The sequence below is a fragment of the Candidatus Delongbacteria bacterium genome, assembly GCA_041675285.1.
Classification (GTDB): Bacteria; CAIWAD01; CAIWAD01; order CAIWAD01; family CAIWAD01; genus CAIWAD01.
This window is the reverse complement of sequence record JBAYTZ010000002.1, coordinates 228,086-343,428: the sequence shown is the minus strand read 5'-3', so window position 1 is coordinate 343,428 and position 115,343 is coordinate 228,086. Positions and strand designations below refer to the sequence as shown.

Annotated in this window: 97 protein-coding genes and 1 riboswitch (2 of these 98 running past the window's edge); of the genes, 41 read left to right on the top strand and 56 right to left on the bottom strand. The window is 69.7% G+C overall.

Features of this window, described 5'->3' with window-relative positions:
• The 7 genes from WC326_03235 to WC326_03205 all read right to left on the bottom strand — a co-directional run.
• Positions 1-1,020, bottom strand: the 5' portion of a protein-coding gene (locus tag WC326_03235) for a hypothetical protein (protein MFA7330068.1). Its footprint begins 60 nt before the window's first position; 1,020 of the gene's 1,080 nt are visible here — the first part of the coding sequence; it begins with the start codon at positions 1,018-1,020; the stop codon falls past the left edge of the window.
• Positions 1,021-1,347: 327 nt separating this feature from the next.
• Positions 1,348-2,424: a hypothetical protein gene (locus tag WC326_03230; protein ID MFA7330067.1), complete on the bottom strand. Its 1,077-nt coding sequence runs from the start codon at positions 2,422-2,424 to the stop codon at positions 1,348-1,350.
• A gap of 56 nt (positions 2,425-2,480) precedes the next feature.
• Positions 2,481-3,206, bottom strand: coding sequence for a phosphate signaling complex protein PhoU (phoU, locus tag WC326_03225; GenBank protein ID MFA7330066.1), 726 nt, complete (start codon positions 3,204-3,206; stop codon positions 2,481-2,483).
• 19 nt (positions 3,207-3,225) lie between these two features.
• Positions 3,226-4,020, bottom strand: a complete 795-nt coding sequence (gene pstB, locus WC326_03220) for a phosphate ABC transporter ATP-binding protein PstB (protein MFA7330065.1) — start codon at positions 4,018-4,020, stop codon at positions 3,226-3,228.
• A gap of 8 nt (positions 4,021-4,028) precedes the next feature.
• The gene (pstA, locus tag WC326_03215; protein MFA7330064.1) at positions 4,029-5,636 is read right to left on the bottom strand and encodes a phosphate ABC transporter permease PstA; all 1,608 of its coding nucleotides are present in this window, start codon (positions 5,634-5,636) and stop codon (positions 4,029-4,031) included.
• Positions 5,633-7,795: an ABC transporter permease subunit gene (locus tag WC326_03210; GenBank protein MFA7330063.1), complete on the bottom strand. Its 2,163-nt coding sequence runs from the start codon at positions 7,793-7,795 to the stop codon at positions 5,633-5,635. The genes pstA and WC326_03210 overlap by 4 nt, the downstream gene beginning before the upstream one ends.
• 66 nt (positions 7,796-7,861) lie before the next feature.
• The gene (locus tag WC326_03205; GenBank protein ID MFA7330062.1) at positions 7,862-8,839 is read right to left on the bottom strand and encodes a phosphate ABC transporter substrate-binding protein; all 978 of its coding nucleotides are present in this window, start codon (positions 8,837-8,839) and stop codon (positions 7,862-7,864) included.
• Positions 8,840-9,120: 281 nt separating this feature from the next.
• On the opposite strand from WC326_03205, the gene WC326_03200 reads away from it, so the two are divergent.
• Both WC326_03200 and WC326_03195 read left to right on the top strand, forming a co-directional pair.
• Positions 9,121-11,277 (top strand): methyl-accepting chemotaxis protein, encoded by a 2,157-nt coding sequence (locus WC326_03200; protein ID MFA7330061.1) that lies wholly within the window; start codon positions 9,121-9,123, stop codon positions 11,275-11,277.
• A 424-nt stretch (positions 11,278-11,701) separates the two neighbouring features.
• A complete protein-coding gene (locus tag WC326_03195; protein ID MFA7330060.1) occupies positions 11,702-13,576 on the top strand; it encodes a methyl-accepting chemotaxis protein in 1,875 nt (624 codons plus the stop codon).
• Positions 13,577-13,800: 224 nt separating this feature from the next.
• Here the strand turns inward: WC326_03195 and WC326_03190 are convergent, their stop codons facing one another.
• Together WC326_03190 and WC326_03185 are read right to left on the bottom strand one after the other, a co-directional pair.
• Positions 13,801-14,784, bottom strand: coding sequence for a hypothetical protein (locus WC326_03190; protein ID MFA7330059.1), 984 nt, complete (start codon positions 14,782-14,784; stop codon positions 13,801-13,803).
• On the bottom strand, positions 14,781-15,032 hold the full coding sequence (locus WC326_03185; protein MFA7330058.1) for a hypothetical protein: 252 nt from the start codon (positions 15,030-15,032) through the stop codon (positions 14,781-14,783). The genes WC326_03190 and WC326_03185 overlap by 4 nt, the downstream gene beginning before the upstream one ends.
• 241 nt (positions 15,033-15,273) lie before the next feature.
• Here WC326_03185 and WC326_03180 point away from each other — a divergent pair, with 241 nt between their 5' ends.
• Genes WC326_03180 through WC326_03170 form a run of 3 tightly spaced genes read left to right on the top strand, consistent with a single transcriptional unit; the run spans position 15,274 to position 19,414 of the window.
• A complete protein-coding gene (locus WC326_03180; protein MFA7330057.1) occupies positions 15,274-17,400 on the top strand; it encodes a PAS domain S-box protein in 2,127 nt (708 codons plus the stop codon).
• Positions 17,397-18,566, top strand: coding sequence for a response regulator (locus tag WC326_03175; protein MFA7330056.1), 1,170 nt, complete (start codon positions 17,397-17,399; stop codon positions 18,564-18,566). Before WC326_03180 ends, WC326_03175 begins: the two co-directional genes overlap by 4 nt.
• A 56-nt stretch (positions 18,567-18,622) precedes the next feature.
• Positions 18,623-19,414 (top strand): carbonic anhydrase, encoded by a 792-nt coding sequence (locus tag WC326_03170; GenBank protein ID MFA7330055.1) that lies wholly within the window; start codon positions 18,623-18,625, stop codon positions 19,412-19,414.
• 57 nt (positions 19,415-19,471) lie between these two features.
• Here WC326_03170 and WC326_03165 read toward each other — a convergent pair whose 3' ends face one another.
• The 6 genes from WC326_03165 to ccoS form a co-directional block, all read right to left on the bottom strand.
• Positions 19,472-19,867: a desulfoferrodoxin family protein gene (locus tag WC326_03165; protein MFA7330054.1), complete on the bottom strand. Its 396-nt coding sequence runs from the start codon at positions 19,865-19,867 to the stop codon at positions 19,472-19,474.
• A 206-nt stretch (positions 19,868-20,073) separates the two neighbouring features.
• A complete protein-coding gene (locus WC326_03160; GenBank protein MFA7330053.1) occupies positions 20,074-21,096 on the bottom strand; it encodes an isocitrate/isopropylmalate dehydrogenase family protein in 1,023 nt (340 codons plus the stop codon).
• Positions 21,097-21,160: 64 nt separating this feature from the next.
• A complete protein-coding gene (locus WC326_03155) occupies positions 21,161-24,997 on the bottom strand; it encodes an ATP-binding protein (GenBank protein ID MFA7330052.1) in 3,837 nt (1,278 codons plus the stop codon).
• A 277-nt stretch (positions 24,998-25,274) separates the two neighbouring features.
• A complete protein-coding gene (locus tag WC326_03150; GenBank protein MFA7330051.1) occupies positions 25,275-26,300 on the bottom strand; it encodes a hypothetical protein in 1,026 nt (341 codons plus the stop codon).
• Positions 26,248-26,853 (bottom strand): sigma-70 family RNA polymerase sigma factor, encoded by a 606-nt coding sequence (locus WC326_03145; protein ID MFA7330050.1) that lies wholly within the window; start codon positions 26,851-26,853, stop codon positions 26,248-26,250. Before WC326_03145 ends, WC326_03150 begins: the two co-directional genes overlap by 53 nt.
• 74 nt (positions 26,854-26,927) lie before the next feature.
• Positions 26,928-27,146: a cbb3-type cytochrome oxidase assembly protein CcoS gene (ccoS, locus tag WC326_03140; protein ID MFA7330049.1), complete on the bottom strand. Its 219-nt coding sequence runs from the start codon at positions 27,144-27,146 to the stop codon at positions 26,928-26,930.
• 173 nt (positions 27,147-27,319) lie between these two features.
• On the opposite strand from ccoS, the gene WC326_03135 reads away from it, so the two are divergent.
• A complete protein-coding gene (locus tag WC326_03135) occupies positions 27,320-28,726 on the top strand; it encodes a hypothetical protein (GenBank protein ID MFA7330048.1) in 1,407 nt (468 codons plus the stop codon).
• Between the two features lie 256 nt (positions 28,727-28,982).
• Here the strand turns inward: WC326_03135 and WC326_03130 are convergent, their stop codons facing one another.
• From WC326_03130 to ccoN, 7 genes are all read right to left on the bottom strand, one after another.
• On the bottom strand, positions 28,983-31,433 hold the full coding sequence (locus WC326_03130) for a heavy metal translocating P-type ATPase (protein MFA7330047.1): 2,451 nt from the start codon (positions 31,431-31,433) through the stop codon (positions 28,983-28,985).
• A 49-nt stretch (positions 31,434-31,482) separates the two neighbouring features.
• On the bottom strand, positions 31,483-32,277 hold the full coding sequence (locus tag WC326_03125; protein ID MFA7330046.1) for a sulfite exporter TauE/SafE family protein: 795 nt from the start codon (positions 32,275-32,277) through the stop codon (positions 31,483-31,485).
• A gap of 208 nt (positions 32,278-32,485) precedes the next feature.
• Positions 32,486-33,013, bottom strand: coding sequence for a FixH family protein (locus WC326_03120; GenBank protein ID MFA7330045.1), 528 nt, complete (start codon positions 33,011-33,013; stop codon positions 32,486-32,488).
• Entirely contained in the window at positions 33,010-34,452 is a 1,443-nt protein-coding gene (gene ccoG / locus WC326_03115) for a cytochrome c oxidase accessory protein CcoG (GenBank protein MFA7330044.1), read from the bottom strand. Before ccoG ends, WC326_03120 begins: the two co-directional genes overlap by 4 nt.
• Before the next feature lie 128 nt (positions 34,453-34,580).
• A complete protein-coding gene (locus tag WC326_03110) occupies positions 34,581-35,210 on the bottom strand; it encodes a cbb3-type cytochrome c oxidase N-terminal domain-containing protein (GenBank protein MFA7330043.1) in 630 nt (209 codons plus the stop codon).
• Complete coding sequence (locus WC326_03105) at positions 35,207-35,446, bottom strand: hypothetical protein (GenBank protein ID MFA7330042.1); 240 nt, start codon at positions 35,444-35,446, stop codon at positions 35,207-35,209. Before WC326_03105 ends, WC326_03110 begins: the two co-directional genes overlap by 4 nt.
• Before the next feature lie 9 nt (positions 35,447-35,455).
• Positions 35,456-37,633, bottom strand: coding sequence for a cytochrome-c oxidase, cbb3-type subunit I (ccoN, locus tag WC326_03100; GenBank protein MFA7330041.1), 2,178 nt, complete (start codon positions 37,631-37,633; stop codon positions 35,456-35,458).
• Positions 37,634-37,801: 168 nt separating this feature from the next.
• Between ccoN and WC326_03095 the strand changes: the two genes are divergently transcribed.
• Complete coding sequence (locus tag WC326_03095; protein MFA7330040.1) at positions 37,802-38,521, top strand: Crp/Fnr family transcriptional regulator; 720 nt, start codon at positions 37,802-37,804, stop codon at positions 38,519-38,521.
• A gap of 60 nt (positions 38,522-38,581) precedes the next feature.
• Here WC326_03095 and WC326_03090 read toward each other — a convergent pair whose 3' ends face one another.
• From WC326_03090 to purB, 13 genes are all read right to left on the bottom strand, one after another.
• Positions 38,582-39,388 (bottom strand): nitroreductase family protein, encoded by an 807-nt coding sequence (locus WC326_03090; GenBank protein ID MFA7330039.1) that lies wholly within the window; start codon positions 39,386-39,388, stop codon positions 38,582-38,584.
• A 127-nt stretch (positions 39,389-39,515) separates the two neighbouring features.
• Positions 39,516-42,599 carry a CusA/CzcA family heavy metal efflux RND transporter gene (locus WC326_03085; protein MFA7330038.1) on the bottom strand — a complete coding sequence of 1,028 codons (3,084 nt, stop codon included), beginning with the start codon at positions 42,597-42,599 and terminating at the stop codon, positions 39,516-39,518.
• Positions 42,600-42,608: 9 nt separating this feature from the next.
• A complete protein-coding gene (locus tag WC326_03080; GenBank protein MFA7330037.1) occupies positions 42,609-43,910 on the bottom strand; it encodes an efflux RND transporter periplasmic adaptor subunit in 1,302 nt (433 codons plus the stop codon).
• Positions 43,907-45,199 carry a TolC family protein gene (locus tag WC326_03075; protein MFA7330036.1) on the bottom strand — a complete coding sequence of 431 codons (1,293 nt, stop codon included), beginning with the start codon at positions 45,197-45,199 and terminating at the stop codon, positions 43,907-43,909. The genes WC326_03080 and WC326_03075 overlap by 4 nt, the downstream gene beginning before the upstream one ends.
• A gap of 558 nt (positions 45,200-45,757) precedes the next feature.
• Positions 45,758-47,065: a fumarylacetoacetase gene (fahA, locus tag WC326_03070; GenBank protein ID MFA7330035.1), complete on the bottom strand. Its 1,308-nt coding sequence runs from the start codon at positions 47,063-47,065 to the stop codon at positions 45,758-45,760.
• Entirely contained in the window at positions 47,062-48,009 is a 948-nt protein-coding gene (locus tag WC326_03065) for a hypothetical protein (GenBank protein ID MFA7330034.1), read from the bottom strand. Before WC326_03065 ends, fahA begins: the two co-directional genes overlap by 4 nt.
• A complete protein-coding gene (locus WC326_03060; GenBank protein ID MFA7330033.1) occupies positions 48,006-48,980 on the bottom strand; it encodes an aldo/keto reductase family protein in 975 nt (324 codons plus the stop codon). The genes WC326_03065 and WC326_03060 overlap by 4 nt, the downstream gene beginning before the upstream one ends.
• Positions 48,981-49,006: 26 nt before the next feature.
• Positions 49,007-50,176, bottom strand: a complete 1,170-nt coding sequence (locus tag WC326_03055; GenBank protein MFA7330032.1) for a metal ABC transporter permease — start codon at positions 50,174-50,176, stop codon at positions 49,007-49,009.
• Between the two features lie 291 nt (positions 50,177-50,467).
• Positions 50,468-51,361, bottom strand: coding sequence for an iron chelate uptake ABC transporter family permease subunit (locus WC326_03050; GenBank protein MFA7330031.1), 894 nt, complete (start codon positions 51,359-51,361; stop codon positions 50,468-50,470).
• Positions 51,358-52,125, bottom strand: coding sequence for a metal ABC transporter ATP-binding protein (locus WC326_03045; protein MFA7330030.1), 768 nt, complete (start codon positions 52,123-52,125; stop codon positions 51,358-51,360). Before WC326_03045 ends, WC326_03050 begins: the two co-directional genes overlap by 4 nt.
• Positions 52,122-53,039, bottom strand: a complete 918-nt coding sequence (locus tag WC326_03040) for a zinc ABC transporter substrate-binding protein (GenBank protein ID MFA7330029.1) — start codon at positions 53,037-53,039, stop codon at positions 52,122-52,124. Before WC326_03040 ends, WC326_03045 begins: the two co-directional genes overlap by 4 nt.
• Complete coding sequence (locus tag WC326_03035) at positions 53,036-53,722, bottom strand: metal-dependent transcriptional regulator (protein ID MFA7330028.1); 687 nt, start codon at positions 53,720-53,722, stop codon at positions 53,036-53,038. The genes WC326_03040 and WC326_03035 overlap by 4 nt, the downstream gene beginning before the upstream one ends.
• 274 nt (positions 53,723-53,996) lie before the next feature.
• The gene (gene purB / locus WC326_03030) at positions 53,997-55,439 is read right to left on the bottom strand and encodes an adenylosuccinate lyase (GenBank protein MFA7330027.1); all 1,443 of its coding nucleotides are present in this window, start codon (positions 55,437-55,439) and stop codon (positions 53,997-53,999) included.
• A gap of 309 nt (positions 55,440-55,748) precedes the next feature.
• On the opposite strand from purB, the gene WC326_03025 reads away from it, so the two are divergent.
• The 19 genes from WC326_03025 (at position 55,749) to WC326_02935 (ending at position 75,864) form a co-directional block, all read left to right on the top strand.
• Positions 55,749-56,066, top strand: a complete 318-nt coding sequence (locus WC326_03025) for a hypothetical protein (protein ID MFA7330026.1) — start codon at positions 55,749-55,751, stop codon at positions 56,064-56,066.
• Positions 56,067-56,125: 59 nt separating this feature from the next.
• Positions 56,126-57,403 carry a phosphopyruvate hydratase gene (gene eno, locus WC326_03020; GenBank protein ID MFA7330025.1) on the top strand — a complete coding sequence of 426 codons (1,278 nt, stop codon included), beginning with the start codon at positions 56,126-56,128 and terminating at the stop codon, positions 57,401-57,403.
• 5 nt (positions 57,404-57,408) lie between these two features.
• Entirely contained in the window at positions 57,409-57,795 is a 387-nt protein-coding gene (locus WC326_03015) for a hypothetical protein (GenBank protein ID MFA7330024.1), read from the top strand.
• Complete coding sequence (locus WC326_03010; GenBank protein ID MFA7330023.1) at positions 57,792-58,451, top strand: DUF502 domain-containing protein; 660 nt, start codon at positions 57,792-57,794, stop codon at positions 58,449-58,451. Before WC326_03015 ends, WC326_03010 begins: the two co-directional genes overlap by 4 nt.
• A 1-nt stretch (position 58,452) precedes the next feature.
• Positions 58,453-60,276 carry a hypothetical protein gene (locus tag WC326_03005; protein ID MFA7330022.1) on the top strand — a complete coding sequence of 608 codons (1,824 nt, stop codon included), beginning with the start codon at positions 58,453-58,455 and terminating at the stop codon, positions 60,274-60,276.
• A 115-nt stretch (positions 60,277-60,391) separates the two neighbouring features.
• Positions 60,392-61,543 (top strand): cysteine desulfurase family protein, encoded by a 1,152-nt coding sequence (locus tag WC326_03000; GenBank protein ID MFA7330021.1) that lies wholly within the window; start codon positions 60,392-60,394, stop codon positions 61,541-61,543.
• The gene (mnmA, locus tag WC326_02995) at positions 61,540-62,652 is read left to right on the top strand and encodes a tRNA 2-thiouridine(34) synthase MnmA (GenBank protein ID MFA7330020.1); all 1,113 of its coding nucleotides are present in this window, start codon (positions 61,540-61,542) and stop codon (positions 62,650-62,652) included. The genes WC326_03000 and mnmA overlap by 4 nt, the downstream gene beginning before the upstream one ends.
• Positions 62,642-63,454 carry a 3-methyl-2-oxobutanoate hydroxymethyltransferase gene (gene panB / locus WC326_02990; GenBank protein MFA7330019.1) on the top strand — a complete coding sequence of 271 codons (813 nt, stop codon included), beginning with the start codon at positions 62,642-62,644 and terminating at the stop codon, positions 63,452-63,454. The genes mnmA and panB overlap by 11 nt, the downstream gene beginning before the upstream one ends.
• Before the next feature lie 488 nt (positions 63,455-63,942).
• On the top strand, positions 63,943-64,851 hold the full coding sequence (gene panC, locus WC326_02985; protein MFA7330018.1) for a pantoate--beta-alanine ligase: 909 nt from the start codon (positions 63,943-63,945) through the stop codon (positions 64,849-64,851).
• Between the two features lie 69 nt (positions 64,852-64,920).
• Positions 64,921-65,688: an NTP transferase domain-containing protein gene (locus WC326_02980; GenBank protein ID MFA7330017.1), complete on the top strand. Its 768-nt coding sequence runs from the start codon at positions 64,921-64,923 to the stop codon at positions 65,686-65,688.
• A gap of 26 nt (positions 65,689-65,714) precedes the next feature.
• Positions 65,715-66,194, top strand: coding sequence for a hypothetical protein (locus WC326_02975; protein MFA7330016.1), 480 nt, complete (start codon positions 65,715-65,717; stop codon positions 66,192-66,194).
• Between the two features lie 24 nt (positions 66,195-66,218).
• On the top strand, positions 66,219-66,896 hold the full coding sequence (locus tag WC326_02970) for a LytR C-terminal domain-containing protein (protein ID MFA7330015.1): 678 nt from the start codon (positions 66,219-66,221) through the stop codon (positions 66,894-66,896).
• A gap of 13 nt (positions 66,897-66,909) precedes the next feature.
• The gene (rsfS, locus tag WC326_02965) at positions 66,910-67,365 is read left to right on the top strand and encodes a ribosome silencing factor (GenBank protein ID MFA7330014.1); all 456 of its coding nucleotides are present in this window, start codon (positions 66,910-66,912) and stop codon (positions 67,363-67,365) included.
• Between the two features lie 72 nt (positions 67,366-67,437).
• The gene (locus tag WC326_02960) at positions 67,438-68,355 is read left to right on the top strand and encodes a PfkB family carbohydrate kinase (GenBank protein MFA7330013.1); all 918 of its coding nucleotides are present in this window, start codon (positions 67,438-67,440) and stop codon (positions 68,353-68,355) included.
• Positions 68,355-69,389 carry an S-methyl-5-thioribose-1-phosphate isomerase gene (gene mtnA / locus WC326_02955; protein ID MFA7330012.1) on the top strand — a complete coding sequence of 345 codons (1,035 nt, stop codon included), beginning with the start codon at positions 68,355-68,357 and terminating at the stop codon, positions 69,387-69,389. Before WC326_02960 ends, mtnA begins: the two co-directional genes overlap by 1 nt.
• A gap of 25 nt (positions 69,390-69,414) precedes the next feature.
• Positions 69,415-70,584, top strand: a complete 1,170-nt coding sequence (locus WC326_02950) for a tetratricopeptide repeat protein (GenBank protein MFA7330011.1) — start codon at positions 69,415-69,417, stop codon at positions 70,582-70,584.
• Positions 70,585-70,676: 92 nt separating this feature from the next.
• On the top strand, positions 70,677-71,420 hold the full coding sequence (locus tag WC326_02945) for an isoprenyl transferase (protein ID MFA7330010.1): 744 nt from the start codon (positions 70,677-70,679) through the stop codon (positions 71,418-71,420).
• Positions 71,417-75,616 (top strand): hypothetical protein, encoded by a 4,200-nt coding sequence (locus tag WC326_02940; GenBank protein MFA7330009.1) that lies wholly within the window; start codon positions 71,417-71,419, stop codon positions 75,614-75,616. The genes WC326_02945 and WC326_02940 overlap by 4 nt, the downstream gene beginning before the upstream one ends.
• A 23-nt stretch (positions 75,617-75,639) precedes the next feature.
• Positions 75,640-75,864 (top strand): CDGSH iron-sulfur domain-containing protein, encoded by a 225-nt coding sequence (locus tag WC326_02935; GenBank protein MFA7330008.1) that lies wholly within the window; start codon positions 75,640-75,642, stop codon positions 75,862-75,864.
• A 74-nt stretch (positions 75,865-75,938) separates the two neighbouring features.
• Here the strand turns inward: WC326_02935 and WC326_02930 are convergent, their stop codons facing one another.
• Both WC326_02930 and WC326_02925 read right to left on the bottom strand, forming a co-directional pair.
• A complete protein-coding gene (locus tag WC326_02930; GenBank protein MFA7330007.1) occupies positions 75,939-76,742 on the bottom strand; it encodes a hypothetical protein in 804 nt (267 codons plus the stop codon).
• Between the two features lie 135 nt (positions 76,743-76,877).
• Positions 76,878-81,500, bottom strand: coding sequence for a C25 family cysteine peptidase (locus WC326_02925; GenBank protein ID MFA7330006.1), 4,623 nt, complete (start codon positions 81,498-81,500; stop codon positions 76,878-76,880).
• 104 nt (positions 81,501-81,604) lie between these two features.
• On the opposite strand from WC326_02925, the gene WC326_02920 reads away from it, so the two are divergent.
• The 3 genes from WC326_02920 to WC326_02910 all read left to right on the top strand — a co-directional run bounded on the left by WC326_02920 (position 81,605) and on the right by WC326_02910 (position 87,205).
• Positions 81,605-82,453, top strand: a complete 849-nt coding sequence (locus tag WC326_02920) for a ZIP family metal transporter (protein MFA7330005.1) — start codon at positions 81,605-81,607, stop codon at positions 82,451-82,453.
• Positions 82,454-82,748: 295 nt separating this feature from the next.
• Positions 82,749-86,603, top strand: coding sequence for a C25 family cysteine peptidase (locus WC326_02915; protein MFA7330004.1), 3,855 nt, complete (start codon positions 82,749-82,751; stop codon positions 86,601-86,603).
• A 17-nt stretch (positions 86,604-86,620) separates the two neighbouring features.
• Positions 86,621-87,205 (top strand): cob(I)yrinic acid a,c-diamide adenosyltransferase, encoded by a 585-nt coding sequence (locus WC326_02910; protein ID MFA7330003.1) that lies wholly within the window; start codon positions 86,621-86,623, stop codon positions 87,203-87,205.
• 120 nt (positions 87,206-87,325) lie between these two features.
• Here the strand turns inward: WC326_02910 and WC326_02905 are convergent, their stop codons facing one another.
• A complete protein-coding gene (locus tag WC326_02905) occupies positions 87,326-88,231 on the bottom strand; it encodes a cation diffusion facilitator family transporter (GenBank protein ID MFA7330002.1) in 906 nt (301 codons plus the stop codon).
• Positions 88,232-88,398: 167 nt separating this feature from the next.
• On the opposite strand from WC326_02905, the gene WC326_02900 reads away from it, so the two are divergent.
• The 8 genes from WC326_02900 (at position 88,399) to WC326_02865 (ending at position 96,052) form a co-directional block, all read left to right on the top strand.
• Positions 88,399-89,127 (top strand): fatty acid desaturase CarF family protein, encoded by a 729-nt coding sequence (locus tag WC326_02900; GenBank protein ID MFA7330001.1) that lies wholly within the window; start codon positions 88,399-88,401, stop codon positions 89,125-89,127.
• Positions 89,128-89,140: 13 nt separating this feature from the next.
• Positions 89,141-89,725, top strand: coding sequence for a hypothetical protein (locus WC326_02895; protein ID MFA7330000.1), 585 nt, complete (start codon positions 89,141-89,143; stop codon positions 89,723-89,725).
• A 273-nt stretch (positions 89,726-89,998) separates the two neighbouring features.
• On the top strand, positions 89,999-91,420 hold the full coding sequence (gene ffh, locus WC326_02890) for a signal recognition particle protein (protein MFA7329999.1): 1,422 nt from the start codon (positions 89,999-90,001) through the stop codon (positions 91,418-91,420).
• Positions 91,421-91,438: 18 nt separating this feature from the next.
• Positions 91,439-91,927 (top strand): 30S ribosomal protein S16, encoded by a 489-nt coding sequence (gene rpsP / locus WC326_02885; protein ID MFA7329998.1) that lies wholly within the window; start codon positions 91,439-91,441, stop codon positions 91,925-91,927.
• A 12-nt stretch (positions 91,928-91,939) separates the two neighbouring features.
• A complete protein-coding gene (rimM, locus tag WC326_02880; protein ID MFA7329997.1) occupies positions 91,940-92,485 on the top strand; it encodes a ribosome maturation factor RimM in 546 nt (181 codons plus the stop codon).
• 271 nt (positions 92,486-92,756) lie between these two features.
• On the top strand, positions 92,757-93,476 hold the full coding sequence (trmD, locus tag WC326_02875; protein ID MFA7329996.1) for a tRNA (guanosine(37)-N1)-methyltransferase TrmD: 720 nt from the start codon (positions 92,757-92,759) through the stop codon (positions 93,474-93,476).
• Positions 93,477-93,487: 11 nt separating this feature from the next.
• Positions 93,488-93,835 carry a 50S ribosomal protein L19 gene (rplS, locus tag WC326_02870; protein ID MFA7329995.1) on the top strand — a complete coding sequence of 116 codons (348 nt, stop codon included), beginning with the start codon at positions 93,488-93,490 and terminating at the stop codon, positions 93,833-93,835.
• A 180-nt stretch (positions 93,836-94,015) separates the two neighbouring features.
• Positions 94,016-96,052: a hypothetical protein gene (locus WC326_02865; GenBank protein ID MFA7329994.1), complete on the top strand. Its 2,037-nt coding sequence runs from the start codon at positions 94,016-94,018 to the stop codon at positions 96,050-96,052.
• 8 nt (positions 96,053-96,060) lie between these two features.
• Here WC326_02865 and WC326_02860 read toward each other — a convergent pair whose 3' ends face one another.
• From WC326_02860 to WC326_02795, 14 genes are all read right to left on the bottom strand, one after another.
• Positions 96,061-96,522, bottom strand: coding sequence for a hypothetical protein (locus tag WC326_02860; GenBank protein MFA7329993.1), 462 nt, complete (start codon positions 96,520-96,522; stop codon positions 96,061-96,063).
• Positions 96,523-96,766: 244 nt separating this feature from the next.
• Positions 96,767-97,978: a YeeE/YedE thiosulfate transporter family protein gene (locus WC326_02855; protein MFA7329992.1), complete on the bottom strand. Its 1,212-nt coding sequence runs from the start codon at positions 97,976-97,978 to the stop codon at positions 96,767-96,769.
• The gene (locus WC326_02850; protein MFA7329991.1) at positions 97,975-98,484 is read right to left on the bottom strand and encodes a YeeE/YedE thiosulfate transporter family protein; all 510 of its coding nucleotides are present in this window, start codon (positions 98,482-98,484) and stop codon (positions 97,975-97,977) included. The genes WC326_02855 and WC326_02850 overlap by 4 nt, the downstream gene beginning before the upstream one ends.
• Positions 98,485-98,538: 54 nt before the next feature.
• Positions 98,539-99,504: an NrfD/PsrC family molybdoenzyme membrane anchor subunit gene (gene nrfD / locus WC326_02845; GenBank protein ID MFA7329990.1), complete on the bottom strand. Its 966-nt coding sequence runs from the start codon at positions 99,502-99,504 to the stop codon at positions 98,539-98,541.
• Positions 99,505-99,513: 9 nt separating this feature from the next.
• Positions 99,514-100,062, bottom strand: a complete 549-nt coding sequence (locus WC326_02840; protein MFA7329989.1) for a 4Fe-4S dicluster domain-containing protein — start codon at positions 100,060-100,062, stop codon at positions 99,514-99,516.
• Positions 100,059-102,299 (bottom strand): molybdopterin-dependent oxidoreductase, encoded by a 2,241-nt coding sequence (locus tag WC326_02835; GenBank protein MFA7329988.1) that lies wholly within the window; start codon positions 102,297-102,299, stop codon positions 100,059-100,061. The genes WC326_02840 and WC326_02835 overlap by 4 nt, the downstream gene beginning before the upstream one ends.
• Positions 102,296-102,637 (bottom strand): metalloregulator ArsR/SmtB family transcription factor, encoded by a 342-nt coding sequence (locus WC326_02830; GenBank protein ID MFA7329987.1) that lies wholly within the window; start codon positions 102,635-102,637, stop codon positions 102,296-102,298. Before WC326_02830 ends, WC326_02835 begins: the two co-directional genes overlap by 4 nt.
• 162 nt (positions 102,638-102,799) lie before the next feature.
• Positions 102,800-103,906, bottom strand: a complete 1,107-nt coding sequence (locus WC326_02825) for a HesA/MoeB/ThiF family protein (protein ID MFA7329986.1) — start codon at positions 103,904-103,906, stop codon at positions 102,800-102,802.
• The gene (locus tag WC326_02820) at positions 103,899-104,375 is read right to left on the bottom strand and encodes a molybdenum cofactor biosynthesis protein MoaE (GenBank protein MFA7329985.1); all 477 of its coding nucleotides are present in this window, start codon (positions 104,373-104,375) and stop codon (positions 103,899-103,901) included. Before WC326_02820 ends, WC326_02825 begins: the two co-directional genes overlap by 8 nt.
• Positions 104,372-104,611, bottom strand: coding sequence for a MoaD/ThiS family protein (locus WC326_02815; GenBank protein MFA7329984.1), 240 nt, complete (start codon positions 104,609-104,611; stop codon positions 104,372-104,374). The genes WC326_02820 and WC326_02815 overlap by 4 nt, the downstream gene beginning before the upstream one ends.
• Before the next feature lie 326 nt (positions 104,612-104,937).
• Positions 104,938-106,092 (bottom strand): molybdopterin-guanine dinucleotide biosynthesis protein B, encoded by a 1,155-nt coding sequence (gene mobB, locus WC326_02810; protein MFA7329983.1) that lies wholly within the window; start codon positions 106,090-106,092, stop codon positions 104,938-104,940.
• Positions 106,089-106,592 (bottom strand): cyclic pyranopterin monophosphate synthase MoaC, encoded by a 504-nt coding sequence (gene moaC / locus WC326_02805; protein MFA7329982.1) that lies wholly within the window; start codon positions 106,590-106,592, stop codon positions 106,089-106,091. Before moaC ends, mobB begins: the two co-directional genes overlap by 4 nt.
• 1 nt (position 106,593) lies before the next feature.
• Complete coding sequence (moaA, locus tag WC326_02800; protein ID MFA7329981.1) at positions 106,594-107,538, bottom strand: GTP 3',8-cyclase MoaA; 945 nt, start codon at positions 107,536-107,538, stop codon at positions 106,594-106,596.
• A gap of 1 nt (position 107,539) precedes the next feature.
• Positions 107,540-108,784: a molybdopterin molybdotransferase MoeA gene (locus tag WC326_02795; GenBank protein ID MFA7329980.1), complete on the bottom strand. Its 1,245-nt coding sequence runs from the start codon at positions 108,782-108,784 to the stop codon at positions 107,540-107,542.
• A 71-nt stretch (positions 108,785-108,855) separates the two neighbouring features.
• A riboswitch (molybdenum cofactor riboswitch) is annotated at positions 108,856-109,002 on the bottom strand.
• 129 nt (positions 109,003-109,131) lie between these two features.
• On the opposite strand from WC326_02795, the gene WC326_02790 reads away from it, so the two are divergent.
• Complete coding sequence (locus tag WC326_02790; protein ID MFA7329979.1) at positions 109,132-109,533, top strand: OsmC family protein; 402 nt, start codon at positions 109,132-109,134, stop codon at positions 109,531-109,533.
• Positions 109,534-109,601: 68 nt separating this feature from the next.
• On the opposite strand, the gene WC326_02785 is transcribed toward WC326_02790, so the two are convergent.
• The 4 genes from WC326_02785 to WC326_02770 form a co-directional block, all read right to left on the bottom strand.
• On the bottom strand, positions 109,602-110,084 hold the full coding sequence (locus WC326_02785) for a metal-dependent transcriptional regulator (GenBank protein MFA7329978.1): 483 nt from the start codon (positions 110,082-110,084) through the stop codon (positions 109,602-109,604).
• A 165-nt stretch (positions 110,085-110,249) separates the two neighbouring features.
• Entirely contained in the window at positions 110,250-111,095 is an 846-nt protein-coding gene (locus WC326_02780; GenBank protein ID MFA7329977.1) for a T9SS type A sorting domain-containing protein, read from the bottom strand.
• Between the two features lie 96 nt (positions 111,096-111,191).
• On the bottom strand, positions 111,192-112,052 hold the full coding sequence (locus WC326_02775; protein ID MFA7329976.1) for a T9SS type A sorting domain-containing protein: 861 nt from the start codon (positions 112,050-112,052) through the stop codon (positions 111,192-111,194).
• Positions 112,053-112,286: 234 nt separating this feature from the next.
• The gene (locus WC326_02770; GenBank protein ID MFA7329975.1) at positions 112,287-112,985 is read right to left on the bottom strand and encodes a response regulator transcription factor; all 699 of its coding nucleotides are present in this window, start codon (positions 112,983-112,985) and stop codon (positions 112,287-112,289) included.
• A gap of 60 nt (positions 112,986-113,045) precedes the next feature.
• Here WC326_02770 and WC326_02765 point away from each other — a divergent pair, with 60 nt between their 5' ends.
• From WC326_02765 to WC326_02755, 3 genes are all read left to right on the top strand, one after another.
• On the top strand, positions 113,046-113,678 hold the full coding sequence (locus tag WC326_02765; protein ID MFA7329974.1) for an ATP-binding cassette domain-containing protein: 633 nt from the start codon (positions 113,046-113,048) through the stop codon (positions 113,676-113,678).
• The gene (locus WC326_02760; protein ID MFA7329973.1) at positions 113,668-114,468 is read left to right on the top strand and encodes an ABC transporter permease; all 801 of its coding nucleotides are present in this window, start codon (positions 113,668-113,670) and stop codon (positions 114,466-114,468) included. Before WC326_02765 ends, WC326_02760 begins: the two co-directional genes overlap by 11 nt.
• A gap of 262 nt (positions 114,469-114,730) precedes the next feature.
• On the top strand, positions 114,731-115,343 hold the start of the coding sequence (locus tag WC326_02755) for an aromatic amino acid hydroxylase (protein ID MFA7329972.1). Its footprint extends 1,103 nt past the window's final position; the window shows 613 of its 1,716 coding nt (coding positions 1-613); the start codon lies at positions 114,731-114,733; its stop codon lies beyond the right edge, outside the window.

Genomic DNA, 115,343 nt, shown 5'->3' with positions numbered 1-115,343 from the left:
GTAGCTGGTCAGCCGCAGGTTGGGCGCGATGACCAGGCCCTTCACCGGCGAGAGCTTCACGCCCGCCAGGATCGTCGTCTCGTTGTTCTTGCTCTCGTCCAGGGGCGTGCCGGCGTTGTCCGCCACGTCATCCGTGTTGGGGTCGTAGAGGTCCAGCCGGAAGAAGGCCTCCAGCCCGGCCACGGGCAGCTTGTAGTTGGCCGTGACGCCCAGGATGGTCTGGACCAGGTCCGTGGCGCCCGTGGTGGTCTTGGTGTCGTACTCGAGGCCCAGCCGGGCGCCCATGCCGGCCCAGCCGCCGAACACACCCAGCACGGTCCGGTCCTCCACCTCCACCGCCTGGAAGGGCTCCAGCGAATAGGCCACGCCCGCGTTCCAGCCGTCCTTCTTGGCCAGGGCCTGCTCGCCGGCCGAGAGATTGACCGAGTACTTCTTGAAGCGGTCGGTCTCGCTCTTCTTGTAGCCGCCGCCGTTGGCCACCATGGCGCTGGCCTTGAGCAGGCCGAAGTCCTTGCCCCAGCGCACGCCCAGGTCGGCGCTGGAGACGAAGCCGTGGGTGTCCATCAGCGGCAGGTCCACGAAGCGGTTGCCAAAGGTGGCGTCCTGGGTGTAGTTCAGGTTGGTGGGCTGGACGCCGAGAGTCCAGGTGCCCCAGTCCGTGCTCCAGTCCACGCAGGCGTTCTTCACGTAGAGGTAGAAGCCCGCGTCCGCGCTGCTCAGGCTGTAGGTGTTGACGTCCACCACGTCGCCGTCGGAATCCGTGCGCGTCGTGCTGCCGCTGGCCAGCGTGTAGCTCTTCAGCTGGCCGGCGTCGAACTGCACGCGGTAGGCCAGGTTGTCCGCCGGCTTGTCCGTCACGGTCAGGTAACTGCGGACAAAGTTGAACGCCCCGTCGCTGGTGCCGCCTTCGGTGGCGTCATGGGTGTAGTCGAAGTAGATCAGGCTGCTGACGTCCGCCGCCAGCAGTCCGCCTGCGGCCATGGACGAGAACACGACACTCAAGAGAATGCGCTTGGTCATGGTCGGCTCCTTTGTGGATTGGTGAGTCTGATTCATCCAGGGATTCAGTCCCACCTGTTATCGGCACATGGACGGCCGACCTTCCAGCCCCGCGCCACCCGGCCCGGCCGGCGGGCGGATCCGCCGGAATCCGGCGCCCCATCACCGTGGACCGCCGGCCGCAGGGCGCGGTGCGCGCCCTGCCAGGGCCGGATCAGCCCCCTCCGGCGGCTGGACGCTTGGGGGGGCGCTTTCTGCCCAGCGCCGGCCCGCGGCCCGGCCGGATACACGAACGGGGCGCGCGTCGCCGCGCACCCCGCCCGGAAATCGGTCGGATCCGGCTTGGCGTCAGATCTTCAATTCGAAGTTGATCCGGTAGTAGGTCAGGGCGTCGCGGTCGGAGTCCTCGTAGGCGATGGTCTTCAGGTTCGGGGCGATGACCAGGCCCTTCACCGGCGCGTACTTCAGGCCCAGGATGATCCCCGTCTCGTTGTTCTTGCTCTCGTCCAGGGGCGTGCCGGCGTTGTCGGTCACGTCGTCCGTGTTGGGATCGTACATGTCCAGGCTGCCGAAAACGGACAGGCCGGGGGCGAAGGAGAGCTTGTAGTCGCCGTAGAGGCCGATGATCTGCTCGGTCAGGTCGGTGGCGCCCGTGGTGGTCTTGGTGTCGAACTCCAGGCCCGCGCGCAGGCCCATCCCGGCCCAGCCGCCGAACAGGCCCAGCACCGATTTGCTGTCGTCCGCGCTCACCGGCTCCATGCTGTAGACCAGGCCGGCGTTCCAGCCGTCCTTCTTGTTCAGGGCCGTCTCCCCCGTCGCCAGCTGCACGGAGAGCTTCTTGTACTTGTCGTTCTCGGCCTTCTTGTAGCCCGTGCCGTTGGTGTAGAGCAGGCTGGCCTTCAGCAGCCCGAACTCGCGCGCGTAGCCCAGGCCCATGTCCGCGCTGGAGGAGAAGCCGTGGATGTCCATCAGCGGCTTCTCCACGAAGCGGTTGCCGAAGGTGGCCTCCTGCACGTTGAACATGTTCATGCCCTGCATGCCGATGGTCCACTTGCCCAGGGAGTTGGTCCAGTCCACGTAGGCGTTCTTGACGTAGAGGTAGTAGCCCGCGTCGGCCCCGGACAGGCTGTAGGTGTTGATGGCCACGGTGTCGCCGTCGGAGTCGGTAACCGAGGTGGTCCCGCTCTTCAGGCTGTAAGTCTTCAACATGCCGGCGTCGAACTGGATCTTGTAGGCGATCTGCTCCGACGGCGCGCCGGTAGCCGTCAGATAGGCGCGGCCCAGGTTGAAGGCCCCGTCCGCCGTGCCGCCCTCGGTGGCGTCGTGGGTGAAATCGTAGAAGATCAGGCTGGACACGTCCGCCGCCCGGGCACTGCCCGCCGTGAGCGCCGCGAACAGAACAGGCAATAGCATCCACTTGGTCATGGTCGACTCCTTTGAAAAGTTGGATTGATGCGGTGGTCAGGTTCGGTTGTTGACTGTCAGCTGGTCCCCGTCTCCCCGCTGGCGTTGCGGCCCTGCCAGAGGCGCAGGTCGCGCAGGGCACCGTGGCGGGGGATTTCCCCCGTCGCCATGTAGATCACATCCTCGGCGATGTTGGTGGCGTGGTCGGCGATGCGCTCCAGGCTGCGGCTGACGCTGATGGCGCGCATCAGGCACTCGATGCGCTGCAGGCTGCGGGCGCCCTGGTCCGCCGCCAGGGTCTCCTGGATCGCCGAGCGGAACAGCGAGTAGAGGTGGTCCACATCGTCGTCGGCGGCGCAGACCCGCAGGGCCAGCTGGCTGTCCTGGCGCATCAGGCTGTCCAGGCCCTGCTGCAGCATGTCCTGGCTGCGGCCGGCCAGCCGCAGCAGGATCTCCGTCAGGCGCGGGTCGCCCTCCAGGTTGATCTTGCCCGCGTTGCCGGCGATGTTCACGGCCAGGTCGCCGATGCGCTCCAGGTCGTTGTTGAGCTTCAGCACGCCCACCAGCAGGCGCAGGTCCGTGGCGACAGGCTGGTGCAGGGCCAGCACCTTCAGGCACTCCTCCTCCACCTCCACCTCGGCCTGGTCGATGGCCCGGTCGCCCTCGATCACGCGCAGGGCCAGGGTCTCGTCGCGGGTCATCACGCTCTGCAGGGCGTCGGCCACGGAGCGCTGGACCGTGCGGCCCAGCTCCTCCACGCGCTCCTTGAGCTGGTCCAGGGCGTGCAGCATGTGCTTGGTCATGGTCTCCTCCCGCGCGCAATCAGCCGAAGCGGCCGGTGATGTAGTCGTTGGTCTGGGCGTGCTCGGGCTTGGTGAACAGGCGCCGGGTCTCGTTGAATTCGATCAGGTTGCCCTCGTAGAGGAAGGCCGTGTAGTCCGAGACGCGCGCCGCCTGCTGCATGTTGTGGGTCACGATCACGATGGTGTAGAGGTCGCGCAGCTCGGTGATCAGGTCCTCGATACGCGCGGTGGAGCGCGGGTCCAGCGCCGAGGCGGGCTCGTCCATCAAGAGGACGCTGGGTCCCACGGCCAGGGCGCGGGCGATGCAGAGGCGCTGCTGCTGCCCGCCGGAGAGGTCCAGCGCGCTCGACTTGAGCCGGTCCTTCACCTCGTCCCAGAGCGCCACGCGCTTCAGGCAGGTCTCGACGATCCCGTCCAGCTCGTGGCGATCACTCTGGCCGTGCACGCGCGGCCCGTAGGCCACGTTGTCGTAGATCGACTTGCTGAAGGGGTTGGACTTCTGGAAGACCATGCCCACTTCGCGGCGCAAATCCTCCAGCGCCGTCTCCGGCGCATGAATGTCCTTGCCGTGGACCTCGATCCGGCCCTTCACACGGCAGTCGGGGATCAGGTCGTTCATGCGGTTGAAGCAGCGCAGCAGCGTGCTCTTGCCGCAGCCCGAGGGGCCAATGAAGGCCGTCACCCGGCGGGCCGGGATGCGCAGGTCGATGCCGTGGACGCTGCGCGCGGGTCCGTACCAGACCTCCACGCCCGTGGCCAGCACGGCAGTTTCCGTTTCCTCCAGCGCCGCACGCTCGGTCACTTGCGGTTTCATCAGTTCCATTAGAACGCCGCCTGTTTGTAGCGCTTGCGCAGATGATTGCGCAGCAGGATGGCCGTCAGGTTGAGCAGCAGCACGATGCCGATCAGCAGCAGGGCCGTGCCGAAGAGCATGGGCTTGGCCGCCTCCACGTTGGGGCTCTGGAAGCCCAGGTCGTAGATGTGGAAGCCCAGGTGCATGAACTTGCGGTCCAGGTGCAGGAAGGGCGCGTCCCCGTCCAGGGCCAGGCTGGGCGCCAGCTTGACCACGCCCGTGATCATCAGCGGAGCCACCTCGCCCGCGGCGCGGCTGACGGCCAGGATCAGGCCCGTCAGGATGCCCGGCATGGCATTGGGCAGCACCACCTGGCGGATCATCTGCCAGCGCGTGGCGCCCAGCGCCAGGGCGGCCATGCGCGTGGTGCGCGAGACGGCGCCCAGGCCCTCCAGCGTGGCCACCACCACCACGGGCAGCGTGAGCAGCGCCAGGGTCAGGCTGGCCCAGAGGATGCCGCCCGTGCCGAAGGTGGGCTCGGGCAGGCGCCCCGGAAAGAAGGCCTCGTCCAGCGTGCCGCCCGTGAAGTAGATGAAGAAGCCCAGCCCGAAGATGCCGAACACGATGGAGGGCACGCCGGCCAGGTTGTTGACGGAGAGCCGGATCAGCCGCACCACCAGGCCCTGGCGCGCGTAGTCGTGCAGGTAGACGGCGGTCATCACGCCCAGCGGCGCGGCGGCCAGGGACATCAGCAGGACCATCAGCACTGTGCCGAACATGGCCGGCCAGATCCCGCCCGCGGTGTTGGACTCCCGCGGATCCTCTGTCAGAAAGCCCCAGAGCCGGCGGCCATAGAGGCTCAGGCGGCCCGCCGTGCCAATCTCATTGGCCGGCACCCAGCGCACCACCTGCAAGAGCGGCAGCTCGGCCTGGGATCCGTCCGCCGTTCGCAGGCGCAGGGTCCAGAGGTCCGCGGCGGCGCGCAGGCTGTCCAGGCTGGCCTCCAGCCCGCTCAGGCGCAGGGCGCTGGCGTCCAGTTTCTCCTGCAGGGCGGCGACCCCGGCCGGACTCTCCTGTCCGCGCTCCAGCTCCTCTTCCCAACGGCCGCGCTTGAGGGACAGGCGGCGGGCCTGCTCCTGCTGGCGCAGCAAGTATTCGTCCAGTTCCCCCACGCGCTCCACGGCCAGATCGAGCTGGCTGCGCAAGCGGGGCGAGTCGCCCTGGATCTCCACGCCCGGCCCGGACAGGCCGTCCAGCCAGCCCAGGAAGACGCCGTTCTCGTTGCGTTCCACCAGCACGGCGTCCCGGGGCCGGGTGACGGTGGCGATCTCCGACTGCTCCAGCAGCACGATGTCCTGACCCGTCAGTTCGCGGTTGCCCACCCGCAGCCGCAGGCGGCCGCCCTCCGGGGTCTCCATCCGCTCCCAGACCTCGCCCAGCAGCACGTTGCCGTCTTTCAATTCGAAACGCTCCAGCCGCTGGGGCCAGAAGGCCGCCAGACCGCGGGAGAGGATCAGCCAGAGCACGAGGAGCAGCATCAGCAGGATCAGCACCAGGCCCAGCCCGGTGACCATCACGGGCACGCTGTCCCGCGTGCCGGAGCGGCCCTTGGCCGGAGTCAACAGACGCGCGCTCACGAGATCCTCCCGTGGCTCTTGCGCAGGCGCTCCCCGATCCAGCTGGCCGCGCTGTTGATGGCGAAGGTGAACAGGAAGAGCAGCAGGGCCGTCAGGAAGAGCAGGCGGTAGAGCGTGCTGCCCAGCGGCGCCTCGGGGATTTCCACGGCGATGCACGCGCTCATGGCGCGGAAGCCGTTGAGCGGACTGATGTCCATCACGGGCGTGTTGCCCGTGGCCATCAGCACGATCATCGTCTCACCGATGGCCCGGCCCAGCCCGATCATGATGGCCGCGAACACGCCCGCCGCGGCACCGGGCAGCACCACGCGGGCCACGGTGGTCCAGCGCGAGGCCCCCAGGGCCAGCGAGGCGCTCACCAGCGCGTCCGGCACGTTGGAGAGGGCGTCCTCGGCCATGGTGAAGATGATCGGGATGACCGCGAAGCCCAGCGCGAAGCCCACCACCAGGCTGTTGCGCTGGTCGTAGACCACGCCGGCCTTCTCCTGCAGCCAGACGATCAGGCTGCCGCCGAAGACCGTGGCGTCCAGCCAGGGCGCCAGGCCGTAGGCCAGTCCCAGGGCGAGCAGACTCAGCACCAGGCCCTGGGCCAGCTGCGGCAGGCCCTTGGGCCCCAGCTTGTGGCCCGGGATCCGCGCCCAGACCGGGACCATGGCCAGGATCAACAGGGGCAGCAGCACCACGAAGGCCAGCAGGGCCGTGAAGTGCTGCTCCAGATAGGGGGCGAAGACCAGTCCCGCCAGGAAGCCGATGATCACGCTGGGCAGGGCGGCCATGATCTCGATGGCGGGTTTGATGGTGCGCGCCAGCCAGGTGGGCGCGAACTGGGAGATGTAGATCGCCCCGAGCAGGGCCAGCGGCACGCTGATCAGCAGCGCGAAGAAGGTGCCCTTGAGGGTGCCGAAGATCAGCGGCAGCAGGCTGAACTTGGGCTCGAAGTCGTCGCCGCCGCCCGTGGACTGCCAGACGGACTGGCGGCCCTCGTAGGATTCATATTGCAGGCGCCCGAACAGCGCGCGCCAACTGACTTCGGGGTGCGGGTTGGCCAGTTCCACGGCCTTCAGCAGTCCCGGCCCCGCCAGCACCAGCGCGTCGCCGCGCGGACCGAACGAAGCGGTCGTCGCGCCCAGCTCCTCTTCCAGCAGCGTGCGGCCGGTGGTCACGTAGTGCAGGATCCCGTGACCCGCGGCGTCCACCGACAGCAGGCTGCGGTCGCGCGGACCAGGCAGCAGGCGCGTGATCGGCGCGCCGTGGCTCTCCAGCGGCTCGCCGGAGATCCAGTGGACCCCATCCTCCCCCTGGACTTCCACCAGGCTGGCCAGCCCGCCGCGCTCGTCCCCTGCCACCAAGCGGTTGCCGCCGATCAGGAAGGCCAGGCTCGTGACCCTGCCCGCCAATCCCGTGGCGCGGCGCTCCACCACGCTCGCCCCCTCCGGCGCGGCGGCGAGCACGATCAGTTCGCCCGCGGCGTCGGCCAGGGCCAACCCTTCCCCGGTGGGGGCCACGGCCAGGGTCGCGACCTGCAGGCCGGCCAGCTCGGTGGGCGGCGCCAGGCGCGTCCAGCTCTCGGACTCGCGGTCCTCCAGGGCCAACTGCAGCCGGCCGCCGGCGGTCCAGGCTAGCAGGCTGTAGTTGTCCCCGCGCCCGAAGGCCAGCAGTTCCACCGGCAGGCCGGCGCTGGCGGCGTCCGCCAGACTGTCCACGGGCAGGGTGGGCACCACGCTCTCGAGTTCCGCCGTGCTGTGGGGCGCGCCCTCGTCCAGCACGCGGCTCACCCGGACGCGGGCCAGCAGCAGGCGGCCAGCGCTGGTTCCCAGGGCGAAGCGGTCCGCCCGCACGCCGCCCTCCAGGGCCGTCGCGCTCAGGTGTTCCAGGCTGTCCAGGGGAAAACTCAGGCGCGTGGCCGTGGCGCGGACCCGGTCCGCCAGGTGCAGGCCGCCCAGGGAGTCCAGGCTCCAGGCCAGATCCTGGAAGGGGTCCGTGCCCGCCAGCAGGGCCAGGTTCTCCGCGGCCGGCAGCGTCACGGCGCTTCCCAGGTGGGAACCCCGGGCCAGCGGCAGGGCCTCCCGACCCACGAAGATGAAGATCAGCAGGATGGCCAGCACCACGCTGATCCCGCCGCCGGCGATCAGGAAGGCGGCTGTCCGGTCGGCCAGCACGCGCCGCCGGCGGGAAGGACCTCCGGTCGCAGGGCGACCGGAGGCCGGGGTTCCGCTTGTCGGCATCTACTTGCCCAGTTTGGCCAGCTCCTGCTTCACCATGGCGGCGGGCAGGGGCAGGTAACCGTCCTTCACCACGATCTGCTGGCCTTCCTGGCTCAGGATGAACTTGAGGAATTCCCGCGTCAGGGGATCCAGCGGCTTGTTGGGATTCTTCGCCACGTAGAGCAGCAGCGGGCGGGCCAGCGGGTAGTTGCCCGTCAGCACGTTCTTGTAGCTGGCTTCGTAGAAGGGACCCTGGGCCGTCTCGCCGATGGGCACGGCGCGCACGCCGCTGGTGACGTAGCCGATGCCCGAGTAGCCCACGCCGGCGGGATCCTTCTCCACGCCCTGCACCACGGCCGCGCTGCCGGGCTGCTCCTTGACCGTGCCCAGGAAGTCGCCCTTCTTCAGGGCGTGCTCCTTGAAGTAGCCGTAGGTGCCGCTGGCGCTGTTGCGGCCGTAGAGGCTGATGGGCTTGCCGGCCAGCGCGCCCTTGACTCCCGCTTGGCTCCAGGTGGTGATGGGCTTCAGGCCCCGGGCGCGCGTGGTGCTGAACATGGCGTCCACCTGGTCCAGACCCAGCCCGGCCACCGGGTTGCTCTTGGGCACGAACACAGCCAGGGCGTCCAGGGAGGTTTTGATGGCCGTGGGCGCGAAGCCGAACTTGGCTTCGAACTGGTCGATCTCGCTGCTCTTCATCGGGCGGGACATGGGGCCGAACTGGGCCGTGCCCTCGATCAGGGCCGGCGGCGCCGTGGAGCTGCCCTTGCCTTCGATTTGGATGGTCACCTGCGGATAGTGCTTGCGGAAGGCTTCCAGCCAGAGGGCCATCAGGTTGTTCATGGTGTCGGAACCGATGGAATTGGCGTTGCCCTTGATGCCTTCCACCTTCTTGTAGACAGGGATGGCCTTGTCCACCTGGACCGGGGCCGCCTGCAGGGAACCCGCCAGTCCGGCCACACAGGCCAACAGCACCAGCCGGGTCCAAGTGCGAGAGATCATGTTCGGTCTCCTGAGTTTGTCTGGATCGACTCCGAACCCGGCGAAGGATCCCGCGGGGTTGCCCAAAAGATCGGCCCGCCATGTTAGGCCCCGGTTAGCTGCGTCTTAGAAATGCCGCCCGTCATCGGGCTGGCCGCAAGCCGACTGACCCGCCGCCCAACCCCACGTCAAACGGCGGGCCGCCATCGTGAATGAAAATTCAGATTTCCTCTGCAGACGACGAGACGCCGATCCGATAGCAGGACTCGTCCCCAAGCTCCCGGTAATTGGAGGAGTTCCACATGTCGTTTCAGAACATGACCATTGCCAAACGCCTGCCCCTGGCCATCTTCGTGCCGGCCCTGGTCACCGCCCTGCTGGTGGGCGCCATTTCCTACTTCCTGGCCAGCGCGGCCCTGAACGATTCCGCCGACGACCTGCTGCTGGCCGCCCACAGTGCCCGCACCACGGGCCTCCAGACCCTGTTCACCACGCTGACCAAGGACCTGCAGGTGTCGGCGGGCCGGGCCAAGATGATCGAGAACCTCGACAATCTCAGCCAGGCCTGGGCCGGCTGGGGCGGCGATGCGGCCGCCCGGGCCACCGCCCTCTATCTGACCAACAATCCGCATCCCGTCGGGGAGCGCGACAAGCTGTCGGACGCCGGGGACGGCTCCGCCTACTCGGCCGCGCACGCCAAGGCCAACCCGATGATGCGCGACATCGTCCAGCGCAACGGCTACTACGACCTGTTCCTGATCAGCCCGGCGGGCGACGTGGTGTTCACAGTGGCCAAGGAGACGGACTACGCCAGCAACGTGGTCTCGGGCAGCGGCGCGCTCACCGGCCTGGGCCGGGCCGTGCAGGCCGTTCTGGCCAATCCCGTCAAGGACTTCGTCACCTTCTCGACCTTCGAAGCCTACGCCCCCTCGGCCGGCGCGCCGGCCGCCTTCATGGCCGCGCCCGTTCTGGCGCCCGACGGCCGGCTGCTGGGCGTCCTGGCGATCCAGATCCCCTCCAACCAGATCGCCAAGGTGCTCAACGACAGCGCCGGCCTGGGCAGGACCGGCGAGAGCTACCTGGTGGGCGAGGATCACTTCATGCACAGCGACAGCCGCTTCCTGAAGGCCGGCGAATCCTCCATCCTCAAGCAGAAGGTGGAGTCGGCCAGCGCGCTGGACGGGCTGGCGGCGAAAACCGGCGTGAAGGAAGTGGCCGACTACCGCGGCGCCCACGTGGAGAGCGCCTACGGGCCGGTGGAATTCCTGGGCGCCAAGTGGGCCCTGCTGGTGGAGATCGACCGGGACGAGGTGTCCGAGCCCGTCCGCCGCCTGGCCCTGATCATCGCCCTGGTCGTGCTGGTGACCGGTGGCCTGCTGCTGGTGGGCGGCCGGCGCATCGCCCAGAGCATCACCCAGCCCATCGTGGGCCTGACGAACACCATGACCACGTTGGCCGACGGGCAGCTGGAGATCGAGATTCCCGGCACCACCCGCGCCGACGAACTGGGCGTGATGGCCCAGGCCGTGGAGGTCTTCAAGCAGAACGGGCTGGAGGTGCGCCGGCTGGAGGCCGCCCAGAAGGAGCGCGAGGCCCGGGAGGCCGGGGAGCGCAAGCGGATCCGCCTGCAACTGGCCGACGATTTCGAATCCAGCGTGGGCCAGGTGGTCCAAGCCGTCAGCGCCGCCGCCGAGGAGCTGCAGGTGACCGCCCAGGGCATGTCCGCCCTCAGCGAGGAGACCAGCGCCCAGGCCGCCAGCGTGGCCGCCGCCGCCGAGCAGAGCAGCGTCAACCTGGGCGCCGTGGCCGCCGCCACCGAGGAACTCTCCAGCAGCATCGGCGAGATCAACCGCCAGGTCAAGCTCTCCAGCGAGATCGCCGAGCAGGCCGTCTCCGCCAGCGGGGTGGCCGACCAGAACGTCGAGAAGCTGACGGTGAGCGTGACACGCATCGGCGAGGTGGTGGATCTGATCAAGAGCGTGGCCGACCAGACCAACCTGCTGGCCCTGAACGCCACCATCGAAGCGGCCCGGGCCGGCGAGGCGGGCAAGGGCTTCGCCGTGGTGGCCGACGAGGTCAAGACTCTGGCCGGCCAGACCACGCGGGCCACGGAGGACATCCGCACCCAGATCCTGGCCATCCAGCACGACACCCAGCTGGCGGCCCAGAGCATCCACGGCATCTCCAACGTGATCCAGCAGAACGGCGAGATCGTCACCAGCATCGCCGGCGCCATGGAGGAACAGGGCGCCACCACCCACGAGATCGCGCGCAACGTGGAACAGGCCGCCACGGGCACCAAGGAGGTCAGCAGCAACGTGCAGAACCTCAACGCCGCCGCCGAAGAAACGGGTTCGGCCTCGGGTCAGGTGCTGAGCGCGGCCCAGGAGCTGAGCCGCAACGCCGGCCTGCTGGCCCACAAGATGCAGGCCTTCCTGGTCAAGGTGCGCGAAGGCTGACGCCCGGCACCACGCCATTCTTTGAAGCGCCCGCCCTCCAGCGGGCGCTTCCTGTTTCACCCAGTGGGTTCAATCCGACCTTTGCAAACCGGAGCGGCGCACAGCGTCCCTGTCTGCGGCTGGGTTCCAACAGCTCTCGCGCGCGGCTCCGGGAGCACCCTGCGCCGACCCCGGCCCCTGCTGGTTTTCCCGCCACCGGCGCTTCAGTTCAATTTCAACCCTGTCGATAGTTTGACAAATGTCAAGCCCCCCCCCCAGCTCGACAACGCTCCTGATGCCCCGTGGATCGCAGGCCGACGACCTGGTGTCAGGCAAGGGTTCGAGCACGCCCCCTGGTTCCGACTGGATTTGATTGGACCCCGGCGCGGGTCTTCGACCCCCACGTGTGACACCTGGCAATCGGGCAATGGAAAGGGACTTCAGGATGACGATCAAGAAGCGCATGGGAAACCTGATCACTCTGGCGACGGCCACCACCGTCCTGGTGGCGATCATCGGACTGGTCTGTTTCAACCTGTTGAAATCCGCCAGCCAGCGCACGGCTCAGTTGGATATGATGGTGGTCCAGCTGCTGCAGGGTCGCGGCGCGTACCGGGACTTCCAGGCCCGGCTGGAGACGAAGTACCTGGATCAGACCAACCAGCGGGTGGACGAAGCCATCGCCTCGCACCTGGACCTGGCGCAGGACATCAGCACGGCGGGCTTCGACAGCCTGGGCACCGTGCTCAAGGCCTACAAGGCCGACTTCAACCAGGTGGCGGAACTCCACACCCAGCGCGGCCTGACCATCGAAACCGGCCTGCGCGGGAAGATGCGCCTTCCCATCATCAAGATCGAGGAGATCCTGACCGCGGCGGGGGCCTCCGACGCGGCCCTGCGCTACGTGATGGAGCTGCGGCGCCACGAGAAAGACTACCTGCTGCGCAAGGAAGAGAAGTACGTGCAGCTGTGGGACAAGGCCTTTGCCGCCCTTCTCCGGACGGCGGGCGGCTCGCCCCAGATCCAGTCACTGGCCGGCGAATATGAGACCCACTTCAAGGCCATCGTCACCCTGGACAAGGAAATCGCCGCCAAGACCGAGACCATGCGCAACTCCGTCTCCATCCTGGAGCCGCTGGCCGAGCGCGTGGAGAACGAGTTGGGGCGTAGCGCGACCCGCACCACGGGCATCCTGCTCACCCTGTTCCTGGTGATCGCCGTGGGCGGCATCGCCGTGGTGCTGGTGGTGGGCCGGCGGATGGGCAACGGGGTCAGCGACCCGGTGGTGGGCCTGACCTCGGTGATGACCACCCTGGCGGGCGGCAACTACAACCTGGACGTGCCCTTCCAGGAGCGCGACGACGAACTGGGCGAGATGGCCCAGGCCGTGGAGGTGTTCAAGAAGAACGGCCTCGAGGTCAAGCGGATGGAGGAGGCCCAGAAGGCCCGCGAGATCCAGGAGGCCGAGGAGCGCAAGCGGATCCGCCTGAAATTGGCCGACGACTTCGAGTCCAGCGTGGGCCAGGTGGTCCAGGCCGTCAGCGCCGCCGCCGAGGAGCTGCAGGTGACCGCCCAGGGCATGTCCGCCCTCTCGGAGGAGACCAGCGCCCAGGCCTCCAGCGTGGCCGCCGCCGCCGAGCAGAGCAGCGTCAACCTGGGCGCCGTGGCCGCCGCCACCGAGGAATTGTCCGGCAGCATCGGCGAGATCAACCGCCAGGTCAAGCTCTCCCACGAGATCGCCGAGAAGGCCGTGCAGCAGAGCACCCAGGCCGACCAGAACGTCGAGAAGCTGACAGTGAGCGTGACGCGCATCGGCGAAGTGGTGGACCTGATCAAGAGCGTGGCCGACCAGACCAACCTGCTGGCCCTGAACGCCACCATCGAGGCGGCCCGGGCCGGCGAGGCGGGCAAGGGCTTCGCCGTGGTGGCCGACGAGGTCAAGACCCTGGCCGGCCAAACCACGCGGGCCACGGAGGACATCCGCACCCAGATCCAGGCCATCCAGCACGACACCCAACTGGCGGCCCAGGGCATCCACGAGATCTCCGCCGTGATCCGCGAGAACGGCGAGATCGTCACCAGCATCGCCGGCGCCATGGAAGAGCAGGGCGCCACCACCCACGAGATCGCGCGCAACGTGGAACAGGCCGCCACGGGCACGCGGGAAGTGAGCAGCAACGTGCAGAACCTCAACGCCGCCTCCGAAGAGACGGGCACGGCCTCCGGGCAGGTGCTGAGCGCGGCCCAGGAACTCAGCCGCAACGCCGGCCGCCTGGCCACGGAGATGCAGGCCTTCCTGAGCAAGGTGCGCGCCGGCTGAGCGCGGCTCCGATCCAGCACACCGCGAAGCGCCCGCCCACCAGCGGGCGTTTCCATGTACTTGCGATCGGGACTCGCCCCCATCCCGTCCTTCCCCCACCTGCGCGAAAATGACGGGATGGGGGTGAGACTTCACGCATACCCACGTCGTGGTTGAGTCAGCCACGTAGTCATGAGAAAAGGGGCCGACGACGGCCCCCGGGTGGACTGGCTGAAGAGGGCGCGCTATTCGATGGTCAGGTAGACCAGGGTCTGGTTGAGCAGCTGGTAGGCCACCTCGCCGAAGGTAAAGGGTCCCGTGAAGCGGCTGGTGCGCTTGCCCTCCAGGTCGGCGTAGAGATAGTTGAGGATGCAGTTGCAGGAGAAGTGCAGGCTCGCGGCCGGGATGTCGGGCATGTGCGAGAGAAAGATCTGCACGTAGTCGCCCACCGGCTTGGCGATCCGGTACTCCACGCCCTTGAACACCGGGGCGAAGAAATCCACCCGGCCGGCTTCCGCGTCGATCCCCTTGATGCTGGTGTTGAGCATGGCGCCGCACATGTTCGCCACCAGTGGCAGCTGCAGGTTGCAGTGGCTCTCCTCCAGGTGGCGGGCCAGATTGGTGGGCCGGCCGTCGACGAGCACGTCCGTGGCGCTGAAGCCGTCCGCGGGAAAGGTGAGGAGGGCGCCGTCGCCGGGTTCGAAGAGATTGACGATGCCGATCTCCACCAGCTGTTCCGGCGGCAGGGTCAGGTGCAGGACCACGGCCTCCTGCTCCAGGAAGCGCGGGGCGCGGCCGTCCACGACCTTGGGCGAGACGCGGCCGGCCTCGTCCAGGGCCATGCCCGACACCCAACCCACCAGCGGCCGCGTGGCGAAGCCGGGGTAGGTGGAGGCCTTGAGGGCGAAGTCCAGCAGCACCGGGCTGGAGGCCGGCAGGATGATCACGGTGAAGCCGTTCGCCGGTGCCTCGAGGAACACCCCGGGCAGGCTGGCGGCCGTGTGGGTGAGGATCCGGCACTCCAGCGCCTGCTGCGGCAGTTCGATGACATTCACCAGCTCGCGGCTGCTGATCCCGCCGGTCTCCGCCATGAAGTAGGGAATGGTGCCGGCGATCCAGTTCCCGGCCGGCAGGCGGCGCAGGGCGCCCTCGTCCCCAGCCAGCAGCAGATTGCGGCCGGCCTGGATCAGGGCCGCCACCTCGGGTACCGTCAGCATGGTGCTGTTCATGCCTGGACTCCTTCCGTGAACATGGCCCGCAGGTCGGCCTGGGCCTTGGGCAACGCCTGGTTCTTCTCGAAGAACTCGCGCAGGTCCTGGACGCACTGCTCCAGCGTGCCCGGGGTGGGATCCTGCTGGTAGGTCATGCTCAACCGGCTCACCAGGATCTTGGTGGCCAGCAACTGCAGGTCCGGCTTGCGCCGTCCCGAAAAAACCTGCACCCACAAGGGATGCGTCGGGGGGGGAACCAGGTCCATGAGCGCCTCGCAGGGCTACTGGTCGTGGTGAGGAGACCTTTCTGTTATCGGGTTGCCGGAACCGGCACTTGACCGGCCGCCCGGCCCGCGCGGAGCTTGATTCCCGGCCGAACCTGGACGATAAGCAACAGCATCCCCGCCATGGCCGGTCCCCGGGTTGACTGGGGCAGTCCGGGTCGATCCCGCGGCACGGGTCGGGGCCGAGGTCGCTCGCAATCCAGGCAGTCCACTTGAGGTGCGTGTGCATTCTCCCATCTCGCATTCCGACCTGCTGAGCGACCTGGCGGAACCCGTCTGCGCCTTCGACCTGGAAGACCGCCTGCTCTACTGCAACGCCTCCGCCGAACGTCTGCTGGGGCGTAGCCTGGACCAACTGGTCGGCCGGCACCAGGACGAGGTTTTCTCCCCGGAACTCAGCTCCCAACTGGATCAGCAGCGCCAGTACCGGCGCATGGGCCTTTCAACGGTGTACGAAGTCACCCAGCGCGAATCGCTGGGCCGCGTTCGGACCTTTCTGATCGCCGGCAGTCCCCTGCACGACGGGCAGCGGCGGCTGATCGGCTCCTGCGGTGTGATCCGGGACATCAGCGAGCGCAAGCAGCGCGAGCTGCTGCACGAGGCCCGCACCCGGCTGACCCTGGCCATCTCGGAATCCCTGCGCTCCCTGGTGACCATCGTGGATTTCAGCCAGTGCGTGGGAGACGTGCTGGCCAGGGTGGGCGAGGTGCTGGGCTCGCCCAGCGCGGCGTTCTACCAGCGCGACGAGGCCGGGGCCTTCGCGCCGGCCGTGAGCTGGGCCGGCGAGGACCTGCTGTTGGAGGGCCGGGCGCCGCTCCGGACCACCCTTCCGGAGTCGACGCATCAAGGGTGGGTGACCCAGCTGGCGGCCCGCAAAGTGCTGTTCATCCGCTCCCTGGAGGACCTTCCGCCCACGGCCCAGGCCGAGCGCACGCGGATGCAGGAGCAGCGCCAGAGCAGCCTGGTCATTCTCTCCATCGTCTACAACAACCGGCAACAGGGCTTCCTGGTCTTCGACAACCCCGGCCACCTGGTGGAATTCTCGGGCGAGACCCTCTCCCTGCTCACCATTCTCACGGACGGCATCGCCAGCGTGCTCAACCGCCGCAGCTCCGAGCAGGAGCGCGGGCTGCTGATCACGGCGGTGGAGCACTCCGATGATTCCGTGCTGATCAGCGCCGCGGACGGGACCATCCTCTACGTGAATCCCGCCTTTGAACGCAACACCGGCTACCGGCGCCAGGAGGCCCTGGGCCGCAATCCGCGCCTGCTGAAGAGCGGGCGCCACGACCAGGACTTCTACCGCCAGCTGTGGTCCACCTTGAAGGCAGGCGCGGTCTGGCGCGGCGAACTGATCAACCGCCGCAAGGACGGCAGCCTGCTCTACGAGAGCTGCATCATCAGCCCGATCCTCAACGCCGCCGGCGAGGCCCAGCGCTTCGTGGCCGTAAAGCGCGACCTGAGCCGGGAGCGCCAGCTGGAGAGCCAGCTGCGCCAGGCTCAGACGCTGGAGGCCGTGGGCCGGCTGGCCGCCGGGGTGGCGCACGAGATCAACACGCCCACCCAGTACATTGGCGACAACATCACCTTCTTCCGCGAGGCCTTCGACAACCTCTGTCCCTGGGTGACGGCCGCGCGCGCCCTGCTGGGCGCCGCCAGCGAGGCAGGGGGCGCGCTGGGCGAGCAGGCCGCGGCCCTGCTGGCCCAGTCCGAGGAGATCGAGCTGGACTTTCTGCTGGCGGACATCCCCAACGCCCTGGCCCAGAGCCAGGACGGGGTGGAACGCGTGGCGGGCATCGTCCGCGCCATGAAGGAGTTCTCCCATCCCGGCCACCAGGGCACCTCCACCAACGATCTCAACCACATGCTGCAGAGCGCGCTGGCCGTCTCACGCAGCGAGTGGAAGCACGTGGCCACCGTTCGCCTGGAGCTGGCGGAGGACCTGCCGCCCATCGTGTGTCACGTGGCCGAGTTGAATCAGGCCCTGCTGAACCTGCTGCTCAACGCCGCCCAGGCCATCACCGAGACCGGCGCCGGCCGCGACGGCAAGCCCATGGGCGAGATCCGGGTCGGCAGCCGGCTGGCGGACGAGGCCTTCGTGGTGGAGATCGCGGACACGGGCGGCGGCATCCCGCCGGACGTGCTGCCGCACATCTTCGCCCCCTTCTTCACCACCAAGGAAGTGGGCAAGGGAACGGGCCAGGGCCTGGCCGTGGTCCACAACGTGATCGTCGACATGCACGGCGGCCAGGTGGGCGTGAGCAGCGAGCCCGGCGCGGGCAGCACCTTCCGGCTGACCCTGCCCGTCAAGTCTCCCCCTGTACCAGCCGCAAAGGAGGACGCCGCATGAGCGCCGCCGCCGGACCCCGCGTCCTCTTCGTCGACGACGACCCCAACATCCTGGACAGCTTCCGCCGCACCTACCGGAACCACCTGGACTTCGACACGGCGGAAAGTGCGCCCGCGGCTCTGCTGAAGCTGGACGAGGCCGGCCCCTTCGCCGTGGTGGTCTCCGATCAACGCATGCCGCAGATGTCGGGGATCCAGCTGCTGAAAGAGATCCGCACCCGCTGCCCGGACACCATCCGCATCATGCTGACCGGGAACGCCGACCAGCAGACGGCCATCGAGGCCGTCAACATGGGCCACATCTTCCGCTTCCTCACCAAGCCCTGTCCGCCGGCCACGCTGCTCAACGCCGTGCAGGACGGCATCCGCCTGTGGATGAACCGCAACACGGAGCGCGAGATCCTGGCCGGCACCCTGGCGGGCAGTCTGCGCATCCTGACGGACGTGCTGGGCATCCTGCACCCCGCCAGCTATGGACAGAACCAGCGCGTGCAGCGCATGGTCAAGCACGTGGCCACGGTGCTCAAACTGCCCGACGCTTGGCAATACGAGACGGCGGCCATGCTCTCCCAGATCGGCTGCGTGGCCCTGGACGCCGGGCTGCTGACCCGTGTGAATGCCGGCTACACACTGGCGGGCGAGGAGGACGTCCTGTTCCGCTCCCATCCGGACCTGGGTGCCCGGCTGATCCGCAACCTGCCCCGGATGGAGGCTGTGGCGGACATGATCAACCTGCAGATGTCCACCCTGGGCAACCGCCAGGGCCTGGATCTGGCGGATCTCACGCCGGCGGAGATCGGCGGGCATCTGCTGGGGATCGCCCTGCGCGTGGACCAGGCCATGCGCCGCGGCAAGCCCTACCAGGAAGCCGTCAGCGACCTGATCCGCGACACGCGCGACCTGCGCCAGGACATGCTGAGCGCCCTGCAGAGCCTGCGTTTGGAGGACGCCACGCTGAAGAGCCGGCCCATCCGGCTGAAGCACCTGCACGTGGGGCACACCCTGGCGGACGACGTGTTGACGGAGACGGGCGTCATGCTGGCCAGCCGGGATCAGGAGATCACGGACACCATGCTGGAGCGGATCCGCGGATTCGCCCAGAGCATCGGCATCCGCGAACCCATGCTGATCTGGGAACCCATGCTGGAGACCGAGCCGGGCCAATAGGTGGAGCGGGTCGGCGACGTGCGGCGGCCCGAGTCCGTTTCAAGTAGGAGAAAACGATGAGCGCGTGTTTGAGCCTTCGTTCGTCCCTGGCGCTGATCCCGATCATGGGCCTGCTCTGTCTGCTACCCGCGAGCGGGGACGCCGCCTCCCGTCACGAGGTGAAGACCCCCGCCGTCGCCGGGGAAGCCGCCCCGCCGGCCGCGCACGCGGCGCCAGGCGGACACGGCGCGGCGGGCGTGGATCCCGCGGAGGCCCTGGCCCGGCTGAAGAAGGGCAATTGGCGCTTCAGCTCTGCGCCCTTCAGCAACGGCAAGCCCGTGGCGGACCGCCGGGCGGAAACCGGCCAGGCCCAGCATCCCTACGCCGTGGTGGTGGGCTGCGCGGACTCCCGCACCCCGCCGGAACTGATCTTCGACACCAATCTGGGCGAACTGTTCGTGGTGCGCGCGGCGGGCAACCTGCTGGACGCCTACGGCCTGGGCAGCGTCGAATACGCTGTGGAGCATCTGGGCTGCCGGCTGATCGTGGTGCTGGGCCACGAGCGCTGCGGCGCGCTCAAGGCGGCCCTGGGCGCCAAGGACGCCCCCGGCCACGTGGGCGCGCTGGTGCGCGACCTGCAGGGGGCCGTGACCATGGGTCGCGTGATGCCCGGGGATCCGCTGGTGAACGCCATCAAGGCCAACGCCGTGCAGATCGCCACGCAGATCCAGAAGGAAGGGCAGTTCGGCGGGGCCGCGGGGGAGATCCAGGTCATCTCGGGCTACTACGACCTGGACACGGGCGTGGTGGAATGGCCGGGGGGCGAACCCGAGGATGAGCCCGCCGCAGCAGCGGGGCAGGGACACTGAACGCGCAAGGGCCCGGGATTCCGGGCCCTTTTCGTAGGGACACGATGCATCGTGTCCCTACTCCTCCACTTCCACCACCTGCTCCTCGCTCAGCCAGAGGCCGTGCTGCGTGCAGTAGGTCAGCGCGCACAGGCGGGCCTTGCGAGCCAGGGCGATTTGGAAGCTCACCTGGGAATAGCCCTTGGCCTCCTCCCGCCCCGCCGTGAAGGCGCCCGGCTCGTAGACGGCCGTGGCCAGCAGGCGGTCGCCGTCGAACAGCTGCAGGCGCTGGATGTGGTGGTTGTCCAGGTCGGGATGGACATAGTCCTGCCCCATTTTCAACACGACCGGAAAGGCCTCGCCCTTCTTCACCCGGGCGGGAGCCAGGACGTGGGGGGTGTGACGGTCCAGGTAGTCGCGCTTGGCCTCCTTCATCTCGGGGGTGACCAGGGCGGGCGAATTGAACGTGGGCATGGAGACTCTCCTGTCGCTTGGGTGTCGGATGCAGGGTGAAGCCGCGTGTCGCGCCGCGGCGCCAGAAGGTGGCGAACGGCGGGGATTGCGGCGCCGGCGCGCCCGGCGGCCGGAACCCCGGAGCGCCCGGGACCGACAGAAAGCGGCCCCGGCGCAAGTCAGGCGACTCCGTCCGGGGCCGGATTGTGGATCGTGGACTGGTCGGGCTACTTGAGCAGATCAAGCTTGCGCAGGATGCCGTCCACCAGCTGGTCCGTCGAGGCCGTGCCGCCCAGGTCCGGCGTGAGGTTGCTCTTGTCCGCCAGGAACAGGGTCAGCGCCGCCTGCACGCGGTCCGCGGACTTCTCCTCGCCCAGGTGGCGCAGCATCATGTTGCCCGAGAGGATGGTGGCGATGGGATTGGCGATGCCCCGGCCCGCGATGTCCGGCGCGCTGCCGTGGACGGATTCGAAGACCGCGCAGTCGTCGCCCAGGTTGGCCCCGGGCACCACGCCCAGCCCGCCCACCAGGCCGGCGCACAGGTCGCTGATGATATCGCCGTAGAGATTGCCCAGCACCAGCACGTCGAAGATCTCGGGCCGCATCACCATTTGCATGGCGCAGTTGTCCACGATGATCTCCTTGTATTGGAGATCGGGATACTCCGCCGCCACCTTGCGCACGCTCTGCAGGAAGAGGCCGTCGGAGAGCTTCATGATGTTGGCCTTGTGGACGGCGTGCACCGTGTGCCGCTTCTTCTGCGAGGCCCACAGGAAGGCGGCGCGCGCGATGCGCGTGGAGGCCTTCTCCGTGATGATCTTCAGGCTCTGGGCCACGCCCGGGGCGATGTCCTGCTCCAGGCCGGCGTAGAGGTCCTCCGTGTTCTCGCGGAACAGGACCAGGTTGATGGGCTTGTGGTGCTCCGTCACGCCCAGCGAGGAGCGCACGGGGCGCACGTTGGCGTAGAGGTCCAGCTCCTTGCGCAGGGCCACGTTGACGCTGCGGAAGCCGCCGCCGATGGGCGTCGTGAGCGGGCCCTTGAGGGCCACCTTGTTGGCCCGGATGGATTCCAGGGTCTCGTCGGGCAGCGTGCTGCCGTGCGTGTCCACGGCCCCGGCGCCGGCGGGCATCAGGACCCACTCGACTTCCACGCCCGTGGCCGCGATCACGCGCCGGGCCGCGGCGGTCACTTCCGGACCGATGCCGTCGCCCTGGATCAGCGTCACTTTGTGCTTCTTCTTCGCGCTCATGCCATCCCGCCTCTCTTCTGGATTTTTCCGGAACAGGATAGCAAACAGGAAGGGGCGACCGTCCTCAGACCGTGGATTCCGAGCGGGGGCCGTCCAGCCGGGACCGCACTTCGCGCAGCAGGACGCCGGGTCCGAAGGGCTTGGAGAGCAGGCTCACGTTCTGGCCGTCCATCAGTTCCAGGTCCAGGCCGCGGTCCGTGTAGCCGGTCATCAGGATGACGGGCTGCAGCAGGCCCTGGTCGCGCACCTGGCGCACCAGCTCGAAGCCGCCCAGTTCGGGCATCACCACGTCGCTCAGGATGAGCTGCGGATCCAGGCCCTGTTCCAGCAGGGCGAGGGCCTCGCGGCCGTTGGCCGCCGTGCTCACCTCGTAGCCGCTATTCCGCAGCGTCCGCAGCAGCACCTCGCGCACGGCGGCCTCGTCCTCCACCAACAACAGACGCTCGGTTCCGCCCGGGCCGGAGAGTTCGCGCGGTTCGCCGTCCCGGCCGGCCAGGCTCTCCCCCAGGACCGCGGGCAGGTAGATGTGGAAACTGGTGCCCTGGCCCAACTCGCTCTGCACCCGGATCAGGCCTCCGCTCTGCGTGACGATCCCGTAGACCGTGGCCAGCCCCAGGCCGGTGCCCTGGCCGGCTTCCTTGGTGGTGAAGAAGGGTTCGAAGATGTGCGCCTGCACCTCGCTGCTCATGCCGTGGCCCGTGTCGGAGATGCTCAGCAGCACGTGGGGCGCACCCTCGGGCAGGCCCGTCTCCCGGGCCAGCAGGGCCCCCGGCACCACGTTGCGCGTGCGGATGACCAGCTCGCCGCCGCCCGGCATGGCGTCGCGGGCGTTGACCACCAGGTTGAGGATCACCTGGTCCATCTGGCCCGTGTCCAAGTTCACGCGCTGCAGGTCCGGCGCCAGATCCAGCCGGATCCGGATGTCCTCGCCGATCACGCGGCGCAGCATCTTCTCCAGGTCGGCCAGGATGCCGTTGAGCGAGACGCGCTGGGGATGCAGCGTCGAGCGCCGGCTGAAGATCAGCAGCTGGCGCGTCAGCTGAGCCGCCCGCTGGGCCGCGTCGCGCACCTGCTGCAGCTCGTCGCGCACCGGGTCGTGGGAGTCCAGGCTCATGAGCAGCAGGTCGCACTGGCCCAGGATCACCACGAGGATGTTGTTGAAGTCGTGGGCCACGCCGCCGGCCAGCCGGCCCACGGCCTCCATCTTTTGCGATTGGCGCAACTGGCTCTCCAGCTGGTGACGCTCGCTGACGTCGCGCAGGATGGCCAGCAGCAGGGGCTCACTGCCTCCGTGCAGGAGGCTTAAGGTCACTTCCACCAGGAAGGGCTGTCCGCTGGACCGCAGGTGGATCCACTCGAAGGAGAGCGCCTCGCCGGCCAGCGCGCGCTGGATCAGTTCCTGGGCCTTCTCCCGGGAGTCGCGCCCGTCGGGCTGCTGGGGCGGGGAGAGCATCTCCGGCCCCAGTCCGGCCATCTCTTCCGGCGCGAGACCGAACAAGCGGGCCGCCGCCGGATTCCCCTCCAGGAAGCGCTGGGAGTCCATCACGAAGATGGCGTCCAGGGCGTTCTCGAACAGGCCGCGGTAGCGGGACTCCGAGACGCGCAGCGCACCCTCCGCCCGCCGGCGCTCCTGGACCTCCGCCTGCAGGGCGGCATTCATCCCCTTGAGCCGCTGGGCCCGGCGGCGCGCCAGCAGCCAGCTCAGCCCCAGCAGTGCGCCCAGGGCCAGCGTCTGCAGCCAGAGCCACTTGTACCACGGGGCGGGCACGTGGATGCCGCCCAACTCCGTCTCCTGGACCGGATGGCTGCCCGCCTGGACGCGCACGCGCAGCGTGTAGCGGCCCGGCGGCAGATAGTCCAGCCGGCGGGTGCCGGACAGGGTCCAGGGCGTCCACTCCTCGTCCAGCCCCTCGACAAGGAACGAGTACTGGGCGGGGCCGTCCAGGCCGAGGTGGGCGCAGGCCACGCCGAGCACCAAAGGCGCGACGCCACGGACCCCGCCGCCCGGCCGCAGACCGCCCGCCGTACCCGCCCACTGGACGCCGCCCAGCTCCAGACTCCGCAGCTGCAGGGGCGGCAACTCATGTCCGGCAGCCTTCAGCTGATCCGGGTGATAGTGCAGCAGGCGCTGTTCGGTCTGCACCCAGATCCCGTCCCGCGTGACCAGCACGTTGCGCGGCCGGCGTCCGGCCGAGCCGTAGGTGGAGGTGTCCCAGACGGGAAGGCCCTTCCCGGCCGGCGCCACGGCCAGTCCCTGCTGGAACAGGACCCAGCTGCTTCCGTCGAGCCCGCGGCTGATCCGGCAATTGGCCCCCAGGTTCCAGCCGGCGGGCGGCGCGAACCCGCCGGGCTCGCCCAACCGACCGGCGGAATCCGGCTCCAGGACCCGCGTGCCGCTGACGACGAGCAGCTGGTCGCGAAAGCTCCGCACCTGCACGGCGCCGGGTTCGAGGCCCTGGGCCACGCCCAAGTTCAGCACGTCCCAGCGACCCTGGCGCAGGCGGATCCGCCACAATCCCGTGTCCGAGCTGCCCAGCCAATACTCGCCCGGCACGCGCCGCTCCATGCTGGTGATGTCGCCCATCACCCCCGGGATCGGTTCCCCCACCCGCCAGGCGCCCGCCTCCCAGAGCAGCGGCCGCAGCCGGCCCTCCACGCCCACCCAGACCCGGTCGGCCTGCTCCGGATCCTGGAACAGCAGGGAGGGCTGCCCGCCCAGCAGGACGCGGTCTCCTGCTTCCCGCACCCAGGCCAGCTGCCCGCCCAGGGTGGCCAGCAGGCCGTGCCGGGTGGAGAGCAGGTGCCAGCAGATGCCGCTCACCCGACCCACCCGCACGAAGCGCTCGCTCGCCGCGTCCCGGCCTTCCCGCATCCTGAAGAGGCCCTGGGTGGTGCCCACGTGGACCCAGCCCTCGTGCAGCGTCAGGCATTGGGGCTGCCCCGGCAGTCCGTTGGCGCCCATGTACTGGCTGAAGGGCAGTTCCAGGGCCACTTCCGCCACGCCGTCGGTGCTCGCCACCCAGAGATTTCCGCCGGCGTCCTGGCTCAGGTGGACGGCCATGGGGCTCGACAGCCCGGTGCGCTCGTCCAGCACCTGCTGCACGCGCAGCTGCGGATCCAGCAGGAACACGCCGCCCTGCAGGGTGGCCAGGGCCAGCCGACCGTCGCGCAGCCGCAGGCCGTGAAACAGATCGAGGGCCTGGATCCGCGCGCTCAGTTCGGGCAGCGCCGTCACCCGCCCCCGCTCCAGCAGGTAGAGTCCCCGGAAGCGGGTGCCCAGCAGCAGGCGGCCGCCGTCCAGCGGCAGCAGGCAGACCATCCGGTTGCCCTGGGCGAAGAGTTCGGGACCGAGCACGGGCTCCAGGGCCGTCTCGGGAATCTGCAGCGCCCCCTCCGGCACCCGGGCGGGGTTCAGCCGACACAGACCGCGGTCGGCCAACTGCACGAACAGCGTGTCCCCCAGCGCGGCGGCCCCGCCCAGTTCCTGGGGAGGCGTGAAGGTCTGCAGCTGGCCTCCCTGCCAGCGGGCCAGCAGCTCCTTGCTCTGGAAGTAGAGGCCGTGGCTCAGGTGATGGATGGAGCGCACGTCGCGGAAGTGCGGCGCCCGGTCACGCAGGGAATCCGACAAGTGGCGGGGCTGCCAGTCTCCGGCGGAGCGCTCCAGCCAGCCGAACTCGTTGGTCCCGCCGTAGGCCAAGCGGCCGTCAGGCAGAGCCAGCACGCTGCGGATTTGGGTCCGGCCGGGGGTCTGCAGGCGGCGCCAGGTCTGGCCGTCGAACTCCAGCACCCCGTCGTCGTTGCCCACGAACAGGTTCTGGTTGACGTCGTGGGTGGTGGAGAGGCAGATGTCGGAGAAATCCTGCCCGGCGGGATGGTGCTGCACCACGGGCGGCAAACCCACGGCCAACGCCGTCAGAGTCCAGGCCAGCCCGAGCAGGCCGCCCGCCAGTCGACGGCCGACCGCCGGAACAGGAATTCGCCGCCATCTTGGCCGTGGACCCACCCGGATTCTCCCTGGTTCGTGCAGTTGTGCCAAATCCATATCGGCCGATGGGACGGCTGAATGAACGGGAGGCGCGGGCTGTTCAGGTGGAGCCGGTTCGGCGGGATGGCGGCAAAGCAAAAAAACCGCGCGGGAGCTCCCGCGCGGCAGGTTTTTCCTTGAATGAGGGGCGGGATCAGGGGCGCGCCGGCTCCTTCTTCACCTGGATGCGCAGATCCTGGCTGCGGACCGCGCCGTCCGGCGACGAATCCTCCCGGCGCTGGATCACCACGCCCACGGAGTCCGGGTTCACTCCGGCGGCCCGCAACTGCGCCAGCACGCGTTCGCGGATCTCGGCCTCCGTCAATCCCTCCAGGCCTTCCAGCTGCAGACCGGGCAGGCCGCCGCCCTGCAGCTGCCACTCGCCCTCCGTCAACTGGCTGTCGCACTGCGCGCTCAACGCGATGGTCAAGGGACCGGGGGCGGCGGAATCGCTCTCCAGCTCCACGTGCACCAGCGGCAGGCCGCCTTCCTCGCTGCGGGTCACGCTCACCCGGCCGGGATAACCCTGGGCGTCCAGCTGCTCCTGCAGGGCCGTGTTGATCTGCTCGTCACTCAGGCCGCTGATGTTCAGCTGCACGTTGAACACTTGGTCCATCATCATGGTGAACAGGCTGCCGCGGGATTCCTCCTCCCAGGGCGTGCTGCTCAGCTCCACGCCGGCCAGCCCTTCGAAGACGGCCAGCTCGGCCTGCGAGGCGTCGCGCAGCAGCGCCTGCACGCGGCTCCGCCCGCCATCCTCCTCCTGGACGTTGAAATTCTCCACCGACCAGGGTCCCTGGCGCAGGACGCGCAGGACAGGTTCCAGATCGCCGCTCACCTGCAGGTCCAGGGTCAGGCCGGCTTCCCGGTCGTAGTTCAGGGGCACCGTGCAGGCCAGGACCACCAGCAGCAGGCTCGCCGCGCCGGCCAGGCGCAGGGCACTCCATCGGGCAGGGTTCCACATCTCGTTCCATCCTTTCCAGCCGGCGGCTCCCGCAGGACGCCGCCCTGTTGCGTGCTCCGCCGCCGCGCGGGCCTCCACCTGCCGGCGCAGGTCGTCCAGCCGGGGCAGCTCCTCGTCCCGTGGACTCAGCCGGCCGAAGAGGGCGCGCAGGTCGCCGTCGGAATCAGGACTCTTGTCCCTGCAGTCGCCGGGCTTCCAGTTCGCGTTCGAATCCATGGTCCAGTTCCTCCTCGCAGCTTCGTCCGATGAGGGCCAGATTGAGACGACCGTCCAGCAAGTCCCGCAGCTCGCGCCGGGCCCGGTGGATGCGCGTTTTCACCGCAGCCAGGGATTCCCCGCGCGCCTCGGCCACCTCGGCCAGCGAGAGCCCACCCAAGTAGTGCAGCAGCAGCGTCTCCCGCCGCTCCGGCCGCAGGCTGGCCAGCGCCGCCTTGAGGTGCCAGCGCTGCAGATGTTCCTCGGCACTGGCGCCGTGGGTGGGCTCGGTCCCCGCCTCGCCGCCCTCCCGGCCGGGCAGCCAGCGCCGCCAAAGCCCGCGCCGCCACCGGCGGCGGGCCTCGTGCACCAGGATGCGGGCCATCCAGGGCCGGAAGCGCGCTTCCTCCCGCAGTCCGGGCAGCCCCGTCAACCCCTTGAACAGGCAGTCCTGCAGCAGGTCGTGGTCCTCCCCCGGCGGAGCCAGTTGGCGCGCCAGGGCGCAGAGGGCCGGCCACTGGGGTTCCAGCAGCTGCCAGAAACGATCCGGGGCGGGAGCGTGGGGTCCATGCATGGGGTCGCCTTTCTGTCCCTTGCCTCTACGAGTCGGGCGGGCGATGAAAGGTGGCAGGGAGACTGAAAAAAGAATCAGGCGCGCGGCGGGTGTTCGTCCTGGGGGCCTGGTTGGCCTGGATTCGCCGCGTCGGCCGGGGGGCGCCGCTGGACGGGGGAGTCCTCGAAGAGCATGCGGATGGCCGGGGTCTCCAGGTCGTCGAACTGCCCCTTGCGCACCGAGCGCACGAAGGCCCAGACCATTCCCGCGGCGATCACCAGCGCCAGCGGCAACACGACGTAGATGACGGACATGGCGGACCCTCCTGAGTTTCCGGCGCAAGAAGTCGCATGATCCTCATGCAATTGTCACGTCATCCGCCATCCGGCGGATGGACAACCCGCAAATAAGTCCACTAGTTGAACCGTCTTCGCGACGGCCCTCCCACCTTCGGGCCGTCTCCACACACAGCAAAAGGAGACGAGACATGAGTTACGGAAGACGAACACAAGGGCTGGGCCTGGCCCTGCTGCTGGCGGGGGGCCTGGTCCTGCCCGGCCGCTCCCAGGCACCGGGTCATGTGTTGATCGCCTGGAACGACCTGGGCATGCACTGCGCCAACCAGGATTTCAGCCAGTTGGTGGTCCTGCCGCCCTACAACAACGTGAAAGCCCAGTTGCTGCGCCGCCAGCCCGCCGGGCCGCCCCTGTTGATCACGGAAGGCGTGCGGCTGGAGTACAGCATCCCGGGCAACACCACCTCGGTGACCAAGACCAACTTCTGGGACTACGCCCAGCAGATCTTCGACCTGCCCGCCCCCCTGCCGCCGAACATCGGGTTGACGGGCAACGGATTGAGCGGCGTGCTGTCCCCTTTCCCGGGCTATTTCGAGGTGACCGGCGTGCCCGTCACGCCCTTCCAGGACAACGACCTGGTGAACGAGCAGCCCTATCAACTGATTCACGTCGAGGCCTTTGACATGCAGACCGACGATCTGCTGGCCTTCACCGACGCGGTGATCCCGGTCTCCAACGAGATCGGCTGCGTCTCCAGCGGCTGCCATTCCAGCGTCCAGGACATCCTGGACGAGCATCCTGACGAAGCCGGTTTCAATCCCAATGATACGCCCATTCTGTGCGCGCGCTGCCACGCCTCCCCGGCGCTGGGCACCCAGGGCATCCCCGAGGCGGGCTTTCTTTCCCTGCGCCTGCATGAAAAACACCACGACATCCAGCCCGTGAACGGCATCTCCACCTGCTACAAGTGCCACCCCGGCGCCAACGCCCAGTGCCTGCGCGACGTGATGGCCACCAACCCGGCCGACCCGATGATCTGCCAGGACTGCCACGGCACCATGGAACACGTGGCCGCCACCATTGAGGACGGACGCATTCCCTGGCTGGACGAACCCAGCTGCGGCTCCTGCCACGGCGCGGCCTTCGCCGAGGAGCCGGGCACGCTGTTCCGCAATTCGCGCGGCCACGGCGGCCTCTACTGCTCGGCCTGCCACGGCAGCCCGCACGCCATCCTGCCCTCCCGGGAAGCCAACGACAACCTGCAGAACATCCGGCTCCAGGGCCACGCCGGCACCCTGAGCGACTGCCGGGTCTGCCACACCGTGCGGCCCACCAGCCCCGGCCCTCACGGCATCTCCGCGCCCCCGCCCAGCGAGGTGGTGCTGGAGATCCATCGCCAGGCGGCGGGCCAGGGCTTGCGCCTGGTCTGGAACAGCCTGCCGGATGCGCTGGAGTACCGGATCTACCGGCTGAACGAGGCCTGGGGCGAAGCCGGTCTGGTGCAGGTGGGAGCCACCACCCTCACCGATTGGCAGCTCGCGGAGCCGGCCGCCGGCGACGTGCGCGAATTCTATCGTGTGACGGCCCTGCTCCCCTGAGCTGCGCGACCTGACCCTCCAACCCGCGCCCTGCTGGGGCGGGCCTTGCCTGAAGCATCGCCGGGCGGTGGCCGGACTCCTTGTTCGGCGCCGCCTGGCGTTGCCAGGTCCAGGCCGGCCGGTCCCCGCGACCCATTCCGGCCTCTGTCCGCTGCTGAAGTCGCGGTCGCAGCCGCCAAGCAGGTGACCGAAAAGCTCGACAGAACCCGGCAGCGGTGTCAGGCACCGTGCCAGACGAAGCCGTCTACACCCCCTCTCAGCGAAAGGTCTTCGCGCGAAAGCTGGAGGTCACCACCGTCAGGCTGGAGAGGGGCATCAGCAGCGCGGCCACCAGCGGGTTGATGTAGCCGGCAATGGCCAGTCCGGCCCCCAGCAGGTTGTAGCAGAGCGAGAACAGCAGGTTGCGACGGATCACGACCACCGTGCGGCGGGCGCCGTCCACCAGATCGGCCACGGCCCCCAGTCCCGGCGTGGTCAGGAAGACGTCCGCCGCGGCCAGGCTGGCTTCCGCGCCGCCGTGCACGCTGACGCCCACCGTGGCGGCGGAGAGTGCGGCCGCATCGTTGACCCCGTCCCCCACCATCACCACCACGCCCTGGCGCGCGGCCGCCTCCACGGCGGCCAGCTTCTCCTCGGGCAGCACGCCGCCCCGGCAATCCGCCGGCGGCAGACCCAGTTCGGCGGCCACCCGGGCCACGATGCGCGGATGGTCGCCGCTCAAGATGCCCAGCCGCCAGCCGCGCTCCTGCAGCCGCGCCACCGTCCGGGCGGCGTCCGGTCGCAGGGCATCGCCCAGACCCGCCACGGCGGCGGGCCGGCCGTCCCGGGCCAGCACCACCGGGCTGTGGCCCTCGGCGACCAATTCCTCCACCCAGGCCTGCACGTCGCCGGGCAGCCCGTCCGGCAACTGGGCGCCCACCCAGGCGGGCGACCCGACCCAGTAGTCGTGGCCGTCCACCCGGCCGCGGATCCCGCCGCCCAGATCCTGGCGCAGCTCCTCCACCTCGAAGGGCTCCTCTTCCAACCGGCGCGGATCCGGCGTCTGGCGCGACTGGGCGTCCACCAGGGCCCGGGCCACGGGATGCTGCACACGGCGCTCCAGCGCGGCGGCAGGCCCCAAGAGCCCGGCGTCCCCCAGCAGGCGCACCACGGAGACCCGGCCCTCGGTGAGGGTGCCGGTTTTGTCCAGCAGCAGCAGGCCCGGCTTGCTCAGCGCCTCGATCACGTCGCCGCCCTTGACCAGGATCCCCGCGCGGGCGGCCCGCCCCACAGCCACGCTCACGGCCAGCGGCGTGGCCAGACCCAGGGCGCAGGGACAGCTGACGATGAGCAGGGCCACGGTATGGTTGACGGCCTGGCTGGGATCCAGCCACAGCCAGAGGGCGAAGGTGCCCCCCGCCGCCAGCACCACGGCGCCCACGAACCAGCCGGCGATGCGGTCCGCCAGCCGTACGATGGGCGCGCGCCGCCCGGCGGCCTCCTCCACCACCTGCAGCAGGCGGCCCACCCGGGTCTCCTCGCCGGTGGCCTCCACGCGCACGCGCAGCGGCGAGAGCAGGTTGGTGGTGCCCGCGTGGACGGGCTGGCCGGGCTCCACGGGCTCCGGGCGGGACTCGCCGGTGAGCAGCGAAAGGTTGAGTTCGCTCCGCCCCGCCACCACGATGCCGTCCACGGGCAACAGGTCGCCCGCCCGCACCTCCACCAGGTCGCCCACCTTGAGCGCCTCCACCGGCACCTCGCGGATGCACTCGCCCTCCGGGGTGGGATCCACCCGCCGGGCGCCCGCCGGGGAGAGGCTGTAGAGCAGCTCGGCGGCGTCGGCGCTCTCGCGCTGGCGGCGGCGCTCCAGCCAGCGCCCGCCCAGCAGCAGCAGGATCAGCGTGGCCAGGCTGTCGAAGTAGATGTCGCCCGAGTTGCGCACGGTGTTCACCACGCCGCTGGCGAAGCCGGCCAGTAGGCCGATGCTCACCGGCAGGTCCATGTGCAGGCGCCGGCTCTTCAATGCGGCCCAGGCCCCTTTGAAGAACACCGAGGCCGAGAAGAACATGGCCGGCAGCATGGCCAGCAGGCTCACCCAGCGGAAGAAGCTCTCGTACTGGCGCTCCATACCCTCGAAGAAGCCGCCGTAGAGCGCCACGGCGATGAGCATGACGTTGGCCGCCACGGCGCCGGCCACGCCGATGCGCAGCAGCAGGCGGCGGTCCTCCTCCCGGCGCAACTCGCGCACCTTGACGCCACGGTAGGGATGAGGCGTGTAGCCCAACTGGTCCATGAAGCGCGCGGCGACGGAGAGCCGCGCCTGGGCCGGGTTCCAGATCACGGTGGCCTGGCTGCGCCGCACGTCCAACCGTGCCTCCACCACGCCGGGCAGCGCCAGGGAGACCCGCTCCACCAGCCAGACGCAGGCCGCGCAGTGGACGTTCTCCAGGTAGAGTTCGATCTGCCGCAGCCCGTCGCCGGCGGGGCGCGCGTAGAGATCCAGGAAGGCGGGGTCGTCGAAGTCCTCGTAGCTGCGGCCGGTGGGATTGGCCTTCCAGGGCGTCTCGCCCGTGGAGCGGGCCACGCGGTAGAATTGCTCCAGCCCGTGGTCGTGGATCACTTCGTAGACCGTCCGGCAGCCGCCGCAGCAGAACTGGCGTTCGGCGCCGGGGACGATCAGGCCGGCGGGAACGGGCAGGTTGCAGTGCGTGCAGCGGGTCTCGCTCATCGGGGGACTCCCAGGCTGGATTCGGGGACGGCGCGCAGAAGCGCGGCGCTCACTGGCTGGCGCTGGAGTCCGGCTTGTCCTGGCAGCAGGGCAGCTCCCAGGGCTTGAGACCAGCGGCCTTGGGCGCTTCCGCGGATTCCAGCACCACGGCGGCCCGGATCCCACCGAAGCGCTCCACGGGAATTCGCGCCCGGTCCAGCACGGTCCAGGCGCCGATGCAGAGCAGGATCAGCGCGCTCACCAGCGGCAGGTGGCGGCGCAGCGGGCCGGCCAGCGCCTGCACGCTCATGCCCAGGGTCAGCAGCACGGGCAGCGTGCCCAGCCAGAAGGCGGCCATCACCAGCGCGCCCTGGACGGGGTCGCCCGTGCCGGCGGCCGTGATGGCGAAGGCGTAGAGCCAGCCGCAGGGCAACAGCGTTGACAACAGGCCCAGGGTGAGGGCCTTGACCACCGGCGGCTTGTCGCCCAGCTGGCCCAGGGCTTCCTGCACCAGGCGCTGGAAGACGGGGGGCAAGTGGGTGGAGATCCGCACGCCGCGCACCTGGAGCAGCATCACCAGGCCCCAGACCATCATCAACACGCCGGCCGCGATAGCCGCGCCGCGCTGCAGGCCCGCCGCGGCGCCCGCCAGATCCAGGGCCCGGCCCAGGATGCCGGCCATGATGCCCAGCAGCACGTAGGTCAGCAGCCGGCCCAGGCTGTAGGCCGCGTGGGACAGCGCGCGGCTCAACCCGCTGGAGCGGTCGCCGCCCGCGTAAAAGGCCACGAAGCCGCCGCACATGCCCGCGCAGTGCAGACTCCCCAGCAGGCTGGCTCCAAGAACGGCCCAGAACAATGCGCTCACGAGATCCTCCCACTTTCACCACGAAGGACACGAAGAATCAAGCAGGGCACGAAGACGCCATGATGTAACAGCGGGCAGCCGAAGCGCTTCTGCCCGTGTCCACTCAACCCAATCCCTGATCCATTCCTCGGCCTTGCTTCGTGCTCTTCGTCCCTCTTCCCGTGCTCCGTGCTTCTTCCCGTGCTTCGTGGTGAGATTGGCTTCCAAGTCAGCGGACGGCGCCCAGCTCGCGCGTTTCCAGCCACGTGTAGCGCATGGTGTCGCGGCGGGCCTCCAGCTGGAACTCCCACATGCCGGGCGGGCCCAGCCGGAAGGCCGCGCCGTAGCCGCCCGCCATGGGCTGCAGATCCGCCTCGAACACGCGCCCTGCCCGGGCGCTGAAGAAGGCCCTGAGATGCACGCTCAGGCTGTCCAGCGGCCGGTTCAGCGAGTCCACCAGCTGCGCGACCACCAGCGTGTTGGGCACCCCGGCGCCCGCGTCCACGGCCAGCTCCGGCGGCACCGCGCGGAACTCCAGCTCCACGTGCCAGCCCAATCGGCGGTCCTGCTCCAGCTGGGCCTGCTCGCGGTCCCAGTGCACGGCCTTGTCGTAGTAGTTCTCCACCACCACATGGGAGGGATCCCCGATGGCCGAATAGAGCAGGACGCCCATCAGCAGGATCATCAGCAGCAGCAGGCCCACCACCATCCAGGGCCACATCCGGCCGCGGCGCTCCATCTCCGTCAAGTCGCTCACTTCTTCCCCCGGTCGTGTTCCTGGTTGTCGTCGTCGTCACCCGCGTCGTCTTCCAGGTCCGGCCCCAGCAGGGCCGTACGCAGCGTGGCCCGGTAGCCCAGGCTGTCCGTGACCTCGAACAGGGCGTGGACGTGCTCGTCGTCGAAGGCCGCGCGCGGCACCATCACCACGACCACGCTGGTGCCCATGCTCTTGGCCGGCACGCGCAGGGGATTGCTGGGAATGATCACCTGGCCGTCGGCGGGCTCCAGCAGGCGGATCCAGTACTCGCGGTCCGCGTTGCGCTGGTTGTCCACTTTGATGCGCAGCTGGTTGGCCACCAGGCCGCCGGGCATCTCCGTGTAGGGCACGCCCAGGCCGCGCAAGATGGTCACCACCGAGTCCTGGCGGCGGGCCAGGTTGAAGATCAGCAGGCCGAAGACCAGGCAGAGGATCAGCGGATAAAGCACAACCCGCGGCCGCAGGAAGCGCCGCCGGCCCGTGGCCAGTTCCTCCTGGCTGCTGTAGCGGATCAGCCCCCGGGGCCGGCCCACCTTGTCCATGATGGAGTCGCAGGCGTCGATGCACTGGGTGCAGTGGATGCACTCCATCTGTAGGCCATCGCGGATGTCGATGCCCGTGGGACAGACCACCACGCAGTGGTTGCAGTCCACGCAGTCACCGCCCGCTTTGCCCTCGCCCTTGCGCAGCTTGGTCCGGGGCTCGCCGCGGCGGCCGTCATAGGCCACGATCAGCGAGTGGCGGTCCAGCAGCGCGGACTGGAAGCGCCCGTAGGGACAGGCCACGATGCAGGTCTGCTCGCGGAACCAGGCGAAGTCCCCGAACATCAGCGCCGTGGTGACGGCCATGACCACGAAGCCCGGCCAGTGCTCCAGCGGCGAGTCCGTGACCCAGCCGATCAGCGTGTCCCAGCCGACCCAGTAGGCCAGGAAGGTGTTGGCCAGGAAGGCCGAGAACACCAGGAAGACCGCGTACTTGGCCAGGCGGCGCAGGGGCAGGCCGCCCTGGAGGTCCAGTTGGTGCTGGCTCAGGTGGTCGCCCTCGAAGAGGCGCTCGACGGGCCGGAAGAGGTACTCCATGTAGACGGTCTGCGGACAGCCCCAGCCGCACCAGACCCGCCCCAGCAGGGCCGTCAGCAGGAAGACCGAGAGCAGGATCCCCACCATCAGCAGCATCAGCAGCAGCGTGTCCGTGGCGTGGAACGTGGAGCCGAACAGCGTGAATTCCCGCGCCGCCAGATCGAAGAGCATCAGCGGCTTGCCGTTCATCTTCAGGATCGGGATGGCGGTGAAGAGCAGGATCAGGCCCCAGGCCACCACCAGTCGGCGCCAATAGAAGCGGCCCCGGGCGAGCCGGGGGCGCAGCCAGCGGCGGCTGCCGTCGCGATTGAGGGTGGAAAGCACCCGCTCCGGGGCTTCGAGGATGGTCGACTCGCTCATGCGCGCCCTTTCAGTTCTCGCCGGATCAAGGTACTGCCGATCCGGCGCTGGTGCGGGACGCCGTGTCACACCGGATGAAGTGACGGGAAGGGCCCCTGGCGGAGACCCTTCCCGTCCGGGTCGTCAGACTACTTGCTGGCGGTTTCCAGCGCCGAGCTGTCGGAGACCTGGGCCGTGGAATCCGCCGCGGCGGCGCCCACCAATTGACCTTCGGGCTCCTTGGGGTTGGCCGGCGTGGTGCCCTGGAGGCTCTTCACAAAGGCCACCACGTTCACCAGCTCGTCGGGCTTCAGCTGCTGCTCCCAGGCCTGCATGGCCGTGCCCGTCACTCCGCTGATCACCACTTTTTGGATGGCCGACAGGCTGCCGTCGCCGTTCTTCCAGTAGTTGTCGGTCATGTTCGGGCCCAGGCCCACCATGCCGCCGCCGTCCGCCGCATGGCAGGGCAGGCACTTGGCCGCGAAGACCGCGCCGCCCGCCTGGACCTTGGCGGGATCCGCCAGGATGGCCTGCAAGTCCCCCTCGGAGGCGGTGGGCGGAATCAGCTCCGCCATGCGGGCATCCCAGCTCTCCACCTCGGCGGCGTACTCGTCGTGCATGGTGGGGCCCATCAGGATGTGGTAATAGATGAAGTACACCAGCGAGAACACGATGGTGGCCCAGAAGATCCACACCCACCAGGTGGGCAGCGGATTGTCGTACTCCTGGATCCCGTCGTAGTTGTGGTCCAGCATCTCGTTCGGTTTCTGCTCGCTCATCGTCGCTCCTCAAGCTTTCCCGCAGCGGGTTGCGCGGGCTGGGCGGGGATCGTGCCGGAGGCCGCCTCGGGCCGGGCCTCCTCCAGGGGCAGGCGCCCCACCTCTTCCAGGCCGCCCGCCCGCGACTGCAACCAGAGGCGGATCATCAGGGACGCGAACACCAGCAGGAAGAAGATCATCCCGATGATGGCGTAGCCCGAGTAGCCCGCGTGGCTCATGATCGTGGACAGGCTCACGGCGCGCTCCTAGTTCGTGGCCCCGGCGGCCTTGATGTCCGTGCCCAGCCGCTGCAGATAGGCGATGATCGCCACCACCTGCTTGTCGCCCAGGTTCATGGGTCCGCCGTTCTGGGCGATGGCCGTCGCCACGCGCGCGGCCTGCTCCCGGGCCACCGCCTCGGCGCTGTTCACCACCTCGCCGTAGGGCACGCCGAGCATGATCATCGCGTCCACGCGCTTCTGGATGCTGGCGAAATCGATGGCCTTGCTCTCGAACCAGGGATACTTGGGCATGATCGAGCCCGGGGTCATCTTCTGCGGATCGCGGAAGTGCTCCAGATGCCAGAAATCGCTCCGCTTGCCACCCTCGCGGTGCAGGTCCGGCCCAATGCGCCGGCTGCTCCACTGGAAGGGATGGTCGTAGATGAACTCGCCCGGCTTGGAGTACTCGCCGTAGCGCAGGGTCTCGGCCCGGAAGGGCCGGATCATCTGGCTGTGGCAGTTGTAGCAGCCCTCGGCGACGTAGAGGTCGCGCCCGTAGAGCTCCAGCGGCGTGTAGGGCTTGACCGAGGCGATGGTCGGCACGTTGGACTTGATCAGGAAGGTGGGGATGATCTCGAAGAGCGAGGCCGAGGCCACGGCGATCACCACCCAGATCGTGAAGACCAGGCCGCGGCCTTCCCAGACGCGGTGCCAGGCGAGGCTGACCATCCGGCCCAGGGCGCCGGGATAGGGGGCCTTGCTGTAGTCGGCCTGCTCCGGCTCGTAGGTCAGCGCGGGGGCCTCGTAGACGGGTTCCTCGTAGCGGGCCGGACGCATCTTCCAGGTCATCAGAATGTTGTAGACACCCAGGATGGTGCCCGTCAGGTACAGCGTGCCGCCCAGGGCGCGGACCATGTACATGGGCATCAGGCGCTGGACGGTTTCCACGAAGTCGGGATAGAGCAGGCGCCCGGTCTGGTCGAAGGCGCGCCACATCAGGCCCTGGGTCACGCCGGCTGAATAGAGCGCCACGATGTAGAGCAGGATGCCCACGGTGCCGATCCAGAAGTGCAGCTCCGCCAGCTTCTTGCTGTAGAGCCGGCCCGACTGGAAGAGCCGCGGGGCCAGCCAGTAGAGCATGCCGAAGACCAGGAAGCCGTTCCAGCCCAGCGCGCCGGAATGGACGTGGCTCACGGTCCAGTCCGTGTAGTGCGAGAGCGCGTTGACGGTCTTGATGCTGAGCAGCGGGCCTTCGAACGTGCTCATGCCGTAGAAGGTCACGGCCACGACGAAGAACTTGAGGATCGGCTCCTCGGCCACCTTGTGCCAGGCGCCGCGCAGTGTGAGCAGGCCGTTGATCATGCCGCCCCAGGAGGGCATCCACAGCATCACGCTGAAGATCATGCCCAGGGTGGAGGCCCAACCCGGCAGGGCCGAGTAGTGCAGGTGGTGCGGCCCGGCCCAGATGTACATGAAGACCAGGGTCCAGAAGTGCAGGATGGACAGCTTGTAGCTGAACACCGGGCGCTCCGCGGCCTTGGGCAGGAAGTAATACATCATGCCCAGCATGGGCGTGGTCAGGAAGAAGGCCACGGCGTTGTGCCCGTACCACCACTGCATGAAGGCGTCCTGGACGCCGGCGTAGATCGAGTAGCTCTTGAGCGGTCCGGCGATCACCCACAGGTTGTTGAAGATGTGCAGGACGGCGATGGCGATGATCGTGGCGATGTAGAACCAGATGGCCACGTAGAGGTGCCGTTCGCGCCGCTTGGCGATGGTGCCGAAGAAGTTGATGGCGAAGACCACCCAGATCACCGCGATGGCGATGTCGATGGGCCACTCCAACTCGGCGTACTCGCGGCTTTGGGTGATGCCCAGGGGCAGGGTCAGCGCCGCGGAGACGATGATCGCCTGCCAGCCCCAGAAGTTGAGCTTGCCCAGCAGGTCGCTGAACATGCGGGCCTTCAGCAGACGCTGGGTCGAGTAGTAGACCCCCGCGAACATGCCGTTGCCCACGAAGGCGAAGATCACGGCGTTGGTGTGCAGCGGACGCAACCGGCCGAACGTGAGAAAGGGCAGGTCGAAGCTGAGGCTGGGCCAGATCAACTGCAGGGCGATGATCAGTCCCACCAGCATGCCCACCACGCCCCAGAGCAGCGTGGCCATCACAAACTTGCGGACGACGTCATCGTTGTACGAAAACTGTTCGATGCGTGCGCTCATGGCACCTCCCATGTCTCGGGCTGTTGGCTTGGTGACAAGCGGATTGCGAACGGCGATAGTTTAAGGAACAACAAGCCGTCGATGCATGGCCATTATCACCCGTTGGCTTGACTTAAGTCAAGCGAAGGGCGAAGTTGGCGCGGCACAAGAACTGGATTGGGAGCGAGTGTGGGAGTGGGTCTGCGCCTGGAGCCGTTGCACGCCTGCCGGCAGTGTCGGCTTTTTCCGGACAGCTGCTGGAGCGTGCTCGACGAGCGCGACCGCTCCCTGCTGGACGGCTATCGGGTGGAGTCCCTGCTCTGTGCCGGCCAGCCGCTCTTCCACGAGCGTCACCCGTGTCACGGCCTGCACTGCATCGAGTCCGGCCTGCTGGCCCTGCGCAAATCCGACGAGCACGGCAATTCGGTGATCCTGCGGCTGGCCCACCCGGGCGAGACCCTGGGCTTCCCGGCCTACTTCGGGCGGATGGACTACACGGCGGGGGCCGAGGCCCTGCGCGAAAGCCGGGTCTGCTTCTTCCCCACCCGGCTGGTGCAGGAAATCCTCAGCCGCAATCCGGCCCTGCGCGACGAATTCTCGCGCATGCTGGCCCAGGAACTCTACGACTACGGCGAGGCCCGCCTGCGCCTGGCCACCCGTACCCTGGAGTGGCGCCTGCAGGATCTCCTCCTGCAGCTGCTGCCCGGCTGCGGCAGCGTGGACGAGAGCGGCAACCAGGCCCGGCTGGAACTGCCCCTCGCGCGCCGGGACCTGGCCGCCATGCTGGGCGTCCGCCCGGAGACGGTGGCCCGGGCCGTGCGCCAGCTGGGCGAACAGGGCCTGGCCCAGTTCAACGGCCGCGAGATCCAGATCCCCGACCTGCGCCGGCTGCGGCGGGAAGTCCGCTGACACGTCTCCGGCGCCGGGCCTCTGGCGAGTCAGGCGCCCACGTCCATCCTTTCCCCAACCCTATTCGTCCTGCGCCATGAAGCCCTGTCGCCGCAGCGTGGCCAGGATGCGGCGGGAGGCTTCGTCGAAGTCCGGCTTGCGGTACTTGAGCCGGGTGTACACCTGGGCCAGGTTCTCGATGCCGTCCCGGCCCATCCGGGCCGCCAACTCGGGGAAGGCCAGGTAGCGCGCCCAGCCTTCAACGTCGCGGATCCGATAGGTCGCCTCGATCTCCTCGGCCGTGTACTCGCGGAAGCGCTCGTCGTGGCGCAGACCCGCCAACGGCAGACGCAGGCGCGGCGCCGGATCCTCCGCCGGCCAGCCCAGCACCACACTGGTCACGGGGACCACGCCCGGCGGCAGCCCGTAGAATCCGCAGAGTCCGTCCATGGCGTTCAGGGTCGTGCCCATGTAGCACGTGCCCAAGCCCAGGCTCTCGGCGGCCAGCACGGCGGTCTGGGCGGCCAGGAACACGTCGCCCGTGGCCACCAGGAAGCTGAGCAGGTTGTCGTAGCCGGGCTCGGCCCCGCGCTGCCGGCACCACTGGCTCATGCGGCGGAAATCGGCGCAGAAGGCCAGGACGACCGGCGCCTGCAGGATCATGTCCTGCCTGAGATGTAATTCCCAGAGCCCGCGCCGGCGCTCGGCATCTCGGGTCACGATCACCGACCAGGTCTGCATGTTGCCGCTGGAGGCCGCGCGCAGGCCAGCCTCCAGCACCTCGTCCAACAGCCCGTCGTCCAGCGGCTCAGGCCGATAGGCGCGGATCGACCGATGCGCCCAGATCTGCTCCAGCACCGGGTTCATGTCTCCGGCAGCGGCGTTCATCTCTCCTCCCGTCTGGCGAATGCAGGGTCTTCCCGGCGCTCCGGCAGCCGACACCCACCCCGGCCGCCGCGCCCGCCGGCCCGGGAAGCCAGGTGGGCCTCCCGGTGCCGGTTGGGCGCCGAACGGCTCAGCGCGCGGCGCGCGCCCGGCGGGCGCTCCGCCAGCGGTGCGCCGTCAGGTACAGCGTGGGCAGGACGATCAAGGTCAGCAGTGTGGACGTCACCAGTCCGCCCATCACCACCACGGCCAGCGGCCTTTGGATGTCCGCACCGGAGCCCGTGGCGTAGAGCATGGGCAGGTGGCCGATGAAACTGGTGAGCGCGGTCATCAGCAGTGGCCGGAAGCGCAGGTCGCAGCCGATGCGGACGGTCTCCTCAATGCTCTCGCCATCCGCCCGTAACTGGCGGAAGAAGGCCACCAGCACCACGCCGTTCTGCACGGCCACGCCGAGCAGCACGATGAAGGCCACGGCGGCGGAGACGGAGAGCGGCATGCGAAACAGCACCACCGCCAGAATCCCGCCCACCAGCGAGAAGGGCAGATTGAGCAACACCAGGAGCGAAGCCCCGATGGAGCCCAGCGCCAAGTAGAGCAGGACCAGGATCAACAGGAGCGCCACGGGGACTACCAGCGCCAGCTGGCGCATGGCGCGCTGCTGGTTCTCGAACTGGCCGCCGTACTCCAAATGATAGCCGGTGGGCAATGACTTCAGCAGCGGTTGCATGCGCTGCTGGACTTCGGCCACGAAGCTGCCCAGGTCACGGTCGCGCACGTTGGCCTCGGCCACCACACGACGCATGCCGTTCTCCCGGCTGACCTGGGTGGGAGTCTCCACCAACTCAAAAGTGGCCAGCTGTGCCAGGGGCACACGTTCGCCGCCCGGCGCCGCCACCAGCAGGCGCTCCAGTTCCGCCTGGGTGGTCCGGTTGGCCGCCGGATAGCGCAGCACCACAGCGATGCGCCGCTGCTCCTCGATCAGCGTGGTGGCCTGCCGTCCGGCCACGGCCAGCTCGATGGTGTCGTTGATGTCGGCCATGCTGATCCCGTGGCGCGCCGCCGCCGCGCGGTCGATCCGTACGTCCAACTGCAGCATGCCCGAGATCTGCTCCACCTTGACGTCGCTGGCCCCTTCCACCTGCTGCAGCACGGCCGCCGCCTTGTCCGCCAATTCCTTCAGTACATCCAGATCCGGTCCGAAGATCTTCACGGCCAGATCGCTTTTCACTCCGGAGATCAGTTCGTTCACGCGCAGGGCGATGGGTTGGGAGAACGAATAGCGCACACCTGGGATGCTCGCCAGGTCCGTCTGGATAGCCGCCACCAGCTCGGTCTTGTCCCGGCCAGTCTTCCACTTGCCGCGCGGCTTGAGCATGATGATCACGTCGGTCTGCTCCGGCCCCATCGGATCCTCGGAGATCTCCGCGCGGCCGGTCTTGCTCACCACGCACTCCACTTCCGGGTAGGCGGCCAGCCGCTTCTCGATGGCCGTCGCCACAGCCACGGAACCTTCCAGTGAGGCATTGGGCAGGCGCACCACGTTGATGGCGATGGCCCCCTCGTCCAGCGGCGGCATGAACTCGGTGCCGATGAACGGCACCAGCGCCAGGGAGGCCAGCAAGGCGCCGCCGGAGAGGCCCAGGGTCAGGCCCGGCCGCGCGATGGCCCGCGCCAGCAAACGCAGGTAGCCGGCGTGCAGGCGCTTGGTGAAGCCGAACTCACGCTCAGGGATTTTCTTCAGCAGCAAGTCCGCGAGGGCCGGAATAATGGTGAAGGCAACCACCAGCGAGACCAGCAGGGCGATGAGCATGGTGCTGGCCAGGGGCGCGAACATCTTGCCCTCGATGCCCTGCAGCGTGTAGAGCGGCACCAGGATGATGGCCACGATCAGCACGGAGAAGGCCACGGGCCGCGCCACTTCCGTCACGGCGCGCGCCACCACTTCCCGGATAGACGTCTCCGGCAGCGCTTCGGCCAAATGGCGTCTTACGTTCTCCACCACCACGATGGAGGCGTCCACCACCATGCCCACCGAGAAGGCCAGCCCGCCCAGGCTCATCAGGTTGGAACTCAGGCCCGCCCAGCCCATCACGATGAAACTGATCAGGAAGGTCAACGGCAGTGAGAGCAGCACGATCAGGGCCGTGCGGAACTCGGCCAGGAACAGGAAGAGTACCAGGATCACGAAGACGCCGCCCTCCAGCAGGGCGTTCTGCACCGTCCGGATGCAGGCCTGGATCAGCGTCGTGCGGTCGTAGAACACGTTCAGGCGCACGCCCGCGGGCAGCGTCTCCTGGATCCGGCCGATGCTCTCCTTGACCCGGCTGACCACGTCCTTGGCGTTGGCGCCCTTGAGCATGATGATCATGCCCGCCACCGCCTCGCCGTGGCCGTCCCGGGTCACCGCCCCCTGGCGCGACTCGGCACCGATCACCACCTCGGCGATGTCCTGCACGCGCACGGGCGAACCGTCCCGGGCGCGCAGCACCACGTTCTCCACGTCGCCGATTCCACCCAGCAGACCCACGCCGCGCAAGTAGACCTGCTCCCAACCCCGGGCCACCACGCCGCCGCCGGCGTTGGCGTTGTTCGCCTCAAGGGCGGTGGCCACTTCGTCCAGGGTCAGGCCGTAGGTGAGCAGCTTGTCCGGATCCACCAGCACCTGCACCTGGCGCACCAGGCCGCCGAAACTGTTGACCTCGTTGACGCCGGGAACAGGCTTGAGCAGCGGCGCCACCAGCCAGTCCTGGATCGTCCGCAGCTCCATGGCGCCCAGCGAGTCGCTTTCCAGCGTGTACTGGTAGATCTCGCCCAGTCCGGTGCTGATGGGACCCAGCTCGGGCTCCACGCCGGGGGGCAGCTGTTCGCGCGCCACGGCCAGCCGTTCGAAGACCTGCTGACGCGTCCAATAGGTGTCCACGCCGTCTTCAAAAATCACCACGACCTGCGAGAGGCCGGCCTTGGAGAGCGAGCGCACCTGGGTCACCCGGGGCAGGCCGCGCATCACCTGCTCGATGGGATAGCTGATCCGGTCCTCCACGTCCGTGGCGGCCAGACCGGGCGCTTGGCTCAGGATCATCACCTGGATGTTGGTGACGTCGGGAAAAGCGTCGATGGGCAGGTTGCGCCAAGCCACCAGCCCTGCCGCCGTCAACACGAGCGCCGCCAGCACCATCAGCAGACGGTGCTGCAGCAGCCAAAGATTGAGCTTCATCTTGTTCTCCTAGTCGGCGCAGCCGGCGCCCATTTTCGAGCGCAGCACGTCGGATTTCAGCAGGAAGACGCCGTCGGCCACCACGGTGGAGAGGTCGGTGGGCTGGACCAGTTCGACCCAGTCCGCCCAGGCGCGGCCCGTGACCACCGGGCGCCGCACGAAGTAGTCCGCGCCGTGGGGCACGAACACGAAGGACCGGCCCTCGTCCTCGCAAACCGCCGCGGCCGGCACGGCCTGGACGTTCTCGCTGCCCGGCAGGTAGACCTGCACCTGGGCGAACATGCCCGCCAGCAGGCGCTGGTCCTTGTTCTGCACCGCCACGCGCACTTTGGCCGTGCGGCTCGCCACGTCCATGGAGGGACTGATGAATTCGACGCTGCCCGTGAAGCTCTCTTGCGGCCAGGCCTTGACCGTGACGCGGGCCGGCCGGCGCGCGGGTTGCGGGCCGCTCAGCAATCCGGCGATGTCCCGCTCGTAGAGGTCGCACCAAACCCAGAGAACACGGTTGTCGCCCACCGTGACCAGGGATTCCTCCGGGTGCACGCTCTCGCCGGGCACGGCGTGCAAGGTCAGCACGGTGCCGTCCTCCGGCGCACGGACCAACACCCGCCCGGGGGGATCCTGGGCGCTGAGCCCCATCGAGGCCAACCGGCTTTGGGCCGTGTTCAGGCGGATCCGGGCGGATTCCTGCTCTTGTCGCGCCTGGAGGAACTCCTTCTCCGAGTTGATGCCCTGGTCGCGCAGCTCGCTGGCCCGCTCGAAGTCCCGCGTGGCCCGCGCCACCTGGGCCTCGGCCTCCAACTGGCGCTCCTGGGCCTCACCGGCCTCGGCGCTCTCCAGCTCCAGCAGCAGCTGGCCCCGTCGGACCCGCTGACCCAGCGTCACGTGCACCTGGCGGATGATCCCCGCGGTCACGGGACTCAAATGGGTCACCCGGCCCTCGTCAAAGACCACTTCGCCCATCAGGGTCAGGGGCAGGTCCACCACCCGCCGCTCCACCTTGCCCAGTTTCAGCAGCCCCTCCTGGAACAGCTGCGGCGGCGTGTGGACCACCCCCACTTCGTAGCGGCACTCCGCGCACTTGTAGGTGTTCATCTCGTGTTCGCAGGTGGCGGCGAACAACTCGTCAACGGGCCGGTCCAGGTCCGAGAGTTCGGCCTCGCCCTCCGCGGCGTGGCCGTGGCCTTCGTGATCCTCTTCCACCACCGCCACTTCTTCGTGGGCCGGTTCGGCCGCGGGCTTGCCGCAGGACTGGGCCAGGGCCAACAAGGCCAACAGGGCCAGATTCAGGCTGATGATACGCGTCTTCATTTGTTCGTCTCCTTCTCAAGCAGGATCTCGAGGCGCAAGCCGTCCAGCTGGGCCTGGCAGTACACCAGGATGGCCTGCCGGCGGGTGGCCGCCAGGGTGCGGCGGGCGTCAATCAATTCGAAGAGGTTGGACTCCCCCACCCGCCAACTGTGGGTCAGCACGCGGGCGGCCTCCTCGGCCTGGGGTAGAATCTGTTCCCGGTAGGCGCGGGCCTCTTCCCGGCTCGACTCGCAGGCCGCCAGGGCCGCCGCCCGCTCGTCCGCCCAGCGGCGGCGCTCCGTCTCCAGGCCCGCCTCCGCCGCGTCCAGACGCGCATGGGCCTGCTGGATCGGACCGCGGTTCCAGTTGAACAGGGGCAGCTCCACGGCCAGGCCCGCCCCCGTACTGCGACGGTCATCGGCCCGCTCCAGGCTGGCCAGCAGTTCGAGCTTGGGCAGGATCCGCCCGCGTTCCACGGCCAGGGCGCCGCGCTGGGCCCCGACTCGGGCCCGGGCCGCCTGCAGCAGCGGATGGTCCGGCAGGGCTCCACCGGCCCCGGGCTCCGGGGTGGCGACCAATGTCTCAAGCGCGGCCATCGCCAGCGGCACGCGCCGCTCCCCCGCCGGCAGCCAGCGGGCGAACTGCTCGCGGCTCAGGGCCAGTGAGCGCAGGGCGGCCGCAGCCTCCAGCTCAGCCTGCAGGGCCTCCACCCGGGCGCGGGTCGCCTCCACCGGCCGCGCTTCACCTACGCGCACCCGGGTCTCCACCGCCTGCCGCAGGTCCTGCAGCTGGTGGCTCAGCTCATCCAGGGATTCCACCAAGGCTTGGTCGCGCACCAGGCCCCAGAAGACCGCGCCGGCTTCCATCTGCACGGCCTGCTCCACCAATCGGGCCTCGGCCTCCGCCTGGGCCTTTGTCGCTCGGGCGGCCTTCACGGCGCCGGGCCGGGTCCAGAGCCAGTCCACGGGGACGCTCACAGACCACTCGTCCTCGCGAGCGGGATCGCCTCCGCCCAGCGGATCCACGCTCAGGACGCGTGCCTCCCAGCTGGGATTGGGCAGGGCGCGCGCCGCGCGGGTCGCACCCTCCGCCTCCCGGATCGCGGCCCGGGCCTCCGCCAGGCGCGGGTGCCGCGCACGATTCGATTGAAAGTCGGTCCAGCTCAGGCGCAGCGTATCCGCCGGGCCGGCCGTTCCGCCCGGATCCTGTCCCGCTTCCGCGGCCCGGGGGGCGTTCCCCGGCAGTCCGCAGGCCAGCAGGGCCAGCAGCCAGAACAGCGGCCGCCACGGCCCAACCGCCGGCGTTTGCATCACATGTCGTTGCATTGAAGATCCATCCTTGCTGTCGATGAAGGGAATCAGTCCACGCTCCAAGACGCCCAGGGGCGTGCGAGCGCTTCACAAGTGATGTGGAAGGGGTTTAGGCGCAGGGCGGACGGAAGACGGAGTCATCCAAGCGATGAATGCACAACGAAGCATCGATATGCCAAGCCAAGGGTACGCTGGCCGGTGGGCCCGGGTGGTTCGCCCGGTCGAGGAGCACCAAGCTGCCAGCGTGGACTGGACAGCCCAGGCATCCGCAGGAGTGACTTGTCAAATCGTCACAGGCCTCGGAGGAACACTCCGCGACAGCTTCATGTGAGTTGGCCGAGATCCCGTTCATCACTAGAGGCACCAGCGACAGCCACTGAGCGCACAGCAAAAACAACAGCGCCAGCACCAAGGATTTCCGCAATCCCCGTTGCATTCCTGCTGCGCTGCCGGCTACCAAGCGGCTGTGCATGACCCGTGTGATGTCTGTCTCCCTACTCTCGGTTGAATGGAATGGGCCGCACACAATAGTACTCGTATGGACCATTCGCAATGAAGTCACTCCAACGGGCGGGCAGGCAGGATGGTTCCCCGGGCCTCGCCGAAGCCGATGTGCCAGCCCTGGCCCTGGGCACGCCCGCGGATCACGACTGTGTCCCCGTCCTCCAGGAAGGCGCGGTTCTCGCCATCCGGCAGCTGCAAAGGCTCGCTGCCGCGCCAGGACAGCTCCAGCAGGCTGCCGTAGGACTCCTTCTCCGGGCCGGAGATGGTGCCCGTGGCCAGCAGATCCCCCGGACGCAGGTTGCAGCCGGTCACCGTGTGATGCGTCAGCATCTGTTCCGGACCCCAGTAGAGGTGTCGCAGATTGCTGGCCGCGATCCGGACGGGCTCCGCCGCCCGGGCTGTGCGCAGCCAGACCTCCAGTTCCACATCCCAGAGGCGCGGGCCGGCCTGGCGCAGGTAGGGCAGCGGCGCCGGATCGTCCTGCTCCGGACCGGCGCAGCGGAAGGGCTCCAGCGCTTCCAGCGGCACCACCCAGGGCGAGATGGTGGTGGCGAAATTCTTGGCCAGGAAAGGGCCCAGCGGCTGGTACTCCCACTTTTGGATGTCGCGCGCAGACCAGTCGTTCACCAGCACCATGCCGAAGAGCTGGCCACGGGCGTCCGCCAGGGGTACGGCCTCGCCCAGGGCGTTGCCTGGCCCCACGAAGAAGCCTGCCTCGAGCTCGATGTCCAGTTGGCGACTGGCCCCGAACTGCGGCGCGCCGCCCTCGGGCCGCTCGGTTTGTCCCAGGGGCCGGCGGACGGGCGTGCCGCTCAGCACGACGGAGCTGGCCCGGCCGTGGTAGCCCACCGGTAGGTGCAGCCAGTTGGGCAGCAGCGCGTTTTCCTTGCCTCGGAACATCACGCCCACGTTGGTGGCGTGCTGGCGCGAGGCGTAGAAGTCGGTGTAGTCGCCGATGCGCGCGGGCAGCTCCAGAGTGACGGCGGACAGGGGGCGCAAGGCGGCATCCCGCACACCCTGACGTTCGCGCAGCGCGGGGTTGCGCTCGTCCAGCAGCTCCGTCAGTCGGGCCCGCAGCGCCCTCCAGACCGCCGGGCCCTCGGCCATCAGCGCGTTGAGTCCGTCCCGGGCGAAGATCCGCATCCCGTGCATGCGCACGCCGTCCAGCAGGCCGGCCTCCTCAAGGATGGCCAGGTCCAGCACCTGGTCGCCGATGGCCACGCCCACCCGGGGCAGGGCGCCCAGCAGGCTGCCGTCCGGCGCCGGCCGGAACACGCCGTAGGGCAGGTTCTGGATCGGAAAGTCCGTCTCCTGAGCGCCGTCCACGAAGGAGCGCTGCTCATCCAGCGGTAGCGGGGTCATGTTCCCTCCGATTCTGTGGAACTGCGCGGCAGCCAGCCCAGGGCCTGCAGATCGGCCACGGGCTCGTCCACGCTGCAACTGCCAAGGCCGGCCAACCAGGCCCGGCTCTCGCGAATTTCAACGATATCCACGGTCAGCTCGCGCCAGGACAGCCGGTCCGGCCGCTGGCGAAAGGCGTCGGCGCGCGTCTCGCCCAGGATCGCCTCCAGGTCGCGGGACTCCAGACCGTGGCTGCGGGCGGCCAAGGCGGCCAGGTAGACATTGAGAAAGCCGTGCATCCAGACGCCCGGCTCCGGGCGGTAGTGGCGCAGCGGATGGTGCAGCCCGGCCGTGAGCTTGAGCGGCAGCTCGTGGCGCCGCACCAGCCCCAGCACCCAGGCCACGCGCGGGACGGAGGGGAAGTCCTCCGCCCGGGTGCCGCCGCAGCGCAGCTTGTAGCCGTGCCGGCGTGAGACAAGGCGCTGAGCGGCCAGGGCCTGGCCCAGGCCCTCCAGCCGCTCCTCGTCCCAGGCGGGATCTGGCTCCCAGAACAGCGGACACTCGCCGGGTAGTTGCTCAGCACCCACGGCCAGCAGCGACTCCAGCCCCTCCGCCGCCACGTCCGGCAGGCGAATTTCCCAGCCCCGCAGCTGGGCGCGATCGGGAAAGCGGCCTTCGAAGGCCCGCCAGCGCGCCTGGTCCTCCGCCAAGCGTGCGCCCCCGTCCGGGCCGTCCGGACGGGCCGCCAGCAGCACCAGCGGCAGCGGCCCGTCGTCCGCCTCCACGCAGACCGCCAACTCCTCCAGGCGCGCGGCCGGGCAGACGAAGCCGCCCAGCAACCAGCGCTCCCCCATGGTCAGCTGGCGGCGGAACTCGCGCCAGGCCTCGGCCATGGGCAGGGCCGCCGGCGGGAAGAGTCCGGCGTAGTCCAGGCTCTCGGAAAGCAGGGCCGTCAACGCGTTCAATCGGTGGCCTGCAGGGTGTCCGGGAAGATGGCGTCCAGCTCAGCGCGCAGCCCGCCGTCCAGCTGAAGTTCCAGCGCGGCGAGATTCTCCAGCAGTTGGGCTTCGCTGGTGGCGCCCAGGATCACGCTGGAGACGCCGAAGCGGTCCGCCGCCCAGGCCAGCGCCACCTGGCTGCGCGAGAGGCCGCGCCCGGCGCAGACCGCGCCGAAGCGCCGCACGCGCTCCAGGGTGTCGGGCTTGAGAAGGGTGTTCTTCAGCCACTCGAAGCCAGGGTTGTCCAGCCGGCTGCCGGCCGGAATCCCGTCGTCATACTTTCCGCTCAGCAGGCCGCTGGCCAGCGGACTCCAGAGCACGCTGCCCATCCCCAACTCCAGGCAGGCGGGCAGGACGTCGTGCTCGAAACGGCCGCGCGCCAGCAGCGAGTGCTGGGGCTGCTCCACCTGCGGCCCGTGACAGCGCCACTCCGCGGCCAGGCGGTGCGCCTCGCGGATCCGCCCGCCGCTCCACTCGCTGGTGCCCCAGTAGAGGATCTTGCCCTGCCGCACCAGGTCGTCCATGGCGCGCACGGTCTCCAGCACGGGAGTTTCGCTGTCGAAGCGGTGGCAGAAGTAGATGTCCAGGTAGTCCGTGCCCAGGCGCTTGAGGCTCTTCTCCACGGACTCCAGGATGTGCTTGCGCGAGAGGCCGCGATCGTTGGGATCCGCGCTCATGGGCCAGAAGAGTTTGGAGGCCAGCACCAGCCGGTGGCGCGGCAGGCTGGCCAAGGCCTGGCCCATGGACAGCTCACAGGCGCCCTTGGCGTAGATGTCCGCCGTGTCGAAAAAATTCACGCCGCGCTCGAAGGCCAGGGCCAGCAGACGATCCACCAGCGCCTGCTCCTTGAGCGAGCCGCCGAACGTGGTCCAGCCGCCCAGCCCGAAGGTGCTGACCTTGGTGCCGCAGCGGCCCAGGGGCCGGTAACTCATCTCCATGGGAAGTTTCTCCTCGTTGGTGTTCTTCAGATTCGCGGGGCGGGCCAGGGGCAGAGCAGGCCTTCCTCGCGCGCGCCGGCCAGCTGCAGGGGCAATTCCTCCAGCGCCTGCTGCGCGGCCGCCCGGCCTGCCGCCGTCAAGCTCAAGCGCTCGCCGTCCCGGCTCACCCAGCCGCTCTCCAGGCAGAGACCGACACGCTCCCGCGCGATCTCCGCGCTCCAGTTCAGATGCTCGCTCAAGTGGGCGAGGCGGCATTCCTCCGCCTCCTGCGGCGTGCCCTCGTGGTTGTGCAGGTGGATGACCAGCAGGCGGCGCGCGAACTGCCGCCGCTGGGCGCGCTCGCGACGCAGGCCCGCCACCCAGCCGCGCCGCGGCGAGAAGAGCAGGGCCGCCGTGAACAGCAGACCCCCGGCCACGGCCATGGAGCCCGCGATGCTGGCGTCCAGCCAGACCGCCAGCCGCCAGCCCAGTTGCGACGACAACACGGCCACCAGCGCGGCCCAGACAAAGTACGAGGGCAGACGGTCACTGAGGAGTCGCGCCGTCACGGCGGGCGTGACGATCAGCGCCACCACCAGCACCGAGCCCACGGCGTCGAAGGCCGCCACGCAGGTCAGCGAGAGCAGGCCCAGCTCCAGCGTGTGCAGCAGAGCGGGACGAAAGCCCAGGCTGCCGGCGAGCAGGGAGTCGAAGGCCGAGAGCGACAGCTCTTTCCAGAAGAGCAGCAGAAAGCCCAGGTTGAGCAGCAGCAGGCCGCCCATCTGCCAGAGGGCGACGGGCAGGTCGAGGCCGAGCCACTCCAGGCGCCGGAAAGGCGCGAAGGCCAGTTCGCCCAGCAGCACGGCGTCCGTGTCCAGGTGGATGTGGCCGGCCCAGCGGCTGATCAGGATGACGGCGACGCTGAACAGCAGCGGAAAGACCAGCCCCAGGGCGGCGTCCTCCTTGACGCGCCCGCCCCGCTGCAGCAGGTCCACCAGCAGCACCATCAGCAGGCCGCTCAGGCTGGCGCCTGCCGCCAGCCAGGGGGAATCCAGGCTGCCCAGCAGGAAGAAGGCCACCACGATGCCCAGCAGCACGCTGTGGCTCAGCGCGTCGCTGAGCAGGGCCTGGCGGCGCAGCAGGAGGAAGCCCCCGGGCAGGGCACAGGCCAGGGCCGCCACGGCGGCGATCCACTGCAGTTCCGCGGCGGGGCTCATGGCCGGCCTCCGGAAGCGAGGCCCAGCGTGGCCCGGTCCGGGCGGGCGAATACCTGCCGGCGACAAGGGTGATGCAGATCGAAGGGGGAGTCCTGATTTCCGAAAATCCAGGGTTTCCCTCCCACCGACCCCCCACCCACCCGGGGCACTCGGGGTCCCGGGAAAAGTTCGCTGAATCCTCCAGGGTCTTCCGTATTTCTCGCGAAAACCCGATTCACCCCTGACAGACCGCCCGCGGCGGGCCACTCTCGCGGACCCTCTGTCTGGCCGGCGCGACCGTTCTGCACCCGCTTAGCCATGGAGCAGCGCCTCCCCACCTTCCCGCCGCAGCCGCCGCCGGCGCAACCCGCTCCACAGCCAGCCGCCCCGCGTTCCCAGCCCCAGTGACAACAGCACCAAACCCGAGGCCGCCAGCACGATGGCCGGTCCCGTGGGCAGGCGGGCGAAAGCCAGGCTGCCCGCGCCGCCCAGCACGCCGGCCAGGGCACCCAGTCCGCCGGCCAGCAGGGTCATCCGCCCCAGACGGTCCGTCCACTGCCGGGCCGCCACCGCCGGCGCGATGAGCAGCGTGCTCATCAGCACCACGCCCACGGTCTGCAGGCCCAGCACGATCACCACCACCGTCAGCAGCGTGAGGATCAGGTCCAGCTGGCGCACGGGCCAGCCCAATTGGGCGGCGAAGTCCGCGTCGAAGGCCAACAGCGAGAATTCCTTCCACAGCAGCGCCAGCGTGCCCGCCACCAGCAGGGCGGCGCCGGCCATCCAGGCCAGATCCTGGCTCAGCAGGGTCGCCGCGTTGCCGAAGAGGTAGCGGTCCAGTCCGGCCTGCGCGGCGTCGGGCTGGCGCTGGATCCAGGTCAGTCCCATCAGGCCCAGCCCGAAGAAGGAGGACAGCACGAGGCCCAGCACGCCGTCCTCGCGCAGCAGCGTGCGGCGCAGGATCCAGCTGGCGGCCAGCATGCCGATCAGCCCCGCCAGGGCCGCCCCGGCGGCCAGAGCCGGCGTGGAGCGGCTGCCCGTCAGCCAGAAGGCCAGCACGATGCCCGGCAAGGCCGCGTGGGAGACCACGTCCCCCACCAGGCTCTGCCGGCGCAGCACCACGAAAGTCCCCAGCGCGCCGCCAGTCAGGCCGATGAGCGCGCAGCCCGTCAGCACCACACGAGCCATGTGGTCTAGCTGGATCACGACGCCACCGGCGCGGACAGGGGCAGGCGCTCCGGATCCCGGGCGCGGCCGCCGTAGGTCAGACGCAGGTTGGCCTCGTGGAAGACCAAGGCCACCGGCCCCGCCGCCACCAGCTGCACGTTGAGCAGGGCCACCTGGTCGAAGTAGTCGGGCACGGTCTGCAGGTCGTGATGCACGACCAGGATGGTGCGACCCTGGCCGCGCAACTCCTGCAGCAGGTCGACGATGGCGCGCTCCGTCCGGGCGTCCACGCCCTGGAAGGGTTCGTCCAGGATGAGCAGCTCGCCGCCCTGGGCCAGGGCCCGGGCCAGGAAGGTGCGCTGCTGCTGCCCGCCGGAGAGCTGGCTGATCTGGCGGCGGGCGAAGTCGCTCATCCCCACGCGCTCCAGCGCTTCGCGGGCCGTGCGCCGTTCGGCCGCCCCGGGACGGCGCAGCCAGCCCAGCCGGCCGTAAGTGCCCATCCGCACAACGTCCTCCACGGAGACGGGGAAGTCCCAGTCCACGCGGCCCCGCTGAGGCACGTAGGCGATGCGCTGGCGCGCCTCCGCCAGCGTCCCGCCCAGCACGCGGATGCTGCCCGAGGCGGGCGTCACCTGCCCCAGGATTGAGCGCAGCAGCGTGGTCTTGCCGGCGCCGTTGGGTCCCACCAGGGCCATCAGCACGCCGACGGGCACGTCCAGATCCACGTCCCAGAGCACGGGCCGCTCGCGGTAGGCCACGGTCAGGTCGCGGATTTCCACCGCCAGAGAACCGGGTTCGTTCATGGTTGCTCCTCCAGGGCGCCGAGGATGGTGTCCACATTGTGCCGCACCATGCCGGCATAGGTGCCTTCCGGCGTGCCGCCGTCCCCCAGGGCGTCGGAGAACAGCTCGCCGCCCAGCCGAACATGGGCGCCGCGGGCGCGGGCGGCCTCCAGCACGGCCTCCAGCGTGCGCCGCGGCACGGAGGACTCGACGAAGATGGCCGGCACGCGCCGCTCCACCAGCAGGGTGGCCAAGGCCTGGACGTCCCGCGCCCCCGCCTCCGCCGCGGTGGAGATCCCCTGCAGGCCGCGCACTTCGAAGCCGTAGGCGCGTCCGAAATACTGGAAGGCGTCGTGGGCCGTCACCAGCAGGCGTCGCTCCGGCGGCAACTGGGACACGCGGGTCAGGATCTCCGCGTGCAGCGCGAGCAGCGAATCCCCCAGGGCCGCGGCCCGGGCTCGATAGCCGGCGGCGTTGGCGGAATCCGCGGCGGCCAGTTCCTCGCCGATGCGCCGGGCCACCAGGCTCCACAGCGAGACGTCGAACCAGATGTGCGGATCCGGCGCGTGCCCGTCCGGCCCCAGCAGCGGGGCGGCGCCCGGTAGCCGCTCGCCCAGCGCGGCGGAGCGGGCGCCCGGAAGATGCGCGAAGACCTCCGCCAGCCGGGCTTCCAGATGCAGGCCATTGTAGAGGACCAGGTCGGCGCGGCTCAGGCGCTCCACGTCGCCGGCCGTGGCCTTGTAGAGGTGAGGATCCACGCCAGGGCCCATCAGGCCCTGGCAGACGATCTGCCCGCCGCCGACGCGCGTGGCCAGGTCCGTGATCATGCCCGTGGTGCAGACCACGCGCAGCCGGCCGTCGTCGCCGTCCCGTCCCGGGGCGCAGCCCGTCCAGGCCAGCCACAACAGGCCCAGCCACCAGGCGGCGCGTCTCATGCGTCCTCCCCGTCGGGCAGGGCCAGAAAGACCACGGCGCCCGCCGCGGGTCCCAGCTCCGTCACCGTCTCTTCCACGCGCAATTTGAGCGAGCCGCCGAAGGGCTCGCGGGCCAGCAGCACCAGCCGCGCGCCGGGCTGCAGGCCGCGGGCGGCCAGATAGCGCAGCAACTCGCCGTCCCGGCAGGTCACCCGGCGCACGCGGGCCGGCACGCCAGCGGCCAGCTGGGAGAGCGGAAGCTCAAGGGGCGATTCCAGACTGCCGTCGGAGGCGGGGATGGGCTCCCCGTGGGGATCCGTCGCCGGTCCGCCCAGCCGCCGGGCCAGGGCCTCGCAGAAGCGCTCGCTGACCGCGTGCTCCAGCCGGTCGGCCTCCTCGTGCACCTCGTCCCAGGCGTAGCCCAGCTCGCGCTGCAGAAAGGTCTCCAGCAGGCGGTGCCGGCGCAGCACACCCAGCGCCAGCCGCCGGCCGGCCTCCGTCAGGCGCGCGCCGCCGTGACGCTCGCTTTCCGCCAGCGGCGGTTCCAGCGCAGCCAGCCGCTTGAGCATGGAGCAAACCGTGGGCGCGCTGACGCCCAGCGCCTCGGCCAGTTCCCCCGTCGCCACGCGGCGCGGGTGGGCGGGATCGGGCTCCTCGCCGAGCTGGTAGAGGGCCTTGAGGGTGTCGTCCATCGCTTCGGTCATGCCAAACGATACTTTTCGCTTCGTCTAAATTCAACCGATCGATGATAGAATCAGTGTTTTCCCTCGCGTAAATGGCGCTCCTTCCGCGCTCTCTTTGCGTACGAAGACTCGAAGACACTAAGAATCAATGAGTTTGAAAGGAGTAAGGCCCGGTGCCAGGCCGGTGCCAGGTCGGTGCCAGGCCGGTGCCAGGCCGGTGCCAGGTCGGTGCCAGGCCGGTGCCAGGCCGGTGCCAGGCCGGTGCCAGGTCGGTGCCAGGCCGGTGCCAGGCCGCCTAGACCCTCAAATCCTCGGCGCCGCCCACCAATGCTTCGGCCTCGGCGGCCAACAGGGGGTCCACCTCGCTCTTCAGGTAGTCTTCCACCTGGCTGGCGGCTCGGCCGGTGAAGGTGCGTGGGTTGCAAAGCACCTGCAGGTCGGCCAGGGTGAAGGGAATGCGCGAGTCCTCGGCCAATAGGTCCAGCAGGTTGTTCTCCAGCCCCTCCTCCTTCACCCGGCGCGCGGCGCGCAGGCTGAGCTGGCGGATGGCCTCGTGGAGCTGCTGGCGGTCGCCGCCGCGCTTCACGCCTTCCATCAGAATGGTCTCCGTGACCATGAAGGGCAGTTCGGCGTCCAGGTGGCGGCGAATCACCTCCGGGTAGACCACCAGCCCGCTGAAGACATTCTCCAAAATCAGCAGGATGGCGTCCGCGCAGAGGAAAGCCTCGGGCACGGCCAGACGCTTCTGGGCGCTATCGTCCAGCGTGCGCTCGAACCACTGGGTGGCGGCGGTCATGCCCACGCCCTGGGGCAGGGCCATCAGGTACTTGGCCAGGCTGCCCACCCGTTCGCTGCGCATGGGGTTGCGCTTATAGGCCATGGCGCTGGAGCCGATCTGGTCCTGCTCGAAGGGCTCCTCCACCTCCTTCAGGTGCTGGAGCAGGCGCAGGTCCGTAGTGATCCGGTGCGCGCTGCGGGCCAGTCCGGCCAGCCAGTCCAGCACGCGGGCGTCCTCCTTGCGCGGATAGGTCTGGCCGCAGACGGCGTAGTCGCGCTCGAAGCCCATCCGGCGGGTGATCTCCGCGTCCAGCCGGCGCACCTTATCCTCGTCGCCGTCGAAGAGCTGCAGGAAACTGGCCTGGGTGCCCGTGGTGCCCTTGGAACCCAGGAAGCGCAGGTTGGCCAACCGGTGTTCCAGGTCCTCGAAGTCCAGCATCAGATCCTGCAGCCAGAGGGCCGCGCGCTTGCCCACCGTCACCGGCTGGGCGGGCTGGAAATGCGTGAAGCCCAGGGTGGGCAGCTCCTTCCAGCGCCGGGAGAAGGCCGCCAGCCGGGCGATCACTCGCAACAGGCGGGTGCGCAGCAGGCGCAGGCCTTCGCGCAGCTGGATCAGGTCGGTGTTGTCGCCCACGTAGGCGCTGGTGGCCCCCAGGTGGATGATCCCCGCCGCCTGCGGGCACTGCAGGCCCCAGGCGTGCACGTGGCTCATCACGTCGTGTCGGGTGATCCGCTCGCGCTCCTCGGCCTCGGCGTGGTTGATGTCGTCCGCCGTGGCGCGCAGCTCGTCCAACTGCTCCTCGCGGATGGGCAGACCCAGCTCACGTTCCACCTCGGCCAGCACGATCCACAGGCGGCGCCAGGTGCGGAACTTGTGGTCCGGGCTGAAGATGTGGCTCATCTCGGCGCTGGCGTAGCGGCCCAACAAGGGATTCTCATAGCGGTCGCGGGCGTGGTCCATGGATTCTCCTCCTGACTGCGGCGGAGGGAAACCTACCATCCCCCACCCGTCCCAGCCAGCGCCGCTCGGGCGCGCCGCCGGCGAATCGGCCGCTGTGCCGGGTCCGGAGCTTCAGCCGACGCGCTGCAGATCGGCTGTAGAGGCGCAATGGGTGGTTTCGTTGGTTGCCCCGGCGGGGGGACTTTCACACCTTGCAACGGGGCGTCTGCAGCAACCGGAAAGAACGGACCCTTCCGGTGGATCAGCGGGAAAAATCCGCGGACCGGGCTCGAGCGAGCCGCCGGATCGAGTTCAGATAAGGAACAAGACATGTCCCACAAGGTGCTGGAAGCCGCCTTTTCCGATCGTCGCGGGCTGGAGTCCCTGTTGAAGGAAGTGGAGGGGGAAGGCCTCACCGTGGTCGCCATGGGCGAAGTCACGGGGCCGCGCCTCATCGTCCGCAAGGAAGTCCGGCGCTTCGACCACCAGGTGGTGGCGGTGACGGGCCGCGACGACGCCACCTTGCGCAAGATCCTGCGGCAGCGGGAGCGCGACGGCTGGGTGGCCTGCGGCCTGGGTCCCTGCGGGGGGGCCACGGTGATGATCCTCAAACGCGAGGCGGCCGTCGCGGAGACGCCGACGGTCTGAACGGATACGTTGTAGGGACACGATGCATCGTGTCCCTACGCCAGTCATGCGGAGGTACCATGTTCGATATCGTCGATGTCCATGCCCGTGAGGTCCTGGATTCCCGCGGCAACCCCACCGTCGAGGTGGACGTCACCCTCTCCGGCGGCGCCTTCGGTTCCGCCATCGTCCCCAGCGGCGCCTCCACCGGCCAGTTCGAGGCCTGCGAGCTGCGCGACGGCGACAAGAAGCGCTACCTGGGCAAGGGCGTGCTCAAGGCCGTCGAAAACGTCAACGACATCCTGATGCCCGAGCTGCTGGGCATGGACGCCGCCAGCCAGGTCGAGATCGACCGGATGATGTGCGCGCTGGACGGCACGCCCACCAAGAAGAAGCTGGGCGCCAACGCCATTCTCGGCTGCTCCATGGCCGTGGCCAGCGCCGCCTCCGAGGCCTCCGGCCTGCCGCTCTTCCAGTACCTGGGCGGAGTGCATGCCCACATCCTGCCCGTCCCGATGATGAACGTGCTCAACGGCGGCGCCCACAGCGACAACAATGTGGACCTGCAGGAGTACATGATCCAGCCGCGTGGCGCGGCCACGTTCGCCGAGGCCCTGCGCATGGGCGCCGAGACCTTCCACGCGCTGAAGAAGGTCCTGCAGACCAAGAAGTACGCCACGGCCGTGGGCGACGAGGGCGGCTACAGCCCCAATCTGAAGAACAACCGCGAGCCCTTGGACTTGATCGTCGAGGCCATCAAGGCCGCCGGCTACAAGCCCGGCAAGGACATCTTCATCACCCTGGATCCGGCCGCCAGCGAGTTCTACGACGCCAAGAAGAAGCGCTATGTGCTCAAGGGCGAGGACCGCGTCCTGACTTCCAAGGAAATGGTGGACTACTGGGCCGAGCTGGTGGACGCCTATCCCATTGTCTCCATCGAAGACGGCATGGCCGAAAACGACTGGGACGGCTGGAGGCTGATGACGGACAAGCTGGGCAAACAGATCCAACTGGTGGGCGACGACCTCTTCGTCACCAACGTCAAGTGTCTGCAGATGGGCCTGGACAAGGGCGTGGCCAACGCCATCCTGATCAAGGTGAACCAGATCGGCACCATCACCGAGACCCTGGACACCATGCGTCTGGCGGCCCGGCACGGCTACCGCAGCGTGATCAGCCATCGCTCGGGCGAGACCGAAGACACATCCATCGCCGACCTGGCGGTGGCCACGGGCGCCGGCCAGATCAAGACCGGGTCCCTCAGCCGCACCGATCGCATCGCCAAGTACAACCAGCTCCTGCGCATCGAGGAGTCCCTGGGAGACGCGGCGGTCTATGCGGGAACGGAGGCCCGTTAGCGGGCATGAACGCTTTGCGGCGATTCAGTGAGGCGCTCGTCTCGCGGCTGGCCTTGGCCGGCGCGGGACGGGCGCCGCTTTCAAGCACCACGGGCAAGGTGCTGGCCTTCCTGTTGATCCTGGCGGGCGCGACCTGGTTCGTGCTGCGGGACCACGGTCTGCTGGACCATGCCCGGCTGCGCGGAACCCTGGATTCGCTGGCTGAGCGCTCGCAGCATCTGCAGACCCAGATCGGCTGGTATCGTGGCCGGAATCGCCGGCTGGAGACCAACGATTCCTTCACCTTGGAGGAGGAGGCTCGCCGCCTGGGGATGGCGCGGCCTGGCGAGGAGTTGTACCGCGTGGTGCTGCCCGAGGACACGCTGACCCGGCGGGAAGGCGGGGAAGAATGAAGCGCTTGCGCCGCCTGTTCATGACGGGCGTCATCACCATCACACCGGTGGGCCTCTCCGTCATGGTGCTGGTGGGCGTGTTCAACTGGCTGGACCGCGTGCTGGGGCGGATGATCCAGTCCATCCTGCTGGAGCTGGGCCTGCCCTACATCCCCGGCCTGGGCTTCATTCTGCTGGTGCTGGTGATCCTCGGGGTGGGCTTCTTGACGCAGATCTACGTGGGACGCCAGCTGATCCTCGTGGGCCAGCGCTTCGTGGAGCGCATCCCCTTCCTCAGCAAACTGGTGCGCGCCGTCCGCCAGATCATGGACTCCTTTGTCACCTCCAAGAGCGAGCTCTTCCGCCAGGCCGTGCTGGTGCAGTATCCGCGCCAGGGCATCTGGTCCATCGGCTTCCTCACGCGGCGCGCCGGCGGCGAGATCCGCGAGCGCCTGCGGCCGCAACAGGACAACCGCCTGCTCTCCGTCTTCATCCCCACCACGCCCAATCCCACCAGCGGCATGCTGGTCTACGTGCCCGAAGACGACGTGATCCTGCTGGAAATGAGCGTGGAGGAGGCCGTCAAGCTGGTGGTGTCCGGTGGCGCGCTGGTCAACCAGATCACGCCCGGGGAACGTGTCGGGCGTCCGGACGCCCCCGTGCCGGGCCAGGTGTGACGTGCGACTCGCCCCGCTGCTGGTGGGCGCGTGGCTGGCGCTGCTCCCCGCAGCCTGGTCCCTGGAAGTGCAGCAGCAGGCCGAGCGCGGCCTGGAGGACCACAGCGCCCGCCTCCTGGCCCGCCAGGTGTTCGAGAATCCCCGCGACAGCTTGAACCTCGAACTGCGCGTCGAATGGCGCGCCGGATTCCGCGACTACAACCGGGACAGCCGCCGCCTGCTGGAGCAACTCCAGCTGGACGGCACGCGCCGGCTGGAAGGACCCTGGCGCCTGCGCTGGACGGCCCGCCAAGCCTTGTTCAACGAGCGCCGCTCCCTGCGCGAGACCCTGGGCTCCTCGCTGGACGCCGGCCTGCGCTGGGCCGGTCCGCTGGACCTGGAGCTGCTGGGCGGCTGGATGCAGGATCGCCGCCAGACCGGCTACGACAGCGGTCCGCGCCTCCGGGCGGGTGCCCTGGCCCGCACCCGCGAGGCGGGCTGGCTGCTGGAGGGGCGCGGGAGCTGGCAGGCCGAGCGGCCCGGCCAGCGCCGCAATTCCCGGGCGGAGGCGGACCTGCGGGCCCGCTGGCAGGGTCCCGAGGACCAGAGCGACGAGGCGCGCCTGCAGCTCGGCCAGCAACGCGAGGACGCCTTTCCCGATCCGCGCCTGGAGTCTCTCGAACGCCGCAAGACGCTGCAGGTGCGGGTGGAGAATCGTTTCCGCGGCCGTCTGTGGAAGGGCGGGCGCTACACGGCGGACCTGGCGGGCTGGAATGAGAGCCAGGATCGCCGGCCCCGGGACAGCGCCGACAGCCTGGGCGGCAGCATGGGCTCCAGCCTGGACCGCGGCCTGGATCTGCGGGCCGAGCCTGTCCAGCGGCTGGGCGCGCTGGAGGCGGCCCTCTCTTTCACCCTGCGCCGCCAGTCGCAGGAGGCCGAGTACGGCAACGTGGGCCGGCTGAGTCGCACGCTGAGCCGCATCGCGCTCAACCGGCTTGAGACCCGTCTGCTCTGGCGGCCCGCCCGGGACAGCCTGCTGGCCCTGGTCGTGGTGGAATTGCGCCGCCGCGACTCGGACTTCGTCGGCCCAGCCCGCCGGGATCCCGACTACACGGACCAGGCCCGCCGGGACCTGCGGCTGCGCTGGAGCCACTCTTGGCGGCCCGGCGCGCGCCTGGGCCTCGAGGGGGGCCTGACCCTCAACGCCGAGCGGCACCTGCAGTCCAGCCGCAGCGGGTCCAATTACCTCAACCGCACCTGGCGCGCGGGCGCCGACCACCGCGTGGGGCTGGGCGCCTTCCAGACCACGGGCGGCGGCGCGCTGGTGGCCGACTACCGGCTCTACGACTTCGACGATCCCGACGAGCCGCGCAGCTGGATCCAGCGCCGGCTGCAGTGGGAGGAGCGCGTGCGCCGGGACATTTGGCGGGCGGCGGGGGCGCGCGGCGCCTGGCGCCTGGCCTGGGAGGGCCGCGGGCGCTGGATGGAGGAGGACGGCGGTTCCTTTGCGCGCCGGGACGGGCGCGAGCTCATCTCGGACTCGGCGCGGGAGTGGGGGTTGACCAGCAGTTTGGACCTGCGACACGGCGCCTGGACCCTGCGGCCGGGCTGGTCCTGGCAGCGGCGCGGCGACTGGCGCTGGAACGACGGTTCGGGAACGCGCAACCGGCGCCAGGTGCGCGACCTGGCCCGGCAGGGTCCGCAGCTCTTGCTGGGGCGGGAGAGCCGGCGCGGTCACTTCAGCCTGGACCTGCAGTGGGAGCGGGTGCGCGACCGCGGGCTGGGGGAGGCCATCCGGCGCCAGAGCCTGCGGGCCCGGCTGGAGTGGAGCTGGCGGACCGGTTGATACCGGCGGGCCGGCTGAGCCCGGGTGGGACGCCGGGCAGCAGGTTGCTTGACGGGTTTTCTATGTTCAGGGCCCCGCGCGAAGCCGCGCCGGGCAAGCGGAAGGATTGTCACACGTGCGCCGAGTCTACCTGGATCACGCCGCCACCACGCCGCCGGACCCGCGGGTCTGGGAGGCCATGCTGCGGCTGTCAGGGGAGGCTTGGGGCAATCCCAGCAGCGGCCACCACCTGGGGCGACGGGCCCGCTCCCTGTTGGACGACGCCGCCGAGCAGGTGGCCGCGGCCATCGGAGCGCGGCGGCCGGACGAGATCCTCTTCACCAGCGGCGGCACCGAGGCGGACAACCTGGCCCTGCGCGGCGTGCTGGCGGCCCTGCCGCCGGAGCTGGCCCTGCTGACCACCGCCGCGGAGCACGCGGCCGTCCTGGAGACGGCGGCGGATCTGGAGGCCGCGGGCCGGCCCGTCCTGCGGCTGCCGGTGGATTCCCGCGGCCTGCTGGATCCTGCCCGGCTGGACGAGGCGCTGGGCCGGGTACCCACCGGGCTGGTGAGCGTCATCTGGGCCAACAACGAGCTGGGCGGCATCCACGAAATGGCGCGCCTTTCCGAGATCTGCCGCCGGCACGGCGTGCTCCTCCACACGGACGCCGTCCAGGCCCTGGGGCGCCTGCCCGTGGATCTGCGCGAAGTACCCGTGGACCTGCTGAGCGGCAGCGCGCACAAGTTCCACGGACCCAAGGGGGCGGGCTTCCTCTACGTACGCCGGGGTGTGGCGCTGCGCCCGCAGCAGACCGGTGGCCTCCAGTTTGCCGGTCTGCGGGGCGGCACGGAGAACGTGCCCGGAATCGTCGGTCTGGGGCTGGCCCTGGAGCTGGCCGTCCGCGAGCGACCCCAAGTGGTGGAGCGCCTGCGAAGCCTGTCCGCGCGCTTCAAGGCCCGGATCGCCGCGCTCCCCGGCCTGACCCTGCTGGCGGACGGCGGGGCGTCGGACTGCCTGCCGGGCCACTTCTCCTTGAGTTTCACGGGCGTGGAGGGCGAGGCCCTGCTGCTCTCCCTGGACCTGGACGGCATCGCGGTCTCCAGCGGCTCCGCGTGTCACACGGGCTCCATCGAGCCCAGCCACGTCCTGCTGGCCGCGGGTCTCAGCCCGGCGCAGGCGAAGAGCAGCATCCGCTTGGTGCTGGGTCGTTCCACCACGGAGGCGGACCTGGACTACGCCGCCGAGCGGTTGGACGAGCACGTCCGCCGGCTGGGGTCCGAGGCGTGAGCCGCGGACGCGTGGTGGTGGCCATGTCCGGAGGCGTGGACTCCTCCGTGGCCGCGGCCCTGCTGGTCCGGGAGGGCTGGGAGGTCGTGGGCCTGACCATGAAGCTCCACGGCCATGCGGAGAGCGGCCTGCCCACGGTGGAGCGCAGCTGCTGCGACCTGAGCGCCTACCGGGACGCCCGCCGGGTCTGCGACCGGCTGGGCGTGGCCCACGCGGTGGTGGACCTGGTGGACGAGTTCCGGCGCGAGGTCATGGACGTGTTCGCCGCCGAGTACTTCGCCGGCCGGACGCCCAACCCCTGCGTGCTCTGCAACACGCGCCTCAAGTGGGAACACCTCTGGGAGCGGGCGCGCCGGCTGGGCGCCGATGCCGTGGCCACGGGGCACTACGCCCGGATCGAGCCGGTTGGCGGCGGCCACGCGCTGCTGCGCGCCGCCCACCTGGAAAAGGACCAGAGCTACGCGCTCTGGGGGTTGCGGCGGGAGCGGCTGGCGGGCACGCTCTTTCCGCTGGGCGGGCTGGAGAAATCCGCCGTGCGCGCGCTGGCCGCGGAACTGGGCCTGGGCACGGCGGACAAGCCCGAGAGCCAGGACATCTGTTTCGTGCCCGACGGCGACTACGCACGCTTCCTGCGCCACCACGATCCGGAGCGCGCGGCCGCCCAGGTCGAGGGCGAGCTGGTGGGGCCGGACGGCCGCGTGCTGGGCCGGCACGCCGGCGTGGCGCGCTTCACCGTGGGCCAGCGGCGCGGGCTGGGCGTGGCCCAGGGACGGCCGCTCTACGTGCGCAGCATCGACGCGGCCAGCGGGCGCGTGCAGCTGGACGAGGACGCGGCACTCTTCCTGGACCGGCTCTGGGCGGACGGGCTCAACTGGCTGACGGAGGTGCCGGAGGGCTGGTGGAGCTGCCGCGCGGCCATTCGCTATCGGGACGCCGGCGTGCCCTGCCGGGTGCAGGTCCAGGGCGACACGGCGGAGGTCTGGTTCGCGGAGGCCCGCCGGGCCATCGCCCCGGGCCAGGCCGTGGTCTTCTACGAGGGCGAACGCGTGCTGGGCGGCGGCTGGATCCGGCGCGCCGGCTCACAGGAGGAGGCATTCCATGTCGAGTGAGGGCAAGACCCGGGCCCTGACCATTCCCGGCCTGCGGCGCATGAAGGAGAAGGGCGAGCGCATCGTCGCGCTCACCGCCTACGACGCGCTCTTCGCCCGGCTGGAGGACCAGGCCGGCGTGGACCTGATCCTGGTGGGGGACAGCGTGGGCATGGTCTACGGCGGCCGCGCGGACACGCTGGCTGTCACCGTGGAGCAGATGGTGTATCACACGGCCTGCGTGCGCCGCGGCGTGGAGCGCGCCCTGCTGATCACCGACATGCCCTTTCTGAGCGTCCAGGGCGGTTTCGACGAGGCGCTGCGCAACTGCGGGCGCATGCTTTCCGAGGGCGGGGCCCAGGGCGTGAAGATCGAGGGCTGCGCCGCTGTGCTGGAGACCATCCGCCGGCTGGTGGACTGCGGCATTCCCGTGATGGGCCACCTGGGTTTGATCCCCCAGAGCATCCACCGCCTGGGCGGCTACGGCCAGCGCGGGCGTTCCGCCGGGGAGGCCGCGCAGCTGCTGGAGGACGCCCGGCGGCTGGAGGAGGCGGGCTGCTTCAGCCTGGTGCTGGAGAAGCTCGAGCCCGGCCTGGCGGCGCGGATCACGGCGGGCCTGGGCATTCCCACCATCGGGATCGGCAGCGGCCCTGACTGCGACGGCCAGGTGCTGGTGAACGTCGATTTGCTGGGACTTTACGAGGAGCTTCAGCCGGCCTTCGTGCGCCGCTTCGCCGAGCTGGCCGGCCCCGTGCGCGAGGCCGTGCGCGGCTACGCCGCCGCCGTGCGCGCGGGTGGCTTTCCCGGCCCCGGCGAGATCTGAGCTGGAGTTTGCTCGAACCAACACAGAGGCACAGAGGCACAGCGTTGAGATTGGAATTGTCGGGGTCGTAGGCAGGGACGTTCGAGGATCTGCTTGAGCACGAAGGCACGAAGTCTCAAAGCGAGTTGTGTTACGCGAGGTGAAGGCCTTTAGGCCTGAACCAGAACCAGGTGGTGACGCCGTCAGGCCTGACCGGCCGTGCGGAACCAACTACGTGGTTGCAGGAAGCCCGACCGCCGGCTAGCGGAAGGCCACCGCGAGGTGGCCTGACTCTGGCCGCTGAGAAAAAGCGCCTCTTTGGCGCCACCTTTCTGGCGCCAGCAGAAAGGTGGAAAACAAGGGCTCCCGGCATCTGCCGGGATAACGGGCAAGGGTTCGGATCCCCCGGTCAAGCCGGGGGATGACGGGCGGGGGACCACTTCTGGCGCCAGCAGAAAAGTGGAAAACACGGCCCCCCGGCACAGCCGGATTGACAGACTGAGGACCCAGTGGAGCTGCTGACCACCATTAGCCAGATGCAGGCACGCGCCGGCGAACTGGAGCGCCAGGGCCGGCGCATCGGCCTCGTCCCCACCATGGGCTACCTCCACGAGGGGCACGCCTCTTTGCTGCGCCGGCTGCGCCCCGTCTGCGACAGCCTCTGGCTGAGCCTCTTCGTCAACCCGGCCCAGTTCGGGCCGCGAGAGGACCTGGCGCGCTATCCGCGCGACCTGGAGCGCGACCTGGCCCTCTGCCGCGCCGAGGGCGTGGACGGCGTGCTGGCGCCCCAGCCCGGGGAGGTCTATCCCCCCGACTACGCCACCTGGGTGACCCCGGGCGCGGTGGCCGAGCGCTACTGCGGCGCCTCGCGGCCCGGCCACTTCCAGGGCGTGCTGAGCATCGTCCTGCGGCTCTTCCTCTGGACCCGCTGCCGCGTGGCGGCCTTCGGCGCCAAGGACGCCCAGCAACTCTGGCTGATCCGCCGGATGGCGCGCGACCTGGACCTGGAGCTCGAGATCCTCGAGGGCGCCACCGTGCGCGAGCCCGACGGCCTGGCCCTTAGCAGCCGCAACGTCTACCTGTCGGAGGCGGAGCGCGTGAGCGCCCTGGCCCTGCAGCGCGCCCTGCACGCGGGCTGCCGGCTCCTCGAGGCGGGCGCCGCGCCGGCCGCGGCCCTGGACTCCATGCGACGGGTGCTGGAGGCGGAGCCCGGCGTGGAACTGGACTACCTGCACGTGGCGGACTGGGCCACGCTGGACTCCCTGGCTGGCACGCCCGCCAGGCCTGAGTGGGCCACCGGCCCGGCCGTGTCCCTGGCACCCGGCCAGGAACTGGTCGTGTTGACGGCGGCCCGGGTGGGCGCCACGCGCCTGATCGACAACATGCGGCCGCGCTGGGGGGAACCTCGCCCGGCCTGAGGGAATTGAACGGGGCCGTGGTCGTCCATGTGAGGCGTGTTCCAGCGGCCGGAATCCAAGGAGGACATCGTGACCCGGGAGCTCTCCGTCATCGTGCTGGCCGCCGGCAAGGGCACGCGAATGAAATCGGACCTGGCCAAGGTTCTGCACCCCTGCCTGGGGCGCCCGCTCATCGACTGGGTGCTGGATCAGGCGGACGCCGTGGGCGCCCGGCACCAGGTGGTGGTGGTGGGGCATCAGCGGGAGGCCGTGATGATGGCCGTGGGCGGCCGCGGCGTGAGTTTCGCCGTCCAGGCCGAGCAGAAGGGCACGGGGCACGCGGTGCAGATGTGCCGCGCGGCCATGGAGGGGCGGACGGGCGACGTGCTGGTGCTCTCGGGCGACGTGCCGCTGCTGGGGGGCCGGACCCTCGCGGCCCTGCGCGACGTCCACAGCCAGGGCGGGCACGCCGCCACCGTGCTCACCGCGCTCTTCGACGACCCCACCGGCTACGGCCGGGTGATCCGCGACGCCGCGGGGCGGGTGGCCCGCATCGTCGAGCACAAGGATGCCAGCGAAGCCGAGCGCGCCGTGCGCGAGATCAATTCCGGCATTTACCTGTTCGACGTGGAGCGGCTGTTCGGCTGCATCGACCGGCTTCGTCCGGACAACGCCCAGGGCGAATTGTATCTGACCGATGTGATTCGTTTTCTGGTGGAAGACGGACTGCCCGTCGCCGCCCTGCCCACCGACGATCCGGCCGAGATCCAGGGCATCAACACCGTGGAGCAGCTGGAGCAGGTGGAGCGGGAACTGGCCCGGCGGCGGGGCGCGAACGCGGAAAAAGCGCTATCATGAATCCAGTCAATGGGAAGGGAGACAAGATGACCGTCCGCAGCCTCGCAGGAATCCTGTCGATTCTGCTGTTGGTGATCTCCGCCCAGGCCCAGTTCAAGGACCGGGCCGACGTTCAGCCCCTGGCGGGCCTCGTCATGCAGCCCATGGCCGGCCTGAACCTGCAGGGCCCCCTGCTGGATCCGGCCCGCATGCACCTGAGCCAGTCGGTCTCCATGGGTTTTGCCAGTGGCGGCGGCGGGTCCGTGGGCACAGGCCTGTACCTGAACCAGCTCGACTACCGGCTGAGTTCCACCCTGGACATGCGCCTGCAATTGGGCGTGAACAGCGTCTTCCACAACTCCGTCGTGCCCGGCATGACCGGACAGGGCCTGGTGGGCGGCGCCGAGTTCGTCTGGCGTCCCAACGCGGACTTCGAAATGCGCCTGGCCGCCTCCCGCGGACCGGCGACCAGCCGCTCCTGGCCGGGTGCCTGGGCCTCGCCCCTGGACGGCTGGAGCCATCCATGAACCACTCCAAGCACACCTGAGGCCATGTCCATTCGTCGCACCGCACCCCCATCATCCGGCGGGCCCTCCGGCTCCGGCGGCGGCTTCTGGACCGCGCTGGCGGCTTGGTCGGCCCTGGCGGTCTCCCTGGCCAACCTGGCCTTGCTGTTCCACTTCTGGAACCGCCTGCCTGCGGAGGACTTGAGCGAGGGACTGAACGGCTGGCTGGGCCGCGGCGAGAAACCGCCGGCCGAGCAGGTGGACGAGGGCTGGCAGGAACCCGTCGAACCCGAACCCGTGGCTGCGTCGCGCCCGGCGCCCGTGGACACGCTGCAGGCGCAGAGTCCGCCGCCTCGCGAGGAGACTGCGGCCCGCGAGCCCGCCAAACCGGCCAACCAGCCCGCGCCGGAGAGCGCCCGCTCCACCATCCGCCTGCAGGTGCAGAACGGCTCGGGCGTGCGTCTGATGGCCGCCAAGGCGGCCGACGGCCTGCGCCGCCTGCGCTACGACGTGCGGGAGACGGGCAACGCCAACAGTGACCTGGACAAGACCCGCATCATCAGCCGCGTGCAGGACCCGGCGCCCTCCCTGCGACTGGCGCAGGACCTGGGCTTGTCCTCGGCCCGCATCAGCTACGCCGAGGATCCCATGCTGGTGGATGTGGACGTGACGCTCATCCTGGGAGCGGATTATCACAAGTTGCCCATCATGGGCACTCGCTGAAGGAGGGGGAGTCATGCAGGGCATTCATCTGGCCCGGCGGATCGCGCGACTGGCCTGGGCCAAGAAGGCCGAGGACGTGGTGATCCTGGACCTGCGCGGATTGACGGACACGACGGATTTCTTCGTCATCTGCACGGGCAGCGTGGGCATGCACGTCCGCGCCATCACCGACTTCGTCATGGACGAGGCGCGCAAGCTGGGCGAGAAGGCCTACGTCTCCGAGCGTGACTCCGACGAGTGGATGGTCGTGGACTTCGTCAACGTGATCTTCCACAGTTTCCAGCCCGCCAAGCGCAAGCTGTACAACCTGGAGCGGCTCTGGTGCGACGCCCTGCGCCTGGAGCTGGACGAGCAGACGGGCAAGGCCGGCACCCTGAAGGACGCCCGCGAGGAGTTGGAGGTGCGCCGCGCCGCCGCCGCCGCCCGCACGGCCGCCCGTAAGCTGTCCAAAGCCGCCGCCAAGGGCTGAGCCGGACATCCAACCAGCCAGTCCGTGACACATTCCGGCCGCCCGTGCGGCCGGCCTGCATGAGGAGCGCAGATGGCACAAGAGATCCTGGTGGTGGGCTCCACGGCCCTGGACACGGTGGAGACGGCCCACGGCAAGGTGGAGGACGCCCTGGGCGGCAGCGCGTTCTACTTCTCCGCCGCGGCCTCCCGTTATGCGCCCGTGCAGGTGGTGGGCGTGGTGGGCGAGGACTTCCCCCTGGAGCAACTCGATCCCCTGCGCCGGCTGGGAGTTTCCCTGGACGGTCTGGAGATCGTGCCCGGCGGGCGCACCTTCCGCTGGGGCGGGCGCTACCACGCCGACATGATGGGCCGTGATACGCTGTTCACGGAACTGGGCGTCTTCCAGGCCTTCCAGCCCCACATCCCGGAGCAGGCCCGGCGCCGGCCCGTGCTCTTTTTGGCCAACATCCAGCCCAGCCTGCAGCTCGACGTGCTGGACCAGATGGAGAGCCCGCTGCTGGTGGTCACCGACACCATGAACCTCTGGATCGACACGGCCCTGGCGGACCTGAAGCGCGTCATCGCCCGCACCCACATCCTCATCGTCAACGACGAGGAGGCCCGCCAGATCACGGGCCAGCGCCACCTGTTGGCCGCCGCCCGGGCCCTGCTGGGCATGGGGCCGCGCACGGTGGTGGTGAAGAAGGGCGAGCACGGCGCGCTGATGGTCGGCCCGGGCAGCCTGTTCGCCGCGCCGGCCCTGCCCCTGGAGCGGGTGGTGGATCCCACCGGGGCGGGCGACACCTTCGCCGGCGGATTCGTGGGCTCGCTGGCCGCCGAGGGCCGGGTGGACGAGGGCACGCTGCGGCGCGCCGTGATCCGCGGCTCGGCCCTGGCCAGTTTCAGCGTGGAGGATTTCTCCCTGGGGCGCCTGCTCAGCGTCACGCCCGGGGAACTGGAAACCCGGTTGCGCGAGTTCGCCGCCCTGACCGAATTCACGCTGGAGTAATGGAACCTCTGACCTGGGTGGACGGCGCGCTGGAGATCATCGATCAGACGCAGCTGCCCGACCACAGCCTGACCCTGCGCCTGGCGCGCGTGGCCGACCTGCGGGAGGCCATCGCGACGCTCAGGCTGCGCGGCGCTCCCGCCCTGGGGCTGGCCGGTGCCTGGGGCACCGCCCTGGCCTGCCGGGAGGCCGGCTCCCCGCTGGATCCCCGCTATCCCGAACGTGTGCGCGGCCTGGCTCTGGAACTGGCCCGGGCTCGGCCCACCGCAGTCAACCTGGCCTGGGGCGTGGAGCAGGTGCTGGCTGCCCTGGCCGACCTGGAACCCGGCCGCTGGGCCGCGGAGGCTTGTGTCACGGCGGCCCGCCTGCACGAGGCGGATCGCGCCGCCGGGCGGGCCATGAGCGCCGCGGGCGCCGACCTGCTGCGCGCGGGCGGCCGCTATCTGACGCACTGCAACGCCGGCCCGCTGGCCACCAGCGGCGTGGGCACGGCCCTGGGGGTCTTCCTGGAGGGCCACCGGCGCGGGCTGGACTTCGAGGTGCTGGTGGACGAGACCCGGCCGCTGCTGCAGGGGGCCCGGCTGACCACGCTGGAATTGCAGCAGGCGGGCATCCGCGTGCGCCTGATCACCGATTCCATGGCGGCCTTCGCCATGCAGCGGCTGGGCGTGGACGGCGTGTTCGTCGGGGCCGACCGCATCGCCCTGAACGGCGACACGGCCAACAAGATCGGCAGCTACGGCCTGGCCCTGGTGGCCAGGGCCCACGGGGTGCCGTTCCATGTGGTGGCGCCCCTCTCCACCATCGACGGGCAGTGCCCGGACGGCGGGGCGATTCCCATCGAGGAGCGTGATGCGACGGAACTGCTGGGCTACGGCCCGCTGCGCTGGGCGCCCGCCGGGACGGCGGCCTGGAACCCGGCCTTCGATGTGGTGCCCGCGGAACTGATTCAAGATATTGTCACCGAACGGGGCCTGCTGGGTGCGCCCTTTCCGGGTGCGATCCGGAAGGCGCTTGCGGAGCCCGCGATCTGAACTCGCACCGTGCAAGGAGTACAAGATGAAGCGTAATCTGGCGCGTGGAGCCTGGACCCTGTTGGCCGTCCTGCTGCTCAATACCTCGGCATTGGCCGGCAAGTCCATGGAGCTGCGCAGCGCCAACACTTACTACGGCCAGGGCGACAAGGTCCAGGCCCTGGAGTGGTACGAGAAGGCGGCCCAGAAGGACACGCGCGAGGCCCAGGTCTACGCGCGGCTGGTGGAACTCTACGCCGCCAAGCAGGACTGGGTCGGGATGAACAAGGCCCACCTGGGCTTCGCCACCTGCCAGGACAAGCCCAAGGATCTGGAGAAATACCAGCAGGACGCCGAGCGGATCATCGAGCAGCTCTGGAAGGGTCTCTGGAACGGCCACGTGGCCCAGGTCAAGTCGGCGGACTCCACGCTGGCCCTGGGCGACAGCGCCGCCACCCGCGAGCACTTCAAGCAGGCCCGCGACCGCATGGACAGCGCCCTGCTGATCCTGCCCAACCGGCTGGACTTCCTCAAGCGCAAGGGCGACCTCTACATTCAGGAGTACAACTCGCTCTACTCGGGCAGCGCCGGGACTCCCGTGCTGCAGGAAGCCGCCAAGACCTATACGGCCCTGGTGGCGGCCGCGCCGGACTCGGCCGACTACGCCCTGACCCAGGTCCAGTTGTATTACAACCTGCGCGACTTCGCGCAGAGCCGCAGCGCCGTGGACCGCGCGCTGGAGAGGCACCCCACCCACCCCGAACTGCTCAACTACGCGGGCAAGGTGCGCATCCAGCAGGGTCTGGCGCTCAAGAACGACGAGGGCAAGAAGTTGATGGCCGAGGCCACGGGCTTCCTCAACAAGGCCATCGAACTCAATCCCACCGACCCCATGCTGGTCTACAACCTGGGCCTGCTCTACCGCGACATGGGCGAGCCCGAGAAGGCGCTGGCCACCTTCGGACGCATCGAGGCCCTGAGCGGCGTGGAGCCGGCCCTGCTGTTCGACTCCTACTACTCCATGGCCGTGCTCTACTTCCAAGACCTGCCCGATGAGAAGCAGGATGCGGCCAAGGCCGCCAGCTGCTTCCAGAAATGCCTGGACCTCCAGCCGGACAACAAGCAGCTGATGTTCAACCTGGGCGTGGCCCTGGTGCGCACGGGCACCAAGGAGAACATCGCCAAGGGCAAGGACCTGATGAACAAGGGCCAGTAGGCCCGGTCACGAATCGTGCGGCCCCGGCCACCCGGCCGGGGCTGCTCTCTTGCGCCGGACCGCGCGCGGCGCAGGTGGGAGTGGGGATCGCGATGATGCTTCGCGCCGGCCGCCGGCAGCCCGCCTCCAGTGAAGAACGACGGATTCCCCGCCACGTGGCCGTCATCATGGACGGCAACGGGCGCTGGGCCCGGCAGCGCGGCATGCCCCGCGTGGCCGGCCACCACGAAGGCATCCACTCCGTGCGCGAGATCGTGGAGGCCTGCGGCGAGCTGGGCGTGGAGGTGCTCACCCTCTACACCTTCAGCGCCGAGAACTGGCAGCGCCCGCCGGCGGAGGTGCGCGCGCTGATGTCCCTGCTCATGCGCACCATCGCCGCCGAGGTGGAGCGCCTGCACGCCAGCAACGTGCGCGTGCGGACCATGGGCTTCCTCGAGGATCTGCCCGTGCGGGCCCGCCAGGGCATGCTCAAGGCCATGGAGCGCACGCGGGAGAACACGGGTCTGGTGCTCAACCTGGCGCTTTCCTACGGCTCGCGGCAGGAGATCCTCCACGCCGTCAATCAGCTGCTGAAGGAGGGCGCGCCCTCCGTGGACGAGGCCGGCCTCTCCCGCCGGCTCTTCACTGGCGACCTGCCCGACCCCGACTTGCTGATCCGCACGGGCGGCGAGCACCGCCTCTCGAACTTCATGCTCTGGCAGCTGGCCTACACCGAGTTCTACATCTCCGACAAGCTCTGGCCCGAGTTCCGGCGCCCGGAGCTGCTCAAGGCCTTCGACGCCTTTGCGTGTCGCGAGCGCCGCTACGGCAAAACCTCCGAACAGCTGCATCCATGAGGCCCCGGCGCTGGATCCTGGCGCTGCTGCTGATCCCCGCCCTGTTCCTGATGGGTTTCCTGGCGGCCTGGCGCCTGCTGGGCCTGGAGGAGAATCTCCGCCTGCAGGTGCTGCATCTGCTGGCCCGCCAGGGACTGGAGCGCGTCCAGCTGGCGGCCGTGCGGCCTGCCTGGCTGGGCCTGGACCTGCGCGGCCTGGGCTTCACGCGCCCGGGCGGAGGTCTGCGCCTGGAGAGTCGCCAGGTCCGCCTGCGGCTGACGCCGCTGGATTGGCTGTTCCATCCGGGCAGCGCGCTCTCCGCCGTGGACTGGGTGGAACTGCAGGACTTCCGGCTGGTGGCGGACCGCAGCCTGTTCACCAAGCGCCAGAGCGCGGCGCCCACGCCCACGCTGGAGGAGTGGCTGCGCCGGCTGGCCCCGGCCCTGCGGGAGACACCGGAGATCCGCCTGCGCGGCGGCACCCTGGTCTGGGTGGACGGCGCGGGCACACGCACTCTGCTGCTGGACCGGCTGGAGGGCGTGGCCCTGCCGCTGGACGCCGGGTTGGAAGTACTGCTGCGCAGCCAGCTGCTGGGGGACCGGCGCCAGGCCTTCCGGGCCGATCTGCGTTTCGACCCGGCGACCCTGGACGGGCGCTTCCACGTCCGGGTGGACAGCCTGGGCAAGCGGCTGGAGAAGCCCGACTGGTGGCCCGGGCTGCGCACGGTCCAGGCCTGGAGCTCGCTGACCCTGGGCGGGCGCCTGCAGGCCGGAAAGCTGGACTCGCTGGCCGGGCAGGGACGCCTGGCCCTGAGCGACGCCCGGCTGGGCGAGCTGCAGGATCCCTGGCACGGGTCGCTGGAGCTGGAGCTGGGCCTCGACAGCGTGCGCGTGGAGCGCGGCCGCCTGGAGCGGCGCGGCGAGCAGCTGGAGTTCGGCGGCGCGCTGCCCTGGCGGCTGGAAGGCGCCACGGCCTGGCTGCGGGCTGCGGACCTGGACCTGGGCGCCCAGTGCCGCGGGCTGCCGCCGCTCAAAGGATGGGAGTGGGAACGGCTGGCGGGCCGGCTTGACCTGCAGGTGGACGGGGTCTGGCGGCAGGGCCCGCGGCTGGACGTGCTCGCGGCGCTGCGCGGGTTGCAGCTGGACGGCCGGGATTGGGGCGAGGCCCGCGCGACCGGCAGCTGGCGCGACGGCGTGCTGGGCATCCGCAGGCTGGACTGGCAGCCCCGGGCGGGCGTGTCCGCCAGCGCCACGGGCGAAGTCCGCGGGCTGCCGGGCCGGCCCGACCTGCGGCTGGACACGCGCCTGCTGGCCGAGCTGGCCCGCCTGCCCGGACTCCAGGGTCTGCTGGTGGACAGCACGCGCCTGGAGCTGGACCTGCGGGTGGAGACGGAGCGCCGCGGCGCCGGTTGGCGGCTGGGCCGGCTGGACGTGAACGGCCGGCTGCTGGATCCACGGCGCGAGCTGCTGGGCCTGGCGGGCGGCGCGCTGCCCGGTCAGCTGCTGGACGGTCATCCGCCCGAGGGCACGCTCAGCCTGCGCCTGCCCTCCAGCCGGCAGCTGGGCCTGCTGGAGCTGGTGAACGGCGAGACCCTCGACTGGACCCTGACGCTGGAGGGTCTGGCCCGCGACCTGGCCCCGCTGCTGGGCCTGCGCGAATCCTCCACGCTGGACGCGCTGTCCGGCGTGTTGCGCCTGCAGGGCCGGGGCCTGGAGACCGAGGCCGAGGCCGAGCTGTCCTGGGGCGGCCGGCGGGCCCTGGTGGATGGGCACCTGGCCTGGTCCGACAGCCTGCGGGCCTTGAGCGCCGGGCTGGTGCTGGAGGGCTGGCGCAACTGCCGCCTGGAGGGTCAGGTGGAGGCCTCGCTGCGCGGCCGGCGGCTGGAGCTGGGTCATCTGCAGCTCGAGGGCCTGGAGGCCAGCGGCTGGCTGGACCTGGACTCGCGCCGCTCCCTGGTGGAGCTGACGGCGGACGACCTGCCCCTGCAGCCCTACTGGGACCTGCTGGTGGAGGACCCGGCGCCTCTGACCCTGGGCAACCTGAGCCTGATGGCCGCCGGTGAGGGCACGCTGGACAGCCTGGGACTGCGCGGCGGACTGGAGTGGCGCCAGCGCCTGCTGGGCCGTCAGACCCGTCTGCGCGCGGACCTCAGCCTGGACCGCAGCCAGGCCCGGGTGGAGCGCGGCCGCCTGAATGTGGACGGCCTGGATTGGGCCGCGCTGGAGGGGATCTGGTCGCTGAAGGAGGGGCCGCGCGCCCTGCAGCTGGATCTGCTGGAGCGCGACCTCGCGGAACTGGCGGATACGGCCCCCGGCCAGCGGCCCCTGCTGGAGGGGCGGCTGGGCGGATCCCTGCGCGCGGACCTGCGCAGCGGGGGTCCGGGCCTGGTGGCCTGGCTGAACGTGCAGCGCCCGCGCTGGGGCGGTCTGGTCTTCGAGCGATTGGACCTGCGGCTGGGGCCCTCCAGCCAGGCCGGCGCCCTCAGCCTGGACAGCTTGGTGCTGGTGCGCGGCGGGCCGTTCCCCCTGCGCTTGGAGGCCCGCGGCACCGTGCCCTTCCGCGCCGGGGATTTGGAGCTGGACGTTCAGGCGGCCGGGGACTTCCTCCATCCGCTGACCATCACGCGGGCGGGCCGGCCCTCCACGTTCTTCCGCAGCGCCAGCGGGCAGGGCGAACTGCGGGTCCAGGTGGGTGGCACGTTGCTGGATCCGCAGCTGCGCGAAGGCAGGCTGACCCTGCTGGGCGGCAGCCTGGACCTGGCCTCCGTGGCCAAGAAGGTGCGCGACCTCAACCTGCAGCTGGGCATCCAGGCCGGCCGGCTGGGCATCGAACAGTGCGAGGCCCGGCTGGGTGACACGCGCCTCTTGGTGGGCAACACCTGGGAGGCCGAGGGTCCCGAGGGCGAACTGGAACCCTGGGTCTTCGAGCGCCCGGGACTGGACTGCGGCATCCTCACCCTGCAGACCCTGGATCGGCGCGGCGGGCGGGCTCCGGTGGAACTGACCATCCCGGGGCTGATGGAGCCGGACTGGAGCGGCGCCGTGGCGCTGGCGGGCTCGCGGCCGGGCCAGCTCTTCTGCCTGGCGGGCCCGCTGGAGCGGCCGGTGCTGACGGGCCGCGCCTTCGTGGACAACGCCGAGTTCACCTTCCCATTCATCAAGGGCGAGGGCCCGCGCACGCCGCTGCTGGACGCGATCATCGGCTTCCTCAACCGGATGGAATGGGACGTGGCCCTGGAGGCCGGCCGCCACGTGAACTACTTCTGCAAGGTGCAGGGCTTCGATGACCGGCGCGTGGTCGAGCGCTTCGCCGGCTACCTGGACCGGATCACCGTGGACGTCTACCTGGACCCCACGCCCACCCCCGTACTGTTCAGCGGGCAGATCGAGGACGAGAGCTTCCGCGTGCTGGGGGACGTGACCTGCACGCGCGGCAGCGTGATCTTCCTGGACAAGGAGTTCGACGTGGAGGAGGCCGGCCTGAGTTTCGACGCTTCCACCCTGCTGCCCGTGGTCTGGGGCCGGGCCCGGCACACCGTGCTGGCCCGGGAGACGGATCCCGGCCTGCAGGGCCTGTTCGGCGAGGACGCCCGCCAGATCTGGCTGCAGTTCCGCACCGACGACGAGCTGGGCAACCGGCAGCTGCGCGGGCGTTGGGACGAGATCCGCGTGGAGCTGGTGGACGACCTGAACTCCAACCAGGACCTGCTGGAGCGCGGCCAGGAGGAGCTGCTGGTGGAGATGGGCCTGAACCCCTACGATCCGGGCGGGGCCATCGAGACCATGCTGCCCGACGTGGTGGCGGGCTTCTGGGAGATTCCCCTGCGGCCCATCGAGAGCCGCCTGCGCCGCCAGCTGCGCCTGGACGAGGTGCGGATCTTCCTGCCCGTCCTGCGCAACACGGTGGAAGAACTGCTGGCCTCCCAGACCCGTCAGGAGCAGGCCAGCCAGTCCTACCTGGACTACCTGCAGGGCACGCGCGTCACCCTGGGCAAGGCGCTGGGAAACCGCACCTTTGCCTCCTGGACCGGCCAGCTGGTGGCCTCCACGCCGGTGGAGGGCCGCACGCTGGTGCGGATCTTCCAGCGCATGAACCTGGACTACGAGGTCAGCCGCCACTTGAACCTGTCGGGCGAGCTGGTCTTCGATCCCCTGCGCACCGAGGGCGCGCTGAAGGGGGATCCGCGCATCCTGCTGCGCTATCGCCAGAGCTATTGATCACAACCTGAAAGGACGAAGCGATGAACCACCACGGACCCATCCGGATGGAATTGGAAGAGAAAAACTACGCCTTCTGCACCTGCGGGCGCAGCCAGGCCCTGCCCTTCTGCGACGGCGCCCACAAGGGCAGCGAACAGCGGCCGCTCATCCACACCTGCGAGCGCGCCGGCGCCGCCGTGGTCTGCGGCTGCCGCAAGAGCGGGAACTTCCCCTTCTGCGACGGGACCCACGCCAAGGACGTCTGAAACGACCCGGCCCGGTCCCTCACAAAAAGGGGGCTGCCAGCGGCAGCCCCCTTTTCTTCACGGATGCGGGTTCGCTACTCGAGCGTCAGGTCGAACTGGCCGGTGACGGTCACGGTCTCCGCCGGGGCGCTGATGTTGGCCGCCTGGTAGGAGAAGGTGCCGGCGATGTGCGTCGCCGTGGACGTGGTCAGCTGCAGGGTCAGCTCGGAGGACACGAAGGCGTTCATGTAGTCGGCCACGTTGGGCACGTAGGTGGCCGCGGCGTTCTCCTCGGTGTAGGTGCCCACCGCCTGGCCGTCCAGCACGAAGGCCATGTTGGCGGTCCCGAACAGGCCGCCGAAGCCCAGCATGCCGTCCTCGAACTCCACGTAGACGTTGTTGCCGAAGTCCATCGACGCGCCGTTCACCAGGGCGCCGAAGCTCCCCGTCCACTGGCCGGAGGAGCCGAACTCATAGTCGCTGCAGTCCACCATGGTGGTCAGTCGCGAGTAGACCATGGTCTCGCCGTCCTCGTCGTGGATCGTCAGCGTGTTGCCGCTCAGCTCGAAGGCCACGCTGGTGGAGTAGGGGCCGAGGGGGGTTTCGACGGTGGTCCGGATGCTGTCCTCGTCCGCCGTCCAGGTGCCCTCGAAACTCAGGCACTGCTCCAGCGTGTAGTCGGCCAGCACGTTGATCATGTTGCCGTCGCTCACCAGCTCCACCGTCTCCTGTTCGATGGTCTGGTTGTTCTCCACGACGTTGTGGCGCCAGACGCCGGTCAGGGCCGGGTTGCCGCCGCCGTCGTCGTCGTCGTCGCTCTCGAAGCAGCCGGTGAACAAGGAACCTGCCAGCAAGACGCCGAGCAGGGACAGGGGAAAGAAGCTGCGCATGTGTTTCATGGGTCTCCCGTTGCTGGTTAGGTGTGGTGACGCTCAAATGTCCCGTTTATCAAAGCTCCGTGCAAGTCGGGAACGGAAAAGGGCCGCCGGAGATCCGGCGGCCCTGGCAGAGTCGGCAGCGCGGTCGCGGACCGGCTACTTCAGCAGCATCAACTTCTGCTCGTCACGCACGCCGTCCGCCTGCAACACGGCCAGGTAGAGGCCGGAGGCCAGACCCGAGGCGTCCCAGCTGACTTGGTGCGTGCCGGCGCCCAGGGCGCCGTCCACCAGCGTGGCCACTTCCTGTCCCAGCACGTTGTAGAGGCTGAGGCGGGCGCGGCCCGCGTGGGCCAGGGTGAAGGCCAGGCGCGTGGCGGGATTGAAGGGATTCGGCCAGGCGCCGGTGAGCTCCGTCCGTCCCGGCAGGGTGGGCTCCGCGACGGCGTTGCCCGAGACCTGCATGGACACGGGCAGCGTGAGCTGCAGGTGGCTCAGGTCGTTGGTCGTGAACAGCAGGCCCGTCTCATAGGTGCCGTTGGGTAGCGGGAAGCCCGGCACGGAGGTGAACTGCAGGCTCACCCAGCTGGAGTCGCCGCCGGCCACCAGGCCGCTCATGGATCCCATCGGGATCACCCAGGCCGGGGGCTCCATCCGCACGCTCCAGGGCAGCAGCGCGCTGGCGTCCTGGTTGTGGAAGAAGCTGAAGCCCTCGGCGCCGGCCTCGCCCTGCACGCCGCAGGTGCCGCCCGTGTTCACCGGGTACAGGCCGCCACCCAGGGAGGCGATCTGGATGGTCACTTCGCCGTTGGCCTTGAGGATGGCCTGGGCGCGCACGGGGCCGCCGTTGACGAAGGGGTTGAAGTGCGAGACCCCGTCCCAGGCCACGATCAGCGAGTCCGTGTGGTTCGTCCACCACCAGACTTGCTCGGGGTGCGCAGGTTCGGGCTTCAGGTCGTCCCACCAGGCCGCCACCATGTAGGCGGGGGCCGCGGGGGAGGGCAGTTCCACGTTGGCCGACGAGCCGTTGTCGGCGCCGAAGCCCAGGTAGCCGTTGGGGCTGACGCGCACCTGCTGGAAGGCCTCGCCGTAGAGGAACTGCGTGTAGCCCAGCTCCAGCGGCTGGGTGGCCGTGTCGTGGTCAACGAAGGTCAGCGTCTGCGCGCCCGCGGGGGCCTGCCAGGCGTAGTTCGGGCCGTCGTCCTCCTGGTTGTCCTTCCACACGTAGCCGAAGCCGTCCGGCCCGCCGCTGTCGCGGGAAGCCAGGGCATCCTCCAGCAGGGTGGCGCTCCAGATCAGCGGCAGCTCGCCCTCGTTGCGGATCAGCAGGCTGTCCGCCGCCACGTCGCCGGAGACCACGGCCACGCTGACCTGCGTGTCGCTCAGGCTCAAGGCGGGCGGGGTCAGGGAACTGGCGGCCGAGGTGGTGAAGAAGATGGCCGTGCCGTCGGTGATGGTGTGCATGGTGGCGGCGTTGGCCGTGGCGTTGCGCAGCGTCATGCCGCGCAGGCTGGTCTCGTCCTTGATGCCCACCGTGCAGTTGGGGAAGTCCGTCCAGGCGGTCTGGGTGTCGTTGAAATCCTGGTACTGGAACAGGAAGGGACCGTCCCCGGTCATGGTCGGGTAGTAGAGCGGATCGTAGAGCACCAGCTGGAAGGTGTTGGGGCCGCCGCTCTGGTTGGCGGGCAGCGCCAGCCAGCTGATCACGAAGCGATGCTCCACCGCGTCGTGCCAGGTCCAGACGCCCGGCGTGCCCGTGGTCATGTGGTCGTCCCACATGGGGGCGATCATGGCATCAGGACCCATGCCGCTGGGCATGTAGTGGTTGCGGAAGTCCACTTCGCCGAAGCCGAAGTCGTCAAAGGAGATGAAGCCGTTGGAGCAGACCATCACCTCGTTGTAGGTGACGCCGTAGTAGGTGAAGGGGAAGGGCAGGGCCACGGGCAGGGAATCGTCTTGCTCGTCGCCGTTGTCCGTCAGCGGGACTTCCGTGCCCAGGCCGCCTTCGGAGGGGGCGACGGGAATCCAGGCGTAGACGGGGGCCATGTCGTAGGTGGAATCGTCATCCTCGAAGGCCCAGTAGCCGTAGCCGTCGGGCCCGGTGGGATCGCCCACGCCCGGGGTGCCCACCACGGCCAGCAGCTCGCTGCCGCCCGTGGCGCCGTCCGCCGTGCTCCATGTCAGGGAGAGCGGTAGCTGGTAGCCGATCATGGTCAGCGTGTTCACCAGGATGCTGAAGTCGACGCTGGCGGTGGCGTCGGGGGCCAGGTCGCCGACGGACTGGGGCGGGCTGGCCACCTGGCCGTAGTAGGCGTTCTCGCTGGCCAGTTCCACCATCAGGTCGTTGGCCGTCACGCTGCCCAGGTTGCGAATCTGCAGCCGCAGCGTGCGGGTCTGGCCCGGGCTCAGCGGACCGCCGGGCGTGGTGGTGCCGGTCAGGGAGGGCTGGGGCGCGCTCACTTCCAGCCACAGGCTGCGCTCGAAGTCACCCTGGTCCGAACCCACCTGCAGCAGCACGGGGACCCACTCGCCGTCGGAGAGCGTGGAGACCGGGCTGAGGCTGATGTTGTCCAGGACCAGCGTGCCGTCTGCCGCCAGGTCCGCGGGAGTCTGGACGGGGGCGTTCAGCTGGCCCAGGGCCTCGTCCAGCGAGAAGGCGACGCTCAGTCCGGTCAGGGCGACGCTGCCCGTGTTGTGCAGGCTCAGACCCACACTCTGGTTGGCCGCGCCGGGCAGGAGGCCGCCGGGCAGGGTCACGTCGCTCACCGCCACGTCCTGGGCATTGAGGCTGACGGGCAGGTCCTGCAGGATGGGCAGGTGGCGCTTCTTGGTGACGGTGAGTTGCAGCGTGCCCACGGCCAGACCGTCCAGGGGCAGGGTCGCCCGGCCTTCGGCGTCGCTGAGCACGGCGTGCTGCAGGAGGATCGTGTTGGCGTCATCGGTCTGGTAGACGCAGACCGCCGCGTTCTCCACCGGCTGGCCGCCCGTGGTCACGGTCAGGCTGAGGTGGTCCACTCCGGGGCTTAAGGAGCCGGGCACGCCTTCGAGAGCCAGCAGGGCGGGCTCGCCCAGCCACTGGCAGGTGCCCGGGTCGCCCATCAGGTTGCCCCAGTTGGAGAAATTCGCGATCTGGCCGTCGCCGGCGGGCAGGGTCTGGTAGAGTTCGAACTTGCCCTGCAGCAGGCAGGCGCCGATCTCCGGCAGGTCGTGCTCCAGCAGGCCGGCGTAGTAGCCGCCCACGATGACGTTGTTGTAGCGAGTGTGCGTGCTGGCGGTGGCGAAGCCCATGCCCGCCACGGCGCCGCCCGGGGTGGCCACGCTGCCCGCGCGCAGGAAGTTCTCGCTGTAGTCGTCCTCGCTGGAGAAGTCGCCCGTGGAGCAGGTGAAGATGGTGGCCACCGGCGTGCGCGGACCCTGGGCCAGGTTGAGCACGGTGGTCTGGTCCAGGCCGTCCATGCCGATCCAGCCGCGGTAATTGTAGTGGCTGATGCCCGAGGCGAACCAGGTGGGCAGGCTGCCCGCGCCCACGCAGAAGTTGGTGTCGATGTCCGTGTAGCCGTAGCGCTCCACCATCTCCGCGGCGATGTTGCGGCTGAGGATCTTCATGGAGAGCGCGCAGTGGCTGGAGCCCACCGTCAGGCCGACGCTCTTCAGCCATTCGGCGTCGTCCTCCATGTAGGGCGCGCTCTCGTAGCCGATGATCTTGTAGCAGATGCTGTTGAGCTGGGTGGCGTTCTCGCAGCTCAGGCGCCCCACCGCCACGTCGCCCAGCACGTCGTTGCCGGCGACGCAGGCGTAGTAGTGGTCATACCCCGTGCCGTCCGCGGGCAGGGCGTAGCTGCCGTCCGTGTCCCCCACCAGCAGCACGAAATCCACCGGGTCGGCGGAATTGTATTCCTGGGTGATCCGGGTGCGGATGGCCGTGGTGGTGAAGGTGATGTCCGAGCTGCTGACCACGGTGACCCGGTGGCCGCGGCGGCGCTTCCACTCGATCAGGTCCTGCAAGCCCGCCTGCTGCAGGGCCGTGGCGTTGGCGAAGACCAGATAGTGACCCGGCAGCCAACCCGGATTGAAGGCCGTGACGTCCATGGCCTCGGCGTCCGGGTGGTCCAGGCTGATGATCTCCGTGGCGCCCATCCGACCCAGCACGGGAGTGGGATCGGCCAGCGGGCCGCTGCCCGCGTTGACCAGATTTTCACCCTCGAAGCTGACGCGCACGGTCATGTGGCGGATCAGCCGGCCTTCGCCGGTGAGCGGATTGACCTGCACGGGGAAGAAGGTCGCGTTGACCAGGCGCCGGTCGCGCAGCAGCACGGGCTGGTCCAATTCGAAGAGCCGGCCGGGGAATTCCTCGTTGCTCTGATAGACGTCGGCGTCCTGCAGCCAGGGCAGCGGCAGTTCGACTTCGGTGTGCAGGCGCTCCTGGTTGGGCATGGGCTGCAGCCCGTGCAGGGGCTCCTCCACCAGGTCCAGGATGGTGAGCTGGATTCCGCTGCGGTCCGGAATCTGGATCAGCTGGTGAAAGGCGGGCAAGTCGGGTGCGCCAGGCTGCCCGACCCAGCCGCTGCCGGCCATCTCGATCAGATCCCAGCTCACGCCGTCCACCCGCTCGCGGCTCAGATCCGGCTGGGGGAAGTCCAGCTCGAGGATCAGGGAACCGTCGCGTTGCGTGCTGTGGGCTTGCAAACCCGCCAAGGCCCCCTGGGGAGCGGCGGTTGCAAGCAGGGCGGCTGACAGGATCAGGACACGGGAGTGCCAGCCAAGGCGGGTCGTTCTACTCATTCTCCACTCCGGCTGAATTGGCTCTCCGCCCCGGTTCCGGGCGTGAGCAGATGTGTGTGGTTCAAAGCGCGACAAAGTTGGTAAGCGAAAGCAAGAATCGTACCATGGCCTGCCACCCTGGCGAAACAAATTTTCGGAGACCTCGCATTTTGACTTGGCTGTATGCAATTGGCAGCGTCCTGGGAGTTTCGGCCGTCTCCTTGGTCGGGGTGATGACTCTGGGTCTGGGCATCGGGCGCCTGCAGCGCCTGCTGCTCGTGCTGGTGAGCCTGTCCGTGGGCACCTTGTTCGGCAGCACGTTTTTTCACCTGCTGCCCGAAGCCTACGAGCGCCAGGGCGGCGGTCACCAGGTGGCCATCTGGACCCTGGCGGGCCTGCTACTCTTCTTCGTGCTGGAGAAATTCATCCACTGGCGGCACTGTCATGTGCCTGCCTCGCAAGATCATCCCCATCCCGTGGTCTTCATGAACTTCGTGGGCGACGGGCTGCACAACTTCATCGACGGCGTGCTCATCGGCGCGGCCTATCTGGTCAGCGTGCCCACGGGGATCACCACCACGGTGGCCGTGCTGGTGCACGAGATTCCCCAGGAGATCGGTGACTTCGGCACCCTGGTCTGGGGCGGGCTAACGGTGAAAAAAGCATTGCTGCTCAACTTCATCAGTGGGCTGACGGCCCTGTTGGGCGTACTGCTGGTGCTGACTCTGGGGCCCCGGGTGACCGGGATCCAGGCGCAGATCCTGCCGCTGACCGCCGGGGGTTTCTTGTACATCGCCGGTTCCGACCTGATCCCGGAACTGCGCAAGAGCACCAGTGCCCGGGCCTCGGCCGTTCAATTACTTGCGATCCTGGCCGGACTGGTGTTGACCTGGGCCTTGACCCAGTGGTTGTCCCACGATCATACACATTCGCATGCGTGGCTGCGCCTGATGGCGGATGGATTTCTCGCCTAGGGCCGGGGGTCGGAGCTGGCCGATTTGTTAGGAATCCCTGACATCCTGTCGGCGGATCCGGAATTTCCCTCCCATCTTGGCTGAAGTCCGGCAGGACGGCCCATCGACCCGCTGGCCGATGGACAGGACCCGTGGCCGACCCGGCGTCCAGTCTGAACCAGCCTTCACGGCTGGCTTGGCGGATGCCCGGCCGCTGGCCGCACGGGGCGAGTCGGCAGGGGGAGTCCGGTTGGCACGAAAATGGCCCGGCTTGGCAGGCCATCCCAGTCATGCACAGCAGTGCGGAAAGGTCAGCATGAAGCGATTTCCCGGCAAACCCGGCGCGGCGTCTTGTCTGCGTTCCCTCCTGTTGACCATCCTCTGCCTGGGCCTATCTCGGACCTTGGCCGCGGCCGCCCCGCGCTGGCAATTGCTGGATCCCGTTCCGACGGCCGCCCCGGCGCTGGAACTGCGCCTGCTCGGCCAGGATGAACAGGGGCTGGAACTGGAGCTGACCCTGCACTGGCTGGAACTGGCGGAGCGGGACGGCGGCGTGGAACTCATCCTGCCCGGCGAGGCCCTGGCCGGACTGCCTGGCGAGCCGGCGCTGCCCGCCGTCAGCCGGCTGCTGGCCACCCCCGGCGACGCCGCAGCACGGCTGGAGATCCTGGAGCTGGAGACAGTGCGGCGCCGGGACCTGCGGCCCGCCCCCCGCTTGAGCTCGGGCTCCGACCGGCCCGATTCGCCCTCCCCGCCGATGTTGCCCCTGACGCCGACGGACGGGACCGGCGGCACGGCCCCGTGGGCGGGCCTGGGTGAGAGCGCCCTCTGGCAGGGCGTGCGCGTGCTGGGGCTGGACATCTTCCCCGTGCGCTGGGACAGGGAGCGGGGCGAGCTGGAGGCCCTGCGCCGGCTGCGGCTGCGCATCACCTGGGAGCGCGGCGCGCGGCCCCTGCCCGCCCTCCGGTCGGCGGGTGGCGAAGGCCGGCGGCTGGTGCGCTCCGGCGTGCTGAACGCGGACAGCCCCTGGCTGGACCGGCCCGAGCGCATCGCCGAACCCGCGCTGCCCGGCTCCTACCTGGTGCTGAGCTCCGACGCCGCGCTGCCCGGGCTGGCGGACTGGATCCGCTGGAAGCGCGAGATGGGCCACGAGCTGCGCGTGATCAGCGAGGGCGAGCTGGACGGGCCCGGCACCAGCTACACGCGGCTGCGGCAGGCCGTCCAGGAGGAATTCGACGCCAACCCCTTCGACTATCTGCTGCTGGTGGGCGACGTGGACCGCTACCCCAGCGGCAGCGAGGTGGACTACAACCTGGACGCGGGCTTCATCGGCGGCGGGAGCTACAGCGAGAGCCAGTGGGGCTCGCGCTGCGGGACCAGCTACTGTATCGTCAGCGATCACCTGTTCTCCCTGCTGGAGGGCGACGACTACTTCGCCGACGTGCTGGTGGGACGCTTTTCCGTGGACACGGCCAATGACCTGGCCAAAATGGTGCGGCGCAGCGTGGACTACGAGGCCGCGCCCTTCACGGGCCTGGGCACGCAATGGTTCGGCACGGGCCTGATGATCTACGACGTGGCCCAGGCGCCCAGCCGGCGCGAGGTGAAACTGGCCATCCGCGACCTGCTGATGCAGGAGGCGGGCTACGCCCGGGTGGACACCATCCACAACCACTACTGGCAGAATCCCGTCAACCCGGCGGTGGTGACCCAGCGCATCAATTCCGGCCTGAGCCTGATCAACTACCGCGGCTTCGGCTTCCGCCACCAGTGGTATGGCCCGCTCTTCGGCGTGGACCAGATGGACGACTTGACCAACGTGGGGCGCTGGCCCTACGTCACCTCCATCGTCTGCGGCGGCGGGGACTTCGCCTCCGTGGACGACGACCCCTGCCTGGGCGAGGGCTTCCTGCGCGCCGGCACCCAGCAGGAGCCCACCGGGGCCATCGGCTTCGTGGGACCCTCCGAGGAGGACACCCACACCGAGTGGAACAACTGCATCGACGAGGGGATCTACTTCGGCCTGGCGCGGGAGGGTCTGCGCACCCTGGGCGCGCTGATGGACCGGGGCAAACTGGAGTTGTGGGGCGCCTACCCCAACGCGCGCAACTGGGGCGCCACGGGCTACAACGTGCCCTTCTACTTCCACTGCTACAACCTGCTGGGCGACCCGGGGCTGGAACTGCGGACCCGCGCGCCGCGCGAATTGAGTTGCGTGACCCCCGCGAGCCTGCCCGTCGGGTTGGAACTGCTGGAGCTGCAGGTGGCGGCGCTGGATGGCCAGCCCCTGGCGGGCCTGCGCGGCTGCCTGTATCACGCGGAGACGGACCGGGCGCTCACCGCCCTGGCGGACGAGTCCGGCCGCCTGCGCTTCAGCGGCGCGGGTCTGGAGGCCGGCGCCTGGACCCTGACCCTGAGCGGTCCGGACCTGCTGCCCCTGCGGCGGGAGATTCCCGCGGGGGCGGCCGACAGCGACCTGCGCCTGAGCGCTTGGAGCCTGACGGGCGCCGAACCCGAAGACGGCCTGGCCCGGCCCGGCGAGACTTTGAGCCTGCAGCTGGAACTGCAGGAGCAGGGCCTGACAGGCGCGCCCGCCGGCCGCCTGCTGACGCTGGAGGCGCCGCCGGAGACTGTGGAGCTGCTGAGCGACAGCCTGTGGCTGGAGGCCAGCGCGCCAGGCCAGAGCCTGGCGGTCCCGGGCCTCTCCCTGCGCCTGGGCCACCTATTGCCCTACGGCGAGCCCCTTTCCCTCAACCTGCGCCTGGACGGCGCTCTGCTGGCGATCCTGAGCGTGGAGGTGGCCCAGCCTGGTTTCCTGGTGGTGGAGAGCGCGGGCGACGGCCACGATCTGGTGCCCGGCTACCAGGGCGCGCTGCGCCTGCGCCTGCTGGCCTTGGGCCTGCCCGCCGGCGATTCTCTGCGGATCCGGCTGGGCAGCCTGCACGACCAGGTGCGCGTGACCCAGGCCGAGAATTCCCTGGTCCACATCGAACCGGACAGCAGCCGCTGGCTGGAGGACCTGCGGATCCGCGTGGAACCCGAGCTGCTGCCCGGCAGCGTGGTGCCCTTCGAGCTGGGGATCTGGGCCGCGGCGGACGATCCGCATCTGAACGCGCCCCTGGCCCTGCTGCACGTCCAGCTGCCCATCGGCGCGGCCGGCCCGCTGGATCCGCTGGGGCCCGACGCCGGCGGCTACCTGGCCTGGCACTCCGGCGACGAGGGTGCCCAGGCTCCGCTGCACGAGTGGGTCAGCATCGCCGCCACGGGCCAGGAGGTGGAGCTCGTCGACTGGTACGATCCCTGGGGCGAGATCATCGACGGCGCCTCCCAGGTGCTGGACCTGCCCTTCCCCTTCCGCTACTACGGCCAGGACTACCTCCAGGTCACCGTCTGCAGCAACGGCTGGTTGGCCTTCGGCGACCACCACAACCACTGGACGGCCATCAACACGCCCATTCCCGCCGCCCAGGGCCCCGCGGCCATGGTGGCGGCCTACTGGACGGATTTGGTGAACTCCTCCAACGGCAATCCACCCTACGGCCACCTCTACACGGAGGGCCGGCCCGCGGAAGGACTTTTCCTGGTGGAATGGAATCACTTCCGCCCGGCGGGCGGCAGCTCGAATGTGGACGTGCAGCTGATCCTGCGCGACCCGGCGCTCTGGCCCACGCCCACGGGGGACGGCGAGCTCCTGCTCCACTTCCACGACATGGCCGCCAACAACGGCGACAACGGCGTGACGGTGGGGCTGGAGAATCCCCAGGAGAGCGGCGGCCTGCAGTACGTGTGCAACAACAGCTACGCGCCGGCGGCCCAGCCGCTCACCGACGGCTGTTCCCTGCTGTTCACTCCGCTGGCCTCCCAGACGGCCGTGGCCGAGCCCTCCGTCCGGCCCGCCGCGCGCCTGGACGTGCATCCCAATCCCTTCAACCCGGCGACCCGGCTGCGCCTGGAGCTGCCGGAGGCGGCGCGCGTGCGCTGGAGCCTGGTCAACCTGCTGGGGCAGACCGTGCTCCAGGAACCCTGGCGGGCCGTGAGCGCGGGTGCTTTCAGCGCCTCCGTGGACGGCGGAGCTCTGGCCAGCGGCGTCTATCTGCTGCGGGTGGAGTGGCGCGCCCAGTCCGGTCCGGCCGGCGGCGCGCTGAGCGAGAAGATCCTGTTGCTGCGCTAATCAACGGGCGGACGAGCATGGTCAAGCTGAATCGGATCACCACCAAGGGCGGCGACAGCGGCCAGACCAGCCTGGGGGACGGCCGCCGCGTGCCCAAGCACGAGGCGCGCGTGGCGGCCTACGGCGACGTGGACGAACTCAACGCCGTACTCGGACTGGCCCTGATGGAGCTGGAACGCGACTCGGCGCTGGACACGGCGCGCAACCTGGCCCTGCGCGGCCAGCTGGGCCGCCTGCAGAACGACCTGTTCGATCTGGGCGCCGATCTCTGCGTGCCCGGCGCCGCCGGGGAGCGGCTGCGGATCCCCGCCGCCCACGTGGAGCGCCTGGAGGACTGGATCGCGGCCTGGAACGCGGATCTGCCGGCGCTGGAGAGTTTCGTGCTGCCCGCCGGCTCGCCGGCCACCTGCCAGCTGCATCACGCCCGCACGGTCTGCCGCCGGGCGGAGCGCGCCTTCTACCAGTTGGCCGGGGGCACCCTCGCCGACGGGGACCTGAACCCGCTGGTGGGCGTCTACCTCAACCGGCTCTCCGACCTGCTCTTCGTGATGGCCCGCGCCGCGGCTCCCGCTGGCGAGCGGCTCTGGCACCCGGGCGGCTGACGATTGAGGGTCGGGCAGGGGACCTGCAGGTCGAAGTCAACGATACATGACTACGTGCCAGACTCGGCGCTGGTTGGTGAGCTCAACATGGCCTCACCCCCATCCCGGCGCGAACGTGCCTCAGCGATCCAGCTGCTGATCGTGGAAGGACACCGGGTCCTCCAGCGGCTCCAGGTGCGTGAAAACCGTCGAGCCGCGCAGCACGGCGCGGATGGCGGCCTCGATCTCCTCCACCAGCACGTGGCCCCGGGCCACGGACCACTCCCCCGGCACCAGCACGTGCACGCTGATGAAGCGCCGCCCGGCGGCCTGGCGTGTCAGCAGCGCGTGGAACTGGATGTCCTGGGCCTCGTAGACAGCCAGCACGTCCAGGATCCGCTGGCGCTCCTCGGCGGGAATCACCGTGTCCATCAGTCCCAAGGCCGAGGTGTGGAGCAGCTTGTAGCCCGTCCAGACGATGTTGGCCGCCACGGCCAGCGCCAGCAGCGGGTCCAGCACGCGCCAGCCCGTCAGGGCCACGGCCCCCACGCCGACGATCACGCCGGCGGAGGTCCAGACGTCGGTCATCAGGTGCTTGCCGTCCGCCTCCAGCGTGATGGAGGCGTGCTCGCGGCCCGCTTTGAGCAGCACGCGCGCCACCAGCAGGTTGATGATGCTGGCGCCCGCCGAAACCAGCAGACCGGCGCCCACGCTCTCCAGGTCCGCCGGGTGCAGCAGGCGCCTGACGGCGGCCCAGGCGATGGCCAGCGCGGCTCCGACGATCAGCGCCCCCTCGGCGCCGCTGGCGAAGTACTCGGCCTTGCTGTGCCCGAAGTCGTGGTGCTCGTCCGGCGGGAGCGCGGCCAGTTTGAGCATCAGCAGGGCGAAGATGCCCCCGGCCAGGTTGACCAGCGATTCCAGCGCATCCGAGAGCAGACCCACGGAACCGGTCAACTGCCAGGCCAGGGTCTTGATGGCGATGGTGGCCAGCGCCGCCGCGATGGAGAGCCAGGCGAAGCGGGTCAGGGATGTTCGATCGGCGCTCATGCCCGTGCTCCTTGCCTTGGTGGGCCTCTGCAGGCCGTGTCAGCCAAAGTGTTTGTTTCGGACAGGCGGCCCAAACCGGCCGGGGCGAGGTTCGCGGCGGCGGGCGAATTCCGCCGGGAAAGCGGACATTGTGCCGCCGCGCGCCGCGGCGGAAAGGCGGAAGGATGGTGCCGGAGGACCTGCAGCAAAAACAGCGCGAGTTCCGCGCCGCCCTGGCGCGGCTGGAGAGCCGGCCGGTCTACCGGCTGCTGGGCTGGGCCGTCTCCGGGGCCGTGCTGGCCGGGCAGGCGGCGCTCATGGGGCTTAGCCTCCAGCGGCCCGTGGGCTGGCCGGCAGGCCTCTTGCTGCTGGCGGCGGCCTGGCTGCTGGCGGACCTGCTGGGCGGCCTCGTACACCTGATCATGGATCACCACCAGCGCTACACGGGCTTCTTCGGCCCGTTGACGGCGGCCTTCCACCTGCACCACCGCACGCCGCGCTACCAGGACCAGCCCCTCTGGCGCGTCTACGTCCACGAGAGCGGGTTCAAGCTCTGGCTGCCGCCCTTCCTGGCGCTGGGCCTGGCCCTCGCCGACCCGCTGGGCCCGGCGGGCCTGCGCCTCTGGGCCTGGGTGGGCCTGTTGTCCTCAGTGGCCGAGGTCAGCCACTATTTGTGTCACAACTCCGGCGCCCGCTGGGCGCGCTCTCTGGCCGCCGCCGGACTGCTGCTCCCGCGGCGCGAACACGCCCGTCATCACCGGGAGGACAATGTCTCCTACGCCTTCTTGAACGGCTGGAGCAATCCCCTGCTGGACATCCTGGCGCGGCGCGGCTTCCCAGGCTACAAGCAGGGCACGGACCGGCACTTCCAGCCGGATGAGGCGGAAGGCGGGTCGCGGGACGCGTTTCATCCCTGATTCTGGAGGAGACATGCGCAGATCGAGCGGACTGCTGGGAATGGGGCTGGGACTGGGGTTGACGGTGTTGACGGCGCTCGCCGGCCCGGCGGGCGGAGGCGTGGAGCGCGTCTTCGTGGAACCCACCCGCGTGCAGGGTCTCCACCTGCTGGGCCGGGCCGAATTCTATCCGGACGGCGCGCTGGAGGCCGGCACCCTGGCGGAGCCGGTGGAACTGGGGCGGGCCCGCCTGCCGGAGCGCACCCTGCTGCACCTGCGGCCGGACGGCACGCCCGACTGGTGCATCCTGCCGGCGGACGGGCTGCTCGAGGGCCATCTCTGCCAGGGCGGCGGCCACGACTGGATGACCGAGTTCCATCCCGACGGGCGTCTGATGAGCGCCGGGCTGGCCCGGGTGGAGTGGATCCAGGGCATCCCCTGCGACCGGGGCACCTTCTGGACCGAGGTCTTCGGCGGCGGCGGACGCACCTGCTTCCACCCCGACGGCGGGCTGGCCCGGGCCCGCGTGGCGCGCACGGTCCAATTCCAGGGGCGCACCCTGCGGCGCGGAGAACACGTCAGCCTGGACCCGGCGGGCACCTTGCGGAGCGTGGAGTGAGGAGTTTTCGCCCCACTCCAGAAAACGAACAGGTGGGGGACTTTTTCTGATTTCGTGAAGAGATTTCCTTGAACTATCTGGAAATCGTGAAGTCGATGGTTGAACTGGATGAAAGTCCGAACGGCACGGCGGGGATTCCAAGCCGGATGGGCGCTTCGGACACCCGGGCGGGACCGCGGCCAGGGACGAGCGCCGGCCTTTTCTCCCCGCCTTCCTTGAATCTCCAGCTCTCCAATGCTAGACTCTCGGGTTTCCGTTTTCGGAGAACTGGGCATGCTGGACGCTCTGCAGGAGCGCTTCGACGGGATTCTGCGCAGCCTGAAAGGGCAGGCGAAGATTTCCGAGAGCAACATCGAAGACGCCACGCGGGAGATCCGTCGCGCCCTGCTGGAGGCGGACGTCGGTGTCCAGGTGACGCGGGACTTCGTGGCCCGCGTGGCCGAGCAGGCCCGGGGCGCGGAAGTCCTGAAGGGCGTCCTGCCCGGCCAGCAGTTCGTCAAAATCGTCCACGACGAATTGACGGCCTTGCTGGGCGGGGAGAACCAGCCCATCCAGTTCGCGCGGGGCGAGCCGACCCTGCTGATGATGGTGGGCCTGCAGGGCAGTGGCAAGACCACGTCCGCGGCCAAGCTGGCGCACCTGCTCAAGCGCAGGATGGGGCGACGGCCCTTCCTGATCGCCGCGGACATCTACCGCCCGGCGGCCGTGGACCAGCTGGTGGTGCTGGGCCGGCAGCTGGGCGTGCCGGTCTTCCAGCCGGTGGACAACGACGCCTTGAAGACCGCCCGGGAAGGCGTGGCCGAAGCGCGCCGGGGCAACTTTGACACCATCATCCTGGACACGGCCGGGCGCCTGCACATCGACGAAGGCATGATGCAGGAGCTGGAGCGGATCCGCGCGGAACTGAACCCGCACGAGATCCTCTTCGTGGCCGATGCCATGATCGGACAGGACGCCGTCAAGGCCGCGCGCGAGTTCAACGAGCGCCTCGCCTTCCACGGCGTGATCCTGACCAAGCTGGACGGCGACACGCGCGGCGGCGCGGCCATGAGCATCCGCGCGGTCACGGGCAAGCCCCTCAAGTTCATCGGAACGGGGGAGAAGCTCGAGGCGCTGGAGCCCTTCCACCCCGACCGGCTGGCCCAGCGCATCCTGGGCATGGGCGACGTGGTGGGCCTGGTGGAGAAGGTCCAGGAGCAGGTCGAGCGCCAGGACGCGGAGAAAATGGCGGCCCGCATGGCGCGGGCGGAGTTCGACCTGGAGGACTTCCTCTCCCAGTTGCAGATGATCAAGCGACTGGGACCGCTGGAAGGCCTGCTGAAGATGATCCCCGGTGTGGGGTCGAAACTGAAGGACATGGATCTGGACTCCGGGCAGCTGACGCGCACTGAGGCCATCATCCAGTCCATGACGCCGGCGGAACGCCGTCAGCCGGCTCTCATCAACGGCAGCCGCAAGGCGCGCATCGCGCGCGGCTCCGGGGTCAAGGAGAACGACGTCGGCCTCTTGCTGCATCAGTATGACCAGATGAAGGGCATGATGAAGCAACTGGGCGGCATGGGCATGTTTGGCGCTCCCGGTGGGCGCAGAGGATCCGGACCGGACAACGACCGTCCCCAGCCGGTGCTGAATCCGGTGTCCGCGGGCTTTTCCGTCAAGCGTGCCCAGAAGAAGGCAGGCAAGAAGAAACGATAGGTTCCTAAGGAGGCTGCAGTGGCAGTCAAGCTGCGTTTGACCCGCATGGGCCGCAAGAAGCGCCCCTTCTACCGCATCGTCGCGGTGGATTCCCGCTCCCGGCGCGATGGCCAGTACATCGAGGCGGTGGGCACCTACAATCCGCTCACCAATCCCGCCTCCCTCGAGGTGGACCAGGCCACGGCGTTGAAGTGGCTGGGCAACGGAGCCGTTCCGACGGAGACCGTGCGCAGCCTGCTCTCCCGCGCCGGCGTGCTGCTGGCCCACGACCTGGGCAAGCGGGGGGCCACCGAGGAGCAGGTGACCGCCAAGGTGGCCGAGCACCTGGAGCGCAAGGGCGCCAAGGACAAGGCGGCCATCGACGCCCGGCGCCGCGCCGAGGAAGCCACGCGCAAGGCCCAGGCCGAGGCGGCCCGCAAGGCGGCCGAGGAGAAGGCCGCCGAGGAGAAGGCTGCGGCCGCCGCGGAAGCCGCGGAAGCCGCGCCGGCCGACGAGAGCGCCGAGTAGGCCTGGGGCCGCATGCAGGAGTACGTGGACATCGGCTGGGTTTCCCGGCCCCGCGGCCTGCGTGGCCAGGTCTGGGTGACGCCCTACAGCGATGATCCGGAGCGCCTGCTGCAGTTGCGGGAGTTTCGCATCCGCGCCGCGGAGGGCTGGCGGACCTTGCGCTTGGAGGAGGGCCGCCTGCTGGGCAATCGGCTTTCCCTGCTCTTTGAGGGCGTCCACTCGCGGACCCTGGCTGAGGCGCTCTGCGCCCGCGCCCTGCAGATGCCCCGGCGGGATCTGCCGCCCCTGGCCGAGGACGAGGTCTTCCTGGTCGACTTGATCGGCCTGGAGGCCCGGCTGACCGACGGCCGCGTGGTGGGGCGCGTGGAGGAAGTGCTGGAGCTGCCGGCGGGACCCATGCTGGAGATCCACGCCCGGGGCCTCGAAGCCCTGGTGCCCTTCCAGCGCCGCTTCGTGCCGCGCCTGGACGTGCAGGCCGGCTGGCTGGAACTGGAAGTCCCCGACGGCCTGCTGCCCGAAGAGATGCTGGCCCCGCCAACAGGTGAAGCCGAAGGCTGACCGCCGTGGCTGAACCGGTCCGAGGTGAAGCGCGCAGCGCTGAACCAGAGAATAGGTGAAGCGCGTAGCGCGAACCACCTACATGGCACCAGGAATGGCACCGCTCGGCCGTCTGTCCGACGGCGGCCGCGAGGCCGCCTAGTTACGGCCGATGAGAAGAGCGCCTCTTTGGCGCCTAACCGGCCGTGCCACCTTTCTGGCGCCAGCAGAAAGGTGGCAAACAAGGCGCCCAAGCCCCTGTCAGGATGACAGGACTGACGGGATGAGCGAGATGATCATCGACATCGTCACCCTCTTCCCGGAGATGTTCGAGGGCCCCCTGGACGAGTCCATCGTCAAGCGGGCTCGCCAGGCCGGAGTGGTGGACATCCGCCTGCACGACCTGCGGGAGTGGACACGCGACAAGCACCGCAAGGCCGATGACGAGATGTTCGGCGGCGGGGCCGGCTTGGTGATGAAGGCCGAGCCGCTCTTTCTCTGCCACGACGAGCTGCTGGCCCGCGCGCGGGCCCATCGGCCCGGGGCGCCCAAGCCGCTGGTGGTGCTCACCAGCCCGCAGGGGCAGTTGCTGGATCAGGCCCTGGCCCGACGGCTCTCCGTCGAGTTGGAGCATCTGGTGGTGATCTGCGGCCACTACAAGGGCGTGGATGAGCGCTTTGTGGAAGGCTGCGTGGATCTGGAGCTGAGCATTGGCGACTACGTGCTCAGCGGCGGGGAACTGCCGGCCATGGTGCTGGTGGACGCGCTGGTGCGGCTGCTGCCCGGGGCCATCGGCAGCGCCGAATCGGCGGAGACGGATTCGCTCGAGGATGGACTGCTGGACGCGCCGGTCTACACGCGCCCGGCGTCGGTCCGGGGACGGGAGGTGCCGGACGTGCTGCTCTCGGGGCACCACGCCCGCATCGAGGCCTGGCGGCTGGAGCAGCGGCAAGAACGCACGCGCCGCAAGCGGCCGGACCTGTGGAAACGAAAAATGCCAGACGAAGGATAGAGGAGGCGATCATGAGCCTGCTGAAGAGCCAATACGTGCCCGAACTGCGCACCGACCTGCCCGAGTTCGCCGTGGGCGACAACGTGGACGTGCATGTCCGCATCATCGAGGGAAGCAAGGAGCGCATCCAGGTCTACACGGGTGTCGTGATCGCGCGCCATGGCGGCAACAGCGCCACGGCGACCTACACCGTGCGCAAGGCCCTCAAGGGTTTCGGCGTGGAGCGCATCTTTCCCCTGCACAGCCCCAAGGTCGAGAAGCTGGTGGTGAAGCGGTCCGCCCGCGTGCGCCGCGGCCGCCTCTACTTCCTGCGGGCCCGCAGCGGCAAGGCCGCCCGCCTGCGCGAGCGCGTGAGCTGAACCCAGTTTCCCCTGGATCCCGAGCCGGCGCTCTGGGTCGGCCCGGGATCCGGCGCGACGAAGGTCCCCACGGAACCCGCGAGTCCGGCGGATGCGCGGCCGCCGCGGCGCCTTGCGAAGCAGGGTAGCGCTCCGGCTGGCCGGGGAGCGGGCCGGGAGCAGCCAGTGAGGAACCTGCCCATGAGCAGCGCGGACAGGAGAGCAACCGGTTCCGGATGGGGACTGGGGGTTCTCCTGTCCGCGCTCCTGTTGGGGTCCGCCGGCGCCCAGCCCCCGGCGCCCTTCGGCTTGACCGAGCTGGCTCGTCCCGACAGTCTGGCTGCGGACAGCCTGAACGCCCCGTTCTCACTGCTTCCGGACAGCCTCCAGCTGACGGACAGTCTGCGCAGCCGGCCCGACAGCCTGGCCCGCCCGGCCGACAGTCTGGCCGCCGCCGCCGACACCCTGGGTCTGTGGCGCCGCTTCTGGCGGCGGACGGCCGTCTGGCCCACCCCCGCGACCTATTCCTCCCCTGATCCACGACCCCTGCCCCGTCTGCCCGAACGGCCCGACCGTCCGGTGGAGGATCTGGCGGAGGAGTTGCTCCCGCTGGTGGCGGGTCCGCTGTTCGACCAGGCCGAAGTGGGCCAGCGGCAGGAGCTGGCCCTGGACGGCCTGCAGGCCCGCCATTCGGGCATCCAACTGGACGGGCTGGAGCTGGGCAGCCGGCTGACCGGCGTCACCGACCTGAACCTGCTGCTGCCGGGGCTGACCGACCCGGCCCGGCGCGAGGCCTGGCAGCGTCTGGGCGGCGGGGCCGGCGGACGGCTGGAGTTCGAGACCCGGCGGGCCCGGGACGACAGCGTGCTGACCCGGGTGAGCTGGGCGGACGGCTTCCTGGGTTACGTGCACGCCGAGGGCGAGTTCGCGCGCCCGCTGCTCGGCGGCCGCGTGCTGGCCGCCTCGCGCCAGACCTTCACGCACCAGCGCGTGCCCGGCGCGCACTTCCGCGGCAATCTCTTTCTTTGGAACTGGGACCGCCCGCTGGGGACGGACTGGCTGCTGCGGATGGACCAGCGCATCCTGCGCGACGCCAGCGAGATCCTCGACCACGACGGCCACAACCGCCACCTGCGGCAGAGCCTGCTGCGGACCCGGCTCACGCGCCAGTGGGGCGACCTGGCCTCGCTGGGCCTGGACCTCTGGCAGCGTCAGGACAAGCGCGACTGGAACCTGGATCAGTACCGGGCCGACCGCGAACGCCTGCGGGGCGGAGCCCTGCTGGGGCAGCGGCTCTGGGCCGGCGGCGGGCTGAAGGGGCGGCTGGGACTGGAGAGTCAGCGCCTGAGTGTGGATTCCTGGCTCCAGGATTCCCGGCTGGTCGAGGGTGAACTCCGGGCCGCCTGGACCCGTCCCACGGTCTGGGGCCGGCTGGTGCTGGAGCCTTCCGCGGAGGCGGCCCGAGCCTCGGCCGATGACCGGCGGCGCTGGAGTCTGGGCGCGCGGCTGGGCTTGACCCGTCCCGAGCTCTGGGCCGACCTGCTGCTGCGCACGGGCGCCACGCCACCCACGCCCGAGCAGTTGCACGTGATACGGCCGGCGGGCGCGCTGGACGCGTTCACCAGTCCCTGGCTGCGGGATTCCGGCCTGTCCCTGTTGCCCGACTCCAGCCTGGCGGGCACACGCTGGCGCCGCCAGGAGCTGCGGCTGGGCCGCACGTTCTGGCAGGGCAGGCTGCCCGTCTCCCTGCGGGCCTGGCGGGTGGAACTGAAGAATGATCTGCTGGAGACGCCTGTGAGCGACAGCAGCTGGAGCTGGCGCGGGCACGACCACCTGCATTGGGGCGTGCAGCTCTTCGCCGAAGCCACCCTGCGGCCGGGCTGGTTCCTGCGCTTCAACCAGGGCTGGTTCTTCGACAACCGCGACCTGGTGTCCCGCGAATTCCCATCCTATCTGCTGGACGCGGCGCTGCGCCACGAACGCGCCTTCTACGGCGGAGAGTTGCGCGTGAACGCCAGCGCCGGCCTGCACCACGAGTACGGCGCGGTGGATGCGAGCGGGAATTCTCTCTGGCAGCGACCCGAACTCTGGTTCCAGTGCGAGGCCACTCGGCGTCGCTTCACGCTTTGGTGGGCGCTACGCAGTCCCTTCTCGCGGGTGGACAACGCCCGGGTGGAAGAGCGGGCCCTGCACGGGCACGAGGAGTTGCTGGGCGTGCGCTGGTCCTTCGAAGACTGACCGAATCGTTACGCGGACTCGCCTTCCCGGATGAATGCCACCTCGGCGCTGGCCTGGGTGTAGAGTTCACTGGCCCGCGACAAATCCACCGAATCCAACTCCAGCGACAGCTCCAGCCCTTCGAGCTTGACGTCGGCGCTTTCCGCCCGGGCCAGCCGGCCGGAGACGTCGTGCGACTTGATCAGCAACAGGGCCGTGGAGGCGGCGAAGGAACTCAGGGCCGCCGCGCCGCAGAGCAGCTGCCAGACCGGCGCGTCCAGGCTCAGGGCCTTGGTGATGGCCGCGGTGGCGGAGGGACCGCCGGCGGCCGGGCCGATGGTCAGCAGCCCGGAGAGTCCGCTGCCGACGATGCTCAGGTTGGTGAGGCGGCTGGCCCGCGGGCCGGCCCGGTGGATCCAGGCACGGATGGCGGCGCGCCGGGCGCGGACCCGGCTTCCCAGGGCCTGGCGGGGATCGGGTTGGGCAGGCATGGAGTCCTCTCGCTGTGTGACAGACGCTCCGTCGGGCGGCGCCCATGCGGTCGGTGCGGGTTGGCGACGGGGCGGCCGGCAAGCCGGGTCGTGGACGTGACGGTGCAACCTAGCGAGCCCCCGCCCGCCCCGCCAGCCGGGGACGCCCGTGTCACAACTTCAACAGGCCCCGGCCGGAAGGACCCGCGAAAGGGCCGCCCGGCGGGCGGCCCTTCCATGAATCTCACGCGGAGCACGCGGCGACTCAGCAACCGCCCCCGGCCTTCTTTTTCTTGGCCCCGCCACCGCCGGCGGGCGGGGGCGGCGGCGCGGCGGCGCTGACGGCCACCTCCGCCCCGCTGAAGTACGCCGCAATCTGGTTCTGGCGCGCCACGAGCTCGCGGTCTTCCAGCGTCGCCCCGCCGGCCGGAGCCGGGGTCAGCACCTGGGCCTGCCAGGCCTCGGCTCCGCCGCTCAGCCAGAGGTAGTCGCGCCCGGCGGGCCAGCCCGCCGGAACGCCGGGCTCCAGCCCGGCGGACCCGATCAACAGCACGCGCGTCCCCTCCGGCGCGTCCTGCAGCGCCGTCGGCGTCTCGCCGACCTTCTCCACCGGCTGCGCGCCGGGCAGCTTGATCAACTCCCGCTCCGCCGCAGTGCGCAGGTCCAGCAGCAGCCAGCCCGCCTCGCGGCGGATCAAGGCCTCCGCCAGGGCGCCGGCTTCCAAGGACGGTGGCACGGCGGCCAGTGCCGGCGCCGGCGCCGGCGCTCCGCCTGTCAACCCCGCCGCGATGCAGAGCACGGCCAGGCTGCCCGCCAGGATGTACTTGCCGCGTCGGTCGTCCACCCGGCTGCGCTCGCGCCCGCTCGCCGGGTCGGCGTCCAGTTTGCGCTCGAAGATCCGTTCCAGTTTTTCCGCGCCCACGAAACAGCCCAGGGCCATCAGCACCACGCCCAGCGCCAGCCAGGGAGCGGGCACGTGCAGCAGATCGTGGAGCAGCACCGTGCCCGAACCGGGGGCCGTGTAAAAGGCGTTGAAGGCCGGCACGGTCTCCAGCGCCAGCGCGAAGAGCAGGGTGCCCAGGAACACTCCCAGGATGGCGAAGAGGGCGTCGGTCTTGCCGGAGGCCAGCGAGACGAAGCCCGTGCCTGGGCAGAGTCCGCTGACCAGGAAGCCCGCGCCCAGCAGAAAGCCGCCCACCAGCTGGGGTCCCAGGAAGGTGGGGTTGATCCAGACCAGCGAGAGGTCCACCACGCCCCAGGCTGCCAGGGCGAACAGTCCGCTCATGGCCGTGATAATGGCCGTGAACATGACCTTGAAGACCGTCATGTCGTAGAGGTAGAACTGGGCGGCCAGTTTGCGCGCGTTGCCGAAGCCCGCCCGCTCCAGGGCGAACCCGAACACGAAGCCGATAACCAGGGCGGTGAGCAGGCCGCCCTCCAGCCCGAAGGCGTTCTGGGGAACCAGCGGGAGCATCATGTCCACTGCCTCCGCATCAGGCGGGCTAGCGCGTAGCCGCCCGCGAAGACCATCAGCATGTAGACCCAACTGCCCGCCGCCAGACTGGCTCCGCCGGAGAGGGCCTGCCCGCTGGTGCAGCCGCGTCCCAGTCCGGCGGCGAAGCCCATCAGGATGCCGCCCGCCACGGCGAAGAACCAGCGCGTGCGCACGCTGATGCGCGGACTGCGCACCGTCTCGGACTTGAAGCGGCCGGCGCTCACGGCGCCGATGAAGCCGCCCAGGATCACGCCGACCACTTCCACCATCAGCCAGTCGCGATAGGGACTGCCGGCCTTGACGTACTTGCCGAAGGCCTCGCTGCCCGAGGTCCAGTCGGGGGCCACCACGTCGCAAGCCCCCGCCAGCACGCGCTTGGGAAAGGCGCTGGCGCCCAGGCCCTGACCGGCCACCACGAAGGCCGCCAGCAGAGCCAGCCCGAGCAGCGCTCCGGCCAGGTAGGGGTTCCAGTAGGGTTTTGGATTCATCTTCCTCGCCTCGTTGTCATTCCGTCCGGGAGTTTTCGGGAGCGCCGCCTGGGCCTAATGCAGCAGGGCCGTCAGCTGGGAGACCCAGTGGGATTCCTGCCCCGCGTGCACCATCACATAGCGCAGCGTGAAGCCGCCGATGAGCACCAGGACGGCCGCGGCGCGGCCCGGCGCCAGCCCGTGGCGGTGCTCGATGTACTCGGCGGCCAGCGGCACCAGCAGGCCCAGCGCCACCACCAGGGTCCAGAAGACCGCCGTCCAGGGTCCGCCCAGAATCAGCTGCAGGGCCTGCAGGCCGGCCTCGCCGCCCACCGCCAGGCCGATCATCCAGAGCGCCAGGATGCCCAGTTCGCTGACGATCAGCAGCATGTCGATGAGACCGAACCACTCCCGCTCCTCGCGTTTCAGCTTGAAGAGCAGGATGAAGGCCGCCCCGGTGCTGACGCCGGAGACCAGGAAGAGCGGACCCAGCAACGCGCTGTTCCAGAAGGGGCGGGCGGAGAAGGCGCCCAGCAGGATGCCCGTGTAGACGCCCAGCAGGCTGCCGGCCACGATGCTGAGCTTGCCGAAGAAGCGCCGGGAGCGCACGCTCCAGTCGCCCCAGTCGCGCAGGAGCTTGAGCGGCACGCGGCGCAGCACTTCCTCGCGCCAGGCCTCCGGGGTCTCGGCCCAGGCGTAGTGCGCGGCCACCGGATAGACCAGCAGCAGGATCCAGGCGCCCCAGCTCATGGGGGTCTGCGGGCGCAGGATCAGGTAGAAGCGCCAGGCGTTCCAGTGGTTGGCCAGGTCGATGAACAGGCAGAGCATGCCCACGCTGATCAGCGCCAGGCTGGCCCAGGGCAGCAGGCGCAGCGCCAGGCTGGGCTGGTCGTCGGGCTTCCAGAGGCGCAGCGCGCCGGTCAGGATCATGATCCCGGCCGTGATGCCGCCCAGGAAGAGGTAGAGCGCGACCTCGCCGTGCCAGGCGGTCAGCACGGGGTCGATCATTTCGTTGACGCGGGTGGTGGTGTGCTCCAGCATCCGGGCCTCCTATTTCAAGAAGAAGTGCTGGGGACGCGTGCCGGCGTCCGGGCTCAGGACGTACCACTCGCGCGTGGCCAGCAGGCGGGAAATCGCGCTGCCCGGATCCGCCAGGTCGCCGAAGATGATGGAGGAAGTGGGGCAGATCTCCTGGCAGCTGGTGGTCTCCAGCCCCGCGGCGCGCCGGTGGGCGCAGAACGTGCACTTGTCCACGGTGCCCGAACGCGGATCCACGAAGCGCGCGTCGTAGGGGCAGGCCGTGATACAGGCCTTGCAGCCCGAGCACTTGTCGGAGTTGATCTGCACGCTGCCGTCGTCCGCGAAGTGGGACGAGCCCGTGGGGCAGGCCCGCACGCAGGGCGCGTTGTCGCAGTGGTTGCAGCGCTCGCTGCGCACGCTCATCGCCAGCTCGGGAAAGGTTCCCGTGCAATCCGTGACGATCCAGTCGCGCACGTAGCCTTCCGCCACGTCGTTCTCGGTCTTGCAGCCGATCACGCAGGCCGCGCAGCCCACGCAGGTGCGCGTGTCCACGGCCATGGCCATCCGGGTCAGCCTCATGCGTCACCTCCCGTCGCGCCCACGGTCGCGTCCACCGGCACCAGCGTGACGAAGTTCACGTTCATGCCCGTGCCGCCCATGATGGGATCGGTCTTGTACTGGCTCACCAGTTCGGCGCTGTCGATTCCCTTGCCATGGACGAAGCGCAGGCCCTTGGCCTTGCGCCCATAGCCGTGCACGATGTAGACCGTGTCGGGCCGGATGCGCTGGGTGAGCTTGACGGGCGCGCTGAAGGTGGACAGGACGCCGTCCTGGTTCTGCAGTTTGACGCGGTCGCCGGGCTTCAGGCCCCAGCGCGCCGCGGCTTCGGCGTTCACCCAGACCTCGTTCTCCTTGAAGGTCGCGGAGAGCAGGCGGTTGTTGGTGGTGCGCCCGAAGGTGTGCGTGGGCGCCCGGCCGAAGAGCAGGCGGAAGTAGCCGGCGGGCGGGTCGCCGTGATCCGTGTAGAGGGGCATGGGATCGAAGCCCATCCCGGCCAGGGTGGCGGAGTAGAGCTCGATCTTGCCGGACTCCGTCGGGAAGTCCGCCGGCGCGCCCTCCTCGAAGTAGAGGGCCGGCCGGGGCGCCAGGGCCACGCCGTCCCGCTCCAGCGTGTCACACGAGAGCCCGGCGGCCTGGACGCGCTGCTTGGCGTACTCCAGCGAGTCCTTCCAGGGGAAGAAGCGCTCCACGCCCAGCCGCGGGGCCAGCTCTTTGGCGATCCACCAGCCCGGCTTGCTCTCGTACATGGGCGGCACCACTTCCTGGCGCACGGCCACGTAGGGTTCGCGGTAGGGCGGGTTATGCAGGTCGTCGCAGCGCTCGAGGTAGGTGGACTCCGGCAGCACGATGTCTGACCAGCCGCAGATCTCGGCGGGCAGCACGTCCACGGTGACCAGGAAGTCGAGCTTCTGGATCGCCTCGTAGACGCGCTTGGGGTCGGGCAGGGTGGTGGGCAGGTTGCTGCCATAAACCATCCAGGCCTTGAGATTGCGGCCCTGCAGGCCGGGGACCGTGGCGTCGCACAATCCCTGGGCCAGCACCTCGTCGGCCAGCGGATAAAGGCTGGGCGCCGGGCGGTCCAGCGGCCCGGGCTCGCCGTCCGCGTGCTGATAGGGTTCGTAGGGATAGGCGGGCAGGTCGATCTTGGATGGGATGAAGAAACCGCCCTTGCGGCCCCAGCTGCCCAGCAGCGCGTTCAACAGGGCGATGGCCCGGCTGCGCTGGGTGTCGTCGCCGTACCAGGTCACGTGGCGGCCCGGGTGCACCAGCGTGGCGGGGGCCGCACCGGCCATCAGGCGGGCGGTGGCGCGGATCACCTGGGGCTCGATGCCCGTGCGCGGAAAGGCCCACTCGGGACTGAAGGGCGCCACGTGGGCGGTCAGCTGCTCCAGTCCCAGCGCGTAGCGGGCCAGGTAGTCCGCGTCGTAGAGCTTCTCGCCAATGATCACGTTCATCCAGGCCAGCAGCAGGGCCAGGTCGCTGCCCGGGCGGATGGGCAGCCAGTGGCGGGCCTTGGAGGCGGCCACGGAGAAGCGCGGATCCACCACGATGATGTCCGCGCGGTTGCGGATGGCGGTGGCGAAATCCTGCACCTGGGTGTTGTGCATGTTCTCGCCCAGGTGGCTGCCGATCAGCACCAGGCAGCGTGTGTTCTCGATGTCGGTGACCTCTGGTGACTCCACGCCGCTGCCGTAGGTCAGGCTGAAGCCCACGTCGCGCGGCCCGCGACACTGGGCGTAGCTGGGCGCGGCGATGTTGGGGCAGCCGTAGGCCTTGAACAGGTGCTTGAGCCAGTTGGCGCCATAGCCGTGGTAGAACAGCCCCAGCGCGCCAGGCCCGTGCTCGGCCTTGATCTTGTTGAAGTGGTGGGCCGTCTCGTCCAGGGCCTCGTCCCAGCTGATGGGCTCGAAGGTGTCGCCGCCCCGGGCCTTCACGCGGCGCAGGGGAGTTTTCAGACGGTCCGGATCATAGAGCAGGCCCGTGCCTCCAGCGCCGCGCGGGCAGAGTCGGCCGCGGCTGAGCGGGTGTTTGGGATTGCCCTTGAGCTTGGTGACCCGGCCGTCCTTGACGTGGGCCAGCACGCCGCACTTCCAGAAGCAGAGCTCGCAGAAAGTGGGGACGACCCGGTCCCCGTCCGTGTGCGGGTCCTCCACCGGGTCCCGGTAGAGGCCGTACCAGTTGGTGGTCAGCGCGCCCAGGGCGGCCGCTCCGGCCACGCCTGCCCCGCTGATCCGGATGAAATCCCGCCGGTTCATGCCTGCCCTCCCAGCGACTGGCCGTCTTCCGCCGCCTCTCGGGCGGCCTTCTCCTCAAACCACGCGCACATGGAATCCAGCATGCGGCTGAGCACCTCGCCCTGCACGCTCAGGCTCAGCTCCGGCCCCTGGCGCAGACCCACCACCAGCCCGGTCTGGCGCAGAGGCTCCAGCAGCCGTGCCACGCTGGACTGGGGCAGTCCCAGCTCTTCCACCAGTTGCTTCTGGCTCATGGGTCCGCCGTCGATGAGCAGGCAGGCGATGCGCAGCCGGTGCGGATGGGAGAGCGCCTTGAACACCTGGCTGGCGCGCTTGATTTCCTGGGGGCCTCGCTTCATGGATACCTCATGAACGTTTCCGGATAATCGGATAAGCGGTGGCATGTTAGGATCTTGACAAAGAAGAGTCAAGCGGTTAACAAGAGTTCGGGGGCCGGCTTTGTCGTAAACCTGGTGGTGGCGAGAGTGGGGCGAAAGAGCGGACCGTCAGGGTGCGGGGGGTCAAGGGCGGGGAGGTGTATGCCCGGTTCCCAGACCCTCCATCCCGCCGCGCAGGCTCCAGCAGCGGGCGTGGCCCAGGGCGCGCAAGCGCTGGACCGTCCACAGGCTGCGCACTCCGTGGGCGCAGACCACCAGCAGCTCGCGCTCCGTGGGCAGGCCGTGGGCGGGAAAGCGCAGCCCACTGAGCGGCGCGCGTAGGATCTCGTGGCCCGCTGGCAGGGGTCGGCCGGGCTCGCCCTCCTCCCGCAGATCCACCAGCAGCCGGCCGCGCCATTCCGTCAGCTCGGCATCCCGTGCATCGACCTCAAGCAGCTCCGGGTTGGCGTTGGGGAGCAAGGGCTCAGGGTGCGCCACGTGGCCGCAGATGGGGCAGTCCGGATGTTGGTGGCGACGCAGGCGGCGGGTGCTGAAAGACAGCAAGTCCACCAGCAGCAGCTCCCGGCGCAGGTCGCCGGGCAGCCCGAGCAGGAGTTTCAAGGCCTCTTGAGCCTGCAGCGTGCCCAGCAGTCCCGGCACCGTGCCCAGGATGCCGCGCCGGGCGCAGCCCTCTGTCTCCGCTGGCTGGGTGGGCCACAAACAGCGCAGACAGCCGGCCTCGGCGGCGGGGTCAACGGTCAGCAACTGGCCGTCCCAGCCGTGGACGGCAGCCGCCACCAGCGGCAGGCGGGCGGCCTGGCAGGCGGCGTTCAAGGCAAAACTGGTGGCGTGGTTGTCGGCGCAGTCCAGCACCAGATCCACCTCCGCCAGCAGCTCGGCGGCGTGCCCGGGGGTGAAGGGGCGCGGCGTCCACTCGGCCCGGAGGTGGGGATTCAGTTCCGTCAGGCGCTGGCGGGCCAACCGGCCCTTGGGCTGGCCAATCTGGGCGTGACCGTAGAGCGGCTGGCGGTGCAGGTTGTGGATCTCCAGCCCGTCGGGCTCGCAGATCCGCAGGCGGCCCACGCCGGCCGCCGCCAGGTGCAGCAGGGCCGGGCAACCCAGGCCGCCGGCCCCGACCACCAGGACGTGGGCCTGCTTCAGTTGGAACTGGCCGGTCTCGCCCACTTCGGGCAACACCAGCTGACGCTGATAGAAATCGCGCTCGGCGCCACTCAGTCCGGGCTCAGGCATGGCGCTCTCCATCTGTTGGATGGGCGTGCCCGTGGGCGCCCGGGGCCGCGCAGGCTTCGCAGCGCACCCAGCCGGTCGTGCCGTCCCGGTAGTGTTCGCGCTTCCAGATGGGCAGTCGCTGTTTGAGTTCGTCGATGATCCAGCGGCAGGCGTCGAAGGCCGCGCCGCGGTGGGCGGCCAACGCTCCCACCCAAATCGCGCACTCACCCAGCTCCAGGCTGCCGGTGCGGTGCACGCCGCAGGCCCCCAGCAGGCCGAAGCGGGTCCGGGCCTCGTCCAGGATGCGCCCGCCCTCCTTCAGGCAGAGGACCTCGTAGGCTTCGTAGTCCAGGCGCAGCACGGCGCGGCCCTCGTTCTCGTCGCGCACGCGGCCTTCGAACACCACCAGGGCGCCGGCGCCGTCGTGACACAAATCCCGGGCGAGGGCCTCCGGCGCGAGAGGCGTGTCGGAGAGGGAAAACGCGCTCATCCGCCGGCCACCGGCGGCAGGAAGACGAGCTGGTCCCCGTCCCGCAGGGGCTGGTCCCACGCGGCGAACTCGTCGTTGACGGCCACCTGCAGCCGGGTGTCGGGCAGGCTGAAGCCATGGCGGGCGCTTAGTTCGTGATACAAGGCTCGTGGCGTGGCAGCGCCTGTCTCCAGGGATTCCTCGGCCTGGCCGCGCTCGTCGCGCAGCACGGCCACATAGCGAATCAGCAACTGCATGTGATCCTGGTCTTCCGACTTGTGCCCCGCGTGGCGGGGGAATCTGGCGGACTTGGTCGGCTGCAGGGCGGCAAAGGAAATCCGTGCTTTGTACTGTTCCACGAAAATGGACGCTTCACCCTCCCACCGCCCCCCACCCGCCCGGGGTACTCGACCTCGCGCCCAAAGTTCACTGTATCCCCGGGCAAACGGGCCATACGCGGAACCGCTGTTCCATGGAGCAAACATTGGTCCCAGTCATTGAATCTGGCCAGGGCCGAGCGTCCCATGTGCCAGACCCCGCGCAAAAATTGCCGTGGACTCCTTCCCAGGCCCCTTGACTGCGACTAGACGTGGCGCCCGTCCACCCAGCGCGCCCGCGCCGCCGCCAGCTCCTCCGGGCGGTTCACATTCTCCAGGGCGCGGGGATCCGGCAGCTCCAGCAGCCGCGCCCCGCATGTTCCCAGCACGCGCCGCGGACAGGAGGTCCCGGCCGCCAGGGCACCCAGCAGATCCACGCGCGAGCGGGGCTCCCAGACGGCGCAGAGCGGTTCGGGCAGCCCGCTGGCCGGATCCCGGAAGGCCGTGGCCGGTCGCCAGAGGTCGCGCCCGGCGAGCAGGGCGGCCAGCAGTTCCGGTGTGACAAAGGGCAGGTCGCAGCCCAGCACCAGCCAGGCCGCCTCGAGGCGCTCCTCCAGCGCGGAGAGGATCCCCCCCGCCGGACCGAAGTCCAGGAAGCGGTCCTCCAGCACGGGACGACCCAGCGCCTGCCGGTCCTGGCCGGGGCGGGCCGAGAGCAGGACCTCGCTGCAGCAGGTCTCCAGCAGCCGGGCCGCCCGCTCGGCTTGGGGCAGGCCGTCGAACTCCAGCAGCGCCTTGTCCCGGCCCATGCGCCGGCTCTGCCCGCCGGTGAGCACCAATCCCAGCAGGGGCCGCGCCGCCAGACGCCGCCGGAAGCGCTCCAGCAGCCAAGCGCGCAGGCCCGGCCAGTCATCGCGCTGAAAGACCGGGGTTGTGCGGTCGCTGTCCGGCGCCAGGGTCTCGCGCAGGGCCTCCGGCAGCGGACGTCCCGCCAGGCCGGCGTCCGCGGTCACGAAGGCCGCCACGCGGCTGTGGGCCTCGGCGAGTCCGTCGATGAAGAGCACCTTGTCCAGGTCCAGCTCGCGCCGGTAGCCTTCCACCAGCACCAGGTCGCAGCCGGCGAAGAGCTGGCGCCCCAGGGCCGGCGAGTCCGGCAGACTGCCCAGGCCGGCCCAGCCCGCCGGCGATTGGATCCGCACCACGCTGGCGCCCGACTGGGCGGCCCGCCAGGTGTCCTTGCCGGCGCGGTCCATCTCGAAGCCGTGGGCGTCGTGTTTGGCGTAGCCCACGCGCAGCCCGGGGGTCAGCGAGGCCAGCAGGCGCTCCAGCAGGGTGGTCTTGCCGCTGCCCGAGCGGCCGCAGAAGGCCAGCTCCAGCTCGTGGAAGAGGACTCGCGGCCGTTTGTCCCGCGCGTGGCTCACGGCTGCAGCAGGACGCCGTCGCGCACCGTGCGCCGGCCGCCTTCCTTCTCCAGCAAGCGCAGGCCGTGGATCACCAGTTCGTGGCTGAGGGCCTTGCACATGTCCACCACCGTCAGCGCGGCCACCGCGGCCCCGGTGAGGGCCTCCATCTCCACGCCCGTCCGGCCGTGCAGGGCGGCCTCGCAGCGGATTCGCGCCGTGGCGCCGCCGGCCGAAACCGGCTCCACGTCGATGGTGACGCGCACGCGCTCCAGCGGCAGGGGATGGCAGAGGGGAATCAGCTCGCCGGTTTTCTTGGCGGCCTGGATGCCCGCCAGGATGGCCGTGTGCAGCACGGGACCCTTGGCGCTGTCCAGTTCGCCGTCCTGCAGGCAGGCCGCCACCACCGCGGGCAGGCTCACCAGGGCCTCGGCCAGCGCGCGCCGGGCCGTCAGCGGCTTGTCGCCCACGTCCACCATGGCCGGACGGCCCTGGGGATCCAGATGGGTCAGGCGGGTCATCTCAGCCTCCGATCTGCGCCATGATCTGCTCGGTGTGGGAGAGCCGGTTCAGCGGCTTGTCGGCCAGCACGCGGGCCAGCAGCTCGGGATAGGCCTCCCGGGGCAGTCCGCGCAGACTCGGGCCCTCCGCGCGCATCAGGCAGGAGCGCAGCTGGCCCGTGGCCGTCAGGCGCAGGCGCGAGCAGCCGGCGCAGAAAGGCTGCGACTCGCTGGCGATGAAGCCCACCCGCCCGCCGCCGGCGGTGCGGTACTCGAAGGAGGTGGAGTCCGGCGGCCCGGGCAGCGGTTCCAACGTTTCGCCCGCCAGTCGCAGCCCGGCGATCACCTCGGCGGCGGCGATGAACAACCCGCGCTGCTCGGCGTGGGCCGGGCCGATGCGCATCAGCTCCAGGAAGCGCACGGGGATCTGCTCGGCCTCGGCGAAGCGCAGGAAGTCCCGGCACTCGTGGTCGTTGAGACCACGGAAGAGCACGCTGTTGAGTTTGACCTCGAAGCCCTGATCGCGGGCGGCGCGCACCGCCCGCAGCACGCCCTCGTGGGTCCGGCCGCCGGTGACCCGGGCGAAGATCTCCGGCCGCAGGCTGTCCAGGCTGATGTTGAGGCTGCCCAGGCCCGCCGCCTTCAGGTCCGGCAGCAGCGGTTCCAGCCGCGCGCCGTTGCTGGTCATGCCCAGCCGCTCCAGGGGCAGGCGCGCCAGGCCGCGCACCACCTCCAGCAGTTCCGGGCGCACGGTGGGTTCGCCGCCCGTCAGCCGCACCTGATCGATGCCCAGCTCCACCAGGTGGCCGACGATCTCCAGCAGTTCCGCGGGGGTCAACAGGTCGCGGTGGGGCAGAAAACGCGGCGCGCTTGGCATGCAATAGAAGCAGCGGAACTGGCAGGCGTCCGTCAGGGACACCCGCAGTTTGCGGATGCGTCGTCCCGCCGGATCGATCAGCAGCTTCATCTCACCTCCACGAATAGAAGGGCACGGGCCACCCGGCGGGCAGCGCGCCGTCCCGAGCCAGCGCCGGATCCAGCTCCACGAACCCGCTGCTCCTCGCCAGACGGATGAAATCCCCGGAGCCCGCCGTGGGCCGGGGCCGGGCCACGGGCAGACCCTCGGCATCCGCCGCCAGGGACACGGGCAAAAAGAGGCTGAGGGCCCCGGGCAGCGGGCAGGAGTCCGCCAGCCGCACCCGCCGCACTTCGTCCAGCCGGCCCTCCGCCGCGGCCAGCAGGGGCAGCACGTAGCGGTGCAGGCAGATCAGCGCGGAGACCGGATTGCCCGGCAGGCCCAGCGCCAGCCGGCCCGGTCGCCCGGGAAACTCCAGCGCCAGCAGGGGCTTGCCCGGCCGCTGCGCCACCCCGTGGAGCAGGATCCGTCCCCCGGCGGCCAGCAGCTGTTCGGGCACGTGATCGAAGCGACCCATGGAGACACCGCCGGACAGAATCAGCAGCTCGTGCTCCGCCAAGGCCTGTTCCAGCGCCCGGGCCAGCCGGGCGGGATCGTCATCCACCAACTGCGCCAGCCGGGCTTCGTGGCCGGCGGCCCGCAGGGCGGCCCCCAGCGCCTCCAGGTTGGAGGCGCGGATCTGCCAGGCAGCCGGTTCCTGGTCCGCGGGCACCAATTCGCTGCCCGTGGCCAGCAGAACCACCCGAGGCCGGCGGCGCACCGTCAGGCTCACGGCGCCCACACTGGCGGCCACGGCCAGGGCGGGGCTGTCCAGCCGCAAGCCGACGGGCAGCAGCTCGTCCCCCGCACGGGCGTCGGAGCCCCGGGCGTGCACGTGCTGTCCACGGCGCGGCCCACGCGCCGGCCGCGTGTCATCCGCTGTCCGGACTTCGACCCCGTTGCCCAGCCGCTGCAGCTCCTCCACCGGAATCACCAAATCGCAGCCCGCCGGCAGCACGGCGCCGGTCATCACTTCCCAGGCCGCCAGCGGATCCGCCAGCCGGGTGGGCGGATCCCCCGCAGCCTGCACGCCTTCCACCTGGAAGCGCCGTCGGCCCGCCTCCCAGGCGGCCCAGGCCACGGCCACGCCGTCCATGGCCACCCGCGGAAAGGGCGGCGCGTCGCGCTCGGCGTGGACGGCCTCGGCCAACACGCGCCCGGCGGCGGCCTGGAGCGGCAGGGTTTCCACGCCCCAATCCGGACAGGCCCGCCACAGGGTCTGGCTGGCCTTGGCAACGGAAAGCAGGGGGTGGATCATCTTGTGGTTTGCGCCTGTTGTGGAGGGACCGCGCGGAGTCCGGCCGGAGTGCGGCCGGGCGGCAGGCGCGGATCTCCTTTCCAATGCCGGGCGGCGGCGCCGTTTCCCGCGCCACCGGCTTCGCGAATGCGAAGGGAGACCACCGGGACACAGGGCCCGGGGTCGCCACGGTCCGCCGCCCCTTTTCCCTCGGAAGGCAGGCCGGCGGACTCGGAGATCGACGGGCCAACATAGCAAGCAGGGATTCTCACACAACAATTATTAGCAGCAATATTTTCATGATGGAAACAAAATGACATCTTGGGTCGGTTGAGTAACGAACATTCCAGCCAGCGAAGGAGAGTGACATGGCACAGATGAGCGTGAGCTTCCCCGGCGGCAAGCGCGTGGACGCGGAGTACAACGGCTTCACCATCCGGACGGACCAGTCCCCGCGCGGCGGGGGCGAGGGCAGCGCGCCGCAGCCCTTCGACCTCTTCCTGGCCTCCATCGCCACCTGCGCGGGCATCTACGTCAAGGGCTTCTGCGATTCGCGCAACATCGACACCCAGGGGCTGAGCGTGGAGATGGAGATCGTGCCGGATCCGGTGGGCCACCGCATCGGCAAGCTGGAGCTGAACATCGTGCTGCCGGCCAGCTTCCCGGCCCGCTTCAAGGACGCCGTGATCCGCTCCGCCGAGCTCTGTGCGGTCAAGCAGCACCTGCACAATCCGCCGGAGATCGTGACGCGCGCCACCTTGTCGGCTTGACCGCGGGGAGAATCCACCAAAGCAACAGGGGGCCGCGGCCCCCTGTGTCGATGGCTGTGGAGCGACGGCTACAGCTCGCAGTCCGGGCAACCTTCGCCGTTCAACCGGCCGCCCAGGAAGGTCTGGTAGTGCTGGATCCAGCTGCTGGCGTCCTTGCCGCAGTGGTCGATGAACTCCAGGAAGGTGCCGATGCGGTCCAGGGTCTGGGGCGAGACGATGTGCTCCATTTCGCAAGCGTCGGCGTCGGCCGTCTTGCGGTCCACGCCCAGGATCTCGTGCAGGAAGCGGGTCAGCACCTGGTACTTGTCCAGCACGGCCAGGGCCGCCTCGCGCCCTTCCTCGGTCAAATCCACGTAGCCGTAGCGGCTGTGCCGGCAATAGCCGCGGTCCGTCAACCCCTTGATGGCGCCGTTGACGCTGGACATGGTGACGTTGAGGTTGGCGGCGATGTCCTTGACGCGCGCCACTTTTTGTTCCTCGCAAAGCAGGAAGATGGTCTTCAGGTACATCTCCTGGCTGGAACTGAGATTCAGGGCGGGTTCGGGACTCATGCGGATCTCCATGGCTACGGTCGGGTCTGAACAAACTTAGTAAAGTCGAAGTGGGAGCGATCCCCCCCGCGCGCCGCTTCCCACCCGTACCGGTTCCGACCCCGGCCCCAGCAAAAAGCCCCCGGTGGACGGACCGGGGGCGGGTGGCTTGACCTAAGGCCGCGGTTACTTCAGCAGGGTCATCTTGCGGCACTCCTGCTGGTTGCCGGCCTGCAGCCGGGCCAGGTAGATGCCCGAGGGCAGGCGGGAGGCGTCGAAGGTGGCCTGGTGCTCGCCGGCCGCCCGCAGGCCGTCCACCAGTGTGGCCACGCGCCGTCCCGTCAAATCGAAGACCTCCAACCGGGCCGGCCCGGTCTCGGACAGGCTGAAGTGCACGCGGGTCACGGGGTTGAAGGGATTGGGCCAGTTGCCCCGCAGCTGCACGGCGGCGGGTGTCTCGTGCGCTTCCACCTCTCCCGGATCCGGGCAGGCCGTGCCGCTCACGCAGACTGCATCCACGTCGAAGCCGTCCCCCGTGTTGCAGCGCTGGGCGATCTCAGTCAGGTCCGAGGTCTCCGACAGCCGGACGTACTGGACGCAGAACCCCAGCGCGGCCGCGTCGAAGCTGAACTCGTTCAGGTGGAAATCCGCCCCGGCGCCGCGATCGTTGTCCGCCACGCCCACCAATACCCAAGGCCCTCCCTCGTGGGCCGCCACTTCGACGGCCGCGGTCTCCAGGCAATAGCTCCCGTTGCGCCAGGTGGTCTCCCAGATGGTGATCAATCCCGTCGCCGCCGGTTGCTCCAGCGCCAGCGTCAGATGGCCTTGCGGATAGAATCCCAGGCTGAAGAACTGGTTGTCGGGCACCTCGTCCAGGGCGGACGCCGGATTGCTGCGGCTGGCCGGAATGGCGGCGTGGTTGAACTGCCGGCCCTGCAGCCACTCGTGGGGGCTGGATTCCAGGCACGTCGACCAGGCCAGGGGCGCGATCAGCAGGGCCGAGCTCAGGAGCAACAGGGAACGCTTCAGCATGTGCAGACCTTTCAGATTGGATTGGACCACGTCCGGCCCGCTGCCGGACCCACGAGAGTCGGTGCTCGCCGCGCCCCCCCAAGCGCCGCTGCGCTCCTACTTGACCAGCGTCATGCGCCGGCTCTCCAGTCCCGCAGCGGTCTGGAGTCGGGCGATGTAGACGCCGCTGGGCAGCCCGGCCCCGTCGAACACCACCTGGTGCGCGCCGGCCGCGTGCACGCCGGAGGCCAAGCTGGCCACCCGGTCGCCCGCGAGGTTGAAGACTTCCAGCTGCACCGGGCCGGTCTCGCTCAGGCTGAACGGGATGGTGGTGACCGGGTTGAAGGGATTGGGCCAATTGCCCTGCAACTGGGTGGTCCGGGGCGTCTCCTGCGCCTCCACCGTCTCCAGTTCGCGCTCGGCCGTGACGTTCACGTGGTAGCCCGTGGAGCCGCCGTGGTCCTCGCGCAGCACCTGCAGGTGGTGCAGGCCCGGGCTCAACTCCGCGGCCGTGAACACGTGCTCGCCGGGGTAGGCGCCCCCGGAACGCAGGAAGCCGCCCAGGAACTGGCCGTCCAGCCAGACGAACAAGCCGTTGTCGATGCCGAAGGCCAGGCGGATCTCGGCGTAGCCCGGCGCCGGCACCTGCAGGGGATAGACGATGGCCGTCTCCGTCCCCACCACCCAGGTGGCGGGAATGGCCTGGGGCGCCGCCGACCAGTAGGGCGCGGCCAGGCTGGGGGGCGTCTGCAGCCAGCCGCCCAACACCGGTTCGGCCAGACTCAAGTCCGGGGCGACCACGAAGTCCCGCGCCGTGTCGTTGGACACGGGGAAGGCCAGGCTGGACCCGTTGAGCAGCGTGCCCAAGCCTGCGTTGTAATAGCCGGGCGTAGCGTTGCCCACCAGTTGGACGCTGGCCAGGGCCAGCGGGGAGACGGTGAACAGCGAGAGCAGGACCAAGCGGGTGCGGAGCTTCATGGAGAGTCCTTTCGATTGCCTGTTGCCGGCCGCGCCCGGGGCGACCGGGAGTCGGCGCCACCGGACGCCCGGCGGCAACGGGGACAAAGCAAGCCCCGTGCCGAGAGTTCAGGCACAAGTAAAGATGTTGATAATCATAAAGATGATGATTGGGCGGGCGTACACGGGCCATGGCTGGGCGGGGCATCTGAACCAGCCGTCACGGGGAATCGGCTCAACTGAACAGAGCGTGCCTCAGGCGTCGTCGCGGAAGCGGTAGCCCACGCCGCGCACCGTCTCCAGCAGGGCGCCCTGTTCGCCCAGCTTGCGACGCAGCCCCACCATGTGGACATCCACGGCGCGCTCGGTGACGGCGTAGTCCTCGCCCCGCACGGCGTCCACGATCTGGTAGCGCGTGAACACCCAGCCCGGCCGCGAGGCCAACAGGGCCAGGATCTGGAACTCGGTCCAGGTGAGATTGAGAGCCGCGCCTTCCAGCACGGCCTCCCGGCGTCCGCGGTGCAGGGTCAGCGGACCGCGGCGCAGGACGGGATCGTCGCCCTTGGCGGGCTCCAGCTCCTGGCGGCGGCGGATCGCGGCCTGCAGGCGGGCCAGCAGCACGCGCGGGCTGAAGGGCTTGGTGACGTAGTCGTCGGCGCCCAGGTTGAGCCCGGCCACCACGTCGCTTTCCTCGCCCCGGGCGGTCAGCATAATGATTGGCAGCTCGGCCGTGTCCGGCTGGGCGCGCAGGCGGCGGCAGACCTCCAGCCCGTCCAGTCCGGGCAGCATCAGGTCCAGCAGCACCAATCCGGGCGGCGCGCTGCGCACTTCGCGCAGGGCCGTCTCGCCGTCCGCGGCCACGCGCACGGGGAACCCGTCCTTTTCCAGCACGTGGCGCACCAGTTCGCGGATGTCCGCCTCGTCCTCTACCACCAGGATCTCGGGTCGGCTCATTTTTCCTCCTGCCTTGCCGGAGGCAGTTTCGCATTCCCGTGTTTGGATTATGTTGGAATCATGTTTGAACTGGACGGCCTGGAACTGAGTCAAGGCGGGCGCAGCCTGCTGGGTCCGCTGGATCTGAGCTTGCCGACGGCGGCGCGCGTCGTGCTGGCCGGACCTTCGGGTTGCGGCAAGAGCACGCTGCTGCGCGTGCTGGCCGGTCTGGAGCGTCCCGCCGCCGGACACGTCCGGTTCCACGGGGAGCCGCTGCTCCCGGGCCGCCTGCCCGCCCACCGCCTGCGCGTCCACCTGGTCTCCCAGCAGCCGCTGCTGCCGGGCGAGAGCCTGGGCGAGGCGCTGGTCCTCGGACACCGGCTGCGCGGCCTGCCGCCGCCGGACGCCGACCGCCTGCGCGGGGAGTTGGCGGCGCTGGGGCTCTCCAACCTGAGCCTGGACCAGCCCCCCGGCGGGCTCTCCGGCGGCGAGGCCATGCGCGCGGCCGCGTTGCGCGGGCTGCTGCTGCCCGTGGAACACCTGCTGCTGGACGAGCCCACCACGGGCCTGGACGACGAGGCCGCGGCCCGGCTGATCTGCCGGTTGAGCGACCCGGAGCTGCCCCCCGTCCTCAGTGCCAGCCACGATCCGCGCTGGTGGGCGGCCTGTCCCACGCGCCTGGAGTTCCGCGCCGGGAGGCTGCATGAGTCCTGAGAGCGGCGCGCCGACCCTCAGCTGGCTGGGAATGGGCCTGGCTTTTCTGCTGGCCCTGGTCCCGTTGATTCTCTTCCGCGTGCTGCGCCTGGGGCTCAGCCGCCAGCTGCTGGTGGCGCTGGCCCGGATGGTCCTGCAGCTGGGCAGCCTGGGCCTCGTGCTCGAGGTTCTCTTCCGACAGGACCACTGGAGCCTGACCCTGCTCTGGCTGCTGGTGATGCAGGCCGCCGCCGCCCACACGGTGCTCAGCCGTCTGCCCGTGCGGGTGCCCGGTCTGGCGCCGCTGGTGGGCGGAGCGCTGGCTCTGGCCAGTTCCGCCGTGCTGGCCTGGTGCCTCTTGATGGTGGTCCGGCCCGAGCCCCTGCTGGGCGCGCGCCTGCTGATCCCGCTGGCGGGGATGATCCTGGGCAATTCCATGAACGGGATCACCCTGGCCCTCGAGCGCCATCTGGCGCAGTTGACCGAACCCGCCGGGCGGCGGGAGTGGGAGACCCTGCTGGGCCTGGGCGCCGAACCCTGCGTCGCCCGCAGCCGCCTGCTGGGCCGCGACCTGCGCGTGGCCCTGCTGCCCACCCTCAACACCACGGCCACCATCGGCCTGGTCTCCATCCCGGGAATGATGACCGGCCAACTCCTGGGCGGCAGCCCGCCCGCCACGGCCATCCTCTATCAGATCCTGATCATGCTGGCCATCCTGGCCTCCGTCAGCCTCTCGGCCTGGGGGGCCGCGCGCCTGCTGCACTGGCGGCTGGTGGACGCCGACGGCCTCCACCGCCGGCCGCCGGTCTGAGCCGGCCGGCTGTTTGGGAGTTAACCGCCCGCCTTGACTTTTCGCATTGCCGGGCGTTGGGGCTCACTCTATCTTGGTCGGTGGGCACCCCGAGCCCGCGAGCCGCACCCGGCCGCCGCAGCCGCGCAGTGGCGGCGGCCCAGGCCTTCCAGGTGGTGGCCAACGGCCTTCCAGAACGGAGTATCAGGTGAACACAGGCCACGGAACCCCGGTCCCGTCCCCCTCGGCCCCGGGAATCCCCAGCAGGAGGCAGGCTCCCATCATGGAGATCCCGGCACATCTCAAGGCCTGGACCGTGGAGCAGCGGCCGGAATACTACACGGCCATCGACCACGCCGCCTGGCGCTACATCCTGCGCATCTCGGGACGCTTCTTCGCTAAGGCGGCCCACCCGGCCTACCTCGACGGCCTGCAGGCCACGGGCATCTCCAGCGAGCGCATCCCGCTGATCCAGGAGATGGACGAGAAGATGAAGCGCATCGGCTGGCGCGCCGTGGCCGTCAGCGGCTTCATCCCGCCCCAGGCCTTCATGGAGTTCCAGTCGCTGGGGATCCTGCCCATCGCTTGCGACATGCGCAAACTCGAGCACGTGCTCTACACGCCGGCCCCCGACGTGGTGCACGAGGCGGCGGGCCACGCCCCGATCATCGCGGATCCGGACTACAGCGACTACCTGCGGGCCTACGGCGCCATCTCGCGCCGGGCCATCTACTCGCACCACGACATGGATCTCTACCGGGCCATCCGCCGGCTCTCCGTGGTCAAGGAGGATCCCGCCGCCACGGCCGCCGAGGTGGAGGCGGCCCAGCGCGCCCTGGACGAGACCCTGGCCGCCCTGGACTGGGTGAGCGAAGCCACCGAACTCTCGCGCATGT

Coding starts and splice junctions, on each gene's coding strand:
- WC326_03230 (MFA7330067.1), bottom strand. CDS start 2,424: ATGACCAAGTGGATGCTATTGCCTGTTCTGTTCGCGGCGCTCACGGCG.
- phoU (MFA7330066.1), bottom strand. CDS start 3,206: ATGACCAAGCACATGCTGCACGCCCTGGACCAGCTCAAGGAGCGCGTG.
- pstB (MFA7330065.1), bottom strand. CDS start 4,020: ATGAAACCGCAAGTGACCGAGCGTGCGGCGCTGGAGGAAACGGAAACT.
- WC326_03205 (MFA7330062.1), bottom strand. CDS start 8,839: ATGATCTCTCGCACTTGGACCCGGCTGGTGCTGTTGGCCTGTGTGGCC.
- WC326_03200 (MFA7330061.1), top strand. CDS start 9,121: ATGTCGTTTCAGAACATGACCATTGCCAAACGCCTGCCCCTGGCCATC.
- WC326_03195 (MFA7330060.1), top strand. CDS start 11,702: ATGACGATCAAGAAGCGCATGGGAAACCTGATCACTCTGGCGACGGCC.
- WC326_03190 (MFA7330059.1), bottom strand. CDS start 14,784: ATGAACAGCACCATGCTGACGGTACCCGAGGTGGCGGCCCTGATCCAG.
- WC326_03185 (MFA7330058.1), bottom strand. CDS start 15,032: ATGGACCTGGTTCCCCCCCCGACGCATCCCTTGTGGGTGCAGGTTTTT.
- WC326_03175 (MFA7330056.1), top strand. CDS start 17,397: ATGAGCGCCGCCGCCGGACCCCGCGTCCTCTTCGTCGACGACGACCCC.
- WC326_03170 (MFA7330055.1), top strand. CDS start 18,623: ATGAGCGCGTGTTTGAGCCTTCGTTCGTCCCTGGCGCTGATCCCGATC.
- WC326_03165 (MFA7330054.1), bottom strand. CDS start 19,867: ATGCCCACGTTCAATTCGCCCGCCCTGGTCACCCCCGAGATGAAGGAG.
- WC326_03160 (MFA7330053.1), bottom strand. CDS start 21,096: ATGAGCGCGAAGAAGAAGCACAAAGTGACGCTGATCCAGGGCGACGGC.
- WC326_03150 (MFA7330051.1), bottom strand. CDS start 26,300: ATGGATTCGAACGCGAACTGGAAGCCCGGCGACTGCAGGGACAAGAGT.
- WC326_03145 (MFA7330050.1), bottom strand. CDS start 26,853: ATGCATGGACCCCACGCTCCCGCCCCGGATCGTTTCTGGCAGCTGCTG.
- ccoS (MFA7330049.1), bottom strand. CDS start 27,146: ATGTCCGTCATCTACGTCGTGTTGCCGCTGGCGCTGGTGATCGCCGCG.
- WC326_03135 (MFA7330048.1), top strand. CDS start 27,320: ATGAGTTACGGAAGACGAACACAAGGGCTGGGCCTGGCCCTGCTGCTG.
- WC326_03130 (MFA7330047.1), bottom strand. CDS start 31,433: ATGAGCGAGACCCGCTGCACGCACTGCAACCTGCCCGTTCCCGCCGGC.
- ccoG (MFA7330044.1), bottom strand. CDS start 34,452: ATGAGCGAGTCGACCATCCTCGAAGCCCCGGAGCGGGTGCTTTCCACC.
- WC326_03110 (MFA7330043.1), bottom strand. CDS start 35,210: ATGAGCGAGCAGAAACCGAACGAGATGCTGGACCACAACTACGACGGG.
- ccoN (MFA7330041.1), bottom strand. CDS start 37,633: ATGAGCGCACGCATCGAACAGTTTTCGTACAACGATGACGTCGTCCGC.
- WC326_03090 (MFA7330039.1), bottom strand. CDS start 39,388: ATGAACGCCGCTGCCGGAGACATGAACCCGGTGCTGGAGCAGATCTGG.
- WC326_03085 (MFA7330038.1), bottom strand. CDS start 42,599: ATGAAGCTCAATCTTTGGCTGCTGCAGCACCGTCTGCTGATGGTGCTG.
- WC326_03080 (MFA7330037.1), bottom strand. CDS start 43,910: ATGAAGACGCGTATCATCAGCCTGAATCTGGCCCTGTTGGCCTTGTTG.
- WC326_03075 (MFA7330036.1), bottom strand. CDS start 45,199: ATGCAAACGCCGGCGGTTGGGCCGTGGCGGCCGCTGTTCTGGCTGCTG.
- fahA (MFA7330035.1), bottom strand. CDS start 47,065: ATGACCCCGCTACCGCTGGATGAGCAGCGCTCCTTCGTGGACGGCGCT.
- WC326_03060 (MFA7330033.1), bottom strand. CDS start 48,980: ATGGAGATGAGTTACCGGCCCCTGGGCCGCTGCGGCACCAAGGTCAGC.
- WC326_03055 (MFA7330032.1), bottom strand. CDS start 50,176: ATGAGCCCCGCCGCGGAACTGCAGTGGATCGCCGCCGTGGCGGCCCTG.
- WC326_03045 (MFA7330030.1), bottom strand. CDS start 52,125: ATGAACGAACCCGGTTCTCTGGCGGTGGAAATCCGCGACCTGACCGTG.
- WC326_03040 (MFA7330029.1), bottom strand. CDS start 53,039: ATGAGACGCGCCGCCTGGTGGCTGGGCCTGTTGTGGCTGGCCTGGACG.
- WC326_03035 (MFA7330028.1), bottom strand. CDS start 53,722: ATGACCGAAGCGATGGACGACACCCTCAAGGCCCTCTACCAGCTCGGC.
- purB (MFA7330027.1), bottom strand. CDS start 55,439: ATGGACCACGCCCGCGACCGCTATGAGAATCCCTTGTTGGGCCGCTAC.
- WC326_03025 (MFA7330026.1), top strand. CDS start 55,749: ATGTCCCACAAGGTGCTGGAAGCCGCCTTTTCCGATCGTCGCGGGCTG.
- eno (MFA7330025.1), top strand. CDS start 56,126: ATGTTCGATATCGTCGATGTCCATGCCCGTGAGGTCCTGGATTCCCGC.
- WC326_03015 (MFA7330024.1), top strand. CDS start 57,409: ATGAACGCTTTGCGGCGATTCAGTGAGGCGCTCGTCTCGCGGCTGGCC.
- WC326_03010 (MFA7330023.1), top strand. CDS start 57,792: ATGAAGCGCTTGCGCCGCCTGTTCATGACGGGCGTCATCACCATCACA.
- panB (MFA7330019.1), top strand. CDS start 62,642: ATGTCGAGTGAGGGCAAGACCCGGGCCCTGACCATTCCCGGCCTGCGG.
- WC326_02975 (MFA7330016.1), top strand. CDS start 65,715: ATGACCGTCCGCAGCCTCGCAGGAATCCTGTCGATTCTGCTGTTGGTG.
- WC326_02970 (MFA7330015.1), top strand. CDS start 66,219: ATGTCCATTCGTCGCACCGCACCCCCATCATCCGGCGGGCCCTCCGGC.
- rsfS (MFA7330014.1), top strand. CDS start 66,910: ATGCAGGGCATTCATCTGGCCCGGCGGATCGCGCGACTGGCCTGGGCC.
- WC326_02960 (MFA7330013.1), top strand. CDS start 67,438: ATGGCACAAGAGATCCTGGTGGTGGGCTCCACGGCCCTGGACACGGTG.
- mtnA (MFA7330012.1), top strand. CDS start 68,355: ATGGAACCTCTGACCTGGGTGGACGGCGCGCTGGAGATCATCGATCAG.
- WC326_02950 (MFA7330011.1), top strand. CDS start 69,415: ATGAAGCGTAATCTGGCGCGTGGAGCCTGGACCCTGTTGGCCGTCCTG.
- WC326_02945 (MFA7330010.1), top strand. CDS start 70,677: ATGATGCTTCGCGCCGGCCGCCGGCAGCCCGCCTCCAGTGAAGAACGA.
- WC326_02940 (MFA7330009.1), top strand. CDS start 71,417: ATGAGGCCCCGGCGCTGGATCCTGGCGCTGCTGCTGATCCCCGCCCTG.
- WC326_02935 (MFA7330008.1), top strand. CDS start 75,640: ATGAACCACCACGGACCCATCCGGATGGAATTGGAAGAGAAAAACTAC.
- WC326_02930 (MFA7330007.1), bottom strand. CDS start 76,742: ATGAAACACATGCGCAGCTTCTTTCCCCTGTCCCTGCTCGGCGTCTTG.
- WC326_02925 (MFA7330006.1), bottom strand. CDS start 81,500: ATGAGTAGAACGACCCGCCTTGGCTGGCACTCCCGTGTCCTGATCCTG.
- WC326_02920 (MFA7330005.1), top strand. CDS start 81,605: ATGGCCTGCCACCCTGGCGAAACAAATTTTCGGAGACCTCGCATTTTG.
- WC326_02915 (MFA7330004.1), top strand. CDS start 82,749: ATGAAGCGATTTCCCGGCAAACCCGGCGCGGCGTCTTGTCTGCGTTCC.
- WC326_02910 (MFA7330003.1), top strand. CDS start 86,621: ATGGTCAAGCTGAATCGGATCACCACCAAGGGCGGCGACAGCGGCCAG.
- WC326_02905 (MFA7330002.1), bottom strand. CDS start 88,231: ATGAGCGCCGATCGAACATCCCTGACCCGCTTCGCCTGGCTCTCCATC.
- WC326_02895 (MFA7330000.1), top strand. CDS start 89,141: ATGCGCAGATCGAGCGGACTGCTGGGAATGGGGCTGGGACTGGGGTTG.
- ffh (MFA7329999.1), top strand. CDS start 89,999: ATGCTGGACGCTCTGCAGGAGCGCTTCGACGGGATTCTGCGCAGCCTG.
- rimM (MFA7329997.1), top strand. CDS start 91,940: ATGCAGGAGTACGTGGACATCGGCTGGGTTTCCCGGCCCCGCGGCCTG.
- trmD (MFA7329996.1), top strand. CDS start 92,757: ATGATCATCGACATCGTCACCCTCTTCCCGGAGATGTTCGAGGGCCCC.
- rplS (MFA7329995.1), top strand. CDS start 93,488: ATGAGCCTGCTGAAGAGCCAATACGTGCCCGAACTGCGCACCGACCTG.
- WC326_02865 (MFA7329994.1), top strand. CDS start 94,016: ATGAGCAGCGCGGACAGGAGAGCAACCGGTTCCGGATGGGGACTGGGG.
- WC326_02860 (MFA7329993.1), bottom strand. CDS start 96,522: ATGCCTGCCCAACCCGATCCCCGCCAGGCCCTGGGAAGCCGGGTCCGC.
- WC326_02855 (MFA7329992.1), bottom strand. CDS start 97,978: ATGATGCTCCCGCTGGTTCCCCAGAACGCCTTCGGGCTGGAGGGCGGC.
- WC326_02850 (MFA7329991.1), bottom strand. CDS start 98,484: ATGAATCCAAAACCCTACTGGAACCCCTACCTGGCCGGAGCGCTGCTC.
- nrfD (MFA7329990.1), bottom strand. CDS start 99,504: ATGCTGGAGCACACCACCACCCGCGTCAACGAAATGATCGACCCCGTG.
- WC326_02840 (MFA7329989.1), bottom strand. CDS start 100,062: ATGAGGCTGACCCGGATGGCCATGGCCGTGGACACGCGCACCTGCGTG.
- WC326_02835 (MFA7329988.1), bottom strand. CDS start 102,299: ATGAACCGGCGGGATTTCATCCGGATCAGCGGGGCAGGCGTGGCCGGA.
- WC326_02830 (MFA7329987.1), bottom strand. CDS start 102,637: ATGAAGCGAGGCCCCCAGGAAATCAAGCGCGCCAGCCAGGTGTTCAAG.
- WC326_02825 (MFA7329986.1), bottom strand. CDS start 103,906: ATGCCTGAGCCCGGACTGAGTGGCGCCGAGCGCGATTTCTATCAGCGT.
- WC326_02820 (MFA7329985.1), bottom strand. CDS start 104,375: ATGAGCGCGTTTTCCCTCTCCGACACGCCTCTCGCGCCGGAGGCCCTC.
- WC326_02815 (MFA7329984.1), bottom strand. CDS start 104,611: ATGCAGTTGCTGATTCGCTATGTGGCCGTGCTGCGCGACGAGCGCGGC.
- moaC (MFA7329982.1), bottom strand. CDS start 106,592: ATGACCCGCCTGACCCATCTGGATCCCCAGGGCCGTCCGGCCATGGTG.
- moaA (MFA7329981.1), bottom strand. CDS start 107,538: ATGAAGCTGCTGATCGATCCGGCGGGACGACGCATCCGCAAACTGCGG.
- WC326_02795 (MFA7329980.1), bottom strand. CDS start 108,784: ATGATCCACCCCCTGCTTTCCGTTGCCAAGGCCAGCCAGACCCTGTGG.
- WC326_02790 (MFA7329979.1), top strand. CDS start 109,132: ATGGCACAGATGAGCGTGAGCTTCCCCGGCGGCAAGCGCGTGGACGCG.
- WC326_02785 (MFA7329978.1), bottom strand. CDS start 110,084: ATGAGTCCCGAACCCGCCCTGAATCTCAGTTCCAGCCAGGAGATGTAC.
- WC326_02780 (MFA7329977.1), bottom strand. CDS start 111,095: ATGCTGAAGCGTTCCCTGTTGCTCCTGAGCTCGGCCCTGCTGATCGCG.
- WC326_02775 (MFA7329976.1), bottom strand. CDS start 112,052: ATGAAGCTCCGCACCCGCTTGGTCCTGCTCTCGCTGTTCACCGTCTCC.
- WC326_02770 (MFA7329975.1), bottom strand. CDS start 112,985: ATGAGCCGACCCGAGATCCTGGTGGTAGAGGACGAGGCGGACATCCGC.
- WC326_02765 (MFA7329974.1), top strand. CDS start 113,046: ATGTTTGAACTGGACGGCCTGGAACTGAGTCAAGGCGGGCGCAGCCTG.
- WC326_02760 (MFA7329973.1), top strand. CDS start 113,668: ATGAGTCCTGAGAGCGGCGCGCCGACCCTCAGCTGGCTGGGAATGGGC.